At 33.8% G+C, this 115,343-nt stretch carries 99 protein-coding genes, 2 tRNA genes and 1 riboswitch (2 of these 102 cut by a window edge); of the genes, 50 read left to right on the top strand and 51 right to left on the bottom strand.

Annotated features, from left to right (window positions below):
* From GQ40_RS09085 to cls, 3 genes are all read left to right on the top strand, one after another.
* Positions 1-345, top strand: partial view of an alpha/beta hydrolase gene (locus GQ40_RS09085; protein WP_047547712.1) — the 3' portion only. The gene continues 318 nt to the left of window position 1, outside the view; 345 of the gene's 663 nt are visible here — the last part of the coding sequence; the start codon falls outside the window, past its left edge; the stop codon is at positions 343-345.
* A gap of 72 nt (positions 346-417) precedes the next feature.
* Complete coding sequence (locus tag GQ40_RS09080) at positions 418-1,374, top strand: lytic transglycosylase domain-containing protein (protein ID WP_047547710.1); 957 nt, start codon at positions 418-420, stop codon at positions 1,372-1,374.
* A complete protein-coding gene (cls, locus tag GQ40_RS09075; protein ID WP_047547708.1) occupies positions 1,375-2,829 on the top strand; it encodes a cardiolipin synthase in 1,455 nt (484 codons plus the stop codon).
* On the opposite strand, the gene GQ40_RS09070 is transcribed toward cls, so the two are convergent.
* From GQ40_RS09070 to GQ40_RS09060, 3 genes are all read right to left on the bottom strand, one after another.
* Positions 2,830-3,516 (bottom strand): hypothetical protein, encoded by a 687-nt coding sequence (locus GQ40_RS09070; protein ID WP_047547706.1) that lies wholly within the window; start codon positions 3,514-3,516, stop codon positions 2,830-2,832.
* Between the two features lie 144 nt (positions 3,517-3,660).
* Complete coding sequence (locus tag GQ40_RS09065) at positions 3,661-4,221, bottom strand: membrane protein (protein WP_047547704.1); 561 nt, start codon at positions 4,219-4,221, stop codon at positions 3,661-3,663.
* Positions 4,211-5,110: a DUF6263 family protein gene (locus GQ40_RS09060; protein WP_047547702.1), complete on the bottom strand. Its 900-nt coding sequence runs from the start codon at positions 5,108-5,110 to the stop codon at positions 4,211-4,213. The genes GQ40_RS09065 and GQ40_RS09060 overlap by 11 nt, the downstream gene beginning before the upstream one ends.
* A gap of 198 nt (positions 5,111-5,308) precedes the next feature.
* Between GQ40_RS09060 and rpmH the strand changes: the two genes are divergently transcribed.
* The 4 genes from rpmH (at position 5,309) to GQ40_RS09040 (ending at position 10,330) form a co-directional block, all read left to right on the top strand.
* Positions 5,309-5,470 carry a 50S ribosomal protein L34 gene (rpmH, locus tag GQ40_RS09055; protein WP_040278062.1) on the top strand — a complete coding sequence of 54 codons (162 nt, stop codon included), beginning with the start codon at positions 5,309-5,311 and terminating at the stop codon, positions 5,468-5,470.
* A 101-nt stretch (positions 5,471-5,571) separates the two neighbouring features.
* Entirely contained in the window at positions 5,572-8,424 is a 2,853-nt protein-coding gene (gene carB, locus GQ40_RS09050; RefSeq protein ID WP_047547700.1) for a carbamoyl-phosphate synthase large subunit, read from the top strand.
* A 136-nt stretch (positions 8,425-8,560) separates the two neighbouring features.
* On the top strand, positions 8,561-9,439 hold the full coding sequence (locus GQ40_RS09045) for a T9SS type A sorting domain-containing protein (protein WP_047547698.1): 879 nt from the start codon (positions 8,561-8,563) through the stop codon (positions 9,437-9,439).
* 129 nt (positions 9,440-9,568) lie between these two features.
* Entirely contained in the window at positions 9,569-10,330 is a 762-nt protein-coding gene (locus GQ40_RS09040) for a T9SS type A sorting domain-containing protein (RefSeq protein WP_047547696.1), read from the top strand.
* 126 nt (positions 10,331-10,456) lie between these two features.
* On the opposite strand, the gene GQ40_RS09035 is transcribed toward GQ40_RS09040, so the two are convergent.
* From GQ40_RS09035 to GQ40_RS09010, 6 genes are all read right to left on the bottom strand, one after another.
* Positions 10,457-11,005, bottom strand: a complete 549-nt coding sequence (locus GQ40_RS09035) for an acyl-CoA thioesterase (protein WP_047547694.1) — start codon at positions 11,003-11,005, stop codon at positions 10,457-10,459.
* A gap of 4 nt (positions 11,006-11,009) precedes the next feature.
* Positions 11,010-11,375 (bottom strand): hypothetical protein, encoded by a 366-nt coding sequence (locus GQ40_RS09030; protein WP_047547692.1) that lies wholly within the window; start codon positions 11,373-11,375, stop codon positions 11,010-11,012.
* Positions 11,376-11,444: 69 nt separating this feature from the next.
* A complete protein-coding gene (rmuC, locus tag GQ40_RS09025; RefSeq protein WP_047547691.1) occupies positions 11,445-12,833 on the bottom strand; it encodes a DNA recombination protein RmuC in 1,389 nt (462 codons plus the stop codon).
* A gap of 73 nt (positions 12,834-12,906) precedes the next feature.
* A complete protein-coding gene (locus GQ40_RS09020; RefSeq protein WP_047547689.1) occupies positions 12,907-13,701 on the bottom strand; it encodes an ABC transporter ATP-binding protein in 795 nt (264 codons plus the stop codon).
* 42 nt (positions 13,702-13,743) lie between these two features.
* Positions 13,744-14,766: a FecCD family ABC transporter permease gene (locus tag GQ40_RS09015; RefSeq protein WP_047547687.1), complete on the bottom strand. Its 1,023-nt coding sequence runs from the start codon at positions 14,764-14,766 to the stop codon at positions 13,744-13,746.
* Between the two features lie 20 nt (positions 14,767-14,786).
* Positions 14,787-15,947 carry an ABC transporter substrate-binding protein gene (locus GQ40_RS09010; RefSeq protein WP_047551766.1) on the bottom strand — a complete coding sequence of 387 codons (1,161 nt, stop codon included), beginning with the start codon at positions 15,945-15,947 and terminating at the stop codon, positions 14,787-14,789.
* A 130-nt stretch (positions 15,948-16,077) separates the two neighbouring features.
* Positions 16,078-16,274: riboswitch (cobalamin riboswitch) on the top strand.
* A 64-nt stretch (positions 16,275-16,338) separates the two neighbouring features.
* Between GQ40_RS09010 and GQ40_RS09005 the strand changes: the two genes are divergently transcribed.
* Entirely contained in the window at positions 16,339-18,267 is a 1,929-nt protein-coding gene (locus tag GQ40_RS09005) for a TonB-dependent receptor plug domain-containing protein (RefSeq protein WP_047547685.1), read from the top strand.
* 49 nt (positions 18,268-18,316) lie between these two features.
* Here the strand turns inward: GQ40_RS09005 and GQ40_RS09000 are convergent, their stop codons facing one another.
* Complete coding sequence (locus GQ40_RS09000; protein WP_047547683.1) at positions 18,317-19,762, bottom strand: S41 family peptidase; 1,446 nt, start codon at positions 19,760-19,762, stop codon at positions 18,317-18,319.
* 246 nt (positions 19,763-20,008) lie between these two features.
* On the opposite strand from GQ40_RS09000, the gene GQ40_RS08995 reads away from it, so the two are divergent.
* From GQ40_RS08995 to GQ40_RS08980, 4 genes are read left to right on the top strand one after another with little or no spacing between them, the layout of a single operon-like run.
* Positions 20,009-20,518, top strand: a complete 510-nt coding sequence (locus GQ40_RS08995) for an RNA polymerase sigma factor (RefSeq protein ID WP_047547681.1) — start codon at positions 20,009-20,011, stop codon at positions 20,516-20,518.
* A complete protein-coding gene (locus GQ40_RS17145; RefSeq protein ID WP_052184209.1) occupies positions 20,505-21,044 on the top strand; it encodes a hypothetical protein in 540 nt (179 codons plus the stop codon). Before GQ40_RS08995 ends, GQ40_RS17145 begins: the two co-directional genes overlap by 14 nt.
* 11 nt (positions 21,045-21,055) lie before the next feature.
* On the top strand, positions 21,056-21,625 hold the full coding sequence (locus GQ40_RS08985; RefSeq protein WP_047547679.1) for a DUF4252 domain-containing protein: 570 nt from the start codon (positions 21,056-21,058) through the stop codon (positions 21,623-21,625).
* 2 nt (positions 21,626-21,627) lie between these two features.
* Positions 21,628-22,173, top strand: coding sequence for a DUF4252 domain-containing protein (locus tag GQ40_RS08980; protein WP_047547677.1), 546 nt, complete (start codon positions 21,628-21,630; stop codon positions 22,171-22,173).
* A 145-nt stretch (positions 22,174-22,318) separates the two neighbouring features.
* On the opposite strand, the gene GQ40_RS08975 is transcribed toward GQ40_RS08980, so the two are convergent.
* Genes GQ40_RS08975 through GQ40_RS08965 form a run of 3 tightly spaced genes read right to left on the bottom strand, consistent with a single transcriptional unit; the run spans position 22,319 to position 24,484 of the window.
* Positions 22,319-22,498 (bottom strand): hypothetical protein, encoded by a 180-nt coding sequence (locus tag GQ40_RS08975; protein WP_047547675.1) that lies wholly within the window; start codon positions 22,496-22,498, stop codon positions 22,319-22,321.
* A gap of 10 nt (positions 22,499-22,508) precedes the next feature.
* Positions 22,509-23,852 carry an adenylosuccinate lyase gene (gene purB / locus GQ40_RS08970; RefSeq protein WP_047547672.1) on the bottom strand — a complete coding sequence of 448 codons (1,344 nt, stop codon included), beginning with the start codon at positions 23,850-23,852 and terminating at the stop codon, positions 22,509-22,511.
* Between the two features lie 38 nt (positions 23,853-23,890).
* Positions 23,891-24,484, bottom strand: coding sequence for a hypothetical protein (locus GQ40_RS08965; RefSeq protein ID WP_047547671.1), 594 nt, complete (start codon positions 24,482-24,484; stop codon positions 23,891-23,893).
* A 47-nt stretch (positions 24,485-24,531) separates the two neighbouring features.
* Here GQ40_RS08965 and GQ40_RS08960 point away from each other — a divergent pair, with 47 nt between their 5' ends.
* Together GQ40_RS08960 and GQ40_RS08955 are read left to right on the top strand one after the other, a co-directional pair.
* A complete protein-coding gene (locus GQ40_RS08960) occupies positions 24,532-25,005 on the top strand; it encodes a heme-binding domain-containing protein (protein ID WP_047547669.1) in 474 nt (157 codons plus the stop codon).
* A 7-nt stretch (positions 25,006-25,012) separates the two neighbouring features.
* Positions 25,013-26,242 carry a glycosyltransferase gene (locus GQ40_RS08955; RefSeq protein WP_047547667.1) on the top strand — a complete coding sequence of 410 codons (1,230 nt, stop codon included), beginning with the start codon at positions 25,013-25,015 and terminating at the stop codon, positions 26,240-26,242.
* A gap of 82 nt (positions 26,243-26,324) precedes the next feature.
* On the opposite strand, the gene GQ40_RS08950 is transcribed toward GQ40_RS08955, so the two are convergent.
* The 6 genes from GQ40_RS08950 to gcvT form a co-directional block, all read right to left on the bottom strand.
* Positions 26,325-27,074: a YebC/PmpR family DNA-binding transcriptional regulator gene (locus GQ40_RS08950; protein ID WP_047547665.1), complete on the bottom strand. Its 750-nt coding sequence runs from the start codon at positions 27,072-27,074 to the stop codon at positions 26,325-26,327.
* Positions 27,075-27,189: 115 nt separating this feature from the next.
* Entirely contained in the window at positions 27,190-28,224 is a 1,035-nt protein-coding gene (locus GQ40_RS08945; protein WP_047547663.1) for a hypothetical protein, read from the bottom strand.
* A gap of 2 nt (positions 28,225-28,226) precedes the next feature.
* Positions 28,227-30,287 (bottom strand): carboxy terminal-processing peptidase, encoded by a 2,061-nt coding sequence (locus GQ40_RS08940; protein ID WP_047547661.1) that lies wholly within the window; start codon positions 30,285-30,287, stop codon positions 28,227-28,229.
* Between the two features lie 45 nt (positions 30,288-30,332).
* Complete coding sequence (locus GQ40_RS08935) at positions 30,333-30,623, bottom strand: 4a-hydroxytetrahydrobiopterin dehydratase (protein ID WP_047547659.1); 291 nt, start codon at positions 30,621-30,623, stop codon at positions 30,333-30,335.
* A 115-nt stretch (positions 30,624-30,738) separates the two neighbouring features.
* The gene (locus GQ40_RS08930) at positions 30,739-31,572 is read right to left on the bottom strand and encodes a sugar nucleotide-binding protein (protein ID WP_047547657.1); all 834 of its coding nucleotides are present in this window, start codon (positions 31,570-31,572) and stop codon (positions 30,739-30,741) included.
* A 23-nt stretch (positions 31,573-31,595) separates the two neighbouring features.
* Positions 31,596-32,666 (bottom strand): glycine cleavage system aminomethyltransferase GcvT, encoded by a 1,071-nt coding sequence (gene gcvT / locus GQ40_RS08925; protein WP_047547655.1) that lies wholly within the window; start codon positions 32,664-32,666, stop codon positions 31,596-31,598.
* Between the two features lie 170 nt (positions 32,667-32,836).
* On the opposite strand from gcvT, the gene GQ40_RS08920 reads away from it, so the two are divergent.
* The gene (locus tag GQ40_RS08920; protein WP_047547654.1) at positions 32,837-34,315 is read left to right on the top strand and encodes an aminopeptidase P N-terminal domain-containing protein; all 1,479 of its coding nucleotides are present in this window, start codon (positions 32,837-32,839) and stop codon (positions 34,313-34,315) included.
* 162 nt (positions 34,316-34,477) lie between these two features.
* Here the strand turns inward: GQ40_RS08920 and GQ40_RS08915 are convergent, their stop codons facing one another.
* From GQ40_RS08915 to thrA, 7 genes are all read right to left on the bottom strand, one after another.
* Positions 34,478-35,626 carry a T9SS type A sorting domain-containing protein gene (locus GQ40_RS08915; protein ID WP_047547652.1) on the bottom strand — a complete coding sequence of 383 codons (1,149 nt, stop codon included), beginning with the start codon at positions 35,624-35,626 and terminating at the stop codon, positions 34,478-34,480.
* Between the two features lie 271 nt (positions 35,627-35,897).
* Positions 35,898-37,454 (bottom strand): tetratricopeptide repeat protein, encoded by a 1,557-nt coding sequence (locus tag GQ40_RS08910; RefSeq protein WP_047547650.1) that lies wholly within the window; start codon positions 37,452-37,454, stop codon positions 35,898-35,900.
* Positions 37,455-37,502: 48 nt separating this feature from the next.
* Entirely contained in the window at positions 37,503-38,966 is a 1,464-nt protein-coding gene (locus GQ40_RS08905; RefSeq protein ID WP_156115562.1) for a hypothetical protein, read from the bottom strand.
* 302 nt (positions 38,967-39,268) lie between these two features.
* Positions 39,269-39,697 carry a hypothetical protein gene (locus tag GQ40_RS08900; protein WP_047547646.1) on the bottom strand — a complete coding sequence of 143 codons (429 nt, stop codon included), beginning with the start codon at positions 39,695-39,697 and terminating at the stop codon, positions 39,269-39,271.
* 43 nt (positions 39,698-39,740) lie between these two features.
* Complete coding sequence (gene thrC, locus GQ40_RS08895) at positions 39,741-41,039, bottom strand: threonine synthase (RefSeq protein ID WP_047547645.1); 1,299 nt, start codon at positions 41,037-41,039, stop codon at positions 39,741-39,743.
* Positions 41,036-41,962, bottom strand: a complete 927-nt coding sequence (locus GQ40_RS08890; RefSeq protein ID WP_047547643.1) for a homoserine kinase — start codon at positions 41,960-41,962, stop codon at positions 41,036-41,038. The genes thrC and GQ40_RS08890 overlap by 4 nt, the downstream gene beginning before the upstream one ends.
* A gap of 92 nt (positions 41,963-42,054) precedes the next feature.
* Positions 42,055-44,502 (bottom strand): bifunctional aspartate kinase/homoserine dehydrogenase I, encoded by a 2,448-nt coding sequence (gene thrA, locus GQ40_RS08885; protein ID WP_047547641.1) that lies wholly within the window; start codon positions 44,500-44,502, stop codon positions 42,055-42,057.
* A 322-nt stretch (positions 44,503-44,824) separates the two neighbouring features.
* Here thrA and GQ40_RS08880 point away from each other — a divergent pair, with 322 nt between their 5' ends.
* Positions 44,825-46,381, top strand: a complete 1,557-nt coding sequence (locus tag GQ40_RS08880; protein WP_047547639.1) for a bifunctional ADP-dependent NAD(P)H-hydrate dehydratase/NAD(P)H-hydrate epimerase — start codon at positions 44,825-44,827, stop codon at positions 46,379-46,381.
* A gap of 73 nt (positions 46,382-46,454) precedes the next feature.
* Here GQ40_RS08880 and GQ40_RS08875 read toward each other — a convergent pair whose 3' ends face one another.
* On the bottom strand, positions 46,455-47,873 hold the full coding sequence (locus tag GQ40_RS08875) for a TlpA family protein disulfide reductase (RefSeq protein ID WP_047547636.1): 1,419 nt from the start codon (positions 47,871-47,873) through the stop codon (positions 46,455-46,457).
* Between the two features lie 126 nt (positions 47,874-47,999).
* On the opposite strand from GQ40_RS08875, the gene hutH reads away from it, so the two are divergent.
* Both hutH and GQ40_RS08865 read left to right on the top strand, forming a co-directional pair.
* A complete protein-coding gene (gene hutH, locus GQ40_RS08870) occupies positions 48,000-49,511 on the top strand; it encodes a histidine ammonia-lyase (protein ID WP_047547634.1) in 1,512 nt (503 codons plus the stop codon).
* Positions 49,512-49,882: 371 nt separating this feature from the next.
* Positions 49,883-61,561, top strand: coding sequence for a T9SS type A sorting domain-containing protein (locus GQ40_RS08865; RefSeq protein ID WP_156115561.1), 11,679 nt, complete (start codon positions 49,883-49,885; stop codon positions 61,559-61,561).
* 237 nt (positions 61,562-61,798) lie between these two features.
* On the opposite strand, the gene GQ40_RS08860 is transcribed toward GQ40_RS08865, so the two are convergent.
* Together GQ40_RS08860 and GQ40_RS08855 are read right to left on the bottom strand one after the other, a co-directional pair.
* On the bottom strand, positions 61,799-62,164 hold the full coding sequence (locus GQ40_RS08860) for a hypothetical protein (RefSeq protein ID WP_047547630.1): 366 nt from the start codon (positions 62,162-62,164) through the stop codon (positions 61,799-61,801).
* 82 nt (positions 62,165-62,246) lie between these two features.
* Positions 62,247-64,796, bottom strand: coding sequence for an ATP-dependent Clp protease ATP-binding subunit (locus GQ40_RS08855; protein WP_047547628.1), 2,550 nt, complete (start codon positions 64,794-64,796; stop codon positions 62,247-62,249).
* A 257-nt stretch (positions 64,797-65,053) separates the two neighbouring features.
* Between GQ40_RS08855 and gyrA the strand changes: the two genes are divergently transcribed.
* Together gyrA and GQ40_RS08845 are read left to right on the top strand one after the other, a co-directional pair.
* A complete protein-coding gene (gene gyrA / locus GQ40_RS08850; RefSeq protein ID WP_047547626.1) occupies positions 65,054-67,600 on the top strand; it encodes a DNA gyrase subunit A in 2,547 nt (848 codons plus the stop codon).
* A gap of 28 nt (positions 67,601-67,628) precedes the next feature.
* Positions 67,629-68,903, top strand: coding sequence for a tetratricopeptide repeat protein (locus GQ40_RS08845; protein WP_047547624.1), 1,275 nt, complete (start codon positions 67,629-67,631; stop codon positions 68,901-68,903).
* Between the two features lie 53 nt (positions 68,904-68,956).
* Here the strand turns inward: GQ40_RS08845 and GQ40_RS08840 are convergent, their stop codons facing one another.
* Both GQ40_RS08840 and GQ40_RS08835 read right to left on the bottom strand, forming a co-directional pair.
* Positions 68,957-69,706: a C40 family peptidase gene (locus tag GQ40_RS08840; protein ID WP_047547622.1), complete on the bottom strand. Its 750-nt coding sequence runs from the start codon at positions 69,704-69,706 to the stop codon at positions 68,957-68,959.
* A 9-nt stretch (positions 69,707-69,715) separates the two neighbouring features.
* On the bottom strand, positions 69,716-70,894 hold the full coding sequence (locus GQ40_RS08835) for an acetyl-CoA C-acyltransferase (protein WP_047547620.1): 1,179 nt from the start codon (positions 70,892-70,894) through the stop codon (positions 69,716-69,718).
* A 136-nt stretch (positions 70,895-71,030) separates the two neighbouring features.
* Between GQ40_RS08835 and GQ40_RS08830 the strand changes: the two genes are divergently transcribed.
* From GQ40_RS08830 to GQ40_RS08820, 3 genes are all read left to right on the top strand, one after another.
* The gene (locus GQ40_RS08830; protein WP_047547617.1) at positions 71,031-73,076 is read left to right on the top strand and encodes an HD family phosphohydrolase; all 2,046 of its coding nucleotides are present in this window, start codon (positions 71,031-71,033) and stop codon (positions 73,074-73,076) included.
* A gap of 105 nt (positions 73,077-73,181) precedes the next feature.
* Positions 73,182-73,269 (top strand) — tRNA-Ser (locus tag GQ40_RS08825).
* 37 nt (positions 73,270-73,306) lie between these two features.
* A tRNA-Pro gene (locus GQ40_RS08820) sits at positions 73,307-73,381 on the top strand.
* A 60-nt stretch (positions 73,382-73,441) separates the two neighbouring features.
* Here the strand turns inward: GQ40_RS08820 and GQ40_RS08815 are convergent.
* The 3 genes from GQ40_RS08815 to GQ40_RS08810 form a co-directional block, all read right to left on the bottom strand.
* A complete protein-coding gene (locus tag GQ40_RS08815; protein WP_047547615.1) occupies positions 73,442-73,909 on the bottom strand; it encodes a hypothetical protein in 468 nt (155 codons plus the stop codon).
* A 73-nt stretch (positions 73,910-73,982) separates the two neighbouring features.
* The gene (locus GQ40_RS17725) at positions 73,983-74,135 is read right to left on the bottom strand and encodes a hypothetical protein (protein WP_197052663.1); all 153 of its coding nucleotides are present in this window, start codon (positions 74,133-74,135) and stop codon (positions 73,983-73,985) included.
* 9 nt (positions 74,136-74,144) lie between these two features.
* Complete coding sequence (locus GQ40_RS08810) at positions 74,145-75,509, bottom strand: NAD-dependent succinate-semialdehyde dehydrogenase (protein WP_047547613.1); 1,365 nt, start codon at positions 75,507-75,509, stop codon at positions 74,145-74,147.
* A gap of 212 nt (positions 75,510-75,721) precedes the next feature.
* Between GQ40_RS08810 and GQ40_RS08805 the strand changes: the two genes are divergently transcribed.
* The 4 genes from GQ40_RS08805 to GQ40_RS08790 all read left to right on the top strand — a co-directional run bounded on the left by GQ40_RS08805 (position 75,722) and on the right by GQ40_RS08790 (position 77,426).
* Positions 75,722-76,087 (top strand): YtxH domain-containing protein, encoded by a 366-nt coding sequence (locus tag GQ40_RS08805; protein ID WP_047551760.1) that lies wholly within the window; start codon positions 75,722-75,724, stop codon positions 76,085-76,087.
* Positions 76,088-76,090: 3 nt separating this feature from the next.
* Positions 76,091-76,444, top strand: coding sequence for a phage holin family protein (locus tag GQ40_RS08800; protein WP_047547611.1), 354 nt, complete (start codon positions 76,091-76,093; stop codon positions 76,442-76,444).
* Positions 76,444-76,644, top strand: a complete 201-nt coding sequence (locus GQ40_RS08795; RefSeq protein WP_047547609.1) for a hypothetical protein — start codon at positions 76,444-76,446, stop codon at positions 76,642-76,644. The genes GQ40_RS08800 and GQ40_RS08795 overlap by 1 nt, the downstream gene beginning before the upstream one ends.
* A 191-nt stretch (positions 76,645-76,835) precedes the next feature.
* The gene (locus GQ40_RS08790) at positions 76,836-77,426 is read left to right on the top strand and encodes a hypothetical protein (RefSeq protein WP_047547607.1); all 591 of its coding nucleotides are present in this window, start codon (positions 76,836-76,838) and stop codon (positions 77,424-77,426) included.
* Between the two features lie 106 nt (positions 77,427-77,532).
* Here the strand turns inward: GQ40_RS08790 and GQ40_RS08785 are convergent, their stop codons facing one another.
* On the bottom strand, positions 77,533-78,576 hold the full coding sequence (locus GQ40_RS08785) for a helix-turn-helix domain-containing protein (RefSeq protein WP_047547606.1): 1,044 nt from the start codon (positions 78,574-78,576) through the stop codon (positions 77,533-77,535).
* Between the two features lie 430 nt (positions 78,577-79,006).
* On the opposite strand from GQ40_RS08785, the gene GQ40_RS08780 reads away from it, so the two are divergent.
* The 7 genes from GQ40_RS08780 (at position 79,007) to GQ40_RS08755 (ending at position 83,053) form a co-directional block, all read left to right on the top strand.
* Positions 79,007-79,441, top strand: coding sequence for a hemerythrin domain-containing protein (locus GQ40_RS08780; protein WP_047547603.1), 435 nt, complete (start codon positions 79,007-79,009; stop codon positions 79,439-79,441).
* A 2-nt stretch (positions 79,442-79,443) separates the two neighbouring features.
* Positions 79,444-80,526, top strand: coding sequence for a DNA topoisomerase IB (locus GQ40_RS08775; protein ID WP_047547601.1), 1,083 nt, complete (start codon positions 79,444-79,446; stop codon positions 80,524-80,526).
* 169 nt (positions 80,527-80,695) lie between these two features.
* Positions 80,696-81,145, top strand: coding sequence for a ferritin-like domain-containing protein (locus tag GQ40_RS08770; protein ID WP_047547599.1), 450 nt, complete (start codon positions 80,696-80,698; stop codon positions 81,143-81,145).
* A 124-nt stretch (positions 81,146-81,269) separates the two neighbouring features.
* Positions 81,270-81,983, top strand: coding sequence for an SOS response-associated peptidase family protein (locus GQ40_RS17140; RefSeq protein WP_052184208.1), 714 nt, complete (start codon positions 81,270-81,272; stop codon positions 81,981-81,983).
* A 112-nt stretch (positions 81,984-82,095) separates the two neighbouring features.
* Positions 82,096-82,257, top strand: coding sequence for a DUF1328 family protein (locus GQ40_RS17440; RefSeq protein WP_047547597.1), 162 nt, complete (start codon positions 82,096-82,098; stop codon positions 82,255-82,257).
* Between the two features lie 33 nt (positions 82,258-82,290).
* Complete coding sequence (locus GQ40_RS17720; RefSeq protein WP_197052662.1) at positions 82,291-82,428, top strand: hypothetical protein; 138 nt, start codon at positions 82,291-82,293, stop codon at positions 82,426-82,428.
* 61 nt (positions 82,429-82,489) lie between these two features.
* The gene (locus GQ40_RS08755; RefSeq protein ID WP_047547595.1) at positions 82,490-83,053 is read left to right on the top strand and encodes a hypothetical protein; all 564 of its coding nucleotides are present in this window, start codon (positions 82,490-82,492) and stop codon (positions 83,051-83,053) included.
* Here the strand turns inward: GQ40_RS08755 and GQ40_RS17135 are convergent.
* Complete coding sequence (locus GQ40_RS17135; RefSeq protein WP_156115560.1) at positions 83,043-84,089, bottom strand: helix-turn-helix domain-containing protein; 1,047 nt, start codon at positions 84,087-84,089, stop codon at positions 83,043-83,045. The genes GQ40_RS08755 and GQ40_RS17135 overlap by 11 nt on opposite strands.
* Before the next feature lie 224 nt (positions 84,090-84,313).
* Here GQ40_RS17135 and GQ40_RS08745 point away from each other — a divergent pair, with 224 nt between their 5' ends.
* Entirely contained in the window at positions 84,314-85,012 is a 699-nt protein-coding gene (locus GQ40_RS08745) for an SOS response-associated peptidase family protein (RefSeq protein WP_047547593.1), read from the top strand.
* Here GQ40_RS08745 and GQ40_RS08740 read toward each other — a convergent pair.
* From GQ40_RS08740 to GQ40_RS08730, 3 genes are all read right to left on the bottom strand, one after another.
* Complete coding sequence (locus tag GQ40_RS08740) at positions 85,002-86,036, bottom strand: AraC family transcriptional regulator (protein ID WP_081990193.1); 1,035 nt, start codon at positions 86,034-86,036, stop codon at positions 85,002-85,004. The genes GQ40_RS08745 and GQ40_RS08740 overlap by 11 nt on opposite strands.
* 196 nt (positions 86,037-86,232) lie before the next feature.
* Positions 86,233-87,267: a helix-turn-helix domain-containing protein gene (locus GQ40_RS08735; protein WP_047547591.1), complete on the bottom strand. Its 1,035-nt coding sequence runs from the start codon at positions 87,265-87,267 to the stop codon at positions 86,233-86,235.
* 74 nt (positions 87,268-87,341) lie between these two features.
* Positions 87,342-87,725, bottom strand: coding sequence for an arsenate reductase family protein (locus GQ40_RS08730; protein WP_156115559.1), 384 nt, complete (start codon positions 87,723-87,725; stop codon positions 87,342-87,344).
* A gap of 220 nt (positions 87,726-87,945) precedes the next feature.
* On the opposite strand from GQ40_RS08730, the gene trxB reads away from it, so the two are divergent.
* The gene (gene trxB, locus GQ40_RS08725; protein ID WP_047547587.1) at positions 87,946-88,923 is read left to right on the top strand and encodes a thioredoxin-disulfide reductase; all 978 of its coding nucleotides are present in this window, start codon (positions 87,946-87,948) and stop codon (positions 88,921-88,923) included.
* An 87-nt stretch (positions 88,924-89,010) separates the two neighbouring features.
* Here the strand turns inward: trxB and GQ40_RS08720 are convergent, their stop codons facing one another.
* The 5 genes from GQ40_RS08720 to GQ40_RS08700 form a co-directional block, all read right to left on the bottom strand.
* Entirely contained in the window at positions 89,011-89,844 is an 834-nt protein-coding gene (locus GQ40_RS08720; protein ID WP_052184206.1) for a GIN domain-containing protein, read from the bottom strand.
* Between the two features lie 109 nt (positions 89,845-89,953).
* The gene (locus tag GQ40_RS08715) at positions 89,954-90,679 is read right to left on the bottom strand and encodes a head GIN domain-containing protein (protein ID WP_047547586.1); all 726 of its coding nucleotides are present in this window, start codon (positions 90,677-90,679) and stop codon (positions 89,954-89,956) included.
* Positions 90,680-90,800: 121 nt separating this feature from the next.
* A complete protein-coding gene (locus tag GQ40_RS08710; RefSeq protein ID WP_047547584.1) occupies positions 90,801-92,648 on the bottom strand; it encodes a PspC domain-containing protein in 1,848 nt (615 codons plus the stop codon).
* A complete protein-coding gene (locus GQ40_RS08705; RefSeq protein WP_047547582.1) occupies positions 92,648-92,986 on the bottom strand; it encodes a PadR family transcriptional regulator in 339 nt (112 codons plus the stop codon). The genes GQ40_RS08710 and GQ40_RS08705 overlap by 1 nt, the downstream gene beginning before the upstream one ends.
* A gap of 184 nt (positions 92,987-93,170) precedes the next feature.
* Entirely contained in the window at positions 93,171-93,620 is a 450-nt protein-coding gene (locus GQ40_RS08700) for a DUF4870 domain-containing protein (RefSeq protein WP_047547580.1), read from the bottom strand.
* A 144-nt stretch (positions 93,621-93,764) separates the two neighbouring features.
* Between GQ40_RS08700 and GQ40_RS08695 the strand changes: the two genes are divergently transcribed.
* The 6 genes from GQ40_RS08695 to GQ40_RS08670 all read left to right on the top strand — a co-directional run bounded on the left by GQ40_RS08695 (position 93,765) and on the right by GQ40_RS08670 (position 102,380).
* Positions 93,765-94,220, top strand: coding sequence for a DUF4442 domain-containing protein (locus GQ40_RS08695; RefSeq protein WP_047547578.1), 456 nt, complete (start codon positions 93,765-93,767; stop codon positions 94,218-94,220).
* 64 nt (positions 94,221-94,284) lie between these two features.
* Entirely contained in the window at positions 94,285-95,082 is a 798-nt protein-coding gene (locus GQ40_RS08690) for a TIGR00266 family protein (RefSeq protein ID WP_047547576.1), read from the top strand.
* 87 nt (positions 95,083-95,169) lie between these two features.
* A complete protein-coding gene (locus tag GQ40_RS17130; protein ID WP_052184205.1) occupies positions 95,170-97,497 on the top strand; it encodes a T9SS type A sorting domain-containing protein in 2,328 nt (775 codons plus the stop codon).
* A gap of 169 nt (positions 97,498-97,666) precedes the next feature.
* Entirely contained in the window at positions 97,667-97,864 is a 198-nt protein-coding gene (locus GQ40_RS08680) for a hypothetical protein (protein WP_047547574.1), read from the top strand.
* Between the two features lie 228 nt (positions 97,865-98,092).
* The gene (locus GQ40_RS08675; protein ID WP_047547572.1) at positions 98,093-99,673 is read left to right on the top strand and encodes a helix-turn-helix transcriptional regulator; all 1,581 of its coding nucleotides are present in this window, start codon (positions 98,093-98,095) and stop codon (positions 99,671-99,673) included.
* Positions 99,674-99,809: 136 nt separating this feature from the next.
* Positions 99,810-102,380, top strand: a complete 2,571-nt coding sequence (locus GQ40_RS08670; protein WP_047547570.1) for a T9SS type A sorting domain-containing protein — start codon at positions 99,810-99,812, stop codon at positions 102,378-102,380.
* Between the two features lie 228 nt (positions 102,381-102,608).
* On the opposite strand, the gene GQ40_RS08665 is transcribed toward GQ40_RS08670, so the two are convergent.
* A complete protein-coding gene (locus tag GQ40_RS08665) occupies positions 102,609-103,547 on the bottom strand; it encodes a LysR substrate-binding domain-containing protein (protein ID WP_047547568.1) in 939 nt (312 codons plus the stop codon).
* A 145-nt stretch (positions 103,548-103,692) separates the two neighbouring features.
* Between GQ40_RS08665 and GQ40_RS08660 the strand changes: the two genes are divergently transcribed.
* Complete coding sequence (locus GQ40_RS08660) at positions 103,693-104,172, top strand: Dps family protein (RefSeq protein ID WP_047547564.1); 480 nt, start codon at positions 103,693-103,695, stop codon at positions 104,170-104,172.
* Between the two features lie 81 nt (positions 104,173-104,253).
* Here GQ40_RS08660 and GQ40_RS08655 read toward each other — a convergent pair whose 3' ends face one another.
* Positions 104,254-104,673, bottom strand: coding sequence for a DUF2141 domain-containing protein (locus tag GQ40_RS08655; RefSeq protein WP_047547563.1), 420 nt, complete (start codon positions 104,671-104,673; stop codon positions 104,254-104,256).
* 185 nt (positions 104,674-104,858) lie between these two features.
* Between GQ40_RS08655 and GQ40_RS08650 the strand changes: the two genes are divergently transcribed.
* Together GQ40_RS08650 and GQ40_RS08645 are read left to right on the top strand one after the other, a co-directional pair.
* Positions 104,859-105,515 carry a class I SAM-dependent methyltransferase gene (locus GQ40_RS08650; protein WP_047547561.1) on the top strand — a complete coding sequence of 219 codons (657 nt, stop codon included), beginning with the start codon at positions 104,859-104,861 and terminating at the stop codon, positions 105,513-105,515.
* A gap of 273 nt (positions 105,516-105,788) precedes the next feature.
* Positions 105,789-106,388 (top strand): DUF1684 domain-containing protein, encoded by a 600-nt coding sequence (locus GQ40_RS08645; protein ID WP_047547559.1) that lies wholly within the window; start codon positions 105,789-105,791, stop codon positions 106,386-106,388.
* Between the two features lie 176 nt (positions 106,389-106,564).
* Here GQ40_RS08645 and crcB read toward each other — a convergent pair whose 3' ends face one another.
* Complete coding sequence (gene crcB / locus GQ40_RS08640) at positions 106,565-106,930, bottom strand: fluoride efflux transporter CrcB (RefSeq protein WP_047547558.1); 366 nt, start codon at positions 106,928-106,930, stop codon at positions 106,565-106,567.
* A gap of 3 nt (positions 106,931-106,933) precedes the next feature.
* Positions 106,934-107,956, bottom strand: a complete 1,023-nt coding sequence (locus GQ40_RS08635; protein ID WP_047547557.1) for an SRPBCC family protein — start codon at positions 107,954-107,956, stop codon at positions 106,934-106,936.
* Positions 107,957-108,069: 113 nt separating this feature from the next.
* Here GQ40_RS08635 and GQ40_RS08630 point away from each other — a divergent pair, with 113 nt between their 5' ends.
* On the top strand, positions 108,070-110,109 hold the full coding sequence (locus tag GQ40_RS08630; RefSeq protein ID WP_047547556.1) for a dipeptidyl-peptidase 3 family protein: 2,040 nt from the start codon (positions 108,070-108,072) through the stop codon (positions 110,107-110,109).
* A gap of 379 nt (positions 110,110-110,488) precedes the next feature.
* Positions 110,489-110,875 (top strand): nucleoside triphosphate pyrophosphohydrolase family protein, encoded by a 387-nt coding sequence (locus tag GQ40_RS08620; protein WP_047547554.1) that lies wholly within the window; start codon positions 110,489-110,491, stop codon positions 110,873-110,875.
* 39 nt (positions 110,876-110,914) lie between these two features.
* On the opposite strand, the gene GQ40_RS08615 is transcribed toward GQ40_RS08620, so the two are convergent.
* The gene (locus GQ40_RS08615) at positions 110,915-111,988 is read right to left on the bottom strand and encodes a branched-chain amino acid aminotransferase (protein ID WP_047547552.1); all 1,074 of its coding nucleotides are present in this window, start codon (positions 111,986-111,988) and stop codon (positions 110,915-110,917) included.
* 115 nt (positions 111,989-112,103) lie between these two features.
* Between GQ40_RS08615 and GQ40_RS08610 the strand changes: the two genes are divergently transcribed.
* From GQ40_RS08610 to GQ40_RS08600, 3 genes are read left to right on the top strand one after another with little or no spacing between them, the layout of a single operon-like run.
* Positions 112,104-112,625, top strand: coding sequence for a DUF4920 domain-containing protein (locus tag GQ40_RS08610; protein WP_047547551.1), 522 nt, complete (start codon positions 112,104-112,106; stop codon positions 112,623-112,625).
* 1 nt (position 112,626) lies between these two features.
* Positions 112,627-113,304, top strand: a complete 678-nt coding sequence (gene mnmD, locus GQ40_RS08605; protein WP_047547550.1) for a tRNA (5-methylaminomethyl-2-thiouridine)(34)-methyltransferase MnmD — start codon at positions 112,627-112,629, stop codon at positions 113,302-113,304.
* 54 nt (positions 113,305-113,358) lie between these two features.
* Positions 113,359-114,267 carry a TIGR01777 family oxidoreductase gene (locus tag GQ40_RS08600; RefSeq protein ID WP_047547549.1) on the top strand — a complete coding sequence of 303 codons (909 nt, stop codon included), beginning with the start codon at positions 113,359-113,361 and terminating at the stop codon, positions 114,265-114,267.
* 6 nt (positions 114,268-114,273) lie between these two features.
* On the opposite strand, the gene GQ40_RS08595 is transcribed toward GQ40_RS08600, so the two are convergent.
* Both GQ40_RS08595 and GQ40_RS08590 read right to left on the bottom strand, forming a co-directional pair.
* The gene (locus GQ40_RS08595) at positions 114,274-114,954 is read right to left on the bottom strand and encodes an SIR2 family NAD-dependent protein deacylase (RefSeq protein ID WP_047547547.1); all 681 of its coding nucleotides are present in this window, start codon (positions 114,952-114,954) and stop codon (positions 114,274-114,276) included.
* Positions 114,955-114,972: 18 nt separating this feature from the next.
* Positions 114,973-115,343, bottom strand: the 3' portion of a protein-coding gene (locus GQ40_RS08590; protein ID WP_156115558.1) for a tetratricopeptide repeat protein. Its footprint extends 838 nt past the window's final position; the window shows 371 of its 1,209 coding nt (coding positions 839-1,209); its start codon lies beyond the right edge, outside the window — the gene reads right to left on this strand; it ends in the stop codon at positions 114,973-114,975.

Raw genomic sequence — 115,343 nt, 5'->3', positions numbered from 1 at the left:
AAATTTACTAAGGCCTATAAAATTTTGCCTACTCAGTTGGTTTCTAATATAGATGTTTTGGCAAAGTATGCCTTTGGCGAAACGATTACAAAACGTATTGAATTGTATAAAAAATATTTATCTGTTAATGATAAACAATATTTAGATTGGGCTATAGAGAATGTCATAGAATGGGATCAAGAAGAGCCCAACGAGGACGCTATATATATACAGGGAGATAACGATGCTGTGTTTCCTCACTCTTGTGTTGGTAACTGTATAATAATACCGGGCGGAACTCACATCATGGTGATCAATAAATACAAATGGTTTAACGAAAATTTACCAAAACTAATCTTAGACTAAGTTGAAACTCATCGTTTAATTTTATACATTTGAGGAACAGTCAATCAATGACTTCCCTTAAAAAAATCTAATATGAAAATTATAAAAAATATATTGGCAGCTATTGGTTTAGTTTGCTTATCAGGACTCTTTATTTTCGCAGTCCAGTCTGATAATATCTCAACGGAAAAACCTGTTTCAGACAGTGAAGTTTCAAACTCACAACAACTAGTTAACGATTACAATGTTTATGCAATACCTATTCCAGACGATTTAAATTTTGCAGGTGAAAAAATGCCTTTAGAGGATCCAGACATTTTAGAACGAATGGATAGAGAGTTATTGGTAAATACTTACTGGCAATCAAACGGATTGTTAATGTTTAAACGTGCAGAAAAGTATTTCCCAATTATTGAGCCAATTCTCAAAAAAAATGGTATTCCAGAAGATTTTAAATATTTAGCAGTGATTGAAAGCGGTTTAACGAATGCTGTTTCTCCTGCTGGAGCAAGAGGCGTATGGCAAATTATGCCAGCAACAGGAAGAGAGAATGGTCTAGAGGTAAACAGCAATGTAGACGAACGCTATCATTTAGAGATGGCCACTGAGGTTGCTTGCAAATACTTGCTAAAATCAAAACAAGACTTAGGGTCTTGGACGCTCGCTGCTGCTGCTTATAACGCTGGAAACGCGGGAGTTTCCAGACGTCTAGAAGAACAAGACGTAAAAGATTATTATGATCTATTATTGGGAGAAGAAACAGGTCGTTATATTTTTAGGATCGTTGCTCTAAAAGAAATTTTGAGCCACCCAAAAAAGTACGGTTTTAATTTTACTTCGGAAGATTTATACAAAACAATCCCAACCTATAAAGTAGAAGTTGACACAGCTGTAACAGATTTTACAAAGTTTGCTCAACGCTACGGGATTAATTATAAAATTTTAAAAATCCATAATCCTTGGTTAAGAGAACCAAAACTTAACAACTCCTCAAGAAAAAAATATTTTATTGAAATCCCTAAAGAAGGTTATTACCCTTCAAAACCGTAAGTGTTTGATTTTTTAGGAAATAATGTATGGGTTATTTTAATTGTTATCAACTATTTGCTAGCATTAGCTGCAGTTGTTACCATATTTTTTAAAAATCTAAATCCGACCAAAACCCTATCCTATATAATGGTTTTGGTCTTTGTTCCGTTTTTTGGGTTGTTTGTTTATTATATGTTTGGTCAAGAATACAGAAAAACCAAACTCTTTAATAGAAAGGATATTTCAAATACCAGCGTTATTAAATCTGTTGGAAAAAATTTGAGAGTTAAAGAACAGGATCTCGAAAAATTAAACAAATCTTTAGATGACAAAATAAAGCTGGTCAAACTTTTGAAAACCAGTGATAAATCGCCATTGACACTTAAGAACAAAGTTGATATTTTAGTGAACGGTAAATTAAAATTTGAACGTTTATTTAAAGATTTACGAGATGCTAAAAATTATATTCATATTGAATATTATGTCATTAAAGATGACAAAATTGGATCAGAGTTTTTAGACATCCTTTGTTCTAAAGCAAAAGAAGGCTTAGAGGTAAAATTAATCTATGATGACGTTGGAAGTAAAATTTCATCAAAAATGAAACATAAAATAGATGAAAGTGGTATAGAGCATCATGCATTCATGCCAGTTTTATTTTCAAGTCTCACAGGAAAATCCAATTACAGAAACCATCGCAAAATAGCTATTATTGATGGTGAAATTGGATACGTTGGAGGTATCAATATATCAGATTATTACGTGAATTATGATGATTCTGATTTTTATTGGAGAGATACACATTTAAGAATTCATGGAGAAGCAGTAAAGGTTTTACAATTTCATTTTTTAACAACTTGGGATTTTGTTACCGAAGAAGAAATAGATATAAAGGAAGCTTATTTCCCTGAAATTGAATGTGATGACGAAATTCCTGTTCAAATTGCAGCTAGTGGTCCAGACACAGACTGGGCAAACATTATGGAGGCCATATTGACAGCTATCAATAACGCCGAAAAGTACGTGTATCTAACAACTCCTTACTTTATTCCAAATGATCAAATCGTAACAGCTTTGCAAATAGCTTCAAGAATAGGAGTAGATGTCAGGATCATCACACCAAAAGAATCAGATTCTTGGGTTGCCAAGCACGCAACAAGTTCTTATCTGGAGCCATTACTTGAGGCTGGTGTAAAAGTTTATCTATATACAAAAGGTTTTGTTCATGCCAAAACAATGGTGGTTGACGATATGTTTAGCACTATAGGTACGTGCAATATGGACAACCGTAGTTTTAACATTAACTTTGAAATTAATGCCCTAATCTATCATAAAGAGAAAAGTATAGAGTTAAAAAACATATTCTTAAATGATTTGGAGGACTGTGAATCTATTGAATATGATAGGTGGGTTGAACGCTCTAAATTTTGTAAATTCAAGGAATCTTTTAGTAGGCTATGGGCTCCATTACTTTAATTATTTAATAGTAGAAATAAAGCCAATACGTGGAGGCTCATCCTTAAATAGCATCCATTTGATCTTTTCATGAATTTTATTTAAGGCAACTTCAGATCTTGTATTGTCATAAGAAATTGTGAACTTTTTTTCAATTTTCAGAAGTTGTTTTTCTTCGGAAAAAAAGAAACACGCAGGTGCACCAAAAGAATGTTTAAAAGGTTTTATAATATGATTGGCATTATTATCTCTTTCATCGATATAAGTAAGAATGACATTTGAACTATAATCTTTAGAGATTGACCTTGCTTTGTCTTTAGAGTCCCAAAATAAGATAATAATATCTATTTGTCCCTTGTACATTCTAGACATTTTATTGATCTCAATAATTTCTTCAGGTTTAATCTGCTCCCATGAAGATTTAGTGATTAAAAGAAATGGCTTATCAATATTCGTAGTTTGAAACTTACCACCTTTAACCTTCTTAAGAGAAAAATCTCTAATAAAACTATTCTTTAAATGTGAATTAAAAAGAGAATCGAAGAGAAGCTCAGCATATTCTTTATCACCATTTTGAATGGCCATGTCAGATTTAGCTTTATACGTTTTTAAATGTTTGGAGATTTGAGAATCAAAGTATATTTTTTGCTGTTGAGGGAACGCTATAAACATACAACCAAACATAAGTATATTTAAATATACCCTCATGTCTAATTTTTGTAGGTTAATTACAAAACAAATTTAATTCTATGAGTAATGTATGTCCTAAAAAAATCGTCAAATGACCAATTTTAATACGTGAAAACATTAAAAATGAACAAATTACCGTCAAAATGAAAGTTAAAAAAGTTACTAGCGACGTCTCATATTGCGATTTCCGTAGTGTTGTTTTGGGCCCTGAGATTTTTTCATACCATCTTTCATCATCTTAATTTGCTCGTTCAAAATCCCTCTTTTGTCTAGTTTTTCGGCTTCATTCAAAAGCTTTTTGGCCTCAAGCGGTCTTCTTTTGCTAAAAGCAATACCTGCCATATTTAATTTTGCCATTGCGACGTCATGATCCATAGATAGGCCTAGATCAAGAGCTTTTTTGAAGTATTTCTCTGCTTCATTCATATTGGTTTGAGAAACCATAACACCATGAAGATAATTATAATAACCTTCTTGCTTTCTCACTAAAGCGGTTGAAGGATTTTTAATTTTATTTAACCAGTTTTTTGCGCCTTCAAAATCCTGTTTTCTTAGCTTTAAAAAGGCAAGTAAAATAAATTCATTTTTGAAATAAAGGAAAATGAAAATAAGGGATAATAGAATGTACATAATCCCATTACCGATAAAACCTTCAGTAAATTCATAAATTGCATAAGCTATTATTAGTCCAGCTATAACAAGTTTAAAATTTTTATTGAACATGTTTTTTTATTTTATAAGTTACATTAGATTCTATAGTGGTTGGTACTTTTAAATCATTCATATTATGCATGATAGAATGTCCTTCAACCTTAGATTTTGTGATCATACTATTGACAAATCCAGTTTCTTTTGAAGTCAATAGGTTGGATGTCATATCTCCATTAAGATTCATTTCAACATCCTTATCTAAATTTACAAATAGAACTTTACTGTTCCCTCTAATGGAAACTGTGTCATTAGTAATGCCTTCTAAAGTCCAAATATTAGTAGATGATAAATCGCCTTCAAAAGTATTGGTCCATGAATCACCAATATTCACTTTTTCATTTGAATATATAAACGTCATTTGTTCAAAACTCTTGGCTAGACTTTCGTTACTAAACTCACCTTTCATACTTTCCTTCATAACATCTTTGGTAAGTTCATCTAAATTTCCAACTGCATTTACCATTTTAGAAATTAATTCTTCAGATCCCTGTACAGATTTGATTTTTCCAGATTTATACATTTCCATATAGAGGTCTGTTTTAATCAATTGTGAAAATATTTTACCTTCAATATCATCTTCTGCTATAGTATCGTTTGTATTCACAGACATTATTTCCCCAATAAGGTTTGACGTAGATACCATTTTAAACCTATCAAATTTGAATTTTATAGAGTATAGGCTATCATTTACATCTTCAACAATAAAGGTGAAGTCACCTTCAAGCACGTTTTTCATTTCATGCTTTTGTCCATTCATGTCTTGAACTATATCTTGATTGGCAACCTGTAAAACCTTAAACTTGTCACCAGAGCTGAGATTATATTCTAACTTAGTTTGTGCAAATGCCAAGCTACTTGTAGCTATTAAAGCAACTAATAATTTTTTAAAAACAGACTTCATTTTTATCTTGAATTTTCGGTTCACAAAGAAACTAATTTTTTGGCAATTTCTAGCTAGTTATTAAAAGGATATAAATAATGGAAAATAATTTTTAAATTTACTTTTGGCAAAGTAAAAACTCTTTGTATATTTGCACGCAGTTTTGAGAACAGCTCGAAGCAATAGAAAAAGATATTAGTTTTTTAAAAATATAAGACAATGCCAAAAAGAACGTTTCAACCGTCCAAGAGAAAAAGAAGAAATAAACACGGTTTTAGAGAAAGAATGGCTTCTGTAAACGGAAGAAAAGTTTTAGCACGTAGAAGAGCTAAAGGAAGAAAGAAATTGTCTGTATCAACTGAAACTAGACATAAAAGATAATGATTAACAATTGTTAATATTTTAAAGGTGTTACTTAGGTGTAACACCTTTTTTTGTATCTAATAGTTACCTATTTTTGAACTCAGAAAAATTGTATAGAAATGCCTAAGAACGACAAATTAAAATCTATTCTCATCATAGGTTCTGGACCTATAATTATTGGCCAAGCTTGTGAATTTGATTACTCTGGAACTCAAGCGCTTCGATCACTTCGCGAAGATGGAATTGAAACCATACTCATCAATTCAAACCCAGCAACAATCATGACTGACCCAACTATGGCAGACCATGTGTATTTGTTGCCATTAACAACAAAGTCAATCATTAAAATATTAAAAGAACATCCTCAAATTGACGCTGTTCTACCTACGATGGGAGGACAAACTGCTTTAAATCTTTGTATAGAGGCAGATGAAAAAGGCATTTGGAAAGATTTCAATGTAGACATTATAGGAGTAGATATTGATGCTATTAATATAACAGAAGACAGAGAGAAATTTAGAGAGCTCATGTTAAAAATAGGAATTGGTATGGCGCCTCAAGCGACTGCTACTTCATATTTAAAAGGAAAAGAGATTGCTCAAGAATTTGGATTTCCATTAGTAATTAGAGCCTCATTTACATTAGGTGGTGATGGCGCTGCAATAGTTCATAAAGAAGAAGATTTTGATGAACTACTAACTCGCGGATTAGAGATTTCCCCAATTCACGAAGTTATGATTGATAAAGCGCTCATAGGATGGAAAGAATATGAATTAGAATTATTACGGGATTCAAATGATAACGTCGTAATCATATGTACCATTGAAAATATGGATCCTATGGGAATTCATACAGGAGATTCAATTACTGTTGCTCCTGCAATGACACTTTCAGATAGGACCCAACAAAAAATGCGTGATATGGCAATTCATATGATGCGAAGTATTGGTGATTTTGCTGGAGGTTGTAATGTGCAGTTTGCAGTAAGTCCAGATGATAAAGAGGATATTATCGCAATAGAGATAAACCCGCGAGTGTCACGTTCATCTGCTTTAGCAAGTAAAGCTACAGGTTACCCAATCGCAAAAATAGCTGCAAAGTTAGCTTTAGGTTATACTTTAGATGAGTTGAACAACCAAATAACGGGTTCAACATCAGCATTGTTTGAGCCTACTCTGGATTATGTAGTTGTAAAAATCCCACGTTGGAATTTCGATAAATTTGAAGGCTCAGATAGAACTTTAGGTCTTCAAATGAAAGCTGTTGGTGAAGTTATGGCAATTGGGCGCTCGTTTCAAGAAGCGCTTCACAAAGCAACGCAATCTCTTGAGATTAAGCGTAATGGTTTAGGTGCAGACGGGAAAGGATACAAAGATTACCAGCAAATTATAGATAAACTAACGTATGCAAGTTGGGATCGTGTGTTCGCTATTTATGATGCCATTCAAATGGGGATTCCATTAAGTAGAATCCATGAGATTACAAAAATCGATATGTGGTTCTTAAAGCAATATGAAGAGCTACATGAGCTTGAAAAAGAAATTTCGACATATAATATAGATACGATTGAACGTGATTTATTATTAGAAGCTAAGCAAAAAGGATATGGTGACAGACAAATTGCTCATATGCTTAAATGTTTAGAAAGTGAAGTATATAAAAAACGTGATGAGCTCAGCATTAATCGTGTTTATAAATTGGTGGATACATGTGCTGCGGAATTTAAAGCGCAAACACCTTATTACTATTCTACTTTTGAAAATGAGGTGGAAACTTCCGAAGGAAAAAAATATCCAGCCAACGAAAGTATCGTTACAGATAAAAAGAAAATTATCGTTTTAGGCTCTGGCCCAAATAGAATTGGACAAGGTATTGAGTTCGACTACTGTTGTGTTCATGGCGTTTTGGCAGCTTCGGAATGCGGTTACGAAACCATAATGATCAACTGTAATCCAGAAACAGTTTCAACCGATTTTGATATTGCAGACAAACTCTATTTCGAGCCCGTGTTTTGGGAGCATATTTATGACATCATACGTCATGAAAAGCCAGAAGGTGTTATCGTACAACTTGGCGGTCAAACTGCTCTTAAGTTAGCAGAAAAATTAGATCGCTACGGAATAAAAATTATTGGTACAACTTACCAATCTCTCGATCTGGCTGAGGATAGAGGGCGTTTTTCAAATCTTTTAAAAGAAAATAATATTCCTTATCCAGAATTTGATATTGCTACTACAGCAGACGAAGCAGCAGCAATTGCAGATGTTTTAGATTTTCCAATTTTGGTTAGACCTTCGTATGTGTTAGGAGGGCAAGGAATGAAAATTGTAATCAATAAAGAGGAGCTTGAAGAGCACGTTGTAGATTTACTTCGTAGAATGCCAGGAAACAAATTGTTGTTGGACCATTATCTTGATGGCGCAATAGAGGCGGAGGCAGATGCTATTTGTGATGGTGAAAATGTCTATATCATTGGTATAATGGAGCATATTGAGCCATGCGGTATTCACTCTGGCGATAGCAACGCAACGTTACCTCCATTTAATTTAGGTGAATTTGTCATGCAACAAATAAAAGACCATACCAAAAAAATTGCTTTGGCCTTGAATACGGTTGGACTAATCAATATACAGTTTGCTATAAAAGACGATATGGTTTATATTATAGAAGCCAATCCAAGAGCCTCTCGTACGGTGCCTTTCATTGCAAAAGCATATGGAGAGCCTTATGTTAATTATGCGACAAAAGTGATGCTAGGCGAGAAAAAAGTAACGGATTTTGATTTTAAACCGCATTTAGACGGTTATGCGATTAAGCAACCAGTATTTTCATTTAATAAATTTCCTAACGTCAATAAAAAGCTTGGTCCAGAAATGAAAAGTACTGGAGAAAGTATTTTGTTTATTGATAGTCTAAAGGATGATGAGTTCTATAATTTGTATTCTAGACGTAAAATGTACCTGAGCAAATAAGTTAAATATTCGATAAACGACTAAATATAATCCTTTGAGAATTAGTATTTTTACATAAAATATAAAAATCACTAATTTGGAATCATTGTTGATATAAAAACAATATAACATTTGATTTCAAACGAAAATATAGATTATGAAAACAAAATTACTTTTTTTATCATTATTGTTAACCACTGCGATTGGGCTCTCTCAGGTAATTGCTGGGCAGGTAGACGATTTTGAAGATGGAACAACACAATTGTGGAGAATTGGATCTGCAGCTGGTCCTTCAATGCAACCTATGAATATTTCTTCTGGTGGTCCAGATGGTGCAGATGATAATTTTCTTCAATATTCTTCAACTGGCGTTGACGAAGCAGCTGGTGGTAAAATGCTATTTTATAACAGTAATTTTGCAGGTAATACGTCTCAATGGACTTCAAATTATATAGCACAGGGTATTGTGGCTATAAAAATGGATGTTAATGTTTCGGTTAATGATTTAAATTTGAGAATTGCTGTTCAGGGTAATGGTACACAAATGTGTACAACCAATGCAGTTCCAGTATCTGCTGGCTCAGGTTGGACTTCAGTTATTATTCCTATTTCTCCTTCAGATTTCACAATAATAAGTGGGTCTTCTACAGCATCTTCTGCATTGACGAGTATAAGTCAAATACGTATTTTAAGTAATGAGTCTCCAGGTTGGAGTAGTGATGTTAACGAAATTCAAGCTACATTAGGTGTAGATAATATTACAGCTTCAACAACATTAAGTACCCAAGAATTAGCTTTGAAAAATGAATTTGAAATTTCTCCGAACCCAGCAACTTCAAAATTGAACATTAATTTATCTACAAACTTAGATAATGCCAATGTTACGGTTTATGATGTTTTAGGTAAGAAGGTGTATTCTGCTCAAATGAATAGTTTGTCGTCATCAATAGATGTATCAAAATGGAATACAGGTGTTTATCTTGTTAGAGTTTCAACAAATACTCAAACACTTACAAAGCGGTTTGTAAAGCAATAGATCTAATAAAAAATATAAAAAACCCATTAATAATTTATTAATGGGTTTTTTTATTTTATGCTTTTTAAGTTATACGTATTGATTAAATCACTAAATTGTGAGTAACTTAACCAAATCAACCACAATATTATGAAAAAAAACTACATATTCTACATCTTAATACTAATAGCATGTTTTGGGTTTTCTTTCCAAAATGCAAATGCGCAGTACAGAATCGTTGAAGTTGATCCTTCCGCAGATACTGTAACCATTAAAAATTTTGGTTCTACAACTCAAGATATTGGTGATTATAGATTGTGTTCTCTATTTGGATATCGCACATTATCAAGTCAAACAACTTTGGTCAATGGATCTTTTAACCTAGCTCCAAATGCAGAATTCACAGTATCTATTCCAAATTATTTAAACGATTCAGCAGCAGATTTAGGATTATATCTACCGACTGGTGGGTTTGGGACAGCTGCAAACATGTTAGATTTCACCCAATGGGGAAGTGGTGGCAATGGAAGAGAAAATGTAGCTGTATCTAAAGGCATTTGGACAGCAGGAACATTTATAAACGTAGCACCTCCTTATGAATTTGTTGGAGGAGCTAGTGATATTGGTGTCACATTTTGGGATACATTGCTCAATGTAGATAATTTTGAAGAAGTGACTAAATTTAATATCTCCCCTAATCCAGCATCGTTGAATCTAAATTTAACTATTCCGGGTAGTGTAGAAAACGCGGTACTAAAAGTGTATGATATGCTAGGTAAAAAAATCATTGACAGAAAATTAAGCGGTTTACAATCTATGTCTATTGATGTTAGTAATTGGAATACTGGCGTTTATATCGTAAGAGTATCTAGTGATGACATAACGCAAACAAAACGCTTTATAAAACAATAACAGTGATTATTTAAAATATATCGAGCCATCATTTTATGATGGCTTTTTGTTTTTTCTATCTTCGGAAATTTTATAACTCAAATCCTATCCAAATAAAAAGTTTTTTTTAGTGGAGAGTGGTAAAAATCATTGTTCAGGAAGTTCTATTTTAACCCGATACTTACTCAAATCATCCAAATAATCAATATGGGAAAAGTCAGCACGATCAAATTCTATTTTTCGGGAATGTTTGGTATCCATTCGTTTAATTGCTTTTAAAAAGCGTTTGACTTCCGTTTTATCATTAACAATTAATCCAGGGACTTCTGTGGAATTGCCATTGTCATCTTTTGCTACCATTGTAAAATATGAAGAATTGCAATGCTTCACTTTTCCAGTTTGTATGTTTTCAGCTTCAACACGAATACCTACCACCATAGAGGTTCGACCAACATAGTTTACAGAAGCTTTCATGGTAACAAGTTCTCCAATTTCAATAGGACTCAAAAAATCAACCGTATCAACAGAAGCAGTCACACAGTACGTTTTAGAATGTTTTGATGCACAAGCAAATGCAATTTGATCCATCAAATTTAAGATATAACCACCATGGATTTTACCGCCAAAATTGGAGTGTTGCGGTTGCATTAATTCTGAAATAGTAATTCTGGAAGAGTCAATCGTTTTATAAGTCATAATCTTATTTTCTAAAATGAGGAGAAGATTCCTTATCTACTTTAGTGACAAAATATTTAGAATCTCCAAGCCAGAAAAAAGTCCCAAAACGTTCAGTATAGGTCAATTTCACATACTCACCTTGAAAACTCTTTAAGTCTTCAATAACCTGTTGATCTTGATCCAAAACCGAAAAAGAGAAAATCTGTGCACCAGAAATCCCCTGACTAATTTCACCTTCCCAAGTTTTGACAAGAACCCCTTTATTACTAAATTTTATGAGTTCTCCAGAGCGATACCCCTCACTGTAGGGCACAAAATAAATCACAGCATAATAAATGGCTAGTAAAGCAATAACCCCAACAATAACGAAACTCAATATTTTTTTCATAATGTTTTTAAATTTTAAACATGTTTATTATTTCCCTTTTTGAATGATGTAAAAGCTTGACAGTTGCAATTATTCCTCATCATCGTGAGCGCGTTTGAGTATTTTTTCGGGTAAAGCTTTTTTAGCTTTCGCTCCCATTTTTTTAAGTTTCTCAACACTCGTAATTAAATTACCTCTACCTTCAACAAGTTTGTTCATAGCAGATGAATAATCTTTTTTAGCATCATCAATCTTTTTACCAACACCAGTTAAATCTTTAACCAAACCTTCAAACTTATCATAAAGAGCTCCAGCCTGTCGTGCAATTTCTATAGCATTACGTTGTTGTTTTTCGTTATTCCACATCGTGTCTATTGTACGCAACGTAGCTAATAATGTTGATGGCGTAACGATGACGATGTTCTTCTCGAAAGCTTTGTTATATAATGAATTGTCTTCGTTGATAGCAATGGCAAAAGCAGGTTCAATAGGTATAAATAATAACACAAAATCAGGCGATTCTATATCGTACAAATCTTGATAGTTTTTGTCAGATAATTGATCTACATGCTTACGAATAGAATTGATATGAGCTCTTAAAAATAAAGGACGTTGTTCATCTTCAGCATTTACAAAACGTTCATAATCTGTTAATGACACTTTACTGTCAATAATCATTTTTTTGTTATTTGGGAGATGTAAAACAACATCTGGCAAGACACGGGAACCATCTGCTAACTGAAAACTCTGTTGTACAAAATACTCTCGGTCTTTCTCCAACCCAGATTTTTCTAAAACACGTTCTAGTACCAATTCTCCCCAGTTACCTTGCATTTTACTATCGCCCTTGAGCGCTTTTGTCAAGTTGGTAGCTTCAATGGTCATTTGTTGGTTGAGCTCTTTTAGTCCCAACAATTGTTGTTTTAAAGCCGAGTGCATGCTAATGCTTTCCTTTTGGGTATCATCCACCTTTTTTTCAAAGATTTGAATTTTCTCCTGCAAGGGATTTAATATGTTCTTTATGTTTTCTTTGTTCTGAAGCGTAAACTTCTCAGATTTTTCATCAAGAATCTTTGTCGCTAAAAGCTCGAAGTCTTTTCTTAGTTGTGCTTGACGAATTTCTATTTCTGCGTCACGCTTTTCATTTAATTTCTCAAGATTATCGTACTCTGTATTGCGACGCGCCAATTCAGTATTTAGAAAATCCTTTTCTCTTCTAATGGCTTCACGATCTTGTTCTATTTTTGAGATGGTTTGGGTGAGTTCTTCCAATTTCGATCTAAAATAGGAGTCTTGTTTCTCGTTTTCAGATTGGTGGGATGATCTCATCTCTTCCAATTGTTGCGCCAAATTAGAATTACGTTCTTCCAGAGTGCTCTGTTCACTTTTACTTTTCAGCTTAATAAAAAGCATACCAATATACGCTCCAATTGCTGCAGAAATAATAATGGCTAAAATGAGAATGAGATTGTCGGTCATAAAGAAAATAGAAATTTACCAAATATAATTAAAAGGTTTGAAGACAAAAGGCTGAATACTGTAAACTGTTGACTTATTTTTCAACCCGAAAACTCCCAGTATTTTTATCAAAACCAATCAAATCTTTTGGGAATAAGGTCTCAAAAACACCCTGCTCAATCAAACGACATGGCGAATCTGAAACCACCTTATCACGAGTCATCACAATCATAGTGTCGCAAAGTTGGATTGCCAAATCGATTTCATGTGACGAAAACAGAATCGTTTTATGGGTTTCTTTTGCTAATTTTTGAAGCAATTTCAAAATATAAGCTTTGTGGTACATGTCTAAATGCGTTGTAGGCTCGTCCAGAATAATTAAATCTGTATCTTGAGCAAGTGCACGTGCAATCATTGCTTTTTGAAATTGTCCGTCACTAAGTTCATAGCATTTGCGGTCACTTAAGTTTGTGATATTAGTCAATTCAATTGCTTTTTTTACTTCGGAAATATCGTCTTCAGATAAATTGCCAACCCAGTTTGTATAAGGCTGACGACCTAAAGCCACCAACTCAAAAACCGACAGGTTTTTTGACATGAGTTGCTCGGTCAAAACCAAACTCATCGTTTTTGCTAAATCTTGAGAAGAATAGTGTTCTAACAGAATATCATTAATTTCAATCACGCCACTCAAAGGCTTTTGATTAGTAGAAAGCGTTCTCAAAAAAGTGGATTTACCAATCCCGTTGGCTCCAACAAGACCAATCAGTTCCCCTTTTTTAAGATTGAGATTGATATGGTTTGCCACCACAGAATCCCCTTTCTTGGTTTGATAACCAATGGAAAGGTCTTTTGTTTTAAGGATGATATGTTTGCGTTTTATTTTCAAAAATATTTATTTATCTTCTGTCTTCTGTCTTCTGTCTTCAAGTCAAAACACCATTTTACGTTGCCTAACCAACAACCAAACCACCACAGGAGCACCAATTAAAGAGGTAATTGCATTGATTGGTAATGTGTAATCGCTAGTTGGTAATTGCGCAATACTATCACAAATTAGCATGATAATAGCACCAAATAAAAATACCGCCGGTAATAATGTTTTATGATTTGAAGTATTAAAAATTTGTCGTGTCATATGCGGAATGGCCAAACCAATAAACGCAATGGGTCCAGCAAATGCAGTAATTGTTCCTGCTAATAAACTCGTTGCGATAATGATGATAAATCTGCTGGTCTTTACATTTAAACCTAAACTTCTGGCATAGTTCTCTCCAAGTAAAAAGGTGTTCAGGGCTTTTATTGAAGAGATGGCTAACAACATTCCGAAGCCATAAATAATAAAGAAAATAAACAATTCATTCCACGAGAGATTACCTAAACTTCCAAAACCCCAAAATATGTATTGTTGCAATTGTTCCGCAGAACTAAAATAGGAAAGAACACTCACTATTGCTGCGGTTATACTCCCAAACATGAGTCCTATAATTAAAATTGCCATCGTGTCCCTCACTTTGGAGGAAACCAGTAATACTGCCAACAACACCAAAAAACTACCTAAACTTGCAGCAATGACAATGCTCCATTTTGAAATAAGAAAACCGGTAAAAACACCTCCAAACAACCCAGATCCTAAAATAACCAATGCTACACCTAAACTTGCGCCAGAGCTAATCCCTAAAACAAAAGGTCCAGCCAATGGATTTCTAAATAAGGTTTGCATCAATAATCCTGAAATACCCAAACCCGAACCAACCAAAATTGCAGTAAACGCTTTTGGGAGGCGATAATCTTGAATGATATATTGCCAGGATTCATTACTCGATTGCCCTAAAATACTTTGAAATACTTCGGAAATTGGAATACTCACAGAGCCTAAACTAATATTCACAACAAAGCAGAGCAACAAGACTATTGCTAAGATAATGAACGCATATGTGTGCTGGGTTTTCATTTATTTTTTTGTCATTCTCATCAGTCTGTTGTATCAGTTAATTTTAAAGGTTTGAAAAAAGTCGTCTCATAATCCTGTAATAATTCTGGGTGGCAAATTTTAATCATATCCTTGAGTACCAAATCTGGTCTCGCCATACCCAACTCATAATACGTAACTCCACCGGTTTTTCCAGTAGTATTAGAAAACGTAAAAATGTTTTTATTCTGAAATGCACCAAACTGGGTATAGTGGGAATTTGATGTTTCTAAGGCTTCGTAACTTGAATAATACGACGGACTTAACCATAAATCGGCATCTTTTGCTTTTTCGAATACAGCTTCGAAGCTAAGTGATAAACTCCCGCTTCCTGTGGTTTCGCTCCATAAATAGTTGGTATTGGCATCTGCAAGAAATTGAGCTTCTGGGCTTGTGCCATTTGGCAAATACCAAATATCCTTATACATCGCTCCGCATAAAATAGTTGGTTTTGTAGTCGCGTCTAAGGCTATTTTTTTAGCTTCTAGATAATCGGTTTCAATTTCCCTGAAAATAGAATCTGCTTCTTTTTCCTTGTTATATAGTAATCCAAAGAACTTGATCCATTCAGCTTTTGCCAATGGTGTCTTTTCAACCCAATCACCATTGTAAATTACTGGAATTCTAGCTTTTTGGATGGTTTCCATACTCTTATTTGTACCATCTACTCCAAAAGCTACTACTACATCAGGTCTCAGTTCTAAAAGCACTTCGGTGTTGATGCCTTCGTTTTTACCGAGTTCTCTAACGTTTCCATTATCAATCCTAGCTCTTGTTTTTTCCGAAGAAACATAATCTGTGCCAGGGAACCCTGTTAATGTTTTTTCAACATTTAAAAGCTCTAATGCAGGAACGTGAGTTGTTGAGGTTACGACTATTTTTTTAATTGGCGTGATGATGATGCCATCATATTGATCTCTCATAAATGTCGTTTTCGCAGCTTCTTCCGCAGAAATCAAAACATACTTAAATGTATTTTCGCTTTTAGGCCATGGGCTATTTATGGTCAATATTTTATGGTTTCCTGCACTCTCCACTTGAAATCCTTTAGCGTAGATTAGTCCAGTTTGCTTTTCGGTTTTTGGCAATTCGCTAATGATTCCTTTCTCTTCTTTACAAGAAAATAAAATTAGTGCAACAATTATTAGGGATACGTATTTCAATGTTTTGAGATTTAATAATCCAAAAGTAATATTATTTAAAGTTTTGAATGAAACATTAAACAAAATGTTTACTTTCGCAGCGAATTTAGGTTTGACTTCGTCGCCGATCACTTATTAAAATTTGTGATGAAATTCTGAAATAACTTCAGGATAACGATAAAGTCGATTAAAAGGGAATCTGGTGAGAAATTAATTTTCAATTCCAGAACTGTTCCCGCAACTGTGAGCTATAAAGCTTGTTATTACCTTCAAGTCACTGGAAATTTTTCTGGGAAGACAAATAACAAGACGCAAGTCAGGAGACCTGCCAAATTCAAACAAATAAGTTAAACTTTCGGGATAGAAGTTTACGTATGATCATCCATGCGATTCCGAGTCATTAGACATTAAAATGAACACAAAAACAATGATTTTTGGTGTACTGCTTGCTAGTATATCATCATTAGGTTTTGCGCAACAGCAAACCGATTCTTTAAAAGTAGAGCAATTAGAAGAGGTCGTAATTACCGATTCTAGATTTAATTTGAAACGAGAAAACTCTGGTAAAGTCATTACCAAAATTACCCAAAAGGAACTTCAAAATCTGCAAGGAAAATCTATTGCAGAAATCATCAACAATACAGCGGGTATTGAAATTAACGGTACAAAAAGTAACGCAGGACAAAACCTGAGTTATTTTATTCGTGGTGGTAAAAACCGACAAGTTTTAGTGCTTATTGATGGGATTGCAGTTACCGATGCTTCCCAAATTGCAAACGATTATGATTTGAGATTACTCAATGCAGATCAAGTAGAAAGTATCGAGATTTTAAAAGGTGCATCAAGTACACTTTATGGCACTGGTGCTGCAACTGCTGTTATAAATATTAAGCTTAAGAGCGCTTCGAAAAAAGCGATAGCAGTTAATTTGAGTAGTACTTTGGGTACAAATCAATCTCAAGATGACCAAAATTATGCAATTGAGCATTTTAACAACAGCGCTGCTATAAATGGAAGTTTAAACAAGTTTAGTTATTTGGCAAGTTTTGGGCATCAATACACAGATGGATTATCGGCTATTGAAGATGGAGAAGCAGATGTATTTAATACTCATAATGGTTATTTAAAATTAGGGTATCAATTTACCGATGCTTTTAAATTTAATGCCTACGGAAGTTTTGATAAGTTCAAAACAGGATTCGACGACAGTTTTGGCTTTGTAGATGCCGAAAATTTTTCAATGACAGACCAATACAGGATTGGGATCTCTCCAGAGTACACTTACAAAAACGGAAGCATCACTTTAAATGCTGCCTATAATAACATTGAACGTGAGATAGAATCTAGTTTTCCAACACAATTTATGTCACGTAGTTTTGTGGGAGATCTATTTAACCGTTACAATTTTAATGATAAATTCTACACGGTTTTGGGTGTTAATGCTCAAAAAAATGAAATCGAAAGCTATTCAATTCCGTTTGGTGAAAATGATTTTGCTCAGGATATTAATGCTCAAGATGGTAATTTCACAATAGTTGATCCCTACGTAAATGCGGTTTACGTATCTGGTTTTGGTCTTAATTTAAACGCAGGTTTGAGATTAAATAATCATAGTGAATATGGCAGCCATTTGGTGTATAGTTTGAATCCGTCGTTTAAAAAGGATATAAATTTCGGGTATATCAAAGGGTTGGCAAGTTATAGCACATCGTTTATAGCGCCTTCTTTGTATCAATTATTTGAACCTTCCTTCGGAAATGTAAATCTGCAACCAGAAGAGAACAGAACCTTTGAAGTTGGAGCAGAATTGAATGTTAAAGACAAAGCAACCATAAGCGTTGTATATTTTAATCGTTTAGAGGAGAATTTTGTTGACTTTAAGGATTTGGGAGATTTCCAATTTCAGTATAATAATATTGAAGAGGAGTTTACAGCTAGCGGGTTTGAACTTGTTGCAGATGTTAAATTGACAAAATCCTTACAATTGAGAACTAACGCAACCTACACGAAAGTTGATGAGGATTTAAGTCTTAGAATTCCAGAAATAAAAGTCTATACCACATTAAACTATACCTGCGGAAAAAGAACATTTATGAGTTTAAGCTATCAATTTAATGATGATCGTGATGATTCGTTTTATAATACCGAAACGTTTGCTAATGAGATAGTGACTTTAGAATCTTACAGTCTTTTGGATTTTTACATAAGCCACCAAATCATTGAAAATAAAATGACATTATTTGCCAACATCAATAATATTTTAAATGAAGAATTTAGAGAATTATTTGGGTATTCTACTAAGGGACGAAATATTAATATAGGATTTACGCTAAGTTTATAACATAAAAAAGCCACTCAAAAGAGTGACTTTTTTATTTTTTGATGAAAATTTATTTCAATTGTAATCTATTTATGATTAGATCACTATTGTCTATATACATGCCTTCTTCAAAAGGTTTTAGATTAATATCAGACTTTATTGCTCTAAATTCAATCTCTTGTCTGCTAAAACGACCTAAACCTTCTATATCTGCCAGGGCAGCAGCTAAAAGTGGTTCATTGATGTCACCTAATGTTCCAAAGTTTCTTGGAGACTCAATTAAAGTGATATCTGGAATTAATCCAGTTGAAGGAACTAAGGCTTCATTAACATTTACAGAGTTTGCAATCAAAGGTTGCATTGCATAAGTGTGATTTGGGTTAACACCATCCTTATTGAATAATTCTGGAGAATCATAAATGGTGGAAGATGCTTGAGTTTTACCAGTAGTTATATCTCCTATTAGAACAACCTCAATATATGGATTTAAACTGTTAATAACCAATTCACTTGCTGAAGCAGAACGACTTGTGGTTAAAATGTAAACCTTATTTAAGTTTAAACTATTAATAGGGCTTCCATCAATATTATTAACAAACTGAAAATCTCGGTTATTAGATTGCAAATTGTTGTTGTAAAAAAGTTTGGAATACACATCTCCAGTAAATTGCCCTGTAATCATACTTCCTAAATAAGAGGCTGTTAGTACAGATCCTCCAGGGTTATATCTTAAATCTAAAACCAAATGCTGTACAGTATTAGCTTGAAAAGTCGCAAATGCATCGTTAAGTTGGCTATTAAAATTAGAGGTAAACCCATTGTAAACTAAATAACCAACATTTTCTCCTCCAACATTAATTATGGATGTTAAGTGAACTGGGTTTTCAGTATAAACTTCTTTTGTAAGAGATTGGCTATTTGTAGTTGAGGTAATGGTATCGTCTTCTACTGCAGTTGTGCCATTATCATTATAGTTTGCAAAATTTAAGGTATATGTATCTTGACCTAGCAAACTGTTCAAGTTGCTTGTGTTTAATTGTGTTCCATTTACTGCATCAAAGATTTGACCACGTTGTAAACCTAAACTACTTGCTACACTGTTGTTGAGAACTAATCTTATGACTCCAAAAACTTCGGTATCACTTCCTGGTTCTAAATATAAGTTGAATTCTAGTCCGTTACTTTTTGAAGTTCCTGCGAGTTGCTGCTCAAATTCAATGTAGTTTGGGATCAACCTACTAAAACGATCTACCGTTTCTGGCATATAAATTAAAGAATTGAACAAATCTTGAGGATCAGAAAAACTGTTAAGATAAGCACCATATTCTTCATTTGTTGAAAAACGGTCATTTGCTAAATCTGGGATTTCGTCTTTATATAGATAGACTGCGTTCATACCCTTCCAAACAAAATCGTTAATTTCACTAGCAGCAATTACATTGTCATCTCTATCCTCAAAACAACTGGTTAGTGACAATGTTAGGATAAATATTATACTAATTTTTAATAGTCGCATATGTTTTTTTGTTTTAAAATTTCCGAAGTAAAAGAAGGGATCATAGCATAATCTTACTTTTTTCTGAAATTTTAGATTAATTTTCTTTTTCAATAGTCTTAGTGACCAATAGTGCTTTAGTCTACTAAACTCTAAATTTACTTACATTATTGTAAATTAAAAAATTATCCTGTAACAAAACTGAGACACAGTCGTCGTAATAGTAAGAAGCAGAATAATCACCTGTTTTTAACCAATCAACCAACAATGACACAAACTGATTTTACAAAATTGGTAATGCCTTTTAAGGATAAGGTCTTTCGTTTAGCTAAAAGACTGCTGGTTTCTCGAGAAGAAGCAGAAGACGCAACGCAAGAGATTTTATTGAAATTATGGAAGAATAAACAGAAAATTGCCGACTACAATAACGTTGAAGCATTTTCGATGACCATGACAAAGAATTTTTGTTTAGATCGATTGAAATCAAAACAGGCACAGAATTTGAAAATAGTTCATAGTAATTACGAAGAGAAAAACACCTCTTTGGAGAAGCAAGTAGAAGCTAGGGACAGTGTGGATTGGGTGTCAAAAATAATTGAGGAGTTGCCAGAGCAACAAAAAATAATATTACAGCTTAGAGATATAGAAGAGTATGATTTTGAGGAGATTGCAAAAGTAGTAGATATGAATCCTACAGCAATTAGAGTCGCGTTATCAAGAGCTAGAAAAACAATAAGAGAAAAATTAACTAATACACATCGCTATGGTATTAAATAGTATAGAAAAATTACTGGAAAAGTATGACAATGGTGAGACTACCATAAAGGAAGAGCAACAGCTCAAAGCTTATTTTGCTCAAGATGAGGTGCCACCACATTTGGAGTCGTACAAAACCATGTTTCAATACTTTAACGCTACAAAACAAGAGGATTTATATACAAAGGACGTCCCATTAAAAACTAAAAAGAGTTATATCTATCAATGGATTTCTGTCGCTGCGTTATTAGTGCTTTCGTTAGGGATTTTTACCACCCAATTTGGTAATAAGAAAATGACATATAGCCAATTAAGTGCACAAGAACAAAAAGATTACGATCAAGCAGTAGAAGTCTTTAGCCTTGTGGGTTCAAAATTTGAACAAGCAGAGAGCAATGTTGCAGCATTTGGTTTGATGTCCAACAAACTATCTGAAGGTGCAGAACAATTTGAACCGGTTTCAGAGTTTTCCGAAGCAACAGATAAAATTTTTAAATCAAAAAAGAAAAAACAAAACAAAACAAAACACAAAACAAATAAAAACTAAAACTAGAAATTATGAAGAAGTTAATATTAATAATCGCAATAGCACTCACAAGTGCAGTCTCCTTTGGACAAAGTATGTTTGATAAATATGAGGACATGAAAGATGTGAGCTCTGGTGTTATCAATCAAAAAATGTTTAGTATGATTGCCAGTATGGACATTGATTTAGACGATCCAGACGCGCAGAAGTTTATGGAAATGGTCAAGAAAATCCAGAGTGTGAAAATTTTGAGTACAGGTAATTCATCAATTTCTGCTAACATGAAAGCAGATGCAGAAGGTCATGTGAGTAAAGCAAACCTAAGTGAATTGATGCGTTTTAAAGATGGTGACCAAACCGTAAAATTCTATGTCAAAGAAGGTAGAGATGAAAACCATGTAAAAGAGTTATTTATGCTTATCAATGGTTTAGGTGAACTTACAAAAGAGAAGAGTATCACAATTAATGGAGAAAAACGTGAGTTTGAAACCGTGGTAGTGTCTATTACAGGTGATATAGATTTAAGAGAAATCTCTAAAATTACAAGTACTATGAATGTACCAGGAGGTAAGAACTTAGAAAAAGTAGGTAAAAAGAACTAATCATGAACACATCAATCAAAACTATAATCATGATGTTTGTTTTGGTTGTAACCCTACAAAGTTGCAACCAAGATTTAACATTGCAAACCTACTACGTAGACAATGAGCTAGCTCCAGGATTTACGTCTTTGGATGTGCCTATTAGCATGTTGAAAATCGATGAAGAGTCACTCACAAAAGAACAATTGGAAGCCTATGAATCTATAGAGAAACTAAGTGTTATCGCATTTGTTCTTGATGAAAATAATAAGGAACAAATGGAGATCGAATATGGGAAAGTAAAGACCATCTTAAAAGATCCAAAGTATGAGGAATTGATGCGTGGCGGAAACTCCACAGATGGAAAATTCGTAATTAAGTGCATAGGAGAAGGCGATAATGTAGACGAGTTTATACTCTTCGGAAATTCTAACGATACAGGTTTTGCTGTTATAAGGGTTTTGGGTGATGATATGAACTTTACTAAAATCGCACAGCTTGCAAAAGTATTACAGGATTCAGATATTGACAATTCCCAATTGGGTAAATTTTCAGAATTCTTTAAATAAGCTTTAAGCTTATCACAGTAATTTAAACCAATATCATATATTGATTTAAATGTTAATTGCCACTTCAGGTCTGACCACTTGAGGTGGTTTTTTTTGTTCAGAATAAAACGTTTGACAGTTAGTTGATTTTAGAATATGGATCTATCTAATCGGTTTCAGGATCTTTAAGCACGATACTTATTAAATAAAAGGCCAGTACAGCAAATGACGAAAAAAGAATGATTTTCACAATAACGTAATCTAGAATATCTAAGATCCCAAATACTAAAAAAGCAACAACAATAAGTCCAGATGACAATAAAGTTAATGTATTTCTAGAGGGCATTTTCATAAGGTTATATTCCTGTATAGTTACTTGGGTTGATGGATTTTAATTCCGTTTTAATGTCTTCGGAAACCTCTAAGGTATCAATAAATTCTGAAATAGACTTTTCGTTAATAACGCTATTGGTTCTCGTCAAACCTTTCAATGCTTCATAAGGATTAGGGTATGCTTCACGACGTAAAATCGTTTGGATTGCCTCTGCAACAACAGCCCAGTTATTTTCTAAATCTTGGGCAAATTTTGGCTCGTTAAGCAATAGTTTGTTTAGTCCTTTTAAAGTTGATTTAAAACCAATGATGGTATGTCCAAAAGGCACACCAACATTTCTAAGTACCGTACTATCTGTTAAATCGCGCTGTAATCTCGAAATAGGCAGTTTTGCAGATAAGTGTTCAAAAATAGCATTTGCGAGACCTAGATTACCTTCAGAGTTTTCAAAATCTATAGGGTTTACTTTATGTGGCATTGCACTACTCCCAACTTCCCCTTTTTTGATTTTTTGTTTGAAATAGTCCATAGAGACATAAGTCCAAATATCACGATCTAGGTCGATAAGAATCGTGTTGATGCGTTTCAAGGCATCAAACAAAGCTGCCATGTGATCGTAATGCTCAATTTGTGTTGTTGGAAAAGAATGGTATAAGCCTAACTTTTCTTGTACAAATTTTGTCCCGAACGCCTTCCAATCTACATTTGGGTAAGCCACTTTGTGTGCATTGAAATTGCCGGTTGCGCCACCAAACTTTGCTGCACTAGGGACATCATTCAATAAATTGAATTGCTCTTCTAATCGTACTGCAAAAACTTCAATTTCTTTGCCTAGTCGAGTAGGAGAGGCAGGTTGGCCATGTGTTCTTGCCAACATCGGGATGTCAGCCCAGTCTTTAGCCAATTCTTTTAGTCTGTTTAAAACCTCTAAATATTCTGGCACATACACAGCGTTCATCGCCTCTTTAATGCTCAATGGAATGGCTGTATTATTGATATCTTGAGATGTTAATCCAAAATGGATAAACTCTTTAAATTTTTCTAACTTGAGTGCGTCAAATTTTTCCTTTATAAAATACTCAACCGCTTTAACATCATGGTTTGTTGTGGCCTCAATATCTTTTATGGCTTGTGCATCTTCCGAAGAAAAAGTTTTATAAATACTTCTTAAATCTTCAAAAACCGCTGCATCAACATCTGCTAATTGAGGTAAATTTGCTTCGCAAAGCGCAATAAAATATTCGATTTCTACTAAAACACGATATTTTATAAGAGCTTCTTCAGAAAAGTAATCGGCAAGTTGACTCACTTTATTTCTATAGCGACCATCAATTGGTGAGATGGCATTGAGAGATGATATTGACATTGGTTGTTTTTTAAGAAGGATCAAAGATACGATTTGATTTACGAAAACCGATTTTTAAGATTGGGATTTTTTTGTTTTAATTTTTTTAAAATATGTCTTGCTCTGGCCTTAAATGCAGCGCTTTGAGAACTGAAATCGCGTTCTAGAATGATTATCAACTCTGGGTGGATCCAAATAATATCATTTCCGAGGAGATACAGGGATTGCATGGAGTAGGCTTTCGCTGCGACTTTTTCGTCATTGATCAACCAATCAAAACAAGCTTCAACAATTTTTTCTTTATGTTTTTCACTCAGTGCGTTTTTAATTTTGTTATCCTCTTTTGAGTAATAAGCGTTAATCAAGTACTCGCAAACTTTGGCAACAGGTCGTACAGCAGGATCTAAATGTACGCGATGCATATGCTCTGTAAAATGATCTAAATGTGGGATAATAGATTGTAATTTTTCACCACACATAAACTCAAAAACCCAGGCTGCCCTACATGAGATTTTATCATCCACCATGAATAAAATGTCTAATAACTTCGGAATCAGATCAGTATTGTCAATAACCAAATTTGCGTAAAACAAACGTTTTTCACGAGAATGGTTGACGTAATTTAATTCTTTATAAAGTTCTTCGGTAGTCAATTTGATTTTCTTATTTTTAACGCTTCTAAATTACTTAAGTCAAAAATATGAAAATTATTAAAAAAATACTTGTTGTGCTCTTAGTTGTATTTATCATAATGCAATTTTTTGGACCAGATAGAAACGAAGGTAAATTATCTACTGTTGATGCTTTCATTGCAGAGACAAATCCGCCAAGCAAAGTTCAAAATATATTAGAGACCACTTGTTTTGATTGCCATAGTGATTTTACGAGATATCCATGGTACGATAAGATTACACCAGTAAATTATTGGTTGGCAGAGCATATTGAAGACGGAAAAAAACATTTTAACGCGTCTGCTTGGAGTGATTACGATTTGAAAAAGAAAGAACATAAAATCCATGAATTGGTAGAGGAGGTTGAAGAAAAAAAGATGCCTTTAGAATCTTACACCTATACGCATGGTGATGCCAATTTAACAGATGAGCAAATCGCAGCAGTTGTTGCGTGGGGAAAACAAGTGAGAGCCAAATATCAAGAGCAGCTAAAAGCACAATAGCCAAATTTTGAAAAAGAAAGTATTGATCATTGGTTTCGTGTGGCCAGAACCTAGAAGTTCTGCAGCAGGAAGCAGGATGATGCAGCTTATTTCTTTTTTCCAATCTCAAGATTACAAAATCACATTTGCGAGTGCCTGTGCAAAAAGTGATAATGCTTTTGACCTCGAAACTATCAATGTTAAAAGGGAAACCATTGCACTCAACCATTCTAGTTTTGATGATTTTATTATAAACCTGAATCCAAATCTTGTTCTCTTTGATAGGTTCATGACCGAAGAACAGTTTGGTTGGCGCGTAACGGAGCATTGCCCAAACGCAATAAAAATTTTGGATACCGAAGACCTGCATTTCTTAAGGCGCGCTCGACAGCGAGCGTTGAAAGAGAATGCAATCATTAGTGATGACTATCTTTTTAGTGATACTACAAAACGAGAAATTGCAAGCATTTATAGATGTGATTTGAGTTTAATCATTTCTACTGCGGAAATGAGCCTGCTCAAAAAAAGGTTTAAAATCGATGACTCTTTATTACTTTATTTGCCTTTTTTGATTCCGGATCTTTCCGAAGAACACATTAAAATACTTCCAACTTTTGATGAACGACAGCATTTTATCACTATTGGAAACTTTCTCCATGAGCCAAACTATGATGCATTATCCTATCTAAAACACACCCTTTGGAAAGAGATTAAAGCTAAACTGCCTCATGCAGAGTTACATAATTATGGTGCTTACGCTTCGCAAAAAATCAATCAATTGCACAACGAAAGAGAAGGCTTTTTAATTAAAGGTTTTGCTGAAGACGTTGATGAGGTAATGGGTCACGCGAAAGTACTGTTGGCGCCAATGCGTTTTGGAGCAGGATTAAAGGGTAAGCTCTTTGATGCTATGAAAAATGGGACGCCTTTTGTGTCTACATCTATTGGAGTAGAAGGGATTATTGAAAATAAAAATCAAGATTTTGTTTGTAATACTGCAGAAGATTTTGTGACACACGCCATAGCATTATACCAAAACGTACAACTTTGGGACTTACAACAGACTCTCGGATTTAAAATATTGAGAACCCAATTTTCAAAATCTGATTTTGAAGAAAAATTCGAGAAGTGTATTAACGAACTTTCTCAAAATTTAGGTATTTATAGACAGCAAAATTTTATCGGTCAAATGCTTCAGCATCATACCTTGCAAAGTACAAAATATATGAGCAAGTGGATTGAGGAAAAGAATTCTTGAGTAATCTGTGATTGCTGCGAAAATAGTGATCTATGACTTGTTATTAAATAGTGTGTGTTTCTGCCTTCGCTGTAATTAAAATTTACTCCTCTGTAGATTCTTCCATCGTGTGATACACGTTCTGCACATCATCATCTTCTTCTAACTTATCGAGCAGTTTTTCAACGTCTAGCGCTTCTTCCGCAGAAAGCTTTTTTGTAACCTGTGGAATACGTTCAAAACCTGAAGAGATAATTTCTATATCGTTTTCCTCGAGATAGGATTGAATGTTTCCAAAACTTTCAAAAGGTGCATAGATCATGATGCTTGTGACTTCGTTGCCATCTTCATCTTCATCTGTATCTTCAAAGATTTCTTCAACGCCAAAATCTATAAGTTCTAGTTCTAAATCTTCTAGATTTAAATCTTCACCTTGAATTTTGAAATTACAAGTATGGTCAAACATAAAGACGACTGAGCCAGAGGTGCCTAAACTACCATCGGTTTTGTTGAAATAGGAGCGAACGTTTGCCACTGTACGCGTGTTGTTATCGGTTGCAGTTTCAATGAGAACTGCGATACCATGTTGTGCATAGCCTTCAAAAACCACTTCTTTATAATCACCTTGAGATTTATCGGAAGCACGTTTAATGGCACGCTCCACATTATCTTTTGGCATATTTACAGCCTTGGCATTTTGAATGACTGCACGCAAACGGGAATTAGCATCTGGATCTGGACCGCCTTCTTTTACAGCCATTACAATGTCTTTGCCAATACGAGTAAAGGCTTTGCTCATTGCAGACCATCGTTTCATTTTTCTTGCTTTGCGAAATTCAAAAGCTCTTCCCATTACTAAGTTATTTATGTAGTTTTAATGATATCAAAATTATTGAAATTATGATAGATTAACAATTATATAGATTTAAAGTTTACGATGACAATTCAAAAATAAATTTCGAGGAAATTTAATCATTAGGTATATGTTTAGACAAAAAGTTGGAATTAGCTTCATTTAAATTATTGATAATATTTTGACGCTTATTATTTAGATCTGCATTGGTTTTGTTATATAAATCTGCTCCCTTGTTTACCTCATTTACTTTTTTATTGTAATTGTCTATTTGCTCTTTGGTGCGCTTACGCTCATTGGTTTGCTCTAAGGTGGTTTTGATTGTTTCAAAATCTTCATTAACGATTAAAAACTCGGTGATTTTAGGAATGTGGTTTTCACTTTCTTCAATAAAAAATTCAAAAGCCTTTTTAGTCGCATTTATGATGGCGCTATCCTTTTTGTAAGCATCCTTTGTTTTTAAAATTTCAAGACCTTCTTTAGCAGCTGCAGCAAGTGCATTTGCATTTTGTTGAATAGCGCTCACGTCGTTTTTGGCGATGGCATCCATAAGGTAGATTTCATTAATATACACTTTAAAATAAGTTAAGTACATATCATGGTAATGTTCAAAGACCTCATTTGAGATTTTCATCTTTTTTCCTAAATCAGATTCACTTTCTACAATTGTAATATTGTGTTTATTAGCATAATCATAAAAGTCTTTCTCATATTCTTGTTGGGATTCTTCCATTTTTTGATCTGCCATTTCTTGTGCAAGAATATAAGCTTCCATAGCATCATAAGACTGCTCTGCCACTTCTTTCATATCAATTATTTTTGCATAATCGTGGTTAAGCAGATTTTTGTTAAAAGTCATATGCTTTAAAACTTTATTTTTATAATCATCATCTTCAAAGCCATCAGCTCTAGTGATTTTTGCAATGGCCTGATCTATTGTTTTTAAAAGCTTTTTACGTTTTCCATCAATGCTTCTGTCACTTTTACTGTGTGCGACCGCCTTTGTGTACTTCCACATATTTTTTGTGATTTCTTGTTGTTCTTCTCCAACGAAATCTAAATATTCTGAAGCATTTTTAAAATTTTGTGAATACAATGCGCTTGTAGCAATAAGAGCTATTGTAGTGAGTAGTAGACTGAATTTTTTCATTATTATTTTAGCGGAATTAGGTTTAACAAATCTTGAAGTATCGCGTAAGCTTCTTCAATATAAATATCGTTTTTAATATCTTTTAGGGTGTTTTGATTGATTAATTTTTGATCTTCGTCGTAGCTCACAACTTCTTTGGTGTAAGCTGAATTTTTTACCATCAAATTAGAATTATAACTATCAATTGGCTTGTTGATTTTATTCCATTGGCTTCTGTAATTCAACATCTCACTGTGAACATTATTAAGTGTTAACAAATAAGAGGTATCCAACTCAAAATAATTTTTTAGAATTAATTTATTAAGAAGCTTTATAGACTCAAAAGTAGATTCGTTGTTAACTCTGGATTTGCTCAATTTCTTTAGCTTTTCTAAAGGTAACTTCTTAAGTTTTGGATATTTCTTAATCCCAGAAATGGTATCATTTGTTAGCGCAAATTCTGAAAATTGTTCTTGGGTTCGAAAACCTTCGTAAAGATTTGGCAAAACAATATCTGGTATAACACCTTCTGCTTGATGGCTTTTGCCAGTTACCCGATAAAATTTTTCTACCGTAATTTTAGAATATCCTAATGTTTCGTTCTCATCTAGTGGTAAGATTACTTGTGCAGAGGCTTTACCATGGGTTGCTGCCCCAACAACTACCGCTCTATTGTAATCTTGCATGGATGCTGCAAAAAATTCTGAAGCTGAAGCACTGTAATTATTAACTAAGATGATTAAAGGTTTATTGAACAATGAACCTCTATTGAGATCTTTTACGGTAAACGTTTCGCCACTATTATATTTTAAAATTGAAAGCGGACCTCTATTGATAAACATACCTGAAAGATCTGTAGCTTCTTTCATTGAGCCTCCACCATTAAAACGTAAATCCAGTATTAGACCTTCAATATTTTCTTTTTGGAGTTTGTATAATTCCTTTGCGACATCGTTGGCTAAACCCAATCCGTTTGGTGATTCAAAATCTGAATAAAAACTTGGGATGCTTATGTAACCTACTTTTGCTTTGTTCTCAATAATGAATCCAGAGACTGTATTTTCTTCAATTTTGGTTTTTGTTTTAGTGAGTTCAATCGTTTTTAGGCTACCATCTGTTTTTTTAATTTTAAAAGCGATTGTATTGTGTTTTTGATCGCTAGTAAATGCCAATACATCTTGATTGGATACACAATAGGTCTCTAAGGTTTCAGAATTGGCTGTTAGGGATTTTATAACGTCGTTAACTTCAAAATTACCATCGTTATATGCTGCACTTCCTGGAGCTATATGTGCAATTACGATATCGCCATCGTCATTTTTCGCGGTTATGATTCCGAAGGAAAATTGATTGTTTGATAACGCATTTTCAAAGATCTCTTTTTCGGTAGCATTGAAGTAAATGGAATTTGGATCATGATAATGCAATAAGGCGTTTAAAAATGCTTCTTTTACAAATTGATCGAGGCTGCCCAGTTTGTTTTGTAGCTCTTCAAGTTTACAAAGTTCTTTTTGGATTAATTTGGGCTTTAGATTTTTTTCAAGTGTAATAAAATCACTCTCAATATGTCCCAAAACAGAATCATTTTCTACTAAAGTATACAAAATGTCATATCGTAAACGCTTGCTCCAATAATTTTTTACAGCATCATCATCTTTAAAATAACTAAATCTGGATTCTGGTTTAAACCTAAGCGTATCCTTGCCTGTGTAGTTGAAATCTTCAGCTTGTAAATTAGAAATTATCGTTTTAGAAAGTTCAATTCTTTGTGATAGGGCAGTAGCGTATTTCTCTATGAATTCACAATTCTCATTGGTTAGGTAATCATCTAGTTGATAGCGATCGGTTTCAAAGGTATCTATATTACTCTGCGAAAATAAGCGTCTATCTTCATCTAAACTTTCTATGAATAAGTCAAAAACGTGAGTTGATAAACTGTCATTCACTGTTTTTGGTTGGTAATGGTGTAATTTAATGACGTTTTTTAAAGCTTTTACTTGGTCGCAAAACAAATTTTCAGTTTGGCTATAACCACATAAAACAGTAAAAAAAATGGCACAAAAAATAGATGGATATTTAGGCATATATCATTTAAAAAATAAAGGGCTTGTCTAGAAAAGTGATGGGATTTAATCTTGAACTTCTACGATATCTTCTATAGCTTGGGCTAATTTAAAGTCTTTTTCGGTCACACCATTTGCATCATGTGTAGATAAAGAAATCTTGAGTACATTATAAACGTTTGTCCATTCTGGGTGATGATTTTGAGCCTCACACTCAAAGGCAATCCTGCTCATAGCACTAAAACAATCCTTAAAATTGTCAAACTCAAACTCTGCATATAACGTGTTATCAACATGTTCCCAATCTGGAAAGCGTAACAATCTTTTTTCTATATTTTCGTCTTTCATTAAACTCATAACTCGAAATTTTACTTAAATGTAAGGAAATTCTATGGTAAAGTAGTAGTAATTTCATGTTCAAGCTATTAAAAAAGACAAACCGATTAATTTTTACTTTAAAATGCATAAAGTTCTATTTCAATAAGTCATCTAAAACTTCTGTACTTGTAATTTGTAAATGCTTTGGTAGTGAGTTGAATTTTGGTAAAACTGCGAGATAGCGATCCTCATTTGTAGTGTACACGTGTTTGTAAACCACTCCGTTTTTTGGGGAAAATTGTTCCACAATATCTTTGATATATTCATCGTGATGCACTAAATCTGTACTTCCAAGGTGAAAAATCCCGTATTTATTTTGGTTGATAATATAGTGTATTTGTTGCGTGACTTTAGAGTCTGTCGTGACATTCATAATTAAGTTGGGAAAAATTTCGATGGCAGTTTTATCTTCCACATGCTGTTTTAATTCTTTGAGTCTTGGTGATTGTGAACCAAAAATCATAGGTAACCTTAATATGGCTACTTTTTTCTTCGGAAGACGAAGTAACATATTTTCAATCTTAATCTTAAAATGACCATAAATACTTCCGCTCAGCGTTTTGTCCATTTCGTAACTTGGGTATTTGCTGTAAGCATCAAATACGTTGGCAGAAGATAGAAAAATAAGCTTGGACTCGTGTTTTAAAAGATATTCTGCGATGTGTTGGTGAGCAATAGTCTGTGCTCTAAAATCACCACGTAGTGATGAAATAATTATCGATGGTCTGGTGGCTTCAAGAATTTCGTAAACGTCATCTTCTTCAACATTGTATTGAAAAAATTGCTGATTATCCTCAAATATTTTCTTCGGAATGCGATACGTGCCAAACGTATTAAAGTAACCCAAAAGTTCTTTATAAATGGCATTACCTATAAAACCGCTAGCACCTAAAATTAAGATGCGATGTTTGTTTGAAAACTCCTTCATTAACCCTTCTTCAATCTATAAAATTACCCTTTGTAAAACGGTAATTTAACTACGGTTGCAGGTACTGCATTTTTTCTGATCTGGATATGAATTTTACTACCAAATTCTGAAAATACTGGAGAGACATAGCCCAACCCAATTCCTTTTTTAAGTGAAGGAGACATAGTTCCAGAGGTCACTTTGCCAATGGTCTTACCGTTAGAATCTACAATATCGTAACCTTGTCTCGGGATGCCTTTTTCATCCAATTCAAAAGCGATCAATTTTCTATTTAAAACATGCTTCTTTTGTTCTGCTAATCGATCAGAATTTGTGAACTGCTTTGTAAACTTTACAATCCATCCCAAACCAGCTTCAAAAGGAGAGGTAGTGTCGTCTATATCATTTCCGTAGAGAGAATATCCCATTTCCAAACGTAAGGTATCACGAGCTGCCAGTCCAATTGGTTTTGCGCCAGCCTCTGTAACTTTATCCCAAATTTGCTTGACTTCACTGTTTTTGCAGTAGATTTCAAATCCGCCACTTCCAGTATAACCCGTTGCCGAAATAATCACATTCTCAATCCCAGCAAAATCGCCAACCACAAAATTGTAAAATTTAATCTCTGCAAGATCATGGCTCGTCAAAGGTTGCATCGCCTCAATGGCTTTTGGGCCTTGAATAGCAAGTAGAGAGTACTCTTCACTCAAATCCCTCATTTCTGCTCCAACATCATTTTTTGATGAAATCCAGTTCCAATCCTTTTCAATATTACTGGCATTTACAACCAATAAATACGTGTCTTCCTTAATTTTGTAGATGATGAGATCATCAACAATACCGCCATCATCATTAGGCAAACAGCTATATTGCGCTTTGCCAACCGTTAATTTTGACGCATCATTGGTACTTACTTTTTGTACTAGGTCAAACGCGTTTGGGCCACTAATTAAAAACTCACCCATGTGCGAAACATCAAACACGCCAACACCAGTTCGTACAGCCTCATGCTCTACATTGACACCATCATATTGCACTGGCATGTTATAACCTGCAAACGGAACCATTTTGGCACCAAGAGCTTCGTGAGTTGCTGTTAAAGCTGTATTTTTCATCAAAAACGGATTTAAATTTTTTAAAAATAATGACACAAATGTATCGAAAATTATCTGTTATTAAGAACGTGTTTCTGGATAAAATGAGATTAAAAATATGTTAATTTTAAAATCTTTTCTTCGGAAGAAGGAGATAATGATTAATTTCCATTCATTAAACCTTAGAACTTATGAAACGCTTAACTACCTTATGTATTACTTTAATTTTTTTCTTCGGAAGCTTTGCGCAAAACGGAACTCCAGAAGATTTCTTAAGCAAGGAGTTTCATAAAGAAAGACGCGATGCGCTTCGAGCAAAGATGCCTGCAAATAGTGTGGCTGTTTTTTTTGCAAACCCGGTGAGAAATCGTGCCAATGATGTGGATTATGTCTATCACCAAGATCCTAATTTTTACTACTTGACCGGTTATAAAGAACCGCATGCTGTTTTGGTGATTTTTTCCGAAGCACAAAAAAATTCCGAAGGTAAAACCTTTAACGAGAAACTCTACGTTCAAGAACGTGATCCTCAAGCAGAGCAGTGGACGGGTCGCAGACTGGGTACCGAAGGAGCAAAGAACGAACTCGGTTTTGAAAATGCCTATAATGGTAGTGAATTCAAAAATTCTGGTATTGATTTCACCGCATTTGATAAAGTCTTGTACGAAGATTTTAGAGATGATTATCGAGATACAAGAGATCGCGCAGATTTGTATGATTTGGTGCAGTCGTTTAAAACTCAGGTGAAGCTCGTAAATGATTATACGATAGAAAACAAAACCGATGATGTTGAAGTAAATAGTAATGCGAATGTAGAAACAGCAACTGTAAAAACCGATACTAGAAGTCTATCAACGCTTATGGCAGGTTTACGCGAAATTAAAACACCAGACGAGTTGGTTTTGCTAAAAAAAGCGGTTCGAATTTCTGCCATGGGACAACGTGAAATCATGAAAGCTATGCATCCAGGCATGTCTGAAACCGAAATACAAGGCGTTCATGAATACATTTACAAAACATACGGTAGCGAATATGAAGGTTACCCAAGTATTGTTGGTGCTGGTAATAACGGTTGTGTGTTACATTACATCGAGAATTCTAAGATGAAAGTAGAAAATGACCTTGTGCTTATGGATCTTGGCGCAGAGTATCATGGCTACACAGCAGATGTGACACGCACAATACCTGCAAACGGTAAATTTAATAAAGAGCAAAAAATCATCTATGATTTGGTTTATGAAGCTCAGGAAGCTGGTATTAAAGCAACCGTTATTGGTAACACGATGCAGGCTCCAGATACTGCTGCACGACATATTATTCTTGATGGATTGGTAGACCTGGGCATCGCGAAAACCAGAAGGGAAGCGATGCAGTATTTTCCACATGGGACGTCACATCATATTGGTCTGGATGTTCATGATCCAGGACTTTATGGTCAATTACAAGCTAATATGGTCATTACCGTAGAGCCAGGAATTTACATACCAATTGGGAGCGATTGTGACCCGAAATGGCATGGTATTGCTGTACGTATTGAAGATGATATCTTAATTACAGAAAACGGACCAGTAAATCTTTCTTCGGAAGCGCCTCGTACCTCTTCGGAAATTGAAAAGTTAATGAAAGAGAAGAGTGTTTTAAATGGTTTGGAATTGCCTGATTTGGATTAGAAATTCTTATGTAAAGAGAGATTTTTTTCGTTTAGCGGTATGTAAAAGAATAGCTGCGCGTTTGTTCGTAAGTATAATCTGAAGTCAATCAGTTATAACAAACACACAACTATTTTTGTTTTACAACCAAACCGCAATTTTATTACAGGTTTTGGTAATTATTTATTTTATAAACTTAAAGGTTTCTTTATTATCAATATTCAGAATATACATTCCATTCGATAATTGTTTAATTTCAATTGAGTTTTTATTTGAGGTAACACTTTTTGTTAATATTTCTGAACCAGTCAAATTATAAATTTTGATATTATGAATTTGATTATCTAATCCATTAATATATATATTATCTTTATTATTGTAAGTAAATACACTAGAAAGTTGATTGCTAAAATCGTTTAAAGATAACGTCGTATCAATAGCTTGTACGATTTTACCTTGATTTTGTAAGGTTGCATAAATCATATTACCAACTAATACAACATCTCTAAAATTCGCAAAGAATAAATTTCCATCATTAGTATCTTCATAAGTGGTGTTTATTGCGACTGAAGTTGGACCTGCAGAAGGGTTTGTAACATCAATCTTATTTATTAAACTACCGTTAGCCAAGTACAATTCATTACCAGACTTAAAAAGTCCTCTAGAAAATGTAGAACTTGCTAATACATTTACGTCAGGACTACTTTGGGATACATCAATAGTTAAAATTTCATTATCATCTGTTGATGATAAATAAATAATATTATTATCAAAAATGTTGCCTCTTACAACACTAGTGTTGGTTACATTGTTTACTATTAATTGCGCTGTTGGATTTGGAATACTTGCATCAATTTCATCTAAATGGGTTGAAAATGGTTCAAATTCCGGAGGGTTTAACATTGTTTCTGCTGTTATATATAGAGTAGAGCCATTATTTGTTATTGAACTAATATATTCTCCAGTGGTATAAATATCCTGTGCAGGATTTGATAAATTATTTAAGTCAATTGATATAATTTTACCTCCAACAAAAGTATCTGTAGCTTGTATGTAATTTTCAAGAGCTACGTAAATTAGGTTATTGTTAATTGTGAAATTAACCAAAAAAAAGTCATTTTCTACAGTGTAGATGACGGTTGGAGTAGGGTCGTTTAGTGTGGTGTCAATTCTATAAATATTTTCAGAACCGAGAACATACATGTTTGTTCCGTTCATTGTTAAAAAAGTAGCATCTGCAACTCCAGAAACATAATCTGTTGTGCTTGTTTGTGAATAAATAATATTTGAGATAAATACAAATAGCATTAATGTAAGTAATTTTGTTTTCATGATTTAAGTTTAAGTTAATAATTGTTCTAAGTTTTAAAAGATATAGTTAATACCTAATTGATAGTTATTTTCTCTATTGCGATTTTAATGAATGACAACGAATTTGATAATTGAATCATTTGATATTTTTAATGGATCTTCATTTAAATAATTTAAAATATTAATAATTAAAATTGTATGTTGATTATTGAGTAAGATATTTGTTTATAAGAAACGAGTGCTCATTTTAGTTTTTAATTCCGAAGAAAAAAAATAGGATTTATCTTCTAAACTAGAACCCGATACCAACTTTATATAGCATTTCGCCTCTTAAATAAACAACTCCACCAATTAAGGTAATACTTTTTCCTATTCTTACTTTTAATCCAGCTTCAGGATAAAAAGCTAAATAGTCTTCGCCCTCTAAGCCATAATAGTCGTTGATGTTTTCATTATCATTGTTGTTAAATCGTTCTTTAAAATTTATTCCACCACCAGCATAGAGCCAAACGGGATAGAAAACAGGATACGAAATACCTGCGCTTAAACTGGCTACTGCAAGTTTTTCGCCTTCTGGTATTTGTTCTTCGGTTAGTATGAGTTCTGGTTCTTTATAGTTGAGTTCTAAGACTTCGGGAGATACTCTTAAATTGGTATAAAGACCAATGCCATCTTTATTCAAACGTCCTAAGGTGATCCCATATTTATTTTGGTCTTCATAGGTAAAACCGAAATATCTAGATGACACTTGTCGCGATTTCTTAGTAGCTTTCTTTAAGCCTTTTTGGGCTTGATCTATGTTTTCTCCATTAGGATAATTTTGTATGTATTTGGAATAATTTGAAATAGCTTTTGTGTAATTTTTATCTTTATATGCCTGATTTGCAAATTTGAAATAGCTGTTTCTTATGATTTGGTTCACTTCGGTAGCATACTTTCCATAAGGATACCTATTGATGTAGTTTTCGTAATTTTCTATATAATTATTTGTTTTTGCATAGTTATAGATGTCAAACTCAATTTTTTCGTCTAATTTGAATTTTACTTGTGATCTATACTCTCCTTTTTTATAGTTATCTAGATAATATTTTAAAGCATCTTGAGAACCAATAGAAATCGCTTTTTCATACGCTTGCTTGTCCAGTAATTTTATCTGGGAAGTAGCAATATCCTCATAAGTACCTTGAGGATAAGAGTCTAAATACTTATAATAAGAGTTGACCGTATTTTCGCCTTTTGAACTAGACCATAAATCTTTTTCTTCTTGTACGATTAATAATGCTTGTATTTCTTTACTGTAGTCACTCTTTGGGTAGGATGTTAAAAAATCTCTATAAGTGCTTGAAGAACCAGTTCTAATGGCTCTATTGTAGAGATCTTCTTCTGCCATACGGTTTTGGATTTTCTCATTTGCCTTTTCAATACGCTCTTGTTTATATTGATTTTTACTGGCGTATTGCGCTTCAGTAAAAAGGGGAGGAGGTATTTTATTCTGCTCTTCTTCAAAAGCAGTCTCTAGCTCAGCTAATTTAATATCTAACTGCTCGTTTGTGATTTTATATACAGTAAAAGCATCTGAATTTTCTACGTTGTCTGGTACTAATTTTTTAAGAGTTTCATAAGCAACTTTTGCTTTTAAGTACTCTTCATTGTTGTAATACGACATAAAGAGAAGTGCCTCAATTTTAGGGTTTGTTTTGCCCAAGCTTTGTTTGGCTTTTTCTGCTTGCGTTATGGCTTCGCTGTAGTTTGCGGTTTTGTAAAACTCTTCTGCCTTTTCAAAATTTTGTTTTGGGGTTTGGGCTTGGGCCATAAAACCTATTAATAAAAGTAAGTAAAAAAGTTTCATAGTTTATTTTTTAATATGTAATGTTATCAGAATTTCAAATTTTGGAATCTATCTAAAGGCTACTCCTTTGAAACTTTCTATTAAATTAAAATTCATATCGTAGATATATGTAGTAATATAGCTTACATTAGCTCTTTTTTCTCCTCTTATCATTTTAGTATCTTTATCCACCCTTTTAGCAATAATGTACTCACCATTTCTATCAAAAAGAAATGTATTCTTCCTTACTTTACCTTTCGACCAACTTACACTTTTAAAGTTAAAAAGATCATCCCCCTTTTTTATATATGCGAGATGATATTCAAGAACTTTTGAAGCCGAATTATAATAGTAAATATTATCGAATTTTATGTTGATTTTTTTATTTCCATTTACATCTATTAAATATGTAGTATTTCCGTTGGCACCTTCCATAGTGTTATATATAAAATATGGTACTGTTTGTAAAATGCGATCAATACCATCATTATCTCTTTCTTTATCGTAATCATATGCTAATGGATATATAGTTTGCTTGTTATGAACTTCAAATAAAACAATATTGGTATTAAGGTATTTTATTAATTTACTATCTTTTACTATAAGTTCAGGCTCAACCAATTCAGGCAATTCTCCCCATTCGTCATTACTGGTGTATTCTGTAATTCTTTGTAGTTTAGCTAACTCTGCATCAATTTTTTCTCGAGGGCTTAATTCTTTTTTATTGTTTTTGTAACGGTCATAGGTTTTGATGATATCGATCATTTCTAGTTCTGGCCATTCTAGGGTTTTAAGATCTGCTCTTAATTTCATGTGTTTGATTTGTTTCCAAACATTCTTGATTTTTTTGATACGCTGGTTTTGTTCGCTTTCAGTTAATCTATTAAAGCTGGCTTCTGACACATTTAATTTAATATCAGGCCCAATACTTGGGTCACTATAAGACCAATTGAAAAACTCGTTCCATGTTGGTGGGCTGCCAGCAATAGTTGGTTCTCTATATTCACCTTCTTTTGCAATGAGTAGGTCAACATCTTTAACGATGTAATCAAACATCATCACAACAGGAATATTTTCTTCTGGAATATTAACTTGTCCAACCTTATAGGTGTTTGTAGTATTGCCATCACCAGCAACTCCAGCGATTTTAATATCTACTTTTGTAGGTCTAATATCTAAAAAACGTTTTTGTAAATCTGGATACTCTTTTAGTTTTTCTAAAGACATGCTTCGTATTTCATTATCTACTTTTACGGTATAGCTTTTTTTTCTGGTCCATTGAAATGCGTACATTTCCATAGGTTCACCTAGATAATCCCAAACTTTCATTTTGAGCGTAAACTCTTTAAGAAATTTTTTATCGTCTGCTGCATCTAGTGTTGCTCTATTCATTATATCAGAGACTTTTAAATCTCCAATAAAACGACCTTGAGAATCTTCTTTTAAATCTCCATGATTGTAAGCAACATATACTTGAGAATTTGCTAAAAAGCTGAGGAATAATAATGCAGTTAGAAAGGTAGTCTTCTTCATTACCATAGTTAAAGTGGGTTTTAAAATTTATAATTTACTTTATATATTTTGGTTGTTTTTCCTTAATAAGATTAAACATCAATTAAAAATTCAAAGCCAAAAATATTGTAAGAAATTAAATTTTTTATCGTTTAAAAGCACAATAATACGATAAAAGGTGTTAAAGTAAAAAGTTTTGTCAGTATTTTTTTATATAGAAGTAATTGTAACGTATTAAATTCCAATATCGTGCAGTGATATAATCGAAGTAAAATGTGTAATCAGGAGTCTTTTATGGAAATAATAATTTAATATTAAAAAAACTAATCAATTATACGCTCATGTCCAGTATAGTGAAGTGGAAATTTATCATCATCGTTTTTAGAAATATCAAAAGTAACTCCTCTAAATTCAGCATTGAAACGACCTTTACCTTTAGTCTCAACAAGTTGTGAAAAAGCTGGGTTGGTTTGATCAATATGCATCACAACTTCAGCACATAAATTTTTATTTTGTACGTAAAAGACTAAGTAATCGTTTTGGTCTTTTTCTAAATAATCTGCTAGCCAAAATCTAAGATTATCTGTTCCAATCGATTTAATTTTATTGACAACTTCAGTTTGATAGACTTTACTGAGCACTTCGTTGTTTAGAAAAATTGGATTGTCTGTTTCGCAAGAAGTTCTATCACAAGAATAAAAAGATAATAGGATTAAAGTACTAAAAATACATTTTGAAAAGATTGATTTCATTAGAATCTGGTTGATTACTTATTTATAACGTAACGAACGCTATCTAAATTGTGTTTAATAAAAATGATTTTAACCCCTCATAATCTGAAATCTGCAAAGCCACTTTCTCCTTATTCATAACCGATTTAATTTGAGCTGGCAACTCCACTTTTGTGTCAATAACATCTTCAACCACATCCAAAAATTTGGTTGGATGCGCAGTTTCTAAAAATACACAATGCGCTTTTGGGTTTGTTTTTAGATAATCCTTGCAACCTAAGTAGCCAACTGCACCGTGAGGATCTGCAATATAATTGTAACGCTCATAAATTTCTAAAAGCGCTTGTCTTGTCTCATCATCGGTATAGCTAAAAGACGATAAATTGGATTTAAGTCTTTCAAAATTATTTTGGTACAATTCTTTAATACGTACAAAATTACTTGGGTTGCCAACATCCATCGCATTGCTAATGGTGGCAATCGAAGGTTTTGGGATGTAATTTTCGGTGGTAAGATATTCGGTGACTACGTTATTGGCATTATTGGCTGCAATAAAATGTTTTACGGGAAGTCCTAATCGTTGCGCTACCATTCCAGCACAGATATTTCCGAAGTTACCACTAGGTATTGAAAACACAATATCATCATGTTTATTATGCAACTGCTTGTAAGCAAACATGAAATAAAAGAGCTGAGGTAACCAACGTGCTACGTTAATAGAATTGGCAGAAGTTAATTGCATTTTACCCGTAATAGTCTCATCTAAAAATGCTTTTTTAACCATATCCTGGCAATCATCAAACACACCATCAACCTCTAAAGCAGAAATGTTTTGACCGAGCGTCGTTAATTGTTTTTCCTGAATATCACTCACTTTCCCAGACGGATATAAAATCACGACATTCACGCCTTTAACACCAAGAAATCCGTTAGCAACAGCGCCTCCAGTATCTCCTGAAGTAGCAACCAAAACGGTGACTTCATTAGTGTTATTTTTATTGAAATAGCCCAAGCATCTCGCCATAAATCGTGCGCCAACATCCTTAAAAGCCATCGTTGGACCGTGAAATAATTCTAAAGTTGAAATATTCTCGTCAAGCTCTATAACCGGAAAGTCAAACGATAACGTTTCTTCAACAATGGTTTTTAAAACAGCTTCTGGAATTTCCGGACTTAAAAATTGTTTAATGGCTTCAAATGCAATTTCAGGATATGACTTGTTGTCAATATCTTCAAAAAATGATTTTGGTAAAGGCTTTATTTCCTTCGGAAAATATAACCCGCTATCTGGTGCGAGGCCTTTAACGACAGCATTTTCAAAATTTGTATCGGGTGCTTTTCTATTTAGACTATAGTAGTTCATTGATTTAATATTTTAATCCCTTCAGTATTTATTTCAGAAATATAAACCTCAAAAGGAATTCCTGTTTCAGTGTAGACATTTTTAATGGCCTTAGCGACGTTTTGGGCGTTATCATTTCCGTAGCATAAACTAAAAATAGATGGTCCAGATCCTGAAATTCCGCAACCTAGAGCGCCATTCTCCAACGCTGCATTTCTAACCGTTCCAAAATGTGGAATCAACTGGCTACGAAACGGTTCTACAACAACATCTGTTAAAGATCTGCTCAATAAATCGTAATTGCTGGTATGCAAAGCATGCACCAAACTCCCAACATTTGACCATTGCGTGATAGCATCTTTTAATTCTATTTTCTTCGGAAGAATTGCTCGAGCTTCCGACGTTTTTATTTCAATTTGAGGATGTATAATTACTGCAAATAAGTCTTTTGGCGTTGGTAATTCTATGATTTCAAGAGGACTGACAGATTTCACTAAGGTGAATCCTCCAAAAATAGCAGGAGCAATATTATCGGCATGTTCACATTGGCTCGCCAACGCTTCACCTTTCATGGCGAAGTTGGTAAGCTGGGTTTTGTTATATGGTCGCCCTAAAAGCTCATTGATACCATAAACACTTCCAACAGCACTTGCTGAGCTACTACCGACACCACTTCCTGGTTTGATGTTCTTGTAAATTTCTATTTCAAATCCGCAGTATGGTTTTGCTTCATTATATAAAGCTAAAGCAGAGACACCAGCTACGTTTTTTTCGGTTTCAAAAGGTAAGTCGTAACCTTCAATTTTAGTGATACGAATGCCTTTTTTATCGGTTTTTCTAATCACCATTTCGTCCCCAATGGTATCGAGACAAAACCCGAGAACATCAAATCCACAAGAGACATTTGCTACGGTTGCTGGAGAGAAAATTTTTATGTCGTTCATATCTTATCTTTCGCGAATGCGAAATGGTTTGGTTTTGGTTTTCCGAAGAAAAAATATTTCATTTTGTGTTTATTCTAGTAAGTAGTGCTAGCTTATTTGTTGCTCACTCGAATAATATCTGCAAATAATCCTGAAGCGGTAACATCTGCACCTGCTCCAGCACCTTTAATGATCATTGGCTGCTCAGGATAACGTTGTGAGTAAAACATGACGATATTATCTTTGCCCTTAAGGTTGTAAAAGGGATGACCTTGAGGGATTTCTTTAAGTCCAACTTTTGCTTTACCGTCATTAAATTCTGCCACATATTTTAACTGGCAATCATTTTCTTTTGCGGAGGCATAAAGGTCTTGAAAATGAGCTTCATCTTCAATCAATGTTTTGTAAAAGTCATCAACCGAATTACTTTCTAAATTTGCTTTAGTCAAGAATGAATCGTTTTCAATATCTTCTAAATTCATTTTAGTCCCACTTTCACGAGCAAGAATAAGTATTTTTCGAGCCACATCAACACCGCTTAAATCAATTCTTGGATCTGGCTCTGTATAGCCTTCTTTTTGTGCTTGTTTGACAACATCATGAAATTTGACGGTATCATCAAAATTATTGAACACAAAATTTAAACTACCAGACAAAACCGCTTGTATAGAAGTGATTTTATCACCAGATGCAATTAGGTTATTTAGTGTATCAATTACTGGTAATCCCGCGCCAACGTTGGTTTCGAAAAGAAAAGGCGCGTTATATTGCAACGACAACTCCTTAAGCTCATTGTAATTTTCGAAGCTGCTTGAGCACGCAATTTTGTTGCAGGCCACTACAGCGATACTGTGTCTTAAATAGTCTCCATATAATTTGGATACCTCTTTGTTTGCGGTCACGTCAACAAAAATACTGTTGCGTAAATTAAACTCTTTTGCGCGTTCTAAAAATCCATCTAAAGTTGCTTTTTCGCCAGCCTTTAAATCTGTTTTCCAGTCTTTTAATGATAAACCTCTATCATTGAAAATCATGGTTCTTGAATTTGATAATCCAACAACCTTAAGGTTGATCTTCAACTGGTCTTTCAAATATTTTTTCTGCTGTTTTATTTGCTCTACGAGGCGTTCGCCAACGTTTCCAACTCCAGTTATAAACACATTGAGTTGTTTGTTTCTGTCTTCAAAAAACCTTTCGTGCAGTACGTTTAAGGCTTTTTTTACATCTTTTTCTACAATCACTGCTGATATATTTCTTTCGGATGCACCTTGTGCAATCGCTCTTATATTAATATTGTTTTTTCCGAGGGTTCTAAACATGCGTCCGCTAATCCCTTGGTGGCTTTTCATCTTATCGCCAACTAGCGCAATTATAGAAAGCTCTTTTTCTACAATAATGGGATCGATTTTATGTAGTGAAATCTCATTTTCAAAAGTAGTATCAATCGCAAATTTTGCAATAGTGGTATCTTTCTCATCAATCCCAAAACAGATGGAATGTTCTGAAGATGCCTGGGTAATAAAAATGATATTGATTTTCTCTTGTGCCAACGTTTCAAATAAACGTTTTGAAAAGCCTGGTATGCCAACCATACCGTTGCCTTGAAGCGTTAATAGAGCAATATTGTTAATGTTAGAAATTCCTTTTACGGGTGTCACAGAATCTGCACTTATGTCATTGGATATTTTAGTACCGTAGGCATCAGGATCTAATGTGTTTTTAATATGTATTGGGATGTTTAAATCCAATGCTGGTTGTACCGTTGGAGGATATAACACTTTTGCTCCAAAATGCGATAATTCCATCGCTTCTTGATACGATAAATTCTTAATTGGGAATGCTTGTTTTACCATTTTTGGATTGGAGGTAAACATACCACTTACGTCTGTCCAGATCTCCAGCGATTTAACATGCAGGGCAGCAGCTACGATAGCTGCGGTAAAATCTGATCCTCCTCTTCCTAATGTCGTGATTTCTCCTAAATGCGATTTTGAGATAAAACCTGGAAGAATGGTTATTTGTTGTTTTGCTTCGGAAAAGTAACGCTTTATGTTCTCGTTGGTCTTTTGGTATTGGACTTCAGCTTTTGTGAAATTGGAATTTGTAACGATCAATTCCTGACTATTTTTTCTTTCGCAATCCATCTTTCGATGTTTCATCGTTTCAGCAATAATAAACGAAGACAGGATTTCTCCAAAACTGACGAGCTTATCTGATGTTTTTGGAGATAGCTCATTAATTAAATAAATACCATCCAAAAGGTCTTTTAGCTCTTGTAATTTTTGCTTTAAATGGATTGTTATATTTTCATTTTTATTAGGGACCAACTCTGCTACAATGGCATGATGGATTTCTGAAATTTCATTGAAATTAGAAATGTAGTCTTGGTTTTTGTTTTGGGCTAATTCCGCAGTATGTAATAGTTTATCGGTAATGCCTCCAATCGCAGATACTACGCAAATAGCACGATCCTCTCTGGCATAGTTGCCAAGAATTGAAATAACTTTATTTATGTTTTTTGCAGATCCTACAGATGTTCCGCCAAATTTTAAAACATTCATTATAAGATGTTTATTTTGTGATTTTATAACCTAAGTCCTTTATGATAAGACATTTTTTGTATGAAAGATAAAATACTAGAAACCCCTAAGGGTAATTACATAAAAAGTCATCCCAATAATTTCAGAGATGTTAATTTGAAAAGTTGTTTGTGTTAGGTCTGTCATTTTTTAAGACTATACATTTCAAATGTATTATTTTTACAGGAATAAAAAAACTTAGAAAGTTATTTTGCGTTTTTTTCAGTTTAAAAGAATTAAATTCAATATTTAACCTTTTTTTCAACAAAAACTGGCAATATAGCAAACATTATAAATTGAATAGATGAAGATTTTTTCTAAAGAACAAATTTATGAAGGCGATAAGCTAACAGCAAAAAAACAAAATATAACATCTACTGAGCTGATGGAACGTGCTGGCATCCAAATTTTTAATTGGCTTCATGTAAGAATGCAAGGTGCGCAAGTACCAGTTCATGTGTTTTGTGGGATTGGAAACAATGGAGGTGACGGTTTGGTTGTTGCAAGACATTTGATTACTCATGGGTATAATGTAAAGACCTATGTCGTAAATTGTAGTGACAAACGTACAAAGGATTTTTTGATCAATTATGACCTTATAAAGCAGACGACTAAAAAGTGGCCAGACATGCTGGGCTGTGAGGCAGATTTCCCCGAGATTCATAAAGACGATATTATTATAGATGCTGTGTTTGGCATTGGATTAAATAGACCTGTAAATGACTGGGTGAAGTCATTGTTTCAGCATTTGAAAAAGAGTGAGGCATTTACTTTGGCAATAGATGTGCCTTCTGGAGTTTATACAGATAGAGCAGTAGACGATGAGAACGGAGTGGTGTGGGCAAATTATACACTCAGTTTTCAATCGCCAAAATTGATATTCTTTTTGCCTGAAACCTCCAAGTTTTCTGTGCAATGGGAAGTCGTTGATATAGGTATTGATAGGGAATTTTTGATTAAGACAGAAACCGAAAGTGAACTCATAGGAAAAAACGAGGTACTGCCTATTTACAAGCCACGTCAAAAATTTGCACATAAAGGCGATTTTGGACACGCTTTAATTATTGGTGGTAGCTACGGAAAAATGGGTTCTGTTTTACTTTGTAGTAGAGCAGCATTATCTATTGGGTCTGGTTTAGTAACTGCTTACGTGCCAAAATGCGGTTATCAAATTATGCAAACCGCTTTCCCTGAAGCGATGGTGATTACAGATGAAAATGAAAATTTAATTTCAGATATTAAATTTGATATTGACCCGACAGTAATTGGTTTGGGAATCGGGATGGGAACAGAGAGTGATACTGTTTTAGCATTGGAAAACTTTTTAAAATCCAATAAAGTGCCATTGGTAATTGATGCTGATGGGCTTAATATATTGTCAAAGAAAAAATCACTTTTAAAACTGCTCCCAGAACAATCTGTTTTGACGCCACATCCAAAGGAATTAGAAAGGCTTATAGGTAAATGGAAAGATGATTTTGATAAGCTTAAAAAAGCAAAGGCATTTACGAAAAAGTACAAGATTGTTTTAGTGATAAAAGGTGCAAATACAATGACCGTTTTTAACGATAAAATATACGTAAATACTACGGGGAATCCAGGTATGGCAACTGCTGGAACGGGTGATGTTTTAACTGGAGTAATTACAGGTTTGATTTCCCAAGGTTATGAAGCGCTTTCCGCTGCGGTTTTTGGTATTTATTTGCATGGTAAAGCTGCAGATCTTGCTATTGAAGACTTGGGCTATCAAAGCCTAATAGCAAGTCATATTATCGAAGCTTTGGGAGAGGCGTATGTAGATCTTTTTAAACAACCAGAACAACCTCAAATTGAAGAAGCAAAAACTGACGATAAAAAATAATAAGACTTAAATAATCTATCAAAAGAAAAAACCACTTCATTGAAGTGGTTTTTTATATTTTAAAATAAAACAATTACATTTTAAGCTCTCTTTCTAATAATTCTACCAATTTAGGGTCTGATGGTCTTGGTGCATCTGCGCTAACGATGTTTCCATTTGGGTCTATTAAGATAAATCTAGGTATCGAATTTACTTGATAATCATTCATGAAAGATGAATTGAAAGCATTGTCGGCATATAGTTGAATGCCTCCTAATTCTTTGTCCATGATCATATTTTTCCAGCCTTCTTTAGCTAAAAGAGCTTTTTCCTCATTTGTTTGACCTTTATAGCCTCTGCCATCATCAGTAGAAATACTAACAAACTCAATATTTTCATTATGAAATTTCTTTTCAACTTCTTTTAAAGAGGGTATTTCCTTAATGCAAGGTCCGCACCAAGTTGCCCAAACATCTACATAAACGTATTTGCCTTTTAAGTCTGCTAATGATAATTCGCCACCTTTATGGTTCTCATAATTGACAAATTGAGGAGATGGTTTTCCTTTTACCAAATCTTTATTTTTCTCAAATGTTTCAGTCAGTTTTTTCTTGGTCTCCTCCTTAGTTGTATTATCTTTTAAATAGGTATAAACAGATGCCATATTAGGATTACTCGGTGTTACCAGAAAACTGCTTAGATAGTCAATTGCATCGTTTTTTAATGCAGGTATTTTAGCTTCTTCAATAATTTGCAATTGATCTACAGTGACGTTTGAAATGTCATCGCCAATAGTATCAAATAGTTTAGTTAATAAATTATCAAAAGCTATGTTTTTGTATGAGTTTGATGATCTATAAGCTTTAGAATCGTCAAAATCCATGTCTTTTAATTCTGCTGGAAAGAAATCTTCAGATATTTTAAAATCTTCTTTTTTAGTATAATACCCATGTCTCTGCTTGTAGTTATTAAGCATGTTGTATTCATCGTAGACTAGATTTTGTTTTTCCGAAGAAATAAAATCTTCATCAGCATCATTCAAGTTTACTAAAAGAGAATTATTTGTGTTTTTAATGGTTTTGACTTTGGTTTTAAAATCAGCTTCTTCCATTGAGTAAAACGCAACCGGGTTTTCAATGCCTTTACTCTCATTGAGCATTTTTGCTGCCAAATAATTGTTTTCTACAGCACCTTCGCCAGAATATTTTAAGGATTCATCAAATTTGGTAGCATCTACATCTACGTGTAAACTATCTCCCTTAATTAAGTACAGTGGAGTATATTCTCTGCCAATAGTTAGTGCATAGAAATTGTTTTCGGTAATTTGAATGGTATCCAAAAAAGTACCATCTTCTTCGATATTGATTTCAGCTTTAAAATCAGCTCCATCAATCGTAGCTAATTTGACTTGCGAATTTTCAATTTTCCCAGTTACAATAGCGTACTCTACTTTTGGCTTTTCATTACAGGCAATAATTGAAATTGCTAAAAAAGCCACAAATAATCTTTTCATAATTTTTAATTGTTTTAGTAGCCAAAAATACAGATAATTAGGTTTTTGCTTGATATTTTAATAATTATTAACATTTGTTGCAAAGTATGTTTGTATTGCTGAATTTTGAACACGCAAAATAAGATCATGAGCCATATACATATTATTTCCTCGGAAGTTTTAGACCTGTCAACAATCAATACTATCGTTACAGAACATAAGCAATTAAAACTTTCCGAAGATTCAAAAACAAAAATTGAAAACTGCCGAAATTACCTTGATGAGAAAATAAAAAATCAAGATCAGCCAATTTATGGAATAAACACCGGTTTTGGTTCGCTTTGCGATGTGAAGATTACAAAAGAAAATCTTACAAAACTCCAAGAAAATTTAGTCATGTCGCATGCTTGTGGTATTGGTGAAAGAGTTCCCAACGAGATTGTTAAGCTCATGTTGTTCTTAAAGATCCAGTCATTGAGCTATGGGCATAGTGGAGTGCAATTACAAACTGTAGAGCGATTGATAGATTTTTACAACAACGATATTCTCCCAATAATCTATACTCAAGGCTCGCTCGGTGCTTCGGGTGATTTAGCGCCCTTGGCACATTTGGCTTTGCCTCTAATCTCCAAAGGGGAGGTTTTTTATGATGGCGAAATTTATCAGTCTTCAGAAGTTTTGAAGAAATTTGGATATGAATCGATAACACTTAAATCTAAAGAGGGTCTAGCTTTGCTTAACGGGACTCAGTTTATGAGTGCCTACGGAATTCATTTGCTCATAAAATCATACAAACTTTCTTACTTTGCAGATTTAATAGGGAGTATTTCCCTTGATGCTTTCGACGGAAGGATTGAGCCCTTTAATGCATTGGTTCATTTGGTTAGGCCACATAACGGACAAATAAAAACAGCAGAGCGAATTAGAGAATTTCTTGAGGGCAGTGAGTTGATTTCTCGAGAAAAAGCTCACGTTCAAGATCCATATTCTTATAGATGTATGCCACAAGTTCATGGTGCAACAAAAGATACCTTGGAATTTGTTAGAAAAGTTTTTAAGACCGAAATCAATTCGGTAACAGACAATCCAAATATATTCATTGAAGAGGATGAAATTATTTCTGGAGGCAATTTTCACGGTCAACCTTTGGCCTTGGCTCTGGATTATTTGAAGATTGCAATGGCAGAGTTAGGTAACATTTCTGAAAGAAGAATTTACCAGCTTATCTCAGGACTTAGGGGTCTCCCTATGTTTTTGGTTGATAATCCAGGTTTAAACTCTGGCTTTATGATTCCGCAGTATACAGCTGCAAGTATTGTGAGCGCCAATAAGCAATTAGCAACACCTGCAAGTATAGACAGTATAGTTTCCAGTAATGGCCAAGAAGATCATGTAAGTATGGGTGCAAATGCAGCGGTACAATGTCTAGATTTGGTAAATAATGTACAGCGTATTTTAGCCATAGAGCTTTTTAATGCTTCTCAAGCAATGTTTTTTAGAAAGCCATTAATATCTTCAAGATTAATTATTTCTTTTTTAGAGAGTTACAATAAAGATGTTCATTTTGTAAAAGAAGATGAAGTATTTTATTCTCTGATAAAAAAATCGGTACATTTTATCGATGATTTTAGCATAGAAAATGATTTGTTATTCGACTAAATACATAAAAAAATGTTAAACTGTTTATAATGAAAAAAAAGAATAAATTTATTTGGCGTTAAGTTTATTATAACATATTTTTGATTCGAGGTTGGGGTGAATCATGTTCATTTTCAACTTAATAATAGATTAAATAATAGCAATATAATCTATTATTCTTACCGTAAAATTGTTTAATAGCACAACAATTGATTATTAGCATTTATTGATTTAGAATGATATCATTCTAATTTGGTGTTTTGTGTATTCATTTCATCAAAATTTAATTTTAAGCTCACGTGTAGATATTGTATTTGCACTTTTGCTGACAATACTTGTATTGTCATTATAAATGTTAAAATAATTTTAATTTAAAACCAAATGTTATGTTTATGAGCAATTTTACCCGAAGTGGTGGACGCGCCAAAATTTGGCAATCTATCACGAATTTATCGTGTTGTAGCATTGATCTTATGACTAAACAAAGTAGAAGCATGAAGACGTTAGTCTTAATCATGCTCTTTGCGTTTAGTACAAGTTCTGTGTTCGCACAAGACTCGGCTCGAAGTACTTTCTTCAACCGATGTCTAGAAGATGCACCTCCTGGACCGTCAGAAGAGGATGTGGCAAATCTTTACACTAATCAATGTGGTGATCTCACCGCACAAGTCACGAAAACTTCCTTTATTGAAGGAGACGATTGTGCTTGGAATATTGATTACACCTATTTTATTAAATGTGGAGATTTTGAAGAAGAAATAAAAATTTCCTACGTTGGAGGTGATATTTCTGCGCCAATGTTAAATGAAGGAGCAGAAGTTCCTTCTGGAGGTCAAAACCTTAATTTATGTTTTGACGATATTCCTGCAGGTCCTTCTATAAGTGATATAGGAGCTTTGTACTCAGATAATTGCAGCGATGTAATTGTTAATAAATTTGGTACGCCTTCTGGGAATGACTGTGAGTGGATTGTAACATACAAATTTACTATACAAGATGCATGTGGAAACATGGCAACTGAATTGGATATTATTTATAGTGGTGGAGATACAGAAGCACCATCTCTAAATAAAAATGCTGAACTACCATCAGGTCAAACAGGTTTGAATTTATGTTTTTCTGAAAAAGCTCAAGGGCCAACAGAAGAAGATATTGCTGCTTTGTTTGAAGACAACTGCGGAAATGTAAATGTTGTTAAAACGGGTTATTCAAAAGGTAGTGATTGCAAATGGATGGCACAATATACATATACTATTCAAGATGATTGTGGTAACTTTGCTGACTCAATAACAGTATACTACAGCGGTGGAGATAGTGAAGCGCCTCAATTAAATGATGTGCCTGAAGATATTACTGTTAGTTGTGTAGATTTAGTTCCTACACCAGATACGAAAAATGTAAATGCTGTTGATAATTGTGCTGATGATCTAGAAATTATAGTTTCTGATAGTCCAAGTACGGTCGATTCGTGTTTAGGTGGAGTAATTACAAGAACATACTCTGTAACCGATAATTGTGGTTACACAGATTCAGATGTTCAGATAATCACTGTTTTACCTACACCGGAATCAACTATAAACACGCCAGAATTGCCATCAAGTATTTCATGTGCTGATGCAGCTGGATATATAGTACCTGAAGCTACTTACGATAACGGAGTATCTCAGGGTCTTTGTTCTGTTTCTGGTTCAATCGAAGCAGAAGTTAATATTGAATATACAGCTTGTGGAGGAACAATCACTGTAAATTATAATGGTGTTGATTCTTGTGATCGTCCATTAAGTGCAGGTCCATTTTTTATTACGGTTGATCCTGCTGATGCACCTATATTTGACGAAATGGAGAACATGACAATCTCATGTGAGGAAGCTGGATCATTTGAAGCAGGTACATTAGGTTACTCAAATGGAGCAGAAAACGAAGCTTGTCTGATCGAAGGATCAGTTCAGGGCGAGGCTACACCAGAGTACAATGCTTGTGGTGGTGAGTTTGAAGTAAGCTATACCTATACTGATTTATGTGGAAACACAATCACAGCTAAGAAACTGGTAACAGTATTGCCAGCAGATGCACCGGTATTTGACGAAGTAGAGGACATGACAATCTCATGTGAGGAAGCGGGATCATTTACAGCAGGTTCATTAGGTTACTCAAATGGAGCAGAAAGCGAAGCTTGTCTGATCGAAGGATCAGTTCAGGGCGAGGCTACACCAGAGTACAATGCTTGTGGTGGTGAATTTGAAGTAAGCTATACCTATACTGATTTATGTGGAAACACAATTACAGCAACGAAACTGGTAACAGTATTACCAGCAGATGCACCAGTATTTGACGAAGTGGAGAACATGACAATCTCATGTGAGGAAGCGGGATCATTTACAGCAGGTTCATTAGGTTACTTAAATGGAGCAGAAAGCGAAGCTTGTCTGATCGAAGGATCAGTTCAGGGCGAGGCTACACCAGAGTACAATGCTTGTGGTGGTGAATTTGAAGTAAGCTATACCTATACTGATTTATGTGGAAACACAATCACAGCTAAGAAACTGGTAACAGTATTACCAGCAGATGCACCGGTATTTGACGAAGTAGAGGACATGACAATCTCATGTGAGGAAGCTGGATCATTTGAAGCAGGTACATTAGGTTACTCAAATGGAGCAGAAAACGAAGCATGTCTAATCTCTGGATCAGTTCAGGGCGAGGCTACACCAGAGTACAATGCTTGTGGTGGTGAATTTGAAGTAAGCTATACCTATACTGATTTATGTGGAAACACAATTACAGCAACGAAATTGGTAACAGTATTACCAGCAGATGCACCAGTATTTGACGAAGTGGAGAACATGACAATCTCATGTGAGGAAGCTGGATCATTTACAGCAGGTTCATTAGGTTACTCAAATGGAGCAGAAAGCGAAGCTTGTTTGATCGAAGGATCAGTTCAGGGCGAGGCTACACCAGAGTACAATGCTTGTGGTGGTGAGTTTGAAGTAAGCTATACCTATACTGATTTGTGTGGAAACACAATCACAGCTAAGAAACTGGTAACAGTATTACCAGCAGATGCACCGGTATTTGACGAAGTAGAGGACATGACAATCTCATGTGAGGAAGCGGGATCATTTACAGCAGGTTCATTAGGTTACTCAAATGGAGCAGAAAACGAAGCATGTCTAATCTCTGGATCAGTTCAGGGCGAGGCTACACCAGAGTACAATGCTTGTGGTGGTGAATTTGAAGTAAGCTATACCTATACTGATTTATGTGGAAACACAATTACAGCAACGAAATTGGTAACAGTATTACCAGCAGATGCACCAGTATTTGACGAAGTGGAGAACATGACAATCTCATGTGAGGAAGCGGGATCATTTATAGCAGGTTCATTAGGTTACTCAAATGGAGCAGAAAGCGAAGCTTGTCTGATCGAAGGATCAGTTCAGGGCGAGGCTACACCAGAGTACAATGCTTGTGGTGGTGAGTTTGAAGTAAGCTATACCTATACTGATTTGTGTGGAAACACAATCACAGCTAAGAAACTGGTAACAGTATTGCCAGCAGATGCACCGGTATTTGACGAAGTAGAGGACATGACAATCTCATGTGAGGAAGCGGGATCATTTACAGCAGGTTCATTAGGTTACTCAAATGGAGCAGAAAGCGAAGCATGTCTAATCTCTGGATCAGTTCAGGGCGAGGCTACACCAGAGTACAATGCTTGTGGTGGTGAATTTGAAGTAAGCTATACGTATACTGATTTATGTGGAAACACAATTACAGCAACGAAATTGGTAACAGTATTACCAGCAGATGCACCAGTATTTGACGAAGTGGAGAACATGACAATCTCATGTGAGGAAGCGGGATCATTTACAGCAGGTTCATTAGGTTACTCAAATGGAGCAGAAAGCGAAGCTTGTCTGATCGAAGGATCAGTTCAGGGCGAGGCTACACCAGAGTACAATGCTTGTGGTGGTGAGTTTGAAGTGAGCTATACCTATACTGATTTATGTGGAAACACAATCACAGCTAAGAAACTGGTAACAGTATTGCCAGCAGATGCACCGGTATTTGACGAAGTAGAGGACATGACAATCTCATGTGAGGAAGCTGGATCATTTGAAGCAGGTACATTAGGTTACTCAAATGGAGCAGAAAACGAAGCATGTCTAATCTCTGGATCAGTTCAGGGCGAGGCTACACCAGAGTACAATGCTTGTGGTGGTGAATTTGAAGTAAGCTATACCTATACTGATTTATGTGGAAACACAATTACAGCAACGAAATTGGTAACAGTATTACCAGCAGACGCGCCAGTATTTGATGAAATTCAAGACATAACAATAACTTGTGAGCTAGCTAATCAATATGAGGTAAGCCCATTAGGTTACTCAAATAATGCAGAAAACGAAGCATGTTTAATCGAGGGATCAGTTCAAGGAGAACTAACTTCAGATTATGATGCATGTGGAGGATCATTATTTGTGGATTACTCATATACTGATGCTTGTGGTAACACAATCGAAGCTAGAAAGACACTTACTGTTTTACCAGCAGACGCGCCAGTATTTGATGAAGTAGAAGACCTGACAATCTCATGTGAAGAAGCGGGATCATTTGAAGCAGGATCTTTATCTTATTCAAACAATGCTGAAAACGAAGCTTGTTTGATCGAAGGATCAGTTCAGGGTGAGGCTACACCAGAGTACAATGCTTGTGGTGGTGAATTTGAAGTAAGCTATACGTATACTGATTTATGTGGAAACACAATTACAGCAACGAAATTAGTAACAGTTTTACCAGCAGATGCACCGGTATTCGATGAAGTAGAGGACATGACAATCTCATGTGAGGAAGCGGGATCATTTGAAGCAGGATCTTTATCTTATTCAAACAATGCTGAAAACGAAGCTTGTTTGATCGAAGGATCAGTTCAGGGTGAGGCTACACCAGAGTACAATGCTTGTGGTGGTGAGTTTGAAGTAAGCTATACCTATACTGATTTGTGTGGAAACACAATCACAGCTAAGAAACTGGTAACAGTATTACCAGCAGATGCACCGGTATTTGACGAAGTAGAGGACATGACAATCTCATGTGAGGAAGCTGGATCATTTACAGCAGGTTCATTAGGTTACTCAAATGGAGCAGAAAACGAAGCTTGTCTGATCGAAGGATCAGTTCAGGGCGAGGCTACACCAGAGTACAATGCTTGTGGTGGTGAGTTTGAAGTAAGCTATACGTATACTGATTTATGTGGAAACACAATTACAGCAACGAAATTGGTAACAGTATTACCAGCAGATGCACCAGTATTTGACGAAGTAGAAAATATCTCTGTTTCATGTGAAGAAGCTGGATCAATTGTAGTAGGTTCTTTAGCATATTCTAACAACTCACAAAGTGAAGATTGTTTAATTGCTGGAGAAGTTCAAGGTGAATTGTCTGGAGAGTATGGTGTATGTGGAGGACTTTTATTTATTGACTGGACTTATACAGATGAATGTGGAAACACTATTTCTGAAAGACAGCAAATAAAAGTTAATCCAGCTGAAACGCCAGTATTTGACGAAGTGGAGAACATGACAATCTCATGTGAAGAAGCGGGATCATTTGAAGCAGGTTCATTAGGTTACTCAAACAATGCTGAAAATGCATCTTGTTTGATCGAAGGATCAGTTCAAGGAGAGGCTACACCGGTATATAATGTATGTGGTGGCGAATTTGAAGTAAGCTACACGTATACTGATGCTTGTGGAAACACAATCACAGCTAAGAAACTGGTAACAGTATTGCCAGCAGATGCACCAGTATTTGACGAAGTTGAAGACATGACAATATCATGTGAGGAAGCTGGATCATTTACAGCAGGTACATTAAGCTATTCAAATAACGCAGAGAACGAAGTTTGCTTAATCGCAGGAGAAGTTCAAGGTGAAGCTACACCAGATTATTCTGAGTGTGGAGGAACCATTACTGTAGACTATACATATACAGATGCATGTGGAAACACAATCGAAGCACAACAGAGCGTAACAGTATTGCCAGCAGATGCAGCAGTATTTGGCGAAGTAGAGGACATGACAATCTCATGTGAGGAAGCGGGATCATTTACAGCAGGTACATTGGCTTATACTAATAATGCAGAGAACGAAGCTTGCCTAATCGCAGGAGAAGTTCAAGGAGAGGCTACACCAGATTACAGTGAGTGTGGTGGAACTATCATAGTAAGCTATACTTACACAGATGCATGTCAAAGAACTATTGAGGCGAGCCAGACTATTACAGTTGAGCCAGCGCCAATGGCACAATTTGATGGAGTTGAGGACATGACGATTTCATGTGAAGAAGCAAATTCATTTGTAGCTAGTTCTTTATTTTACACTAACGGAGCTTTAAACGAAGCGTGTTTAATCTCAGGATCGGTACCAGGAGAGTTAAGTGGATCTTACACAGAGTGTGGAGGAGAGCTTACTGTAAACTGGACTTATACAGATGCTTGTGACAGAACAATCACCGCTAGCAAGGCTATTAAAGTTGAGCCAGCAGATGCACCTGTATTTGAGGAAGTGGAAAACATGACAATCTCATGTGAGGAAGCAGCATCATTTACAGCAGGTTCTTTATCCTATACAAACGGAGCTTCAACAGAGGCATGCTTGATCGAAGGATCAGTAGAAGGTGAAGCTACACCAGATTATACTGAGTGTGGAGGTATTATTGCAGTAACTTGGACTTATACTGACGATTGTGACAGAACAATCTCAGCTAAGAAAGAGGTTACAGTATTACCAGCAGATGCACCAGTATTTGACGATGTAGAAGACATGACAATCTCATGTGAGGAAGCAGGTTCATTTGAAGCAGGTACATTATCTTATTCAAATAATGCTGAAAACGAAGCGTGCTTAATCGCAGGAGAAGTTCAAGGAGAAGCTACACCAGAATACAATGCATGTGGTGGTGAATTTGAAGTAAGCTATACATATACTGATGCTTGTGGTAACACAATTACAGCTAAGAAATTGGTTACAGTATTACCAGCAGATGCACCAGAGTTTAACGATGTACAGGATATTACAATAACTTGTGAATTGGCAAACCAATATGAGGTGACTCCATTAGGATACACTAACAATGCAGAGAATCCAGCATGTTTAATTGAAGGATCTGTTCTAGGAGAACTATCTGGAGATTACGATGCTTGTGGAGGAACATTATTTGTAGATTATACTTATACTGATGATTGTGGAAACACAATCGAAGCTAGAAAAACAATCACTGTGTCACCAGCAGATGCACCAGTATTTGACGAAGTAGAAGACACGACAATCTCATGTGAGGAAGCGGGATCATTTACAGCAGGTACATTAAGCTATTCAAATGATGCAGAGAATCCATCATGTTTAATCTCTGGAGAAGTTCAAGGAGAGCTATCTGGAAGTTACACAGAGTGTGGTGGTAAGTTGATCGTAGATTTTACATATACAGATGTATGTGGAAACACAATCGAAGCACAACAAAGTGTAACAGTTGAGCCAGCAATTGCACCAGTATTTGACGAAGTAGAAGACATGACAATTTCATGTGAGGATGCTAATTCATTTGCAGCAGGTACATTGGCTTATACTAATAACGCAGAGAACGAAACTTGCCTAATCGCAGGAGAAGTTCAAGGAGAGGCTACACCAGATTACACTGAGTGTGGAGGAACCATCATAGTAAGCTATACTTACACAGATGCATGTCAAAGAACTATTGAGGCGAGCCAGACTATTACAGTTGAGCCAGCACCAATGGCACAATTTGATACGGTTGAGGACATGACAGTGTCATGTGATGAAGCTGCAGCAATTGTAGGTTCTTTTGCTACTGTAGGATTTGTTGGAGATTTTGCTCCTGCAAATTGGACTATAGATACAGGAGCTACAGATGGTAGTGTAAGCATTACTGAAACTCTAATGACAGTTACAGGTAGTGATAATGGATCTTCGGATGATGTTATCGCAACAGCAACTTGTCCAGAGAGTGGAGCTTATAGCTTTGACTGGTCATTCAACGCAACAGATGCTTTCGGAGCTGGATATGATGCAGGATTCTATGTGAATGGTGTATTGGCGATTGAGTTAGCAGATGATAATGATTCAGGAACTATATCTGTGAATTGTGTTGCAGGAGATGTAATAGGATTTGGAGTATCAACTACAGATGGAATATTAGGAGCAGGTACATTATCTGTAACTAACTTCACAGTTGGAGGTGGTATGTTGCTAAACTATTCTAACGAAGGAACTGGAGCATGTGAAATCTCAGGATCGGTACCAGGAGAGTTAAGTGGATCTTACACAGAGTGTGGAGGAGAGCTTACTGTAAACTGGACTTATACAGATGCTTGTGATAGAACAATCACTGCTAGCAAAACTATTACAGTTGAGCCAGCTGATGCGCCAGTATTTGAGGGTGTGGAAAACATGACAATCTCATGTGAGGAAGCAGCATCATTTACAGCAGATTCTTTATCCTATACAAACGGAGCTTCAACAGAGGCATGCTTGATAGAAGGATCGGTAGAAGGACAACTTGGCGGAACTTACGATGAATGTGGAGGAACGTTATTTGTAGATTGGACTTATACTGATGATTGTGACAGAACAATCACAGCTAAGAAAGAGATTACAGTGTTACCAGCAGATGCAGCAGTATTTGATGGAGTAGATGACATGACTATCTCATGTGAGGAAGCAAATTCATTTGAAGCAGGTACATTATCTTATTCAAACAATGCTGAAAACGAAGCGTGTTTAATCGCAGGAGAGATTCAAGGAGAAGCAACGCCAGATTATACTGAGTGTGGTGGAACTATTATTGTTAATTGGACGTATACAGATAATTGTGATAGAACAATTACTGCTACACAAACAATTACAGTAGAAGAAGCTCCAGCAGCAACGTTTGATGAAATCGAAGATGCATCTATTGCATGTGAAGATTTAGCATCTTATGAAGCAGAATTCTTATCATATACAAATGGAGGAACAGAAGCTTGTGATATTTCAGGATCAGTTCAAGGTGAAGCTGAAGCTTTCGAAGGAAGTTGTGGAACTTTCAACGTAAACTTTACGTACACTGATGACTGCGGAAGAACAATCACAGCAACTCAAACAATTACTGTAATTGATGAAACTGCACCTATGTTAGTAGGAGAGTTACCTCAAGGTGAATCTAATTTAGATTTATGTTTTGATAATCGTCCAGAGGGACCAACTGAAGCAGAAATTGCTGCTTTATTTGCAGATAACTGTGGTAACGTAAATGTTACTAAAACAGTTTCAGCTCCTCAAGAAGATGATTGCCATTGGGCAGTAATGTACAGATATGAAATCCAAGATGATTGTGGAAACTTTGCTAGTCCAGTTAAAGTATTCTATAACGGTGGTGATCAATCTGCTCCTATGTTAACAGGAACATTACCAGAAGGTGTTACAGGGTTACAGTGTTTAAGTGAAAATCCAGGTGCTCCGGCATTAGCGGATATAGAAGCTGCATACACTGATAACTGTGGTACTGTTACAGTGACTCCTTTAGAGCCTGTAATTGTAGGTGATGATTGTGGTTGGACTGCAACATATACATATACTATCGTTGATGCTTGTGATAACTTTGCAGATAACGTAGTAATCGTAAACAGTGGTGCAGATACAATGGCTCCAACTTTAGAAGGAGAATTACCAATGGGTCAAAATACTTTAGACTTGTGTATTGATTCAGATTTAGGTGAGCCTACTGAAGAAGAAATTGCAGCGCTCTATGTAGATAACTGTGGTGAAGTAACTGTTACTAAGATTGAGAAAACTTACGGTACAGACTGTGAGTGGATAAGAGTATTTGAGTATTCAGCTAAAGATGCTTGTGGCAACATGGCAGATCTAGTTAAAGTAAACTACCAAGGTGGTGATGACTCAGCTCCTCAACCAACAGGTGCTTGTGATAATGAAGTTATGACAATCACTACAGAAATGGGTGCAACTTGTCCAGCAGAAGCTTCAATCTCTCTAGAAGTAGGAGATGAAATTTCAGCAGATGATAACTCATGGTCTGTAGCAGGTGTAACTATCGCAGATATGAACGGTACTTTAGTACCATGTTTTACAGATAATTGTGCAGATGTAAGTGAGTTAACTTACAGAGTAACAGAAAAAGGTATGACTGGAGATGATTGTTCTACAACATTAACAGTGACTTTTGAAGTTGAAGATAACTGTGAAAACGTATCTGAACCATTTACTTGTACATTTATCATTGTAGATGATACTGCACCAGTAATAGAGTGCCCAGAAGATGTTGACTATGGTATCGTAGATGCTACACCAACAGGATTTGCTGATAAAGCACCTTACACTGATAACTGTCAAGCAGACGGTCAAACTCAAGACTTCTCAGATGAATTGACATCTGTGATTAATGAGGGTGGAGGATTTGTAAACAGAATGTTAACTAGTGAAGCAGACTTTAGTGGAACTGAATCTTTTATCAATTTTGATGATCAAAGTTCTGATGATACTGCTTATGTAAATATTGATGGAACAGAGTATCAGTCTGAAGGTGTTACAATATCATCTTCTGACGGTAATTTTATCTTACATCCTGTTAATTCTGGAAATACGCCAGCTAGTTACTTTAATTCTCCTACTCATGGCTTGGCGAATTGGAATGCTGTTGATTTTCAATTTGGTTCAATTGACTTTACATTTGATAATTTGGTTAATAGAGCAGGATTCTATGTAGCTACAAATCCACAAGATGTTGCTGAAATAACTATATCATGTTTACATAATGGAACTATAGTAGATTCATTTAGCATCGCAGTTGGAGAAACATCAACATTTGTTGGTTTCGAGAGCGCATCTGGTTTTGACCAAATTAATATCAATTCAACTGGTCCGGATAACAACTATATAATATTAGATGATCTTCGTTTTGAAGGTGGTGGAAATGCTACTGAAGACTTTACTTTAGTACGTACATTTACTGCTAACGATGGTTGTGATAATACAGCGACTTGCGATGTGACCTATACTTGGTCTATACCTGTACCTTGTACAGACGAAGCTCCAGTATTGGAATGCCCAGAAGATGTGAACTTTGGCGTAGTTTTAGAAGCACCAACTAACTTTGCAGAGTCTGTATCTTATACAGATGATAATGGTGATGGTGTAACTTCAACTTATACAGATGTTGACAGCTCAGAGCAATTCTTTGGAGAGTCAACTAATATAAGTATCGGTTGTATTACAAATGGTACTATATTCGCTGTTCTTGATTTTGAAAGAACTGGTTTTGATGACGACGGATTTGCGATTTATGGAATAGGGTACAGTACTGAGTTACCAAATAATTCATACACCCTTGAATATGATTCAGCAAATCTGAGATGGACAACGACTGAGTACCTTGGAGTATTAGATGCTTCAGGTCAAGGTGTAGAAGTGTTCTATTCTCCATCAGTGGATAATGCACCAGATTGTGATCCTTCAACTTGGACAATTGATAACAGTATCTGTGATTCAATATTTGTAGATTGTGGATTTGTAGGATTGGATTTTACCGAATACACTAAAACAAGAACATTTACAGTTACAGATAGTTGTGACAATGAATCAACTTGTGATGTAGTTTATACTTGGGTAATTGATAATGATATATTCTTTAGATCTTCAAATGATGGAGTGAATGTTGTACCTAACGACAACATCAAATCTATTGCAAGAATGTCAACTGAAGCAAATAATGTGAAAGAAGATATTATTGTAGATTTTACTGCTTACCCAGTACCATTTGATAATGAAGTAAACATTGCTTACACATTTGAGTTTGATACAGATGTAACTATCGAGTTATTTGATACTAAAGGTTTACAAGTCTTTAGCGAAACTAACAAGAACTATGTTACAGGATCTAACGGTACATCAACGTTTGATTTATCTAGATACTCAAGTCAAATGTTCTATGTGAAGTTAACTACAAGTCAAGGTTCTGTTACTAAGAAGATTGTATCTTCTGGTAAAAAGTAATTGATAAATAATTAGGGATTTTCCCTAAGGGTATATATTAAAGGCAGCTATTTATAGCTGCCTTTTTTTTGTTTATATTTTTTTATACTGAAATGTGCCTGGATGACAAATTTCCCAATGAAATACCAAAGGGTATTCTTTTGAAGATCCATTGATGTGAAATGGTATTTCCCCTAAATACTGTCGACTTAATTATAAAATGTGGTGGATGTTAAAATTTCCGAAGAAATGAAAATTTTATTTGGAGATACTTTTTGCCCAAGAGATAGCTTCGGTCAATCCATCAAAAATCTCAAATGGCTTATCCAAAAAGAGTCTTTCTATTTGAGCGGTACTCTTAGCCATAAAGTTTTTAGAAACCACGCAAAAGCCTGCCAGATTATCAATTTTTGAGACTTCCTTATATACTGCTGGATCTACCGAGTAAGAATTAACTCTATGGGTTATGTAAACAAATCTTGTGTTTATAAAATGAGATGTAGCTATTTCGGTGAGTATTTTGTTATGTTGGGAAGTTATATGAACACCTGTATCTACAGTAACAATCATATAATTCTCATAGACATGGATAATGCAAAAATCTAGCTGTATGCGATCTGTCATACTCTAAAGTTAGTCAACTTTACGTATTCAAACAAAAAAAAGCCTCTAAAATTAGAGGCTCTTTATAATGAGGTTATTTAAATCATGATTCTGTCTTAGATTCAGACTTTTCAATTTTAATGGTCAATTCGTCTAATTTAGTGTCTAAATCCATATGTATGGTATCTCCTGCTTGCAGCTGTGATGTTATGATTTCTTCTGCTAAGGCATCTTCAATATATTTTTGGATTGCTCTCTTAAGAGGTCTCGCTCCATAGTCTTTATCAAAACCTTTTTCAGCGATATAGTCTTTTGCTTTTTTGCTCAATTTTAAATCATAGCCGATAAGCTTTATTCTTTTGATAAGATGAGCCAATTCTATGTCTATAATCTTGCCAATATCTTCTTTCTCTAAAGCATTAAATACCATTACATCGTCAATTCTATTTAAAAATTCTGGTGCAAAGGCTTTTTTCAATGCATTTTCAATAATACTTCTTGTATTATCATTTGCTTGGGCAGATCTAGCTGATGTGCCAAATCCTACACCTTGACCAAAATCCTTAAGTTTACGAGCTCCAATATTTGAGGTCATAATAATGATGGTGTTTCTAAAATCTATTTTACGTCCAAGACTATCGGTTAAATAACCGTCATCTAAAACTTGCAATAGCATATTAAACACATCTGGATGCGCTTTCTCTATCTCATCAAGAAGAATTACAGCATATGGCTTACGTCTTACTTTCTCGGTTAATTGACCACCTTCTTCGTAACCAACATATCCTGGAGGAGCACCAATTAATCTTGAGATCGCAAATTTCTCCATGTACTCACTCATGTCAATTCTAACCAATGCTTCTTCGCTATCAAATAACTCACGAGCTAAAACTTTTGCCAATTGAGTTTTACCCACTCCTGTTTGACCTAAAAATATAAATGAACCAATTGGCTTATTAGGATCTTTAAGTCCAGCACGATTACGTTGAATGGCTTTAACCACTTTAGAAACCGCTTCATCTTGACCTATGACTTTACCTTTTATTAAATTTGGTAATTCTGCAAGTTTGTTGATTTCGGTTTGTGCTATTCTATTTACAGGAATTCCTGTCATCATAGAAACGACATCTGCAACATTGTCTTCAGTTACGATTTCTCTATGTTGCTTGGTTTCTTCTTCCCATTTTTCTTGAGCAACTGCTAATTCTTTTTCGAGACGTTTTTCGTCATCCCTTAGTTTGGCAGCTTCTTCATATTTCTGTTTTTTGACAACTGTATTTTTGGTTTCCTTGACTTCTTCTAATTTTTGTTCGAGTTCAAGAATTTGTTTAGGCACCTCAATATTTGTAATATGAACACGAGAGCCAGCTTCATCTAAAGCATCTATGGCTTTGTCTGGTAAAAAACGTTCGGTCATATACCTATTAGTTAATTTTACACACGCTTCAATAGCTTCATCTGTATAATCAACATTGTGGTGCTCTTCATATTTGCCTTTTATGTTATTCAAGATTTCTATGGTTTCTTCAACCGTAGTTGGCTCAACAATGACCTTTTGGAAACGTCGCTCTAAGGCACCATCTTTTTCAATATACTGTCTATATTCATCTAAAGTTGTTGCTCCAATGCATTGTATTTCTCCTCTTGCCAAAGCTGGTTTGAACATATTTGAAGCGTCTAAACTTCCTGTTGCTCCTCCAGCACCAACGATGGTATGAATCTCATCAATAAAAAGAATGATATCGTCATTTTTCTCTAATTCGTTCATGACCGCTTTCATTCGCTCTTCAAATTGGCCACGGTATTTTGTGCCAGCAACCAAACTTGCTAAATCTAAGGTAACTACTCTTTTGTTGAATAATATTCTAGATACTTTTCTCTTTACGATTCTAAGTGCTAAACCTTCAGCAATTGCAGATTTACCAACACCTGGTTCTCCAATTAATAATGGATTATTCTTTTTACGACGACTCAAAATTTGAGAAACACGCTGTATCTCTTTTTCTCTTCCTACTACAGGATCAAGTTTCCCTTCTTCTGCCATTACGGTGAGATCTCTTCCGAAATTATCCAAAACAGGAGTTTTAGATTTTTTTGTTGACTTACCAGTTGTTTGGCCAAAAGGATTTTCTTTTGATTCGTCCTCTTGATTTGGTTCATCATCTGAGAATGATTCACTTTTTGGGATATCTAAATAATCATCGTCGTTTGTAATCATAAATTTGAATTGTTCTTTTACATTGTCGTAATCTATCTTTAACTTATTTAAAAGTTTAGTTGTAGGGTCATTCTCATTTCTTAAAATACACAACAATAAGTGTGCTGTGCTTATTGAAGTGCTTTGAAACAATTTAGCTTCTAAAAATGTTGTTTTTAGAGCTCTCTCTGCTTGTCTGGTAAGGTGTAAGTTCTTTTTTTCGTTAGAAGAAATTGTAATATTTGGATTTGCAGGACTTAGAATTTCAACCTTACGTCTTAAATGATTAAGGTCAACATCCAGTGCATTTAATATATCAATAGCTTTGCCATTACCATCACGAAGTAGACCCAACATTAAATGTTCGGTACCTATAAAATCGTGACCTAATCGCAATGCTTCTTCTTTGCTGTAAGCAATTACATCTTTAACTCTTGGGGAAAAATTATCGTCCATAGTAAACTCTTTCTGCTTTAAAAATAATAAAATCTAAATATAAAAATGCAAAAACTGTTCCTTAAATACAGTAGCGCTACTAATAGAGTGAAAAAACTTTACAAAATCAAAGTATTTGGCAAAATACTTATTAAAAATTGAGTTCTATTTTGTTAATAAAAAGTTCTAAATTTCGCCTTGAAATGACGCTTAAACACTATGAAAATCGTTATCTTAGCCTGATTTGAAAACCTACAAAAATCTAATTTATATAATATATGGAAGAAGGAGAGAAATTGATCCCTATAAACATTGAGGATGAAATGAAATCTGCCTACATTGATTATTCAATGTCGGTCATTGTGTCACGTGCATTGCCAGATGTGAGAGATGGTTTGAAACCGGTTCACAGACGCGTACTATTTGGAATGCATGAACTTGGTGTGAGATCAAATACTGCTCATAAAAAATCTGCAAGAATCGTTGGTGAGGTTTTAGGTAAGTACCACCCTCATGGTGATACCTCTGTTTATGATGCAATGGTGCGTATGGCTCAAGAATGGAGTTTACGTTACATGCTTGTTGATGGTCAAGGGAACTTTGGTTCTATTGATGGAGACAGTCCTGCTGCAATGCGTTATACGGAAGCAAGAATGAAGAAGATTTCCGAAGAAATGCTTGCGGATATTGATAAAGAAACTGTAGACCATAAGTTGAATTTTGATGATACATTACAGGAACCTACGGTTTTACCAACAAGAATTCCTGGACTATTAGTTAATGGAGCCTCTGGTATTGCGGTTGGTATGGCTACTAATATGCCTCCACACAATTTATCTGAAGTTATCGACGGTACAATTGCTTACATTGAAAATAACGATATTGAAATTGATGAGCTAATTCAACATGTAAAAGCGCCAGATTTTCCAACTGGAGGAACTATTTATGGTTATGATGGCGTTCGTGAGGCTTTTAAGACTGGAAGAGGTCGTATCGTTATTAGAGGTAAAGCTAGAATAGAAGAAGTTCAAGGAAAGGAAAGTATTATTGTTACCGAAATTCCATACCAAGTCAATAAGGCAGACATGATTAAAAAGACTGCCGATTTGGTTAATGATAAAAAAATTGAAGGTATCTCCCTTATTAGAGACGAATCTGATAGAAACGGAATGCGTATTGTTTACGTTTTAAAACGTGACGCCATACCAAACATCGTATTAAATATGTTGTATAAATATACAGCATTACAATCGTCTTTTAGTGTAAATAATATTGCCTTAGTCAAAGGTCGTCCAGAGTTATTGAATCTCAAACAAATGATTCATTACTTTGTAGAGCACAGGCACGAAGTTGTTGTTAGACGAACAAAATACGAATTACGCAAAGCGGAAGAAAGAGCTCATATTCTTGAAGGTTTAATTATAGCTTCAGATAATATTGATGAAGTAATCGCGCTTATTAGGGCATCATCAAATGCAGATGAGGCACGTGAAAAATTAATTGAGCGATTTAAACTTTCAGAAATACAAGCCAAGGCAATCGTTGAAATGCGATTACGTCAACTCACAGGATTAGAACAAGATAAATTACGTTCAGAATATGACGAGTTGATGAAAACAATTGAAGATTTAAAGGATATTCTTGATAAAAAGGATCGTCGTTATGAGATTATAAAAGAAGAACTTCAAGTAATCAAAGATAAATATGGTGATGAGCGTCGTTCACAAATAGAATATGCAGGTGGTGATTTAAGTATTGAAGATATGATTCCAGATGAGCAAGTGGTGATTACCATTTCTCACGCAGGTTACATCAAAAGAACTTCACTTACCGAATATAAAACACAAAATAGAGGAGGTGTTGGGCAAAAAGCATCAACAACCCGTAATGAAGATTTCTTAGAACATTTATTTGTTGGAACCAATCACCAATACATGCTATTCTTTACCCAAAAAGGAAAATGCTTTTGGATGCGAGTCTACGAAATACCAGAAGGTAGTAAAACCTCTAAGGGTAGAGCCATTCAAAACTTGATCAATATTGAGCAAGACGATAAGGTCATGGCTTTCATTTGTACTCAGGATTTAAAAGATGAAGATTATATAAATAGTCATTATGTCATAATGGCAACCAAAAAAGGTCAAGTTAAGAAAACAGCTTTAGAGCAATATTCAAGACCTCGTACAAATGGTATAAATGCTATTACAATCAAGGAGGATGATGAATTGCTAGAAGCAAAATTAACCACTGGAAACAGCCAGGTGATGTTAGCACTTAAATCTGGTAAGGCTATTAGATTTGAAGAGGAAAAAACAAGACCAATGGGAAGAAATGCCTCTGGTGTAAGAGGTATTCGTTTGGCAAATGATAAAGATGAAGTGATTGGAATGATAGCTATTGAGAATCCTCAAGAAGAATCTGTTTTAGTTGTTTCTGAAAAAGGCTACGGAAAACGAAGCTATATCGATGATCCAGAAGATGGAGAAGCAATTTATAGAATTACGAATCGTGGCGGAAAAGGAGTGAAAACAATTTCTGTAACAGAAAAAACCGGACATTTGGTTGCTATCAAAACAGTAACAGATGATGATGATCTTATGATTATCAATAGATCTGGTATCGCAATTAGAATGGCAGTGGCAGATTTAAGGGTAATGGGAAGAGCAACTCAAGGTGTAAGACTTATTAATCTTAAAGGAAGTGATTCTATCGCTGCAGTTGCAAAAGTGATGAAAGAGGATGAAGAAGAAATTGAAGATGTTGCTTCTGAAATAGAGGATGTAAATGAAAATGGCACAACTCTTGATTCTAACGAAGAAGAATAATTAATATTAACACTAAAAATAACTAATAATGAAAAAACAATTTATAGTTGCTCTTGCACTGTTAGTAAGTACATTTTCTTTTGCACAAAAGAGTGAGCTTAAAACAGCTGAAAAAGCAATTAAATCTGGTAATTTTGCTGATGCTAAATCGGCAATAAACGCTGCAGAACCTTTAATTGCCAATGCAGATGACAAATTAAAAGCAAAATTTTATTATGTAAAGGGACAAGCCTTGTATGCAAATGGTACTGGCTCTAGTACAGATATTGATGAAGCTATAAAAAGTTTCAATATGGTTCAAGAAATTGAAGGGTCTGGTAAAGGTAAATATGGATCTTCAGTTGAAGAATTAAAATCTCAAATGCTTAATAGTTCACTTACCAAAGCGAATGCTGCTTTGCAAAGTAAGGATTATGCATTATCATCTGCTGGGTTTAATAGAGCGTACCGTATGTCTCCAAAAGATACTTTATATCTTTATTATGCTGCATCGACAGCTGTTACAGGCCAAGATTATAATACTTCATTGAAATATTATGAAGAATTAAGGGATTTAGGTTTTAAAGGTATTGGTACGGAATATACAGCGGTTAACAAAGAAACTGGTGAAACAGAAACTTTTGATAGCAAATCTTTAAGAGACATATCTGTAAGGGCTGGAACGCATACTGCTCCAAAAGACAAAAAAACAGAATCTAAGTCTGCAGAGATTGTAAAGAATATAGCTTTGATTCATTTAAATAATGGAGATGATGAAAAAGCACTGGAAGCAATGAAAGTTGCGAGAGATCAAAATCCAGATGATTTGGGATTATTGATTTCCGAAGCAAATGTTCAGCTTAAAATGGGAAATAAAGACCGTTTTAAAGAGCTAATGAAAGAAGCTACATCAAAAGACCCTAATAATGCAGAGTTACAATATAACTTAGGGGTAATCGCAGCAGAAGCAGGTGAAAGAGAATCTGCAAAAAAATATTATGAAAGAGCAATTGAATTAGATCCATCTTATACAGATGCTTACAATAATATGGCGGTATTGATATTAAGCAATGAAAGTGCTATAGTTGAAGAAATGAATTCTCTTGGTACTTCTAGCGCAGATAACAAGCGTTATGACGAGTTAAGAGCAGAGCGTACAAGTATATATGAACAGGCAATACCTTATTTGGAAACAACTTTGAAGATGAAGCCAAAAGATATTCAAGCTGCACAAACGTTAATGAACATCTATAGTGCTACTGCACAAACTGAAAAGTTTAAGGCTATGAAAGCTAAAGTTGAAGAGCTGCAAGCTGGAAATTAAATAGATTAGTAATCAAAAAAAAAAGCGTCCAAATAATTATTTGGACGCTTTTTTTATATGATTTTTTTTATGACCCTTAATTTATGGGTATGTAATTTACTGTCTACATTATAGATTCCAGAATGGTCTAATCTATCAATTCTCACTTTTCCGTGGGCGTGTATGATGTAATTGTCTTCCATAATGATGCCTACGTGAGTAATATTTCCTTCATTGTTATCAAAAAATGCTAAATCTCCAGGTTCACTTTCTTCTATAAAACTTAAGGCTTGACCTTGAGTGGCTTGTTGGGAAGCATCTCTTAAAAGTTTATAACCATTTAATTTATAAACCATTTGGGTAAAACCAGAACAGTCAATGCCAAAAGGTGTTTTTCCTCCCCAAAGATAAGGTGAGTTTAGATAAATAAAAGCAGTTTTAATAAGGTTGGATTTGTCATTTTTCAAAGTTCTTGAATGACCATCAAAAGAATGATTTAAAACAGATAATCCATTTAATGAGGACCCAATGGGAATGGTATATAAATTATGATCGTAATCTTGAATATACTCAACTAAATCTGTAGATAGTACATGTTCTTCAAGCTTGATTTTCTTATAGACATCCTCAGTAATTTCAAAATATTGTTTGTTGTCAATCCAACCTTCATATTTGTCAAATGCTAAACGGATTCTACTCCAATTCTTACGCTGCTCAAGGACTTTAAAAATTTCGCCATATAACACCTGTGACACAAGCTCGGTTGAATCACTAGGCTCAATTCTAAGAGGAACAATGCTAAGGTTACAAATTCCGTATTGCATTGTTTTCTTTTAGTTACGTTCTATTACCATAGCAGAAGCTCCACCGCCACCATTACATATAGCAGCTGCACCAATCTTGGCATCATTTTGTTGTAAAACGCTAAGAAGGGTAATTAATATTCTAACTCCCGAACATCCTAATGGGTGACCTAAAGAAACAGCACCACCATTTACATTGACATTGCTGTCATTTAAACCTAAAATTTTCATATTAGCCAAACCAACAACAGAAAATGCCTCATTAAACTCAAAGTAATCAACATCACTTAAAGATATGCCAGCCTTTTCGATCGCTTTTGGTAATGCTTTTGCAGGTGAAGTTGTAAACCACTTTGGTTCTTGAGCAGCATCGGCATAGCTTTTAATGGTTGCCAAAGGTGTCAATCCTAACTCATCTGCCTTCTCTCTACTCATTAAAATCATAGCTCCAGCACCATCATTTATTGTAGATGCATTTGCAGCAGTCACAGTACCATCCTTAGAAAAAGCGGGTCTTAACGAAGGAATTTTATCCATAAAAACATTAGTATATTCTTCGTCCTTTGAAACTATTTTAGGCTCTCCTCTTCGTTGAGGTACTTCAACCGGTACAACCTCGTCATCAAACTTACCAGCATCCCATGCAGCTGCAGAGCGTTTGTAAGATTGAATAGCATAAGCATCTTGTTCTTCTCTTGAGAATTTGTATTCTTGAGCACAAGCATCTGCACAAACACCCATTGCATTTTCATCATACGCATCAACTAAACCATCTTTTTGCATCCCATCAATAAGAGTTGCAGGTCCAAATTTTGTAGCAGTTCTTGCGTGTAAGTAATGAGGTATTAAGCTCATGTTTTCCATACCTCCTGCAACAACAATATTTGTGTCTCCAAGAGCAATAGATTGAGCAGCTTGCATCACAGCTTTCATACCAGAAGCACAGACTTTGTTAATAGTGGTACATGGTACGGTATCTGGAATTCCAGCAAAAATAGCTGCTTGTCTTGCAGGCGCTTGACCGGTTCCAGCCTGTACAACATTTCCCATTAAAACCTCGTCAACCATCTCTGGTTTTAGATTGATTTTATCTAGTGCTCCTTTTATAGCAATAGCGCCAAGTCTTGGTGCTGGAATGGTTGACAATGCTCCTAAAAAACTCCCGATTGGAGTTCTTGCGGTTGATACAATTACGACCTCTTTACTCATATTTAATGTGTTTTATTTTCTGAAAACAAAATTAATCATTTTTTAATTAATTGTAGTGTTGCACACAATAAGCAAAGTTCTATTATATTTTCTTACTTTTGAAAGTGTGAATGCTTAATTGACTAGTACTTTTCAAATGAACGACATAATTAATAAATGGTATAAAAATCATGCACTTTTATATAAAGTGCTTTTGTTTTTAAGTACGACCTTTTTGATTGTGTACCTATTTCCCAAGAGTGGAAAATTTAAATACGATTTTGATAAGGGAAAACCTTGGCAATCAGAAAGTCTATTGGCTCCATTTGATTTTGCAATCAAGAAATCTTCCGAAGAAATTCAGCAAGAAAAAATAGAAACCTCAAATAGAAGTGCGCTCTATTTTGATATTGATACCTCTATAAAAGAAAATGTTTTAGATGCATTTTCAGAAAAATTTAAAACCGCATTTGCAGATAGTATTATAAGATCTAATAGAAATTTATCTAAAGTTGGAAAATCTGCAATAAATACAATTTATAAATTTGGTGTTCTGGATGAAGATTATGAATATCCCGAAAATAAGAATGCCATTATACTTGACGGGCAAACCCAGTTTAGCGAAACTCAATTTTCAAATCTTACTAAGATTAACGGGTTTAGAGATATTATAGAAAATGAATTAGACGTTAATAATCTATCACAGTTTAGTGCCACCTACATATCTCTTTTTTTTGATGTTATAAAACCAAATTTAACATTAAACTCATCACTAACAAAAAATGCCTTAGAGGAAAAGTTGCAAAATATCTCAAGTGTAAGAGGAAGTATCGAAAAGGGAACACTTATTATTTCTAAAGGGGAAATCGTAGAAGGTAATAAATACGATATTTTAAAATCTTTAGAGACAGAATATGAATCTCAACTATGGAATGAGTCCAACTATAATTTAATAATATTTGCGTATTCATTGCTTGTATCATTAGCATTATTGATGCTTCTATTGTTTCTTCGGAAATATAGAATGGAAGTTTTCCTGGATAACACAAAAGTGACTTTCATCTTTTTCAATATTTTGTTAATGATATTTTTGACAACCATTGTTATTAGTTACAATTCACAATATGTTTATGTTGTGCCATTATGTATTCTTCCTTTGGTTTTTAAAGCTTTTTTTGATGCGCGATTGGGATTGTTCGCACATGTACTCACCGTACTTTTACTTGGTTTTATAGTGCCTAACAGTTATGAATATATGTTTTTGCAAATCATAGCTGGCATTGTTACCATTTTGACTGTGTCAGAATTATATAAACGTGCAAATTTGTTCATTTCTGTTGGTCAAATCACGCTTATTTACATTGTAGCCTACTTCGCTTTTTATGTAATTCAAGAAGGTGAGATTTCCAATTTGGATCCAACAACTTTTGCGTTATTCGTATTATGCGGTTTAGCAACCTTGTTTGTGCAACCTTTAATATACATTTATGAAAAACTATTCGGATTGGTCTCAGATGTTTCGCTCCTAGAGCTTTCAGATACCAATACGAAATTGCTTAAAGAGTTGTCAAATAAAGCACCAGGTACTTTTCACCATTCGCTTAATGTCGCTAATCTTGCAGAAGCATCAGCCAACGAAATTGGAGCAAATGCCATGTTGATTAGAGTAGGGGCACTGTATCATGATATCGGTAAAATGAAAAATCCAACCCTTTTTACTGAAAATCAAGCTACAGGTATAAATCCTCATGACGAGTTATCTTCTCGTGAGAGCGCAAAAATAATTATAGATCACGTTTTAGATGGGATAGAAATTGCCAAAAAGAATAATTTACCAGATAGAGTTATTGATTTTATTAGAACGCATCATGGTACGAGCTTGGTGTATTATTTTTTCAGAAAAGAGAAAGATTTAAGTGAAGATACAAGCGAAGATGATTTTAGATACCCAGGACCAAAACCATTTAGTAAAGAGACAGCTATTTTAATGATGTGCGATAGTGTAGAGGCAGCTTCTAAAAGTTTAAAAGAGCCAACATCAACCAAAATAGACAAGTTTGTTGAAACGATTATAAATAAGCAAATGGAAGATGGCCAATTTTTAAACGCGAATATTACATTTAAAGAAATACAGTCTATAAAAAAAGTACTTAAAACAAAGCTGGCAAATATCTTTCATTTGCGAATTGAGTATCCAGAATAAATTTCACAAGAAAAAGAATAAAAAAATTAAAAAATTGTTGTGTTGTTGCCAATGAAAACTTACATTTGCATCCGCATTTACAACAAATGCTAAGTTCATAAAATTGGAGAGGTGCCTGAGTGGCCGAAAGGAGCGGTTTGCTAAATCGTCGTACATTACAAGTGTACCCAGGGTTCGAATCCCTGTCTCTCCGCTAATTTTCCTAAAATCTTATTTTAAGATAACCAATTCGGGGTGTAGCGTAGCCCGGTTATCGCGCCGCGTTTGGGACGCGGAGGTCGCAGGTTCGAATCCTGCCACCCCGACTTATAGCTTAACTGATTAGCTCAGTTAAGCTATTTTTTTTAAGTTTATTTGTAAACTTTTTACTCTATTCTTTTATAATTTTCTGCGTAGATTCTATTTCCTTCCTCATCAATTTCTATCTGACTAAATGAGTTTTCTTTAATTATAAGTTCGTGCTTAAACTCTTTTTTTTCTTGAATGATTTTTGTCATCATCTCAGAACCGTATTCTAGGACTTCTGTTAACTCGGAATCGTTAATATTGTATTTACCGTATCCAAACCATTCAGAAGAGTCTGACGGGATATATTTGCTCCACATGACTTTATTGTTTGTGTACATTTTGACTTGCCTATACCCTTGAGAAGTTTGAAAGGAATCGGTGATTTTGTTATCTTTATAATTATAGTAACCTACAAGTTCCCATGCGCCTTCGAGTGAGATAGGAGATTCTGTATCAATAGAGGAGTTATCAGGTGTTTTGGGATTTTCATTTTTACAAGAAAAAATAGTTAATACACCTATGAAGATTATTAATGCTTTTCTCATAATATTATTTTTATGTGTGAATCACATTAAATTTACGAAAAAAGCATTAATAAATTTGAGTATTTGATTAAAATTAATTATTTAAAAATACAATTCCAGAGACTACCACAGCTATTACTAGTAGTACTATAACTATTATTACAAATTTAGACGTTGATTTAGTAGTTTCATCTTTTTGCAAAATGTAATCTCTTCTTTCTTCTTCTTCTTCTTTTACAAATTTCATAATTGGTTTTTATTTGTTAATATATACTGTTTTTTTGTTTACAAATTCTAAAATACCTTCTCTTGACAGCTCTCTTCCGTAGCCTGAAGCTTTTGTGCCACCAAAAGGGAGCCTTGGGTCTGATTTCACCATTTCATTAATAAAAAATGCCCCATCCTCAATATCTAATATTCTTTGTTTTGCGTCATCGGTATCTTTGGTAAAAATCATGCTACCCAATCCAAATTTAGAATTTGAAGCAAATTCATAAGCTTCGTTTTTATCTTTTACTTTAATTATTGCTGCAACTGGACCAAAAGTTTCTTCATCAAATGATGGCATTCCTGGTTTTACGTTTGTTAGTATTGTTGGTTGATAATAGGATTTATTCTTTTCATTTCCGAAGTGAATAGTTGCACCTTTATCGATAGAATCTTTAACTTGTTTTTGTAAAGTGTCTGCAAGATCTGCTCTTGCCATAACCCCAACTTTGGTATCCTTATGTGATGGATCACCAATTTTCAAAGATTTTACTTTTGAAGTAAACTTCTCTAAAAATTCTTCATATATGGTTTCTACAACAATAAAACGTTTGGCAGCTATACAACTTTGTCCAGTATTTTGCATTCTCGCTTTTACTATGGTCTTAATATGTTGATCTAAATCTGCGTCATCTAATATAATACATGCATTGTTACCTCCAAGTTCTAGAACTGTTTTTTTTAAATTTTTTCCTGCAATCTCTGCGATACTTCTTCCTGCTTTTTCGCTTCCTGTGAGCGATATAGCTTTTATGATCTTATTTTCTATCACATTTTCTATTTGGTCATGATCTACTAAAAGTGTTGTAAAACATGATTTGGGGTAGCCTGCTTGTTCAAAAATCTCTTGTATCGCGATAGCACAACCTGAGACATTTGATGCATGTTTGAGCAACGCTGTATTTCCAGCGGTTAGGGTTGGAATTGCAAAGCGCATAACTTGCCAAAAAGGATAATTCCAAGGCATTATAGCGAGAATGACTCCTAATGGATCATAACTTATAAAGCTTTCTTTGGCTTCGGTTTTAATGATTTCATCAGCAAGAAGTAAGTCGGCATTTTTTCTATAGAAGTCGCATAGATATATGCATTTTTCTATTTCGGCTTTACTTTCGGAAATTGGTTTTCCCATTTCATCAGTAATTAGTTGACTGTATCTTTCAATGTTCTCTTCCATTATCATAGCTACTTTTTTAAGTAGCTTAGCTCTTTCTTTTACGTCAACTTTTTTCCACTTTAGAAATGCTTCTTCCGCAGAGTTGATACTTTTCTCAAGTTTCTCTTTAGAAAATAATTCATATTTGGAAATTACTTTATCTGTGTAAGGATTTTTTGTTTCTATAGTGTTTGCCATAATTGTTTAAATTATAAGTTTAAATTCAATTTAGCTTATTTAAAAATTTGTAATTAACCCATAAGGTCAAACTCTTGACGTTTTTAAGTTGATTGTGTTTAAGTTAACTTCTATATGTAATGAGTTAATATAATCGAGTTTATTTTAAGATATTTGTAATATAAAATTAGCAATAGTTGCTAACAGACATAAAACTTAAAATTAATAATAAAATGGGAAAAGAAAGTAATACAATTATAGGAATTTTAGCAGGAACAGCAATTGGTGCTACTTTAGGTATTCTATTTGCTCCTGATAAAGGTGAAAACACCAGAAATAGAATTGCTGATGAAGCTATTTTACAAAAAGATAGATTGGCTAATAGCGCTGTAGAATTTAGAGACAGAGTTTCTAATGGTGCAACAGATTTAAGAGATCGTGTTGCTAGTACTGTTGGAGCTCAAAAGCAAACTTTAGATGAGCAGGTTGATTCAATTGTAACTAATGCAAGTCATAAAGCTGATGATGTTATCACAACTTTGGAAAAGAAATTAGCAGAGTTAAAAGCTAAGAATAAAAAATTACAAAAGACGTCGTAATATATGACCGTATTTGAATCATTACATAATACAACGGATAAAGCTGCTGATAATGCTGAGAAATACCTTAAAACTTCACAAGAGTATTTTAAATTAAAGGTTTTTCAGCAATTAGCAATTACTACTAGTATGTTTGCGAAATTTGCAATCATAGGTGGCTTACTTGGTCTTGGACTTATTTTTTTATCTGTTGCTGGAGCAATAGCTATAGGTGAGGCTTTAGGCAATGTTGCTTTAGGTTATGTTATTGTAGGTTTGGTTTTTTTCTTATTGGCAGTAATTGCATATAAATTAAAAAAGAAATTTGACCTACAAATAATAAAGTTGTTATCCGATAAATTTTTTGATAAAAAATAATGAGAAATTACAAAACGTTTGAAGAAATAGAATTTAACCTCAAAAGATTAAATCTTGAAAGACAAATTGCATTTGAAGAACTCAAAGGTGTAAAAGGTGATTTAAAAGAAGATTTGCAGCCTGCTCAGTGGATGCAAACCTTTATGAAATATGCTACAAAATTGGGGTCTCTTTTTTTATTTAAAAAAATGATCAAATAATATATTAGACTAATTTAAAATTTAAAATACGGAGCTCAGCTCTGTATTTTTTTTTCCAAAAACGTAGTGTTATATTATTTAAGTCAACTTATAATCCATATGAGCAAACTATAAATTCAATCTAGCTTTATATTGTAGTGTATTCAAAAAGGGAGTAATACACCTAACATATTAATTAAAACTCTAAAATTATGAAATTTAAAACTATACTAGCAAGTGCAGCATTATCTGCAATGATTTTTAGCTGTAATGTAGAACAGAAAAAAGAAACAGAATTACCAGAAGTCGATGTAGACGTATCTGCTGAAGAAGGTCAATTACCAACATATGACGTTGATTGGGCAGATGTTAACGTTGGGACAACAACCAAGATGGTGAAAGTGCCTAAAGTAGTAGTTGTAATGGAAGAAGAAGAAGTAGAGGTGCCATACATTGATGTTGATATGCCAGATAGTGACGACAACGATAAAGAAGAACGCACTCTATTAGTTGAAGCTGAAGTTACTGATAATGAGCATACTCTTGACATTAGAGAGATTTGGGCATCCAATAATAATCTATATGTCATTTCTGAATTGAAATCAACAGACCAACAAATTGGTGATAAGAAAATGAGAGTTTCAGATCAAATTACATTAAACGCACCAGATTTAAATGTTAAATATTATATAGTGGGTGAAAGACCAGATAGAGTATTTAATTCTCAACATTCTTATTTTGCTGATATGAACGCAGTAAAATCAAAGATGGATGATGACTATAAAATGATTTATAGTAAATAACAAATCTTTTAAGTTTATATAAAAAAACTCAACCGAAAGGTTGAGTTTTTTTATATAGAATATATTATCATTTTATCTTAGTTGCCTTTAATAAATACAGCATGTCTTAAGCTGCATTATTATCAAAAAGTAAATTGTTCAAAACATTTTTTCTGTATTCGTTTGGAGTTACATCGTATTTTTCTTTAAAAATCTTAGAAAAATAACTTCTACTGGTAAAACCAATACTATACACCACTTGTGACACATTTAAATCGGCATTGCTCATTAACTCGCGAGCAGCTTCAAGTCTAATGTGTCTTACATATTCCGTTACAGTTCTTTTGTACAGAAATTTAAACCCATCTTGTAATTTTGCTTGTGAGAGTCCTGTTTCCGAAGAAAGTTCATCTAAAGAGTAATTAAAAGAGGGATCTTTTATTATTTTATTGCTGAGTTTTCTAACCAGTTTTAGTTCGGTTTTTGATAATGAGGTCGGTAATTGTACTCCATTTTGAAAGGTGTTGTGTTTTTGGATATGTAAGGAAAGCATCTCATAAACCAACCCTTCTATTTTTAATACCCTAACCATCCCTTTAGTTTTCAGTTTTTTGATCTTTTTGATATAATCTGCCATCTTTAGATTTAAAGAGCCATAATGTGCAAACCTATTTTCATGATCTGTATCTCTAAAGACCTCAAATAATCTTTCATTGAGCAGAGATAAGTTGGTGGTTCTCTTTTTTATGAATTTTTTTCTTACAATTTGAATGATGCTCGTCTCTAATTTTTCTTTCTTCGGAAAATGTATATAATTATATCCTCCTGTTTTATTGGTAAATATTAAAGAATGAAATTGCTCTATTAGTATTTCATCATTATTGATACCAAATCTATGTTTAAAACTACCATGGTAATTGTATATAAAACGAATAGGGTTGAAATCACAAGCCTTGATTTTTAGGGTAATTTCTTTAGAAAATGTAATATCAAGATTTAGAAAGTTTACACCCCAATCAAAAGGCATGAATTTAATTGTCCCAACAGCATTGCTGTTATTTATGGTTAATATGTGCTCATTCCATTTTTCATCAATTTCACCACCAATAACATCTTTTATTTGTCTTAAAAGATATTTTGGACTATCTGCTATTATTTCAATTTCTATCATTATTATACTATTATATCAAGTTTTTCCTTTTAAAAAAGAAAGAGAGTTTTAACAAATGTAAAGTTTAATATATGTTAAATTTTACAATTAAGTCTTTTTAACCATTTTTTATAAGAAAATGTTAAAAATTTACTCGAATGAGCACAGCATTCCTTCCTTGTGCAAATACATTTGCAATAGGTAGTACAGACTTCAATCATAATGAAGTAGGTTAGTTAGGTAGAACTCAGCAATTATTTTTAATTGCTGAGTTTTTTTATATAGGTCAATAACTAATCAGATAAAGCACTTTCTTAAGCCTTAAATAGATTAATTTTAATCCAGATCATGAATAGATATATTCAAGATAAGTTGATTGGTTAGATGAAACCTCGACGATGTAAAAATCGTTGAGGTTTTTAATACCCACAAAATTAAATGATATAATAATATGAATATTTTTGAAGCTATACGAGAGGATCACGACATCCAAAGAGCATTATTAGACAAATTGGTAAAAACTTCTGGAGACAGTAAAGAGCGCGATTCTTTATTTAAAGATCTAAAGAATGAATTAAAAATACATGCAGATGCAGAAGAGCGTCACTATTATAAACCACTCATAGATTCTGATATGATGCAGGACAAAGCGCGTCATGGTATTGCTGAGCATCATGAAATTGATGAGCTCGTAGAAAAGCTAGAAGAGACAGATTACGATTCATCTGCATGGCTAAAAACAGCAAAAGACTTGAAGCACAAGGTAGAACATCACTTAGAGGATGAAGAACATAAGTTTTTTCAGCTTTCTGGAAAAGTGCTTTCCGAAAAACAAAAGCTAGATTTGGCAGCAGCTTATAGCAAGTACATGTCTTCCCATAGATAAAAATGGCTCAAAAAGAACTTACAGCCTCCTTAATAAACCGCATAGATAAAAACCCGGAATCTGCTATCAAAAAACTTGATCTAGTCTATGTAGATAGGGACCAATTATCTATTCTTCGGAAAAAGAGCGGGAAAAACTTTACATACCTGCACAATGGCAAAAAACTGTCTAAGTCCAAACATCTAGATCGTATAAAGTCACTCGTGATACCGCCAGCTTGGGAAAATGTAAAAATCTCAATTTTGCATAATGGTCATATTCAGGCAACAGGAAGAGATGCCAAAAACAGAAGGCAATACAGATACCACCCTATTTGGAATAAGGTAAAAAATCAAACAAAATTTTTTAAAATGGCAGAGTTTGGCGACTGTTTGCCAGCCATTCGTGACCAAATAGAAAAAGATATTATTCAAAAGGAGTGGACAAAAACAAAGGTATTAGCTCTTGTTATAAAGTTAATGGAAGAAACCCATATACGAATTGGCAATAGGTATTATGCCAAAAAAAATAAGACTTATGGTCTTACCACACTTAGAAGTAAACATGTTCATCTATATAAAAATAAATTGAGATTTCAGTTTACCGGTAAAAAAGGGAAAGAGCACAATATTACCCTTAAAAATAAAAACCTTTTAATGTTAGTTGGGAAATGTGAGGAAATTCCTGGTTGGGAGTTGTTTCAATTTTATGACAGTAAAGGCGGGAAGCATAATGTAGATAGCAGTATGGTTAATGAATATTTATACGCTATTGCGGGTAAGTCTTTTACAGCAAAGGATTTTAGAACATGGTCTGGAAGTGTTATCTTTTTTGAGACATTGATGGACTATGAAAGGCCAATTTCAGAAAAACAAAGAGATAAAAATATTTTATCTGCTTTTGACGCGACAGCCCAAGAACTTGGGAATACAAGAAACGTTTGTAGAAAATACTATGTACACCCAATACTAGTAGAATCCTACAAAAACGATACACTTCATGATGTGTTTACAAAAATAGAAACCTCACCTATTATCTCAACACATCTAACTCCAACAGAGAGCTCGGTCTTGGAGCTAATTAAATCCTATAAGCCAACGATTTAGTTAAAGTTTTGCCAACGTTTGGATTGAGTTAATTCTTGAATTAATACCATCAAAAAACCTCTCTTTTATAACTTAATTTAGTCATATAGTTAGGCAGATTGTAAGCCTTGATGTTAACGAGATAGGCATCAAAAAAAAAATTATCGAGAACAGTTTAAATCAAAAAAATATGAGCACTTACACAAAAGAAGTTGGAAAAAAATTAAACGACTTATTAGAAAAAACATACGACGCAGAAAAAGGATATAAAAAGGCAGCAGAAAATGTAGAACATGCAGCTTTGAAGTCTTATTTTAGTCAAAAAGCACAAGAACGTTATAACTTTGGTCACGAATTAAAAAGCGAAATAAAGTCTTTTAATCAAGACGTTGACAAAGGTGGTAGTGTAGCAGGTACTATGCATAGAGCTTGGATGGACGTTAAATCATTATTTTCTGCAGATGACGAAGAATCTATGCTGGAAGAAGCAATTAGAGGAGAAAAGGCAGCAGTTGATGAATATCAAGATGTACTGAGCGAAACTAGCTTGCCATCTTCTACTAAAACAATATTAACTTCTCAAAAAAACACAATTGAGAATGGACTATCTAATATTAAAAGATTAGAGGATCTAAGATAATAATCTTTTTAAGATTATAATACTGAAAAGGCACTTCACAAGAGGTGCCTTTTTCTATTGAATACATTTTTATAGGATTTGAGGTAAGCTATAATGCAGATATTCGTTTTATTTAAAATAAAAAATGTTCTATAAACTATCTAATACCTGTGATGTTCTTGAAATAGAGAAGGAGTTTGGTACAACGTTTAGATACCCTAATTTATACAAGCCCAAAGCTATAATTGACGGATTGAAAGAATCACAACTACCTATCATAACATCCCAAAACTTATCTCATGTAGATTATTCCATTTGGGGATTATTGCCAGAAGGCTATGATGATAACTGGAACACTTTTCAAGATTTTACAAATACATTAAATACTAACATTCAGAGCAATGATTTGAATGAAGAGATATACTCAGATTCATTAGATAAAAGACGTTGCTTGGTAATCGTAAATGGTTTTTTTTCTACAAAAATTTCAGATGGTAAGTTGCGAACACATCTTATTCATCTAAAAAATCAAAATCCTTTTTGTATCGCAGGCATTTATAATAAAATTCTAGATGGGTTTTATACATGTTCAATCTTAACTACAAATTCAGTATGTGGTAATGATCACATACCTGGTTTAGAAAAACAAAAACCGTTAATATTTAAAAAGAAAGATCTTAAAAGATGGTTGGATCCCAAATTAACCATTGAACATTTAAAACCATTAGTTCAAAATCATGAGCACTATGATTTCATTTCTCAACCTATAAACGAGAGTTTTTATAATAATTCAAAACTTTTCAGTCGTACCGTTAACAGTAGTAATGAACACCATATAATGAGGATTTCGAGAGATTAGTTTAGAGTTAATGATATAGTTAAATGAGTTAAGCAATTTATTATAAATGAACGACATTTGATATATAACAAACTGAAAGACAGTTTTGTTACAAAATTAAAAACATACATTTATGTTACGTTGGACAATCACATTTGTAATTATAGCTATTATAGCAGCAATATTAGGATTTGGTGGAATTGCTGGAGCAGCAGCGGGTATCGCAAAAATTATATTTTTTATATTTATAGTTTTGTTCGTACTTTCACTACTTAAAGGAGTTATCAAGAAGTAATCATTAAAATTAACCTTAAATAAATCAACAATTATGAAAAAATTAGCAAAAGTTTTTTTAGTATTATTTACAATCTCAACAGTATTTACTAGTTGTAGAGAAACCACTGGAGACAAAGTTGAAGATGCAGTAGAAGATGTTGCAGATGACGTTGAAGATTCTGTAGATTAAATACTTAATAATGTACATATAAAGCCTCTTTTTAAGGGGCTTTTTTTAATTAACATCAATTATGAAAAAGTTTCTTTTAAAAAACAAACGCGCCATTTATGGAGGAGTAATCACTTTTATAATTATTGGTCTAGGTGTTTTTTTATTGGGGAATATTTCTGGATATGAGGCTAAAAATCTATTGAAATCTTCTTTAGACGGAATAAATATGCTATGTAATACAATAGTACTGGCATCTGCAACAATTCTAGCCTTGTTATTGACTTTATTGGGTATAAGTTCTGGAACGGAATCCAAACTAAAAGACGGGCACTATTTAGAGGTGCTCAGTATTGCCAAAATTGATACGATTTTATTTATAGTTACTCTCATCATGTTTCAATTATTCAATATACCCATTACAGAATCTAATGAAGTCCCAACAGGTTGGTTTAGTACAATTTACTGGACAACTTTGTTTATGTCATCCATATTGAGTGGAGGGATGGTAGTTGTCATATTGATGCTTTACAATACTGTTACGAATATTATCTTAATTGTGGGATTAAAACAAGATCACGAGCTTATTTATAAGGAGGACGATGTAGAAGATGAAAAACAAAAAGCTAATTCTTCTAATGAATAACCGTAACTAATTGTTTTGATTTTAAATGCTTCTTAAATGAGGTTGGGTTGCAGCCATATTTCATTTTAAAAATCTTACTAAAATAACTTCTGCTTGTAAAGCCTACAGTGTATACAATTTCCGAAATATTTAAATCTGAATTACATAACAATTCCTCAGACTTTTCAAGTCTTACATTTCTAGTAAAATTTGAAACGGTCATATCATGGATCGCCTTAAATCCAGCTTGAAGTTTTGATTGCGATACAAAAAATTGAGAACATAGATTATCTTGAGAATGATTTAAACCAGGATTGTCTGTAATATGGTTAGAAATCGCTCTAATTTTCTTAATATCAGATTTTGAAATATCTAAATCTTCACCCTTATTGTGATATGCATTGTAAATATGGTCGATATGGATTGCTAAAACCAATTGGTATCTACTTTGTAACTGTAAATTTGAAGTCACACACCCGTCAATATCAATTTTTTCAATACTTCGTAACTCATTTGCAATATTCAAATCATAGGCACATTCAAAAAAGTTACTTTTTAAATGTTCAAAAACACTATTTAGACCATTAGAGTTTTTTTCTTCGGAATTGAATTGATTTTTAAAATTCTCAAAATATTTATCTATCGATATTGATAATATTTGACAGGTAAACTGATGGCCTTTTTCAATAATAATCAAATTTTTATGAGAATCATTAGATGAAAACGCTACCGATTTTAATTCATTAATTTTTGAATATCTTTCGCTATTTGCATAGCTATGGTACGAAACGCCATTTAATGTATACGCAAAATAAAGAGTATTTGTGCTACTGGTAGGAATTTCAATAATTAAATCTTCTTTTAATTTTAAATCAAAATTTATGACACGTAGGTCATTACTAAATTTTATTTGCTCAATTTTACCATGACCAAAATCACTAAGTAATTTAAATTGAGTTGATCCATCTTCTGTTATAGATTTAGTAAATTCCTCTTTCTTACTTAAAGCATTCAGTAATGAATCTGAATTTATAATATCTTTCATCGCGTTCTTCATAGTCAACTTTTTAGGAGTATTTTATTTAATACCATCTCAAAGGTATCTTATAAGTAGATTCCCTATTAACAGAATACGATATTTGTGTAACACTTTACGATTTTGACATTTTTAATAAAATTGATCTAGTTTTAACACCCATTTTGTCTATTGGGTCATATATAAATTATTTAAAGACAATTATTTGTTAAAAAAAATCCCATATTGCGATAGTGAAATAAATTATGTACTACAAACTCTCAAACAGATATAGCTTTGACATTATTGAGTCAGAAATTGGAATAAAATTCCGGTTTCCAGACCTTTTTGAAGCTTCCCCTATTGTTGATGGATTAAATGAAGAAATACTACCAATAGTTACTTCGGAACATCCAGATAGAATAGAATATGGGATTTGGGGAATTTTACCTGATGATTTTAAGGAAGACTGGCAAGATTTTCAAAAAATCAGGAACACTCTTAATATAGATTTAAGATCTATAGATGAAAAAAGTGATTATCAAGACGCTTTAGAAAACCGAAGATGTGTAGTTTTAGTTTCAGGATTTTTCGCATCATATAATTTTCAAGGTCAAATCTATCCTATTTACATTTACCCAAAAAATGCAAAACTATTTTCCTTGGCAGCTATATATAATGTTACTAATGACGGTTTTATCACTTTTACACTTTTATTAGAGAAAAGTAATTTTGAAATTTCCAAACTTCAAAACATTAGTGACTCTATGCCAATTGTTCTTAATGATGAGCATAAAGATATTTGGTTAGGAGAGCATTTTGAAGACATTACATTAGGTAAAAACGATAGCTTTAAAGATTTAGATTTTTCTTCACACCCTATAGCGAAAGAGTTTTACAAAAATAATATTTTATATAATTCTATTTTAGATCCAGTAATTTATAAAGAGATCATTAACTCTTAATTTTTGATGACCTAAGGCTTTCTTTGTATTCTATTGGCAAGATATTATAATTATCGTAGAAAATCTTCGAAAAATAACTTCTGCTCTTATAACCAATCTCAAAAACAATCTCAGAAATTGATTTATCACTATTCTTGATTAAATCTTTTGCGATTTCCAGTTTTATTGACCTAACATATTCGTTAACAGATTTTGAAAATAACAACTTAAAGCCCAATTGTAATTTTTTAGGACCCAGCCCAGATGCTTTGGATAGCTCTTTTACTTTTAAAGGTTTGGAAATATTATCTATAATATAGTCAACCAAGCGATGTATTTTTTTTATTTCACTTACAGATAAACTTTCAACAACCATCGCACTGTTTTTATAATTTTCATGCTCTAGAATTTGCATTGATAAGATCAAATTTAATTGTCCCTCAATGGATAAGGCTTTTATTATACCAGAGCCTTCAAATTCATTAAGTGTTTTAATCTTATCGGCAATAGTTAAATTATAGTTCCCTAAATGCTTAAAAGGGAGATGTTCTTCTTCTCCTCTAAATACCGATAATAGTGAGTTTTCCAACGAGCTTATATCGCTGTTCGTCTTTTGTAAAAATTCCTTAGAATAAACATGAATGATATTTAGTTTAACATTTATTTTACTCGGAAAAACATAAATGCTTTTTGATTTGGTGTTGTTCGAAATAATGATATTCTGAAAACGCTCTAAACGAACATAATTCTTATCATCAGTATTGTTAAACGTTAGATTCCCTTCAGAAATAAAAAGAAATTCAATAGGCGCATTTTTCTTTACCGTTTCAAAAATGATTTTCACATCATCATTGAAGTTGACGTCATAGTCTAAAAGCGAAATTCCCCAATCAAATTTTCGATTTCTTATGGAGCCAGTTCCAATGCTGTTATTGAATATTAAAGTTTCTTCTCCGTTTTTTTGCTTTATATCTCCTTTTATATATTCATTAAGTTGCTCAATTATAGATTTATTATCTATATCTGTAATTTTAATAGTTTTCATGTATAGTATCCCCTTATTAATTATAATCTATTGGTTAGTTAGAGATTGTGATTAAAATAGGTGGTACAAAAAAAGAAGAAAAAGTCGCAATCCCTTAACAATATTGATACATAGTATAACAATATTGAGTAGTTAGCGAGATTAAAAACAAATCAATATTTATAGATTTAACCTTTAAACCGTTAAGGGCTAGATGTTAAGCAGATATGTCTTTTTTGTTTCTTACTTTAGAAATGTATTCACTTGGAGAGATACCAAATCGCTCTTTAAATAGTTTAGAAAAGTAGCTACGACTGTTGATGCCAATCTTATATGTTATTTCAGTAATGTTTAAATTAGAATTTTCTATCAAAATCTTGGCTTTTTCAAGGCGATGGCTTTTTATGAACTCGTTTACCGAAGTTTGAAATAAACTCTTAAATCCATTTTGAAGAGTATTTTGATTTAAACCAACTCGTTTAGCAAGAGTATACACATTAATTCTAACATCTAACTCATCTTTGATAATCTCAACAGCTTTTTCAATTTTATCAATGGTAACCTTTCTAAGCAGAATTTTTTTCTTACTTGAATCCTCATTATTATAGCTTTGAAGTTGATGCGTTAAAATCTCATAAGCCTTTCCTTCAAGGTACATTGGTTTCATGAATTCTTCGAGATCACATTGTCTAAACTCTTCAATATATTTTGATAATTCGAGAGAGAAATATTCAGTATGGTGAATGAGATTTACACCGTTTACATCCTTAAAAATAATTTCTAGTTCTGGAGAAAGACCTTCAGCTATACTGCTTATTTTTTCTTCAAATTCCTTTCTGTTTATGAGGATTATAAAAAAACTAGACGATTTCTGTTTTGGTAGGTTAACAAGATGGTTGTTTGTAATATCATTAGAGAACATACAATACTGTAGCTTACTAATATTATGTTTTTCTTTATCTTCGGAAACGTGATGTGTCAATGCAGAGTCAACATTAAATAATAATTGTAATAAGTTAATATCTTGATTTTCAAATTCTAAACTGGTTTTTTTCGTTGGAATCAAACTGGACTCAATTACCGAAAGTCCATGTGAAAACTGAATGCCCCTAAAATACCCCTTACCTAAACTATCATCAATTTCTATACAATAATCATCACCTTCATTGGTATAGTCTATGTTAAGTTGTTTGGATATTGAAGTCATGATGCCATGAGCGGTGACATCACTTATTTTAATAGACTTGGCCATGTAATTGAAAATTGTTTTAAAACTCTAAATTAAACATTTATAAGTTAAAGTTTATCTTTTATGATAAAAGGCGATTATATGTGTTTCTTTTCGTCAATCCCTTTACTGTTTGTTTCTAGAAGTTTTTCAATATCAGACGGATTTTCAATTTGATAATGCTTCTCTCCCAATATCATTATTGGGTAATTTAGAACTTCGGGATTATTGTTTAAAACCTTGATCCAGCCATTTTCGTCAAGACTAGTATCTGTGTCATAATTTTTAACAAAAGCAGGATGTTCCTTATCAATAAGATCTCCAATAGTAACTCCCAAATGGGTGGCTAAGTCCTTCCATTGTGTACCGGTAACGTTTGTCTTTGTTACATCAATTGCAAGTATTTCCTTTGAAGATGCGTCAACATAGCCAAGAGATTGCTTTCCAACCGAAGACTCTGAACTGTAGTATAATTTAATCATATTGTGATGTTTTGATATTGTACTCATTTTACTTTATTTACAAAATTAAGATAAATGTAGTACGTAAGTTTCATTAACTCAAAAAGATTTATGATTAACCCATAATATATAATCTTCATATAGAAAATAGTAATGATTATATAACTACTGTTAATAACTTTGATGTAAGATTTTCATCAAAAATCCTACTTTTGCTATACTTAAACTGAAATTCAAAAACATGTCAGATACAATAGAAAAAGTAAAATGTCTTATCATAGGGTCAGGTCCTGCTGGTTATACAGCAGCAATTTATGCAGCAAGAGCAAATATGGAACCTGTACTATATCAAGGCACACAACCAGGCGGACAGTTAACAACAACCAATGAAGTAGAAAATTTTCCAGGATATCCAGACGGTATCACAGGTCCAGCCATGATGATCGAGTTGCAAAACCAAGCAGCCCGTTTTGGTACAGACATTCGTGACGGTTGGGTGACTAAAGTTGATTTTGATGGAGATACACATAAAATATGGGTTAATGAAACTAACGAAATCCACTGTAAAACAGTTATAATTTCTACAGGAGCATCTGCTAAATACTTAGGCTTAGATTCTGAACAAAAATATCTCAAATTAGGTGGAGGCGTTTCCGCTTGTGCTGTTTGTGATGGGTTCTTTTATAAAAACCAAGAAGTTGTAATTGTTGGAGCAGGAGATAGCGCTTGTGAAGAAGCACATTACCTTTCAAAACTTTGTAAAAAAGTAACCATGTTGGTTCGTAAGGACGAGTTTAGAGCTTCTAAGATTATGGCAAACAGAGTGAAGAATACAAAAAACATAGAGATACTTTTCAATACAGAAACCGAAGAGGTTTTAGGGGACGGACAAGTAGTAACTGGCGTTAGAGCAGTAAATAACCAGACTAATCACACGTTTGAGATTCCAGCAACAGGATTCTTCGTAGCTATAGGTCACAAACCAAATACAGATATCTTTAAAGATTTCTTAAAGTTAGATGCAACCGGTTATATCATTAATACTCCAGGTACTTCAAAAACAAATATCGAAGGTGTTTTTGTGTCTGGTGATGCAGCAGATCATGTGTATCGTCAAGCGGTTACAGCAGCAGGAACTGGCTGTATGGCAGCCTTAGATGCAGAGCGTTATCTGGCAGCAAAAGAATCAGACTTTGAGGTTACTACTCCGGTTTACTAACCAAATGTTGATACAGATATACAAAAAAATCCGAAGCTCAAAAACTTCGGATTTTTTTTTATTTTTTACTTCGGAAATTGGAAAACTCTACTTCTCTTTCTTTTCTAGCTTAACCGTTCCCGTAAAGGTATTGATCGTAATCTTTGGATTTCCGAAGAGATAAATCTCACTGTCCCCAGAGGCATCAATCGTTATATTTTCCAATACTTCTAAGTATAGGTCGCTATCCATTTCAGCAATTACTGTACAGTTTTTCGTCGTAAAGTCTTTACCGTTTAATTGTGAGTTATTATCTGCTCTTACATTTAGGTTTGTAATGGTGCCCTCAATATCCGCACTGGCACGTTGGTACAGGTCAATCTTAACGTCTGTAGCATTAATTAGTGCGTCCATTTTGGTATTGTCACTAATTATTACCGAAACTTTAGGTGCAGTGACATTGAGCTTTACTTTAGACTTTTCAGTACTTGAATAATCAAAACTATTAGCTTTGATGTTTAGGTAAGCCCTAGCAGATCCAGTGGTTTTTAAACTAGCGTTTTTGAGTTCCAAAGAGGTAAGTGAGCGAACTTCAGCATCGTCTTTAACTTCAATATTAGAAAAAGCATCACCGTAGTTTACTTTTACGTTGAGTTTTTTAGCACGAATCTCACGGGATGTTGTGATCGTTAAAATACTGTCAACAACATTTACATCAATATATTCATGAAGATTGCCATCGGTTTCAATTTCTACGGAAGGTTTTTTGTTATAAAATAATTCTACTTCAAAATCACCTCCTACAACTATTGTTTTAAACCCATCAATATAAGTTTGCTCAATAGTTAATTCTCTATCGCCTTTTATTTTTTCTAAGTCTTGAGCAAAAATATAGTTGCTAAAACCAAAAACAAGCAATAGGAGTACAGTAATGTTTTTCATTTTAATTTGTTAAGTATTAGAACAAATATAAAACAAAAACCATCCCAAACTTGATTTACGTTTGAAATGGTTTTAAAAAACCAGTTGATTGATTGGTTGTTTTATGGGTTTATTGCTTTTTAACGTTACCAGAAATAGCGTCGCTAATACTTGTGTTTTTTGGGTTTCCGTAATATTTTATGTCACCACCACTGGTTGCACTCGCAGTAAGTTTTTCTTCCACATATATTGCTACATCGGCTCCACTTGTCACAGATGCAGAACAATTTTTAGAGATTAAGTCTCTGGCATTAATATCACTGCCACTTGTAGCAGCTGCACTTAATGTATTTGTGTTTCCTGTAACCTTGATGTCGCTTCCACTGGTAGATGCAAGTACAGTTGATTCTGCTTCCAGATCAATCTCTATATCTGCTCCACTCGTAGATGATATACGAATAGCATCTGCCATAATGGTATTTGTAGAGTAGACATCGCTACCACTAGTTGCAGAAATAGATGCAAGATCGTTAACGTTGACCATTACTTTTTTAGATTCCGAAGAACCTATATTTTTTTCAGCATAGATTTTTAGTACACCATTTTCTATTTCAGTAATAATAATGTCATGTAAATTCTCATCTGCCTGTACTTTTAGTGATTTCGTATCACTTTGGGTTAGATAAACATCTAACCCTTTGCTTACTGCAATTTGGTTAAAATCTGTATCTAATGTTCGCTCTATTGTAGAGACATTTCCGTTTCCATTAACGCCATTATTAAAGTTGATATTGAGACAAGAAGTTAATAATAAACTTATAATAACTGTGATTGTGATTTTTGTTAGTGTGCTCATTTTGATTGATTTAATACTGAAATTAATCAGTAATGGTTGATTGTTATAGTTCAAATATTAAAAAAATGGTTGGTTAGCTAAATTTTTAATACCTGAACCGTTGATTGATTGGGTTGAATTGTTAATTATCGTCATTTTCGGTAGTGATATTAATACCATCTTCGTCTATGTTGACCCGTACATTGTCGGTTTCTGCCTTAATGCCATTATCATCAATTTCAATGGCATTAGAATCAGACTTTGCTTTGATGCCATTTTCATTGACCTGGATTCCGTTTTGGTCGTTATTGGTATTGAGCTCTTCTTCCGGGCAATCCAAACATTCTACGTCATTGGTAATAATTTTGAGATAATGTTCTTCCATATTATGGTCTAAAATGTCGTTATAGTAATAATCATTACTGTGATAATGGTATGTGTTCTTATCTGCATAAAGCACAGTTCCTTCTGGTAGATATACCGTTATGGTTACTTTTTGGTCTTTTCTGCTCTCATCAAGCGGTATGGTTAAATAGTTGTCTAATAATAACTCATTGTTAGCCAATGCGTAATTATATCTTATTTTAGTCGCTCTATTTTTGGCATTTTCAAAATCTACACCTCTTGCGCTACGCTCAATCCTTATTTTGGCAATACTATCTTTTGTAGATCTCACGATTAGTCTAATAGCTTGATTATATAAAATCTTTTCATCATTATCATTGTAAGCGGTTTCAAAATTGTGGAATTGCCTAGAATAGCTGCTATGTATTAAATCATTATTGGTCATTCTAATAGTTAATGTATCATTTGCTGTGATAGAAGCCAGTTTTTCGGTTTTGATGAAAGAACCTTCTTCTTTATAGGTTAGACCGAATTTTATAAACGTTATAGAAAGCGTTATAAATGAAATGAACCACAAACCCAGCAATGTGTATTTAGCCATTTTGCCAATGGATTTCATATTGGAGATCAATATTTTTAATCCTAGATAGAACACGAAGAAAGCGATGATTCCGAAGAAAAAGAACAATAGTAAAGACATCAACCAAACTGGCATTCCCGTTGCATCTGTAACATCAAATAGATTCATACCAGGAAAATGAACATTGTCCATTAAATTAAGACTAAACAGACTTACCAAAAGTGAAATAATGGTTACAGCACCTACAAACATTAATATTAAGCCAAAGAACTTTGCAAATATTTTCAGAAAAAACATAAAAATATTACCGATAGCTTCAAAAAACGAACTTGATGATGATTTAATGCGCTCGCCCTGACGAGGAAAATCTGCTTTTTTTACACCTTCTTGAATAGAATCTGAAACATGATCAATACCTTCCTTGATTTTGTCGCCATGTTTTTTGAAATCTACATTTTGAACTGCGCTTGAGACACTATCAAATCCGTCCTTGATTTTTTTTTCAATGTTTGAGATATTGACCTGCTCTCCTTTCATCTGTAATTTTTCTGAAGTTGTAGTGGCTTCTGGTACAAAAATCCAAAGTAAGATGTAAAGTAAAACACCGGTTCCTGCTCCAAAAATAAGTAGAATCCAAATTAAACGTACCCACAAGGCATCGATACCAAAGTAGTGGGCAAGACCAGAGGATACACCTCCAATATAAGAGTTATCTGTATCTCTAAACAATTTTTTAGATCTCGAGTTGCCTTTGTAAGAATTTGAATATTGACGTTGAGGTTCGTCTTCAAATATTTCATCATCAACGATATAGTCTTCAGGCTGTCCCATTATAGTAATAACCTCTTCGACCTCTTTGTTACCAATAACCTGTCTTTCATTTTGTACACGCTCGCCAAATAATTCGGCAATACGGGCTTCAATATCTGCTATGATTTCAGAGCGACCTTGAGAGTCTGTAAATGAACGTTTTATAGCCTCAAGATAGCGTTGCAATTTTAGGTAAGCATCTTCATCTATGTGAAAAAATATACCTGCTAAATTTATGTTGACTGTTTTATTCATTATTTCGTGTTTTTGTGTCTTGTTACTATGTTAACTGCATTTTGTAATTCGGTCCAGGTTGTTGTTAGTTCTTTTAAAAACAGTTGACCGGTTTCTGTGAGACCGTAATATTTTCTTGGCGGTCCAGAGGTGGATTCTTCCCAACGGTAGTTGAGCAATCCTGCATTTTTGAGCCTTGTGAGCAGCGGATAAATTGTACCTTCTACCACAAGCAGTTTTGCGTCCTTAAGTGTTTCTAAGATTTCTGCTACATAAGCATCGTCATCTTTTAATACCGACAAAATGCAGTATTCTAATACACCTTTTCGCATCTGTGCCTTTGTGTTTTCTATTTTCATAAGTTGTTCCTGTTGTTTTTTAAATATCTTCGGAAATGTGCCATCTCCAAACTTTTAGAATTGAAAACAGACGTTGATAGTAGTGTCCAATTTCCGAAGACATTAAATTTTAATAAACTGTTCATTTTTTGATTTTAAATTTGATGGTTACTTATAAAGAGCGAGTGATTAATTCGCATGATATTTATTTTAAAAATTGTATGGTTAACGGGTATTCATAAATCTCACCGTCCCTCGCCTTTAAGCTAGCCACGACAATAAAAACGAGCTCGAGAATAAATCCTACAACCGCAAGAAATCCTAAAATACCTCCCGAAATCAACAATAGAGGAGAGGGCTCGTTGATGTTGATGTGTAAATCATGAAATCCATTAAAGTCGATAAAATCCATGCCACTAAAAAACTTGAAAATGAAAAACGGAATTGTTAAAGTCCCAATAACCAAAGCATACAATAAAATGCTAATTTGAAAATTGATGGCTTGTTTACCGTGGGTATCTATAAATTCAGATTTGTCTTTATTCATGATCCATAAAACGATTGGTCCTATAAAGTTTCCTAACGGAATTAAAAACCTGCTAAAGGTTGATAAATGAATAAAAGTGGCGATGTTTTTTTGATGATTAGTTGTCATGATTGAAAAGCATATAGTAATTTCTTATACAAATATATGTCTTTAAAAAGGTATTATGTTACGCATAGTACTTAAATTTAACATAATATTAACAAATTGATATCTGGATTATTTTCAATAAATTAGCTGAAATATCCAGTATATATGAACGTTTCGCCAAGTAAACTTAATACCTTTTTATTGTTCAAATTACCATCTGCCTATTTTTGCGGAGTACGCACAAAACTGTTAAATGATACGACCTGTGTAGTTTCGGTAAAGCACAGATGGCTTAATCAAAATCCATTTAATTCTATGTTTTGGGCAGTTCAAGGTATGGCAGCAGAGTTGACAACAGGAGCGTTGGTGATGTCAAAAATTAGAACAAGCGGAAAGAAAATATCAATGCTTGTTGCCAATAATAATGCATCATTTACAAAAAAGGCAACTGGTAGAATTACATTTACCTGTAACGAAGGCCAACTAATAGACAATACGATTGAAAAAGCAATAAGTACGGGAGAAGGGCAAACGGTTTGGTTAAATTCTAAAGGTATTAATAATGAGGGAGTGCAAGTTTCAGATTTTAATTTTGAGTGGACGCTTAAGGTTAAAAATTAAAGTTTTGTAACAAAATGAAAAACGAATCAACATATAAGCAACTCAACAAATAAACAATCAAAAAATGACATCACACGAAATCGATTACAGAATTTACGGAGAAGAAATGCAGTACGTCGAGATAGAACTCGATCCTCAAGAAGGCGTTATCGCAGAAGCAGGTAGCTTTATGATGATGGACGATGGTATCAAAATGGAAACCATTTTTGGAGACGGTTCTGAGAAGGATTCTGGTTTCTTCAGGAAAATCTTAGGTGCAGGAAAACGTATTCTCACAGGAGAGAACTTATTTATGACTGCATTTTACAATAATCTCTCAGGCAAGCGAAACGTCTCTTTTGCTTCGCCTTATCCAGGAAAAATTATCCCAATAGACCTTACAGAATATCGAGGTAAATTTATCTGCCAAAAAGATGCATTCCTTTGTGCAGCAAAAGGCGTTAGCGTTGGTATTGAATTTTCTAAAAAATTAGGTCGCGGACTTTTTGGTGGCGAAGGCTTTATCATGCAAAAACTAGAAGGCGATGGGATGGCATTTGTTCATGCTGGCGGAACAACAGCTAGGAAAGTTCTGCAATCTGAAGAAATTTTAAGAGTAGATACAGGTTGTATTATTGGTTTTACCCAAGATATTGATTACGATATAGAATTTATTGGTGGTATAAAAAACAAAGTATTTGGAGGAGAAGGATTATTTTATGCAAAGCTTCAGGGACCAGGAGTTGTCTACATACAATCACTTCCCTTTAGCAGATTGGCAGATCGGGTATTGGCATCATTACCAAAAGGTGGAAATAGTAAAGGAGAAGGAAGTATCCTTGGAGGATTAGGTGATATTTTGGATGGTGATAATCGGTTTTAAAAGTTACTTATCAATTATATATAATAAAGGTTGTGTGCATACACAACCTTTATTAGTTTTACGAAATAAATTAATATCTTCTAATCTATGAGATTAAGATTTCTATTTGCATTTTTTGTTTTTTCATTTGTTTTTGCAAATGCTCAAATTGTTAATATTCCTGATCCAATCTTAAAAGACGCATTATTAAATTATGCGCCAGCTATTGATACTAATGGTGATGGCGAAATTCAAAATACAGAAGCAGAGCTTATTACAATATTAAATATCAATCAAGCTGCAGGTGATGTAACATCAATTGAAGGTCTGGATAGTTTTATAAACTTGGTAGAATTATATTTATCAGACGCAACATTTTCAAACACTCTAATATTTCAGAATTATATAAATTTAGAAAGACTACAGCTTGGTAACGTATCATTTCCAGAGTTAAATTTAATAGATATGTCAAGCCTCAATAGATTAGATATAATCAATAACGAAAACGATAATTTTACAACGTTAGGATTTAGCGATTGTAATTGCAATAATTTTGAAGAACTTTATTTATCAACTAATTTATCACTTATAGATATAAATATAAGTGATATCATTAGTTTAAAGACGTTCGATGTTTTTGGCAGCTCTATATCACAAGTTGACATTGCCAACAATATAAACTTAGAAATATTTAGGCTATTTGCTACAAATATTACTGAATTAGATTTTAGCTCGAATCCTAACATGGAATCTTTACGGATAGAAGATCAAGTTTTAAACGTTTTGAATGTTTCAGAATGTACCAATTTAGAAACTTTAGTCATTGATTTGGTAGATATGGAAATTCTCGATTTAAGCAATAATAACAATTTAAATTACTTGGATCTTGATCAAGATCAAGGTTCTATAGATTTTCTAAACTTAAAAAATAATAGTCCGCAACCAGCTATTTTCAGAATAGATGACTTAAACATAGTGTATTTGTGCATTAATGACTTTCAGATGGATACGATAACTCCAGATGATTTTTCAAATAGTACACCAATTATTAATAGTTACTGTTCATTTACGCCAGGCGGAGACTATTATGTTATTGAGGGTTCAGCGTTTTTTGACTTTGATCTCGACGGTTGTGATGTAGATGATTTGTCATTTCCAAATTTGAAATTCAACATATTTGATGGCTCAGATACTGGGACGCTTATTGCAAACTCATCTGGCAATTATAGTATTCCGCTACCAGAAGGTACTTATACTGTAACACCCGTTCTGAGTAGTAATAATTTTACAGTAAATCCTAATACCGTTTCTGTAATTTTTCCTTCGGAAAATAGCCCTTTTAACCAAGATATCTGTATAAATTCAAACGGGAATGTTAATGATTTAGAAATATCTATTATACCAGACAGTCAGGCTGTTCCTGGTTTTAATTCTAGCTATAGAATACTATATAAAAATGTAGGTAATGCACCAATTTCGGGATTTGTCGAGTTTGATTATATTTTTGATAGTGATTTTATGACATATGTGTCTTCAACACCAACTGCGAATAGTATTACAGACGATTTGTTGTCTTGGGATTATGAAAACTTAATTCCTTTTGAGATAAGACAAATATTGATTACAATGAATCATAACACACCAATAGATGCTAATTTTCCATTAAATTCTGGAGACGAGCTAAATTTTAGTGCTACAGTCTATCCTTTAGTTGGTGATGAAACCCCAAATAATAACGATAGTGGTTTAAAACAAATAGTCGTTAATTCTTTCGACCCTAATGACATTACTTGTTTGCAAGGTGAAAATATTACTCCTGATAAAGTTGGAGAATATGTTGATTATCTTATTCGCTTTGAAAACTTGGGTACTGCTAACGCAACTAATATAGTCGTAAAAAACACTATAGACATTTCAAAGTTTGATATAAATTCTCTTTTACCTGTAAACGGAAGCCACGACTTTTATACGAGAATAAATGCACAAAATGATGTCGAGTTCATTTTTGAAAATATCAATTTACCCTTTGACGATGCTAATAACGATGGTTATGTACTTTACAAAATCAAAACCTTAGATGCATTAGTTTTAGGTGATACCTTTTCTAACCAAGCAGAAATCTATTTTGATTTTAATGCTCCAATAATTACTAACAATTATACAACAGAAATTTCCGAAGAGCAGTTAAGCACAAATGAGTTTAGTGTCTTAAACACAAAAATATATCCTAACCCAGTAAATGATGTCTTAACAATAGAAAGTGATGCTATTATTGATTCAGCAATCCTTTATGATATTAACGGGAGAGAGATATTGGTTTCTAAATTTGAAGGCACAAATTATCAAATGGATTTAAGTGAGTTGAAGTCTGGAATTTATTTTTTAAAGGTGTTTTCTAGCTCTGGAAATCACACATTAAAAGTTCTTAAACAGTAGTTTGTCTTATGATTGTAATTTGTGTTTCTTTATTTTTAACTTTTAATTAGCTGTTAAAATTTAGCGCTTCCGATAAAGGGTTTGAAATTTTTAGTACATTTATAAAGTAATAATTAAAACAAAAGCCTATATAACACATCTACTTTTTTTAACCTAAAACTAAAAAATAATGGCAAGAGCAATGTTTGAGTACACGAAAACTGTACTTAGTAAAGTCAGTTTTGACAGTACATTGTTTTGTAAAGAATTACAAAAAGCACTTCAAAGATTATTACCGTACGAAATTGAAGAGCTCAAGATTTATATCAAATCTTTAATTCTGCAAAACCCTGAATTAGATCAATGTTTAATCTTATTAAAAGCATAATAAAAAAGCGACTTAATTGTCGCTTTTTTTATGATACAAACTGAAATTATTCTTTTAGAAAATCTTTTATAGAATCGAATATTCTGATATGTATTTGATTTTAAAATAGTTGTTTATTTTTTATATTGATTAAGCTATGTGAAAACAAAAACTTATCAATTAAAAAAGCGTTTCATAATTCATATTTTATAATTTTACAATTATTACGTAATCACAAATTATTTACAATTGAATTATAAGTTCAAAAACTCTTTTTTAGTATTTGTATTATTTTTCTGCATTATTCTCAATGCTCAGAAAAATGAGAGAAGCAACTATTTAAGATATGTTGATTCCGCAGATATAAAGGTTGATGATTTTCCTGATTTGGCAGAACTATATTTAGATTCCATCCCCAAGCCTTTAGAAAATCATATCGATGGACATTTAGCAAATTATTATTATTTGAGAGGCTTAATAAGTGATAGGTCAAATAATAGAGCCGAACTTTTTCAGGATTTTTTAATGGCATTAAAATATGCAAAGCTTGAAGAAAACTATGATATTGCTGGAATAGCCTCCATTGAAATATTCTATAACACTTTTTTTTTAAGTAAAAGTAAAGACTCTACTGCTTTTAATTATCTAAAAGAAGCAAAAGAATATTTTGAGAAAGCTAATAATTATAATGGTCTTATTGAAGTGGAGCAAATGTATGCATACGTTGAGCTTTATAAAGAAAATTATGATAAGAGCAATTCATTGATTCTACCAAATCTTCAAAAGTATAAAGACATAAAAGACGACGGATATTATTATTTGTATGCATTGTTTATTCTAAGCTCTAATTATATCCATCAAGAAGATTTAGGTAATTCGCATAAGTATTTAAATCGTATAAAAGCTTTAAAATCAGATACCACGATATCCAAATACCTTCTTGATTTTCATAAATCCTCAATAAATCTATGTATTGCCGATTATCATCTTGATAAAAAAGATGCAGATTCAACACAATATTATTTAAACGAGGTTAGGGAATTAAAGTATGCAATGAGTAATAGTGATTTTGAGCTCTATTTTAAGTTTTATGCCAGTTATTATGATCTAGTTGGCGACTCTAAAAATATGAAGCGATATGTTGATTCACTAGCAATTTTCCAAACTAATTTGATTGATAAAAATTTGGAAGCAAGTTTAAAAATCAATGAGTCTTTAAAGCAATCTGAGAATCTTCTAGATAGTGAGACTAATAAAAGGCTATTGAATAGAAATTTAATAGTTATACTCTGTTTGATTTTATTGGTTTTTTTAGCTATAGTAATTATAAATTATAAAAAGTTTAATAAAATTATTGCTAGCTACATAAATAGAGAGGAAAAATCTGAACACTTAAAATCAAAAAATGAGAAGCTTAAAGTAAAAGTTGTTGGATTAGAACAGTATATTTTAAAACTCAAAGACGACGTTAAAATGATATCTACTATTACTGAACCTATAGAATTACGTAAAAACATAAAAGAACTTTATAAGGATATCCATCTAAAATCTACCACAGAGCTAAAAAATGGGGAAAATCATTTGGATTTGATAAATGATTTAAACGCTGTTTTTTTTAATGATATAAAAAATGCTTATCCACAATTAAACGACTCAGAAATTATAATATGTTACTACATATTTACCGGTTTCAAAAATATAGAAATAGCAAATTTTCTAAATGCTTCAATAAGGTCTGTTGAAAGTAAACGTTATAGAATTTCCAAAAAATTAGAAATTGATTCTAATCAAACCAGTTTAGCAGAGCATCTTCAAAATAGGTTTAGCTAATTAGTAACACCTTCCTTTTTTACCGGTTTTATTAATGTGCGTAGTATTTGCGTAGTTAGTATTGTGCCTAAATCTCTATATCTTATTCATATTTGTAGCACATTTTCTTAAGCTATTAATCAATACATTATTTACTATGAAAAAAACAATTACTCTTTTCTTTTTATTCATCACTTTTGTGATGTTTCCGCAGTCAACAGACTACAAACTCGCACCTCTAAAAAAGTCGAGTAATTACTTTGAGGTTGTCAATCAAATGCGACAGGAACTTGCACCTTTAAAAACAAGCACTCTAAAATCTGATATTAAAAAGATCAAACAATTTGAGCGATGGGCATTTTACTGGAAAGACCGTGTAGATTTACAAGGTAATTTCCCAAGTGAATTATTAGGATTTTACAATGCAGGATTATTAAAGGCAGATGGAACTTTAAATCTTTCTTTAAATACTTTAAGTCGATCGACTCAAAGTTCACAGTTATGGTCAAACATAGGACCGCAAACTGTGCCAGACGCAAATGGTTATTCAAATGCACCACAAATGGGACGACTTACGAGTTATAAAAAATTCAACAAAGTGCCAGAAGCACAAAGCGTTTTATTTGTAACAGCTCCAGTTGGAGGGATTTGGAAATCTACCGATAATGGAAGTACTTGGTCTCCAAAGCTAGATCAATTAGCTGCTATTGGTGTTACAGATCTTGACGGAAGCTCAAATGACGCAAATAACCCAGGAACAATTTATGTCTCTACGGGTGATTACGATGCAGATCATATTAAATCAATAGGTGTTTTAAAATCTACAGATTTTGGAGAAACCTACCAATCTACTGGTTTGTCTTTCACTTTAGACGAGCAAGAAACAACATCTAACTTAATCGTCATAGATGACAATACTGTTATTGTTGGTACAAATCAATTTATCAAGAAAACTACAGATGGTGGTGCAACATGGACAAACACATATACGCACGCTTACACTGATGCAGCTATTGGGAAGTTTCATAGAAACGGATCAAATATCATAGCTTGTGACAGTTGGGGAGGAATTTTATTTTCTTCGGATAATGGAGAAAATTGGATCCAGTTGATCGTTGAAGGTAATAGTTTTACAAGACACGCATCAACGTCTGATGCTGCAACGGGTATTTTTTATATTCAGAATGAAGCAGGACAAGTATTTACATATAATCCAGCAGATGCATCTCCAACGTTAACTTCTTTAGGCGTTCCTACAACGGGATACAATGCTCAAGGCACATACAACCAAGCTTTAGCGGTAAAAAACGGTTTAATTGTAAGTGGTGGAGTTGATGCCATCAATTCTGATGATAATGGAGGGTTTTGGTATACTACACTGAATAATGCTTGGGAGGATAATTCTTCAGCAGGTTCTTACGGTCATGCAGATATTCATGAAATGGGAGCAGAAACTGGATCGAATTATGATTTTTGGGCAGTCAATGATGGCGGTTTGATTTACTTTTCGTATTCGGGAATTTCCGAAGAAAAACCAACTGTAAACTATATTTCAGATGGTGTGATAGTAACTCAAATTTATTCTGTTGCTATTTCTCCACAAAGTGAAGATCATAAAATTATTGGTAACCAAGATAATGATGGTTATAGTTTAGAGATGAAAGATGGGTCTTTACAGTGGGTTTCTGCCTTAGCTGGTGACGGTACGTGTACTGCTATAGATTATACAAATCCACAAATACGTTATCTAGGATCACAAAATGGTAATTTGAGCAGAACAGATATTGGTTTTCCTAGTTATGATTCGGCTACCTTTTTAAATACTCCATCAACTGGTGCTCCATTTGTTTGGACACTTAAAATGAATACAACAATACCAACAACTTTATATGGTGGTTTTGCTGAAGTTTATAAAACAACAGATAAAGGTGCTACTTGGTCAAACCTAAACTCTGGAGCAGGACAAATCTCGTACATAGAAACGTTTGGTAATAACTTAATGGTAATTGGTGAAAACGGAGCAAGAAAATCAAGTAACGATGGTGTTGCATGGTCTTCAATTTCAGAGCCTGAAGCTAGTGCTAAATTAAACTCATTATCGGTTAATCAAAATAACAATAATATTATTTACGCAACAGTAAACGGTTATGTTGATGGATCTAAAGTGTTTAAATCAATAGATGGAGGTAGCTCTTGGGTTAACATTTCCGCAGGATTACCAAATGTAAAAATGACGCAAGTTGTTTTTAAACAAAACCAAGGTTCAAACGAAATTCTGTTTGCGGGTACAGAGGTTGGAGCTTATTACAAAACAGGTTCTGGAAACTGGGAAAAACTAGGTCAAGGCTTACCAAATGTAAATATTAGTGACATAGAAATTAACTATACGGTAGATAAATTAGTAGCTGCAACTTATGGTCGTGGTCTTTGGGAAATTAGCATAGATAACAATACTTTGGGAGTTAATGAAATCGCTACCACAGATGATTTAACACCAGTTATTTTTCCAAATCCTGCTGTTGATAATGTATTAAATATCAAATTGCAAAACGTTAGCACTTCATTTGATTACATCATGTATAATGTTGTTGGAGGAGTCGTTTCTAAAGGTGAACTAAATCCAGGTTTAAATACTATTGATTTAAATCGAATCGCTTCTGGTGTTTATGTTTTGAGAATGACTAGTGGTAATTATGTATCAACTCAAAAAGTTATTGTTAAAAACTAAAGAACTATAGCTTTATATTATATAAAGAAAAAAGCGACCATTCGGTCGCTTTTTTTTATTGTATTTTTTGTTTCGTTTAATGTAACTCTGATAAAAAATCATTTTCATGCTTTTTATCAATCTTTAGACGAAGTTCGACTATTTTTTCTAGAAAGTCAAATTTGGTTTTTAGATTATGTTATTAATTTTTTTACTAAAAACATTTCAAAATCAATTATTAAAAACTTTTTATTTTGGCAACGGACTAATAATCTCAACATTTTGAAACGCAATAGCACCTCTAATAATTCCGGAAATCACATTGTGCAGCGCATCAATAATCTGCATTTTGAGTTCATTTTTGTGGTAAATAATACTTACTTCCCTTGCAGGAGAAGGCTCATTAAAATGATGGAGTCTTTCGCTCATTTTATCGTTTAGATCTAATGTGTTTAAATAAGGTAACAATGTCATGCCCAAACCTTCATTGGAGAGTTTTATAAGTGTTTCTATACTTCCACTTTCTAATTGAAACGCATCATCTTCATGACTTTTAAAAGCTTTGCAGAGATTGATTACACCATCCCTAAAGCAATGGCCATCCTCTAAAAGTAACATGTCATCAATATCAAGATCTGAGACATCGATCTTTTTCTTGTCCTTTAATCTATGGTCTTGTGGGATGTAACCAACAAAAGGTTCGTAATACAGCACTCGCTCTTTTATAGCATCATGCTCTAAAGGTGTAGCAGCAATGGCAGCATCTAAGTGGCCATCCATGATTCGGGTTATGATTTCTTCCGTAGTTAACTCTTCTATTTTCAATTTCACCTTCGGAAACTTCTTTATAAACGATTTTAGAAACATGGGTAAAAGCGTAGGCATGACTGTTGGGATAATCCCTATTCTAAATTCACCACCAATAAAACCTTTTTGCTGGTCTACGATATCCTGGATACGGTCAGACTCATCAACAATGTTTTTTGCTTGTTGTACAATCTTTCGACCTACATCTGTTAGCTCAATTGGTTTTTTGCTCCTGTCAAAAATCTGGATGTCTAATTCGTCTTCTAATTTCTGGACTTGCGTACTTAATGTGGGTTGTGTAACGAAACATTTTTCCGCAGCTTTGGTGAAGTTCTTATGTTCTGCAATGGCGAGAACGTAATGTAATTGTGTAATAGTCATTTGTATTCATTTAGACTATAAAAATATAAAAACTATTTATAAAAACTATCGTTTTACGCGTTAATTATAAGCTAATTTTGGTTGATAAGGTTGGAAGTTATTTAACTTTATACAACAAATTTTAATTCATAAAATAATATATAGTATGTCACTTAATAGTATAGGTCTAGATACCAAAAAAACAAAATCAATTGCTAAGGATTTAAACACACTTTTGGCAAATTTTCAATTATATTATCAAAACTTACGTGGTATCCACTGGAATATTAGAGGTAAGCGATTTTTTGATCTTCACGTTAAGTTTGAGGAACTTTACACAAATGCTAACTTAAAGGTAGATGCAGTTGCAGAACGAATTCTAACATTGGGCGAAACCCCTTTGCATACGTTTGATGATTATATCAAGGCAGCTAAAGTGCCTGTTGGGAAGAACATTTCCGAAGATGAAAAAGCTGTTGAGCTTATTGTAGAATCACTTTCAGAATTACTGAAACTTGAGCGTCAAATTCTTGACGATTCTGCAGATGCCAATGATGAAGGTACAAACGCAATGATGAGTGATTTTATCACCGAACAGGAAAAAACGGTTTGGATGATGAAGGCTTGGTTGGGAGAGAGTGTTTAAATTTCCGAAGAAAAATGATTAAATGAAAAACCCTTTAGATTAAAGTCTAAAGGGTTTTTTGAGTTGATTGGTGAAGTTTTTTTAAAACCTAATTGATAAATCGACATTCTCATTACCAACTGTAAACTTTGCATCTTCGTATACTGGAGGCCCAAAACTTCTTGGGTTGTTAGACATACCGTAAGATTCCTTTGGCATTCCGTTAGCTTCAAAGTCCATTCTTTCATTTCCGTTTAAATCATGCAATAACATAATAGCATAGTCTCCAGGTTGGACGTTCTCAAAGGTCAAGGTTGCTTTTCCGTCTTTAATATCTGCCGAAGCACTTTGTATTGGAGCAGCTTTCATAAACGTGTCTTTGGTGTTCAATGAAGCTACTATTTTACCATCGTCACTTTTTGCGTTTTCAATGGTTACCGTAATTGTTTGCCCTTTGTTGTCTTGAGCAAATCCTAAAGTTGAGATGATTGTTAATGCGATTGTTAAGAATACAGTTTTCATAATATGTTGTTTTAATGGTTAATTGTTATTGTTTGATGATTCAAATATCTAAAGAATTAAAAACTTTACATAAATCGTTTTACCCAATTGTATGATTTTAGGGATGAGTTGTAGAAATAGAGATATTTTGTTGGTAATCTTGTTTCTGAAATGTGCTAAATTCACGCTTTGACATTATTTTGATTATGAAATCGAACAAAAAACCTTGGCCAACAAAAAAGGCTATGGATCAAGTGTATGAAATGCATCTTTGGGGCAAGAATGGAAACCCCTTTTATTCGGGCGAAGGCTCGCATCGTTCTGAAATTATAGATCCATACATAAAAGCTGTCACCTCATTTTTAAAATCTTTTGAAGAACCATTAGTGGTTTGTGATTTGGGTTGTGGTGACTTTAATGTTGGTAAGCATTTTGTAAAATTCACCAAAAACTATATTGCAGTAGATGTTGTTGAAGAGTTAATAAATTATAACAAGCAAAATTTTAAGGCTAACAATTTAGAGTTTCAATGTTTGGATCTCGCAACAGATCATCTGCCAGCTGGAGATTGTGCGATTTTGAGACAAGTACTTCAGCATTTATCAAATAGAGAAGTACAGCATATTTTAGATAAACTCAGCAATTTTAAATATGTTATTCTTACTGAACATGTGCCCAAAGGTCAATTTAAAGCCAATAAAGATATCATTTCTGGACAAGGTACTAGACTGAAAAAACAAAGCGGATTACAGATATTGGATGCGCCTTTTAATTTTGTAGCTAAAAGTGAAAATACGTTATCGACCGTCACTTTAGAAGATGACAAAGGAATAATTGTGACAACGCTTTTTGAAATATCTTAATAGATGTTGATTTTAGGATGTGATCTATAATATTAGAAAATTAGTTTTCGTTTCCCTTATTTTTTTGCTACGGAAATTTCCCTTCCAGTTCCTACTTGAAGCGAAAGAATTAAAAAGGTCTTTATGTACTATTAAGCCCAAAATGCAAACCAATTGTAAATTTGGACATTTACTCATTCTCGATTAAGTTTTACCTTATTGTGATAGATATTCTCAGGTCAATTATAAAATCAAAAATCAAATTGTATTTTTGGAAGTTCCAAAATAAATCAAATGAAACACCTATTAACAGTTCTGCTATGTATTGCGACAATGAGTTGCGCTCAAGAAAAAACACCAATAGCTGGAGATACCGAATTTCAGAGAAAAATTAATGCGGAATATAAAGATGCTACCAAATCACCATTAAAAAATAAAGACCGAAAAGACTTTAAAGGACTCGATTTTTTTAAGTTCGATTCAACCTTTGTTGTAAAAGCGAGTTTAGAAAGAACACCAGATTCTAAATGGTTTAAAATGCAAACAACAACGAGTCGAGTTTCCGATGAACGCATTTATGGTGTATTAACTTTTGAATTAAAAGGACAAACTCACCAACTCAATATCTACCAAGGTAAAGATCTAATGTCAACGGAAGGTTTTGAAGATTACCTATTTCTTCCTTTTTTAGACAATACCAATGGAGAATCAACTTATGGTGGCGGACGTTACATAGACATGAAAATCCCAAATGCTAATACTGTTGAAATTGACTTTAACAGAGCTTACAACCCCTATTGTGCCTATAATGAAAAATATTCTTGCCCAATTGTGCCAAGAGAAAATTATTTAGATATAGAGGTTAGAGCAGGAGTGAAGAAGTTTCATGATTAGTTACTAGATTTTAGTCTTCAGTCTTCAGTCTTATTTCGGCAGTTACCAATTAAGGATGGTTTTAAGTTTGATTTGTGATTAGTAGAGATTTTTAAAACTTATTTTAAAAGTTGAGTTCGATATGTTTTCACAACAATGGGCTGTTGCTTACTTGAGCCTTTTCACTGTAAACCCATTTATTTCGCCAAGTACATTCCGAAGAAAACCGCAAGAAATCCCAAAACGAAACTAGCAATGGTATATATCGCAAAACTCATAAAATCTCCCGATTTTAATAACACGTGGTTCTCATAGGCAAAGGTTGAAAAGGTGGTAAATCCTCCACAAAATCCAGTTGCCAGAAGTAAGGTTTGATTAGATGAAAGGGTATCGTTTTTTGCAGCAAAGCCTAAAATGACTCCTATTAAAAGACTGCCAATAATGTTAGCAGCGAATGTTCCGTAGGGAATTCCGTTTTGAGGATTATTGAGAAATTTCCCGATAAAGAAACGTAATACGCTTCCAAATCCGCCACCTATAAAAACAAGTAAAATTTGTTTCATCAATTACTCGACTTCAAGATAAATTTCAGTAAGCCAATCTGCAGGATTTGGAGAATCATCCGGTCCTTTAATATAAGATTCTATAGCTATTCCCGTTTCTAACTGGATCAAATTATTGTTCTTGACGTAAGCCATAGCTTTATCCCAAGCTTCTTGTAAATTAGAATAATCGCCTTTTAGCGTAGTTTTCACAGCTTTAAAAGGCTCTAATTGTCCTGTTAAAACATTAGGGTCTGATGTTATGATTTTTGATGTTGTTGGGACGCAACAAGAAAACATCACCGTATTATTTTCTAGATCCCACTTGTGATAGATTACAAATGGTTTTCCTGCCATCGTAATATTATTTGAAATAGCATAACCACCAACTTGTGGCATCATTTCTTGCATTTTTTGTTTGAAATCTTCCATTTTGGCAGATGTCGTATTGTAGATGTAAAATCCGCCACTGTGCTGGGTAATACCTTCCACATCTATAGTGTATTTACTCATGTCTGCCTTTACAATACTGTCCAGTTTAAATAGACCTCTTTCAAAATCTGGCGCTGTATTTTTCTCAATTGAGCCTGCAAATGCAACATATGCTTTGGTCATAAAGTCTTGTTTGCCTTTCATGGCCCAAGTTACTTTTGTGCCTTCTTCTACAGGTTCAAATGTCCAAACAATATTAGATTTAGATTCCATAGGTTCTACAAATTCTATTTCCTGTTCTATCATTTTATTGTCGAGAACATCAATTGTTTTCATACTGCCAATTCCTAAATCCTCGCCTTCCCAGCTATATCCTGCGCCTACACCAGAGGTTGTATCCTTATATGCAAGAACTGCATTTTTATCCTGCTCAATCCATGGAGAAAATCGTGGCCACTCTTTAAAATCATTGACGGTGTTATAAGCAACGGGAGTTGGTGCTTTGATTATTCTACTTCTGTTAAATTCATATTCATTGGGTTGGACAGCAATATAAATTGCAAAACCAATAAATAAAATGAGTAGTAAAAAGAGAATATATTTGAGTGCTTTCATTTTGCGATTAGTTGTTAAGTTAATTAGGTAATCAAAGATAATCAATTTTGACAGATGTTAAATAAGTATGCATAAATGTTTACATTTGTGTTACAACAATTAAATTTTTTAAAATGAAATTAAAACACATTGGTATGCTTGCATTGGTAACCGGTTTTATGTTCTCATGTGGTGAGGACAAAAAAGAGGATATGGCAGTGTCTGAAAAGGTTGAAAAAACTGAAGATTTTGACTTTAACGTAGAGCAATTTGCAGATATAAAAATACTGCGTTACCAAATTCCGGGATGGGAGAATTTAACGCTAAAAGAACAAAAATTAGCCTATTATCTTACACAAGCTGGCTTATCTGGTCGCGATATTATGTGGGATCAAAATTACAGACATAATCTAAAAATTAGAAAAGCCTTAGAGACTATTTATGCTAACTACAGTGGCGATAAAAATACAGAGGATTGGAAAGCTTTCGAAACCTACGTGAAACGCGTATGGTTCTCAAACGGTATTCACCACCATTACTCAAATGATAAATTGAAACCTGAATTTTCTTCGGAATATCTAAAAACGTTACTTGCAGACACAAACGCCACTCTAGAGGGAGAAGCTTTTGAAGTCATCTTCAATGACAAGGATTCTAAAAAAGTGAATCTTTCAAAAGGTGTTGACAACGTACTTATGTCTGCTGTGAATTTCTACGGTCCAGATGTGACTACTGCAGATGTTGAATCTTTCTACGGAAAAATGAAATCTCCAAATCCTAAAAAGCCATTGTCATACGGTCTAAATTCACAATTAGTGAAAGAAGACGGACAATTAAAAGAGCGTGTATATAAATCTGGAGGCTTATACGGAAGTGCCATTGACGAGATCGTAAAATGGCTAGAACTAGCTCAAGGTGTAGCAGAAAATAAAGCACAAGGTGATGCGATTGGATTATTGATCAAATATTATACAACAGGAGACTTACAAACCTGGGACGATTACAATGTAGCTTGGACAGCAGCAACAGAAGGCAATATCGATTACATTAACAGTTTTATTGAAGTCTATAACGATCCTGCTGGATACAGAGGTTCTTACGAGACAATCGTACAAATCAAGGATTTTGACATGTCAGAAAAAATGTCTGTATTATCTGAAAATGCACAATGGTTCGAAGATAATTCATCATTATTGGATGAGCACAAAAAAGATAGCGTCGTAGGTGTAACCTATAAAGTGGTTAATGTTGCAGGAGAAGCAGGAGATGCATCACCAAGTACACCAATTGGCGTAAACTTACCAAATGCAAACTGGATTCGTGCAGCAGTTGGTAGTAAGTCTGTATCATTAGGAAACATCATCCATGCATACAATAATGCAGGTAGTACAGGACGTTTAAAAGAATTTGTACACGATGACGAAGAATATGAGTTAGAGGAAAAATATGGTCAAGTAGCAGATAAATTACATACTGCACTTCACGAAGTAATCGGTCACGCGTCAGGGCAATTAAATCCTGGAGTTGGAGAAACAAAAGAAACACTCAAAAAATATGCATCTACTTTAGAAGAAGGTCGTGCAGATTTAGTTGGATTATACTATTTATATAGCCCTAAATTACAAGAATTAGGTTTGGTTGACGATTGGAAATCTGTTGGAAAAGCAGCTTACGATGGTTACATTAGAAACGGATTGATGACCCAGTTAATTAGACTAAATCTTGGTGATGACGTAGAAGAAGCGCACATGGTTAACAGGCAGTGGGTTTCAGCTTGGGCTTATGAAAAAGGAAAAGCAGATAACGTCATCGAAAAAGTAACTCGTGACGGTAAAACGTATTTTAACATCAACGATTATGAGAAACTACATGACCTTTTCGGGCAGTTATTAAGAGAGACACAACGTATCAAATCTGAAGGTGATTACAAAGCAGTCGAAGAACTGGTTGAGGGTTACGGTGTAAAAGTAGACCAAGCTATCCATGCAGAAGTTCTTGAGCGTAATAAGCAATTCACATCGGCACCTTACAGTGGTTTTGTAAACCCTGTTCTTGTGGCAGAGAAAGATGATAATGGTGAAATAACCGCTATCAATGTAACGCAGCCAACTACTTTTGAAGGACAAATGTTGCGTTATGGTAAGGATTATGGTTTTCTTCCTTCGGAAAATTAAAAACTCAAAAATTTAGATTGAAAAAGGATGTAATGGAAATTACATCCTTTTTTTATTGTCTTAAAATTTTAATAAATAGAAATTTGCGTAAAAGCGTTAAAATTTCCGAATAAAAGACATTACACAAACACAAACTTGATAGCAGCAATCATAAGTATAAAGCCAATAAACGCTATCAATACCCATACGCTACCTTTATAATATTTTCTATGCAATTTGAGATCTTTACGGTAGGCAAAAAAAATAACCACAGCAAATACTAGAGCAAATAAAATTCCGAAAATCAATTGACCATTACTAAACATATAGCTATTTTTATGCAAAATTACGAAACTAATATATAAGATTTCCGTTTCTGCGGAAATGAAAATAAATTTTCATGAAAGATAAAATAGACGCTGTAAAGGCATTTCATACCGCATTTAAAATTGGCCATCGAGAAACTCCAAAAGCAGACTTAGGAATCGATAAAAATATGCTTCGCTACAAGTTGATGCGTGAAGAAAACGAAGAATATCTGGAAGCTGCAAACGACAATGACTTGGTAGAAGTTGCAGATGCGCTGGGCGATATGCTTTATATTCTCTGCGGTACAATTATTGAACATGGTCTCCAACATAAAATCGAAGAGGTATTTAACGAAATACAGCGCAGTAATATGAGTAAATTAGGTGAAGATGGTGAGCCTATTTATAGAGAAGACGGTAAAGTTTTAAAAGGCCCAAACTATTTTAAGCCTCACATAAAAGAGATTTTAGAATCCTAAAATAAAAAAGAGCCAAGTGGCTCTTTTTTTTATGTTGTTTTATTTGACTTCATGACGCCATCCATTTTTATCTTCTGCAAGATTATGTTGGATGCTTAGCATTTTGCCTTTTAAGATGCTAGAGTAGGATTGGTCATTAATTTCTGGAAGCTCATAATAATTTTCCTTATACTCAAAACCTTCAATTGGGCTAATTACAGCAGCTGTTCCTGCACCAAATATTTCTTTAAGAGATCCGTTCTTTGAAGCCTCCACAATTTCTGAAACCTTAATTGGTCTTACCTCACATTTGATGTCGTTGTCTTTAGCTAGTTGTATTAAACTTTTACGGGTCACACCATCTAAAATACGATCACTTGTTGGAGCAGTAATTAATGTGTCATCAATTCTAAAAAAGACGTTCATAGTACCTGCTTCTTCTAAAAATGTATGTGTATCGGCATCTGTCCAGATGACTTGTTGGTAACCCTTCTTTTGAGCTAAATTTGTTGGATAAAATTGCGCAGCATAGTTTCCAGCAGCCTTAGCGTATCCCACACCACCATTGGCAGAGCGACTAAATTCTTCAGCAATTAAAACCTTTACAGTACCTTTGTAATATGCTTTTGCAGGAGAGCAGATGATCATAAATCTATAACTCTCTGAAGGTGCTGCAGCAATCGCAGAATCTATAGCAATCGCAAAAGGTCTAATATATAATGAATTGCCAACTCCAGATTTTACCCATTCTTTATCTAAGTTTAAAAGTGTGGTTAAACCTTCAAAAAAGTAATTCTCTGGAAATTCAGGCATCGCTAAACGAGCACATGATTTGTTGATACGATTAAAGTTTTGGTCCGGTCTAAATAAAAACACACGATCCTCATCATCTTTATAAGCTTTCATACCTTCAAAAACCGCTTGACCGTAATGAAATACGCGTGCAGAAGGATCCATAGACATTGCTTGGTAAGGCATAATCTTAGGTTGTTGCCACTCTCCATTTACAAAATCACAAATGAACATATGATCTGTAAAAGTTCTTCCAAAAGTTAAGTCAGCAAAGTTAACATCACCAATTTTTGATGTTGCAGCTTTTTCTATATGTAAGTTACTCGTGTAATTTTTTGACATTTTATTGTGTTTTTTAGCTTTGCAAAAATAGGCATTTTACGTGGGTTTAAAAACATAATATTTTCTAAAAAAATCCGTAACTTTGACTCTTAATTCTAAAGTAAATCTCATTATAATGAAACAAATAGTATCAATTTTTATGGTTGTTTTAGTCTTTTTTTCTTGTAAAGAAGAGAAGGGTGAAAACAAAGATGTCGCACAGGCAGAAACCAAATTAGAACAACAGGATATCGCATATACCTCTTTTGGTAAAAAAATCACAGCAGATGATGCATTACCTGCAAACCGCATGGCAGTACATTATGCAAATATGACTGTAGGCGACTCGATAGATGCAAAAATGATTGCAAAAGTAGATGAGGTATGCCAAGCAAAAGGCTGCTGGATGAAGTTGGATTTGCCAGATGGAGAACAGGTTATGGTAAAGTTTAAGGATTACGGTTTTTTTATGCCAAAAGATATTTCTGGAGAAGAAGTGATCATCAACGGTAAGGCTTATGTAAATGAAGTACCAGTTGATGAGCAACGTCATTATGCAGAAGATGGTGGAGCTACCAAAGAAGAAATAGCTAAAATCACAGAGCCTAAAAAAACGTATTCATTTTTAGCAGATGGTGTTTTATTGAAGACCAAATAAATTGCAACGCAAAATAATTACCACAGCAGATGGCTCTAAAACCATTCAAATAGAAGATTGGAACGAGCAATACCATTCTGTTCATGGTGCCATACAAGAAGCAAATCATGTATATATAAAACATGGTTTGCTTTTTTTTTCTTCGGAAATTTTAGCCCAACAAAAACATGATATTTCTGTTTTAGAAATCGGTTTTGGTACTGGACTCAATGCTATGCTTACCTTGTTGAAAGCAGAAGAATTAAACCAACCCATTAATTATGTTGGCGTAGAGGCTTTCCCTATTTCTTCGGAAGAATTGAAACAACTCAACTACGCTCAGGAACTAGATGTTTCCGAAGAGAAATTCAATCAACTTCACGACTGCACTTGGGAGGAGCGCCATCAAATTTCCGAAGTATTTCAACTTGAAAAGCGACAATTGTACTTTGATCAAATTTCCGAAGAAAATGTATTTGACGTCATCTATTTTGATGCTTTTGGAGCGAGAGTACAACCTGAATTATGGACGGAAGCTATTTTTAAAATTATGTACAAAGCCCTAAAGCCAAATGGTGTGCTTACAACGTATGCTGCCATTGGTCATGTGCGACGTACGCTTATTGCTTTGGGCTTTGAAGTTGAGCGATTAGATGGACCTCCTGGTAAACGCCACATGATGAGAGCGATTAAACGTTAAACCCTTATTAAATAATAAAATTTTAGGAGTAGCATTTCGTAAATTTGGTAAACTATGAAAACAGTTTTAATTACAGGTGCTACAGGATTAATTGGACAGGAAATCGTGAAAGTTTGCCATGATAAAAATATGATTGTCCATTATTTATCCACTTCAAAAGATAAACTAGAAACCAAAACCAATTACAAAGGTTTTTATTGGGATCCAACTAAAAATCAAATTGATATTTCTTGCTTTGAGAATGTTACTGCAATTATTAACATGGTTGGTGCAACGATTTCTAAGCGTTGGACAGATGAGTATAAAAAAGAGATTATTTCTAGTCGTATCGAAACTGCAAAATTACTTTTAGAGACTATAAAATCTAATAACTTCCCCATTGAGCATATCGTATCTGCGAGTGCAATTGGGATTTATCCAGATTCTTTAACGCATTATTATGAGGAAGATGAGCAAAGTATTTCAGATTCTTTTTTAGGAGAGGTTGTTGAGAAATGGGAAGCTGCAATTGATGAATTTTCTTCAATCGGCATTATGGTTTCGAAAGTTAGGATTGGATTGGTGCTATCTAAAGATGGAGGTGCTTTGCCAGAAATTGCAAAACCTGTTCGTTTTGGTGCTGGTGCAGCTTTTGGAAGCGGAGACCAATGGCAATCATGGATTCATATTGATGACTTAGCACGATTGTTTGTACACGTAGTTTCTAATAAATTAGAAGGGATCTATAATGGTGTGGCTCCAAATCCTGTAACAAATACAGAGCTTACTAAAACGGTAGCCAAAACGCTACATAAGCCATTGATACTCCCAAATATTCCAAAACTTGCTATGAAACTCATTTTGGGAGACATGCATATTCTACTTTTTGAAAGTCAGCGTGTTAGCAGTTCTAAAATTGAAAATGCTGGTTTTAATTTTAAATATTATCACTTGGAGCCTGCTTTGTTGGAGATCTTCAGTTAAACTTATTTAGTTGCTTTGCGATAAATCCATAAATCTTTTCAAACCTTTTGTTGCGGTTTCAGTTATAACTGTAATGTTATCTGCACTGGAAATTGCTGGGTTTGGGTCTATAAAATAAATTGGTGTTTTTTTTGGGGCGAAATTTATTAGTCCTGCAGCAGGATAAACTTGCATAGATGTGCCCACGATTAGAAGTATGTCTGCTGTTTGGCAAATTTCCATTGCGGTTTCAATCATTGGGACATCTTCTCCAAACCAAACAATGTGAGGTCTTAATTGATGGCCTTCATTACATAAATCCCCCAAATTTATATCGGTTCTGCAATTGGTTACATCACTTAAATTTTTCGAACTTCTCATTTTAAGTAACTCACCATGCAAATGGATTACGTTGCTGCTTCCTGCGCGTTCATGTAAATCATCTACATTTTGGGTAATTATAGAAACATTGTACGTTTTTTCTAATGTGGCTAAATCAACATGCGCGCTATTGGGTTTTGTTTCTAACAATTGCCTGCGCCTTTGATTGTAAAAATCTAAAACCAATGATGGGTTTTTGGCGAATCCTTGAGGTGTTGCAACTTCCATCACATCATGACCTTCCCAAAGGCCATCGTCATCTCTAAAGGTTTTGATTCCGCTTTCTGCGCTAATGCCAGCGCCAGTTAACACTACTAGATTTTTCATGTTGATATTAATTAGACTTTATTTCCTTTTTTTCCATTTTGAAAAGTCTTTAGAGTTGGCAAACCCATCTAACATATTCTCGCCATTTTCATCTTTTTCTTCAACATATTCTATGAGCGCTTGTTTATCGTAACCTTCAGCTACCAGTGTGGTTAAATAGTTTGCACTTTCTGGGTAATTTTCCATAAGTACGAGTGTGCTTAAGTAGCCTGCTTGACCTTCAAAAAAATCGGGATAATTTGTAATTGTATAATTATATAGATTGAGAGCGAGATCATAATTTTTATCTTCAAAAGCGACACCTGCTTTTAAATAATTTAAAAAGTCATCTTCAGTTTCATTTTGAAGTTGGTTGATCACTTGTATGGCTTCAAAATATTCTTCCTTAT

It is taken from the genome of Psychroserpens sp. Hel_I_66, from assembly GCF_000799465.1.
Lineage (GTDB): Bacteria > Bacteroidota > Bacteroidia > Flavobacteriales > Flavobacteriaceae > Psychroserpens.
The sequence above is the reverse complement of the archived record's forward strand: the minus strand, read 5'-3'. Positions and strand labels throughout refer to the sequence as shown.

Coding starts and splice junctions, on each gene's coding strand:
- GQ40_RS08915 (WP_047547652.1), bottom strand. CDS start 35,626: ATGAAAACAAAATTACTTACATTAATGCTATTTGTATTTATCTCAAAT.
- thrC (WP_047547645.1), bottom strand. CDS start 41,039: ATGAACTACTATAGTCTAAATAGAAAAGCACCCGATACAAATTTTGAA.
- GQ40_RS08805 (WP_047551760.1), top strand. CDS start 75,722: ATGGGAAAAGAAAGTAATACAATTATAGGAATTTTAGCAGGAACAGCA.
- GQ40_RS08890 (WP_047547643.1), bottom strand. CDS start 41,962: ATGAACGACATAAAAATTTTCTCTCCAGCAACCGTAGCAAATGTCTCT.
- gcvT (WP_047547655.1), bottom strand. CDS start 32,666: ATGAAAAATACAGCTTTAACAGCAACTCACGAAGCTCTTGGTGCCAAA.
- GQ40_RS08795 (WP_047547609.1), top strand. CDS start 76,444: ATGAGAAATTACAAAACGTTTGAAGAAATAGAATTTAACCTCAAAAGA.
- GQ40_RS08695 (WP_047547578.1), top strand. CDS start 93,765: ATGAACGTTTCGCCAAGTAAACTTAATACCTTTTTATTGTTCAAATTA.
- GQ40_RS09040 (WP_047547696.1), top strand. CDS start 9,569: ATGAAAAAAAACTACATATTCTACATCTTAATACTAATAGCATGTTTT.
- purB (WP_047547672.1), bottom strand. CDS start 23,852: ATGTCAATATCATCTCTCAATGCCATCTCACCAATTGATGGTCGCTAT.
- GQ40_RS08855 (WP_047547628.1), bottom strand. CDS start 64,796: ATGGACGATAATTTTTCCCCAAGAGTTAAAGATGTAATTGCTTACAGC.
- GQ40_RS08815 (WP_047547615.1), bottom strand. CDS start 73,909: ATGAGAAAAGCATTAATAATCTTCATAGGTGTATTAACTATTTTTTCT.
- GQ40_RS08770 (WP_047547599.1), top strand. CDS start 80,696: ATGAGCACTTACACAAAAGAAGTTGGAAAAAAATTAAACGACTTATTA.
- GQ40_RS08800 (WP_047547611.1), top strand. CDS start 76,091: ATGACCGTATTTGAATCATTACATAATACAACGGATAAAGCTGCTGAT.
- crcB (WP_047547558.1), bottom strand. CDS start 106,930: ATGAAACAAATTTTACTTGTTTTTATAGGTGGCGGATTTGGAAGCGTA.
- GQ40_RS08680 (WP_047547574.1), top strand. CDS start 97,667: ATGGCAAGAGCAATGTTTGAGTACACGAAAACTGTACTTAGTAAAGTC.
- rpmH (WP_040278062.1), top strand. CDS start 5,309: ATGCCAAAAAGAACGTTTCAACCGTCCAAGAGAAAAAGAAGAAATAAA.
- GQ40_RS08865 (WP_156115561.1), top strand. CDS start 49,883: ATGAGCAATTTTACCCGAAGTGGTGGACGCGCCAAAATTTGGCAATCT.
- GQ40_RS08740 (WP_081990193.1), bottom strand. CDS start 86,036: ATGAAAACTATTAAAATTACAGATATAGATAATAAATCTATAATTGAG.
- GQ40_RS08615 (WP_047547552.1), bottom strand. CDS start 111,988: ATGTCAAAAAATTACACGAGTAACTTACATATAGAAAAAGCTGCAACA.
- GQ40_RS08945 (WP_047547663.1), bottom strand. CDS start 28,224: ATGAAAAAATTCAGTCTACTACTCACTACAATAGCTCTTATTGCTACA.
- GQ40_RS08995 (WP_047547681.1), top strand. CDS start 20,009: ATGACACAAACTGATTTTACAAAATTGGTAATGCCTTTTAAGGATAAG.
- GQ40_RS09035 (WP_047547694.1), bottom strand. CDS start 11,005: ATGACTTATAAAACGATTGACTCTTCCAGAATTACTATTTCAGAATTA.
- GQ40_RS17725 (WP_197052663.1), bottom strand. CDS start 74,135: ATGAAATTTGTAAAAGAAGAAGAAGAAGAAAGAAGAGATTACATTTTG.
- trxB (WP_047547587.1), top strand. CDS start 87,946: ATGTCAGATACAATAGAAAAAGTAAAATGTCTTATCATAGGGTCAGGT.
- GQ40_RS08745 (WP_047547593.1), top strand. CDS start 84,314: ATGTACTACAAACTCTCAAACAGATATAGCTTTGACATTATTGAGTCA.
- GQ40_RS17440 (WP_047547597.1), top strand. CDS start 82,096: ATGTTACGTTGGACAATCACATTTGTAATTATAGCTATTATAGCAGCA.
- GQ40_RS08900 (WP_047547646.1), bottom strand. CDS start 39,697: ATGAAATCAATCTTTTCAAAATGTATTTTTAGTACTTTAATCCTATTA.
- gyrA (WP_047547626.1), top strand. CDS start 65,054: ATGGAAGAAGGAGAGAAATTGATCCCTATAAACATTGAGGATGAAATG.
- GQ40_RS08960 (WP_047547669.1), top strand. CDS start 24,532: ATGAAAATTATTAAAAAAATACTTGTTGTGCTCTTAGTTGTATTTATC.
- GQ40_RS08785 (WP_047547606.1), bottom strand. CDS start 78,576: ATGATAGAAATTGAAATAATAGCAGATAGTCCAAAATATCTTTTAAGA.
- GQ40_RS08700 (WP_047547580.1), bottom strand. CDS start 93,620: ATGACAACTAATCATCAAAAAAACATCGCCACTTTTATTCATTTATCA.
- GQ40_RS08950 (WP_047547665.1), bottom strand. CDS start 27,074: ATGGGAAGAGCTTTTGAATTTCGCAAAGCAAGAAAAATGAAACGATGG.
- GQ40_RS17720 (WP_197052662.1), top strand. CDS start 82,291: ATGAAAAAATTAGCAAAAGTTTTTTTAGTATTATTTACAATCTCAACA.
- GQ40_RS08905 (WP_156115562.1), bottom strand. CDS start 38,966: ATGAAGAAGACTACCTTTCTAACTGCATTATTATTCCTCAGCTTTTTA.
- GQ40_RS08980 (WP_047547677.1), top strand. CDS start 21,628: ATGAACACATCAATCAAAACTATAATCATGATGTTTGTTTTGGTTGTA.
- GQ40_RS08935 (WP_047547659.1), bottom strand. CDS start 30,623: ATGAGTTTAATGAAAGACGAAAATATAGAAAAAAGATTGTTACGCTTT.
- GQ40_RS17130 (WP_052184205.1), top strand. CDS start 95,170: ATGAGATTAAGATTTCTATTTGCATTTTTTGTTTTTTCATTTGTTTTT.
- GQ40_RS08595 (WP_047547547.1), bottom strand. CDS start 114,954: ATGAAAAATCTAGTAGTGTTAACTGGCGCTGGCATTAGCGCAGAAAGC.
- GQ40_RS08975 (WP_047547675.1), bottom strand. CDS start 22,498: ATGCCCTCTAGAAATACATTAACTTTATTGTCATCTGGACTTATTGTT.
- GQ40_RS09080 (WP_047547710.1), top strand. CDS start 418: ATGAAAATTATAAAAAATATATTGGCAGCTATTGGTTTAGTTTGCTTA.
- GQ40_RS08670 (WP_047547570.1), top strand. CDS start 99,810: ATGAAAAAAACAATTACTCTTTTCTTTTTATTCATCACTTTTGTGATG.
- GQ40_RS08655 (WP_047547563.1), bottom strand. CDS start 104,673: ATGAAAACTGTATTCTTAACAATCGCATTAACAATCATCTCAACTTTA.
- GQ40_RS08710 (WP_047547584.1), bottom strand. CDS start 92,648: ATGAATAAAACAGTCAACATAAATTTAGCAGGTATATTTTTTCACATA.
- GQ40_RS08755 (WP_047547595.1), top strand. CDS start 82,490: ATGAAAAAGTTTCTTTTAAAAAACAAACGCGCCATTTATGGAGGAGTA.
- thrA (WP_047547641.1), bottom strand. CDS start 44,502: ATGAATGTTTTAAAATTTGGCGGAACATCTGTAGGATCTGCAAAAAAC.
- GQ40_RS08910 (WP_047547650.1), bottom strand. CDS start 37,454: ATGAAACTTTTTTACTTACTTTTATTAATAGGTTTTATGGCCCAAGCC.
- GQ40_RS08690 (WP_047547576.1), top strand. CDS start 94,285: ATGACATCACACGAAATCGATTACAGAATTTACGGAGAAGAAATGCAG.
- GQ40_RS08600 (WP_047547549.1), top strand. CDS start 113,359: ATGAAAACAGTTTTAATTACAGGTGCTACAGGATTAATTGGACAGGAA.
- GQ40_RS08645 (WP_047547559.1), top strand. CDS start 105,789: ATGAAACACCTATTAACAGTTCTGCTATGTATTGCGACAATGAGTTGC.
- GQ40_RS08610 (WP_047547551.1), top strand. CDS start 112,104: ATGAAACAAATAGTATCAATTTTTATGGTTGTTTTAGTCTTTTTTTCT.
- GQ40_RS09015 (WP_047547687.1), bottom strand. CDS start 14,766: ATGAAAACCCAGCACACATATGCGTTCATTATCTTAGCAATAGTCTTG.
- GQ40_RS17140 (WP_052184208.1), top strand. CDS start 81,270: ATGTTCTATAAACTATCTAATACCTGTGATGTTCTTGAAATAGAGAAG.
- GQ40_RS09070 (WP_047547706.1), bottom strand. CDS start 3,516: ATGAGGGTATATTTAAATATACTTATGTTTGGTTGTATGTTTATAGCG.
- GQ40_RS09000 (WP_047547683.1), bottom strand. CDS start 19,762: ATGCGACTATTAAAAATTAGTATAATATTTATCCTAACATTGTCACTA.
- GQ40_RS08810 (WP_047547613.1), bottom strand. CDS start 75,509: ATGGCAAACACTATAGAAACAAAAAATCCTTACACAGATAAAGTAATT.
- GQ40_RS08730 (WP_156115559.1), bottom strand. CDS start 87,725: ATGATTAAATTATACTACAGTTCAGAGTCTTCGGTTGGAAAGCAATCT.
- GQ40_RS08650 (WP_047547561.1), top strand. CDS start 104,859: ATGAAATCGAACAAAAAACCTTGGCCAACAAAAAAGGCTATGGATCAA.
- GQ40_RS08735 (WP_047547591.1), bottom strand. CDS start 87,267: ATGGCCAAGTCTATTAAAATAAGTGATGTCACCGCTCATGGCATCATG.
- GQ40_RS08720 (WP_052184206.1), bottom strand. CDS start 89,844: ATGAAAAACATTACTGTACTCCTATTGCTTGTTTTTGGTTTTAGCAAC.
- rmuC (WP_047547691.1), bottom strand. CDS start 12,833: ATGACCGACAATCTCATTCTCATTTTAGCCATTATTATTTCTGCAGCA.
- GQ40_RS09060 (WP_047547702.1), bottom strand. CDS start 5,110: ATGAAGTCTGTTTTTAAAAAATTATTAGTTGCTTTAATAGCTACAAGT.
- GQ40_RS08620 (WP_047547554.1), top strand. CDS start 110,489: ATGAAAGATAAAATAGACGCTGTAAAGGCATTTCATACCGCATTTAAA.
- GQ40_RS17135 (WP_156115560.1), bottom strand. CDS start 84,089: ATGAAGAACGCGATGAAAGATATTATAAATTCAGATTCATTACTGAAT.
- GQ40_RS08780 (WP_047547603.1), top strand. CDS start 79,007: ATGAATATTTTTGAAGCTATACGAGAGGATCACGACATCCAAAGAGCA.
- GQ40_RS08835 (WP_047547620.1), bottom strand. CDS start 70,894: ATGAGTAAAGAGGTCGTAATTGTATCAACCGCAAGAACTCCAATCGGG.
- GQ40_RS09005 (WP_047547685.1), top strand. CDS start 16,339: ATGAACACAAAAACAATGATTTTTGGTGTACTGCTTGCTAGTATATCA.
- GQ40_RS08875 (WP_047547636.1), bottom strand. CDS start 47,873: ATGAAAAGATTATTTGTGGCTTTTTTAGCAATTTCAATTATTGCCTGT.
- GQ40_RS08985 (WP_047547679.1), top strand. CDS start 21,056: ATGAAGAAGTTAATATTAATAATCGCAATAGCACTCACAAGTGCAGTC.
- GQ40_RS08880 (WP_047547639.1), top strand. CDS start 44,825: ATGAAGATTTTTTCTAAAGAACAAATTTATGAAGGCGATAAGCTAACA.
- GQ40_RS08635 (WP_047547557.1), bottom strand. CDS start 107,956: ATGAAAGCACTCAAATATATTCTCTTTTTACTACTCATTTTATTTATT.
- GQ40_RS08715 (WP_047547586.1), bottom strand. CDS start 90,679: ATGAGCACACTAACAAAAATCACAATCACAGTTATTATAAGTTTATTA.
- GQ40_RS09045 (WP_047547698.1), top strand. CDS start 8,561: ATGAAAACAAAATTACTTTTTTTATCATTATTGTTAACCACTGCGATT.
- GQ40_RS08630 (WP_047547556.1), top strand. CDS start 108,070: ATGAAATTAAAACACATTGGTATGCTTGCATTGGTAACCGGTTTTATG.
- GQ40_RS09065 (WP_047547704.1), bottom strand. CDS start 4,221: ATGTTCAATAAAAATTTTAAACTTGTTATAGCTGGACTAATAATAGCT.
- GQ40_RS08845 (WP_047547624.1), top strand. CDS start 67,629: ATGAAAAAACAATTTATAGTTGCTCTTGCACTGTTAGTAAGTACATTT.
- GQ40_RS08930 (WP_047547657.1), bottom strand. CDS start 31,572: ATGAAGGAGTTTTCAAACAAACATCGCATCTTAATTTTAGGTGCTAGC.
- GQ40_RS08860 (WP_047547630.1), bottom strand. CDS start 62,164: ATGACAGATCGCATACAGCTAGATTTTTGCATTATCCATGTCTATGAG.
- GQ40_RS08775 (WP_047547601.1), top strand. CDS start 79,444: ATGGCTCAAAAAGAACTTACAGCCTCCTTAATAAACCGCATAGATAAA.
- GQ40_RS08705 (WP_047547582.1), bottom strand. CDS start 92,986: ATGAAAATAGAAAACACAAAGGCACAGATGCGAAAAGGTGTATTAGAA.
- GQ40_RS08920 (WP_047547654.1), top strand. CDS start 32,837: ATGAAACGCTTAACTACCTTATGTATTACTTTAATTTTTTTCTTCGGA.
- hutH (WP_047547634.1), top strand. CDS start 48,000: ATGAGCCATATACATATTATTTCCTCGGAAGTTTTAGACCTGTCAACA.
- GQ40_RS08790 (WP_047547607.1), top strand. CDS start 76,836: ATGAAATTTAAAACTATACTAGCAAGTGCAGCATTATCTGCAATGATT.
- GQ40_RS08830 (WP_047547617.1), top strand. CDS start 71,031: ATGAACGACATAATTAATAAATGGTATAAAAATCATGCACTTTTATAT.
- GQ40_RS08840 (WP_047547622.1), bottom strand. CDS start 69,706: ATGCAATACGGAATTTGTAACCTTAGCATTGTTCCTCTTAGAATTGAG.
- GQ40_RS08665 (WP_047547568.1), bottom strand. CDS start 103,547: ATGACTATTACACAATTACATTACGTTCTCGCCATTGCAGAACATAAG.
- GQ40_RS09030 (WP_047547692.1), bottom strand. CDS start 11,375: ATGAAAAAAATATTGAGTTTCGTTATTGTTGGGGTTATTGCTTTACTA.
- GQ40_RS08940 (WP_047547661.1), bottom strand. CDS start 30,287: ATGCCTAAATATCCATCTATTTTTTGTGCCATTTTTTTTACTGTTTTA.
- carB (WP_047547700.1), top strand. CDS start 5,572: ATGCCTAAGAACGACAAATTAAAATCTATTCTCATCATAGGTTCTGGA.
- GQ40_RS17145 (WP_052184209.1), top strand. CDS start 20,505: ATGGTATTAAATAGTATAGAAAAATTACTGGAAAAGTATGACAATGGT.
- GQ40_RS08660 (WP_047547564.1), top strand. CDS start 103,693: ATGTCACTTAATAGTATAGGTCTAGATACCAAAAAAACAAAATCAATT.